Origin of the sequence: Enterobacter cloacae complex sp. P42RS, from assembly GCF_014930595.1 — a bacterium.
Classification (GTDB): domain Bacteria; phylum Pseudomonadota; class Gammaproteobacteria; order Enterobacterales; family Enterobacteriaceae; genus Enterobacter; species Enterobacter bugandensis.
On record NZ_JADBRK010000010.1, the window covers coordinates 1 to 115,343 of the forward strand.

The 115,343-nt window shown below is 54.4% G+C and carries 111 protein-coding genes, 1 tRNA gene, 2 pseudogenes and 1 other annotated feature (1 of these 115 running past the window's edge); of the genes and pseudogenes, 44 read left to right on the forward strand and 70 right to left on the reverse strand.

Going from position 1 to position 115,343, the window contains the following annotated elements; translation table 11 throughout:
• The 3 genes and pseudogenes from IM314_RS13470 to IM314_RS13480 all read right to left on the reverse strand — a co-directional run.
• A pseudogene (locus IM314_RS13470) lies at positions 1-136 on the reverse strand (IS481 family transposase); the annotation flags it as partial.
• 159 nt (positions 137-295) lie between these two features.
• Positions 296-2,614, reverse strand: a complete 2,319-nt coding sequence (gene yicI, locus IM314_RS13475) for an alpha-xylosidase (RefSeq protein WP_193359107.1) — start codon at positions 2,612-2,614, stop codon at positions 296-298.
• A 12-nt stretch (positions 2,615-2,626) separates the two neighbouring features.
• Positions 2,627-4,018 (reverse strand): glycoside-pentoside-hexuronide family transporter, encoded by a 1,392-nt coding sequence (locus IM314_RS13480; RefSeq protein ID WP_045630227.1) that lies wholly within the window; start codon positions 4,016-4,018, stop codon positions 2,627-2,629.
• Positions 4,019-4,307: 289 nt separating this feature from the next.
• Between IM314_RS13480 and IM314_RS13485 the strand changes: the two genes are divergently transcribed.
• The 3 genes from IM314_RS13485 to IM314_RS13495 all read left to right on the forward strand — a co-directional run bounded on the left by IM314_RS13485 (position 4,308) and on the right by IM314_RS13495 (position 6,635).
• Positions 4,308-4,402: transfer RNA gene (locus IM314_RS13485), tRNA-Sec, on the forward strand.
• 125 nt (positions 4,403-4,527) lie between these two features.
• Complete coding sequence (locus IM314_RS13490; RefSeq protein ID WP_193359106.1) at positions 4,528-5,406, forward strand: retron St85 family effector protein; 879 nt, start codon at positions 4,528-4,530, stop codon at positions 5,404-5,406.
• Positions 5,407-5,723: 317 nt separating this feature from the next.
• Complete coding sequence (locus IM314_RS13495) at positions 5,724-6,635, forward strand: retron St85 family RNA-directed DNA polymerase (protein WP_072050494.1); 912 nt, start codon at positions 5,724-5,726, stop codon at positions 6,633-6,635.
• A 40-nt stretch (positions 6,636-6,675) separates the two neighbouring features.
• Here the strand turns inward: IM314_RS13495 and IM314_RS13500 are convergent, their stop codons facing one another.
• Positions 6,676-6,867, reverse strand: coding sequence for a toxin-antitoxin system HicB family antitoxin (locus tag IM314_RS13500; protein ID WP_045631216.1), 192 nt, complete (start codon positions 6,865-6,867; stop codon positions 6,676-6,678).
• Between the two features lie 125 nt (positions 6,868-6,992).
• Between IM314_RS13500 and IM314_RS13505 the strand changes: the two genes are divergently transcribed.
• Both IM314_RS13505 and IM314_RS13510 read left to right on the forward strand, forming a co-directional pair.
• Positions 6,993-7,334 carry a SymE family type I addiction module toxin gene (locus tag IM314_RS13505; RefSeq protein WP_045631215.1) on the forward strand — a complete coding sequence of 114 codons (342 nt, stop codon included), beginning with the start codon at positions 6,993-6,995 and terminating at the stop codon, positions 7,332-7,334.
• 59 nt (positions 7,335-7,393) lie between these two features.
• Positions 7,394-8,437, forward strand: a complete 1,044-nt coding sequence (locus IM314_RS13510) for a virulence RhuM family protein (protein WP_045631214.1) — start codon at positions 7,394-7,396, stop codon at positions 8,435-8,437.
• A gap of 76 nt (positions 8,438-8,513) precedes the next feature.
• On the opposite strand, the gene IM314_RS13515 is transcribed toward IM314_RS13510, so the two are convergent.
• From IM314_RS13515 to IM314_RS13535, 5 genes and pseudogenes are all read right to left on the reverse strand, one after another.
• Entirely contained in the window at positions 8,514-8,801 is a 288-nt protein-coding gene (locus IM314_RS13515; protein ID WP_045631213.1) for a hypothetical protein, read from the reverse strand.
• Positions 8,798-9,862, reverse strand: coding sequence for a hypothetical protein (locus IM314_RS13520; RefSeq protein ID WP_045631212.1), 1,065 nt, complete (start codon positions 9,860-9,862; stop codon positions 8,798-8,800). The genes IM314_RS13515 and IM314_RS13520 overlap by 4 nt, the downstream gene beginning before the upstream one ends.
• A 304-nt stretch (positions 9,863-10,166) precedes the next feature.
• Entirely contained in the window at positions 10,167-10,610 is a 444-nt protein-coding gene (locus tag IM314_RS13525) for an acetyltransferase (protein ID WP_193359105.1), read from the reverse strand.
• A gap of 31 nt (positions 10,611-10,641) precedes the next feature.
• Positions 10,642-10,755: pseudogene (locus IM314_RS13530) on the reverse strand (class I SAM-dependent methyltransferase); the annotation flags it as partial.
• A gap of 113 nt (positions 10,756-10,868) precedes the next feature.
• Positions 10,869-11,393: a lipocalin family protein gene (locus IM314_RS13535; RefSeq protein ID WP_193359104.1), complete on the reverse strand. Its 525-nt coding sequence runs from the start codon at positions 11,391-11,393 to the stop codon at positions 10,869-10,871.
• A gap of 117 nt (positions 11,394-11,510) precedes the next feature.
• Here IM314_RS13535 and IM314_RS13540 point away from each other — a divergent pair, with 117 nt between their 5' ends.
• From IM314_RS13540 to IM314_RS13560, 5 genes are all read left to right on the forward strand, one after another.
• A complete protein-coding gene (locus IM314_RS13540) occupies positions 11,511-12,236 on the forward strand; it encodes a MerR family transcriptional regulator (protein WP_028014996.1) in 726 nt (241 codons plus the stop codon).
• A gap of 99 nt (positions 12,237-12,335) precedes the next feature.
• The gene (gene uraH, locus IM314_RS13545) at positions 12,336-12,746 is read left to right on the forward strand and encodes a hydroxyisourate hydrolase (protein ID WP_060571984.1); all 411 of its coding nucleotides are present in this window, start codon (positions 12,336-12,338) and stop codon (positions 12,744-12,746) included.
• Positions 12,747-12,848: 102 nt separating this feature from the next.
• A complete protein-coding gene (locus tag IM314_RS13550; protein WP_041911685.1) occupies positions 12,849-13,808 on the forward strand; it encodes a DUF523 and DUF1722 domain-containing protein in 960 nt (319 codons plus the stop codon).
• A gap of 145 nt (positions 13,809-13,953) precedes the next feature.
• Entirely contained in the window at positions 13,954-15,042 is a 1,089-nt protein-coding gene (locus IM314_RS13555; RefSeq protein ID WP_193359103.1) for an AAA family ATPase, read from the forward strand.
• Positions 15,043-15,228: 186 nt separating this feature from the next.
• Positions 15,229-16,032 (forward strand): DUF4225 domain-containing protein, encoded by an 804-nt coding sequence (locus IM314_RS13560; RefSeq protein ID WP_041911687.1) that lies wholly within the window; start codon positions 15,229-15,231, stop codon positions 16,030-16,032.
• On the opposite strand, the gene IM314_RS13565 is transcribed toward IM314_RS13560, so the two are convergent.
• The 5 genes from IM314_RS13565 to IM314_RS13585 all read right to left on the reverse strand — a co-directional run bounded on the left by IM314_RS13565 (position 16,010) and on the right by IM314_RS13585 (position 19,829).
• Positions 16,010-16,339: a hypothetical protein gene (locus IM314_RS13565; RefSeq protein WP_041911688.1), complete on the reverse strand. Its 330-nt coding sequence runs from the start codon at positions 16,337-16,339 to the stop codon at positions 16,010-16,012. The two genes, IM314_RS13560 and IM314_RS13565, sit on opposite strands and share 23 nt — an antisense overlap.
• A 234-nt stretch (positions 16,340-16,573) precedes the next feature.
• A complete protein-coding gene (locus IM314_RS13570) occupies positions 16,574-17,533 on the reverse strand; it encodes a GlxA family transcriptional regulator (RefSeq protein ID WP_193359102.1) in 960 nt (319 codons plus the stop codon).
• Positions 17,534-17,559: 26 nt separating this feature from the next.
• Positions 17,560-18,339, reverse strand: a complete 780-nt coding sequence (locus IM314_RS13575) for an MBL fold metallo-hydrolase (protein WP_041911690.1) — start codon at positions 18,337-18,339, stop codon at positions 17,560-17,562.
• Positions 18,340-18,461: 122 nt separating this feature from the next.
• The gene (gene nlpA / locus IM314_RS13580) at positions 18,462-19,262 is read right to left on the reverse strand and encodes a lipoprotein NlpA (protein ID WP_028014989.1); all 801 of its coding nucleotides are present in this window, start codon (positions 19,260-19,262) and stop codon (positions 18,462-18,464) included.
• A 147-nt stretch (positions 19,263-19,409) separates the two neighbouring features.
• Positions 19,410-19,829, reverse strand: a complete 420-nt coding sequence (locus IM314_RS13585) for a GNAT family N-acetyltransferase (protein ID WP_041911691.1) — start codon at positions 19,827-19,829, stop codon at positions 19,410-19,412.
• Between the two features lie 186 nt (positions 19,830-20,015).
• On the opposite strand from IM314_RS13585, the gene IM314_RS13590 reads away from it, so the two are divergent.
• The 5 genes from IM314_RS13590 (at position 20,016) to IM314_RS13610 (ending at position 26,746) form a co-directional block, all read left to right on the forward strand.
• Complete coding sequence (locus IM314_RS13590; RefSeq protein ID WP_041911692.1) at positions 20,016-20,585, forward strand: TetR/AcrR family transcriptional regulator; 570 nt, start codon at positions 20,016-20,018, stop codon at positions 20,583-20,585.
• Positions 20,586-20,732: 147 nt separating this feature from the next.
• The gene (locus IM314_RS13595) at positions 20,733-21,854 is read left to right on the forward strand and encodes an efflux RND transporter periplasmic adaptor subunit (RefSeq protein ID WP_045260816.1); all 1,122 of its coding nucleotides are present in this window, start codon (positions 20,733-20,735) and stop codon (positions 21,852-21,854) included.
• Positions 21,854-24,964: an efflux RND transporter permease subunit gene (locus tag IM314_RS13600; RefSeq protein ID WP_193359101.1), complete on the forward strand. Its 3,111-nt coding sequence runs from the start codon at positions 21,854-21,856 to the stop codon at positions 24,962-24,964. Before IM314_RS13595 ends, IM314_RS13600 begins: the two co-directional genes overlap by 1 nt.
• Positions 24,964-26,328: an efflux transporter outer membrane subunit gene (locus tag IM314_RS13605; RefSeq protein WP_048957725.1), complete on the forward strand. Its 1,365-nt coding sequence runs from the start codon at positions 24,964-24,966 to the stop codon at positions 26,326-26,328. The genes IM314_RS13600 and IM314_RS13605 overlap by 1 nt, the downstream gene beginning before the upstream one ends.
• A gap of 121 nt (positions 26,329-26,449) precedes the next feature.
• Complete coding sequence (locus IM314_RS13610; protein WP_048957724.1) at positions 26,450-26,746, forward strand: YicS family protein; 297 nt, start codon at positions 26,450-26,452, stop codon at positions 26,744-26,746.
• Between the two features lie 44 nt (positions 26,747-26,790).
• On the opposite strand, the gene IM314_RS13615 is transcribed toward IM314_RS13610, so the two are convergent.
• Positions 26,791-27,741, reverse strand: a complete 951-nt coding sequence (locus tag IM314_RS13615; RefSeq protein WP_041911696.1) for a LacI family DNA-binding transcriptional regulator — start codon at positions 27,739-27,741, stop codon at positions 26,791-26,793.
• 293 nt (positions 27,742-28,034) lie between these two features.
• Between IM314_RS13615 and IM314_RS13620 the strand changes: the two genes are divergently transcribed.
• The 6 genes from IM314_RS13620 to IM314_RS13645 all read left to right on the forward strand — a co-directional run bounded on the left by IM314_RS13620 (position 28,035) and on the right by IM314_RS13645 (position 33,959).
• The gene (locus tag IM314_RS13620; protein ID WP_014830072.1) at positions 28,035-28,349 is read left to right on the forward strand and encodes a PTS sugar transporter subunit IIB; all 315 of its coding nucleotides are present in this window, start codon (positions 28,035-28,037) and stop codon (positions 28,347-28,349) included.
• Positions 28,350-28,360: 11 nt separating this feature from the next.
• Positions 28,361-29,686 carry a PTS sugar transporter subunit IIC gene (locus tag IM314_RS13625; RefSeq protein WP_028014981.1) on the forward strand — a complete coding sequence of 442 codons (1,326 nt, stop codon included), beginning with the start codon at positions 28,361-28,363 and terminating at the stop codon, positions 29,684-29,686.
• 17 nt (positions 29,687-29,703) lie between these two features.
• Positions 29,704-31,080 carry a glycoside hydrolase family 1 protein gene (locus IM314_RS13630; RefSeq protein ID WP_193359100.1) on the forward strand — a complete coding sequence of 459 codons (1,377 nt, stop codon included), beginning with the start codon at positions 29,704-29,706 and terminating at the stop codon, positions 31,078-31,080.
• Positions 31,081-31,085: 5 nt separating this feature from the next.
• Positions 31,086-31,388 (forward strand): PTS lactose/cellobiose transporter subunit IIA, encoded by a 303-nt coding sequence (locus IM314_RS13635; protein WP_028014979.1) that lies wholly within the window; start codon positions 31,086-31,088, stop codon positions 31,386-31,388.
• Positions 31,389-31,526: 138 nt separating this feature from the next.
• On the forward strand, positions 31,527-32,906 hold the full coding sequence (locus tag IM314_RS13640) for a carbohydrate porin (RefSeq protein ID WP_193359099.1): 1,380 nt from the start codon (positions 31,527-31,529) through the stop codon (positions 32,904-32,906).
• A 147-nt stretch (positions 32,907-33,053) separates the two neighbouring features.
• Complete coding sequence (locus tag IM314_RS13645) at positions 33,054-33,959, forward strand: EamA family transporter (RefSeq protein WP_193359098.1); 906 nt, start codon at positions 33,054-33,056, stop codon at positions 33,957-33,959.
• A gap of 48 nt (positions 33,960-34,007) precedes the next feature.
• Here IM314_RS13645 and nepI read toward each other — a convergent pair whose 3' ends face one another.
• Positions 34,008-35,198, reverse strand: coding sequence for a purine ribonucleoside efflux pump NepI (nepI, locus tag IM314_RS13650; RefSeq protein ID WP_063437537.1), 1,191 nt, complete (start codon positions 35,196-35,198; stop codon positions 34,008-34,010).
• 207 nt (positions 35,199-35,405) lie between these two features.
• Here nepI and IM314_RS13655 point away from each other — a divergent pair, with 207 nt between their 5' ends.
• Entirely contained in the window at positions 35,406-36,404 is a 999-nt protein-coding gene (locus IM314_RS13655; protein WP_041911704.1) for an aldo/keto reductase, read from the forward strand.
• A 62-nt stretch (positions 36,405-36,466) separates the two neighbouring features.
• Here IM314_RS13655 and IM314_RS13660 read toward each other — a convergent pair whose 3' ends face one another.
• From IM314_RS13660 to IM314_RS13695, 8 genes are read right to left on the reverse strand one after another with little or no spacing between them, the layout of a single operon-like run.
• The gene (locus IM314_RS13660; RefSeq protein WP_028014974.1) at positions 36,467-37,642 is read right to left on the reverse strand and encodes an acetyl-CoA C-acetyltransferase; all 1,176 of its coding nucleotides are present in this window, start codon (positions 37,640-37,642) and stop codon (positions 36,467-36,469) included.
• Entirely contained in the window at positions 37,639-38,052 is a 414-nt protein-coding gene (locus tag IM314_RS13665) for a carboxymuconolactone decarboxylase family protein (protein ID WP_028014973.1), read from the reverse strand. Before IM314_RS13665 ends, IM314_RS13660 begins: the two co-directional genes overlap by 4 nt.
• Positions 38,039-39,259 (reverse strand): MFS transporter, encoded by a 1,221-nt coding sequence (locus tag IM314_RS13670; protein WP_193359097.1) that lies wholly within the window; start codon positions 39,257-39,259, stop codon positions 38,039-38,041. The genes IM314_RS13665 and IM314_RS13670 overlap by 14 nt, the downstream gene beginning before the upstream one ends.
• A 21-nt stretch (positions 39,260-39,280) precedes the next feature.
• On the reverse strand, positions 39,281-39,931 hold the full coding sequence (locus tag IM314_RS13675; RefSeq protein ID WP_041911707.1) for an HAD family phosphatase: 651 nt from the start codon (positions 39,929-39,931) through the stop codon (positions 39,281-39,283).
• A 3-nt stretch (positions 39,932-39,934) separates the two neighbouring features.
• Complete coding sequence (locus IM314_RS13680; protein WP_041911708.1) at positions 39,935-40,159, reverse strand: 2-hydroxymuconate tautomerase; 225 nt, start codon at positions 40,157-40,159, stop codon at positions 39,935-39,937.
• A gap of 7 nt (positions 40,160-40,166) precedes the next feature.
• Positions 40,167-41,000 (reverse strand): hypothetical protein, encoded by an 834-nt coding sequence (locus tag IM314_RS13685; RefSeq protein WP_028014969.1) that lies wholly within the window; start codon positions 40,998-41,000, stop codon positions 40,167-40,169.
• Positions 40,993-41,769 (reverse strand): AfsA-related hotdog domain-containing protein, encoded by a 777-nt coding sequence (locus IM314_RS13690; RefSeq protein ID WP_028014968.1) that lies wholly within the window; start codon positions 41,767-41,769, stop codon positions 40,993-40,995. Before IM314_RS13690 ends, IM314_RS13685 begins: the two co-directional genes overlap by 8 nt.
• 10 nt (positions 41,770-41,779) lie before the next feature.
• Positions 41,780-42,391 (reverse strand): hypothetical protein, encoded by a 612-nt coding sequence (locus IM314_RS13695; protein ID WP_041911709.1) that lies wholly within the window; start codon positions 42,389-42,391, stop codon positions 41,780-41,782.
• A gap of 187 nt (positions 42,392-42,578) precedes the next feature.
• Between IM314_RS13695 and IM314_RS13700 the strand changes: the two genes are divergently transcribed.
• The gene (locus tag IM314_RS13700) at positions 42,579-43,499 is read left to right on the forward strand and encodes a LysR family transcriptional regulator (protein ID WP_028014966.1); all 921 of its coding nucleotides are present in this window, start codon (positions 42,579-42,581) and stop codon (positions 43,497-43,499) included.
• Here IM314_RS13700 and IM314_RS13705 read toward each other — a convergent pair.
• From IM314_RS13705 to IM314_RS13755, 11 genes are all read right to left on the reverse strand, one after another.
• On the reverse strand, positions 43,496-43,948 hold the full coding sequence (locus IM314_RS13705; protein WP_193359096.1) for a DUF1198 domain-containing protein: 453 nt from the start codon (positions 43,946-43,948) through the stop codon (positions 43,496-43,498). The genes IM314_RS13700 and IM314_RS13705 overlap by 4 nt on opposite strands.
• Before the next feature lie 151 nt (positions 43,949-44,099).
• The gene (locus tag IM314_RS13710) at positions 44,100-45,104 is read right to left on the reverse strand and encodes an alpha/beta fold hydrolase (protein ID WP_193359095.1); all 1,005 of its coding nucleotides are present in this window, start codon (positions 45,102-45,104) and stop codon (positions 44,100-44,102) included.
• A gap of 163 nt (positions 45,105-45,267) precedes the next feature.
• Positions 45,268-46,659 (reverse strand): hexose-6-phosphate:phosphate antiporter, encoded by a 1,392-nt coding sequence (uhpT, locus tag IM314_RS13715; RefSeq protein ID WP_193359094.1) that lies wholly within the window; start codon positions 46,657-46,659, stop codon positions 45,268-45,270.
• Between the two features lie 132 nt (positions 46,660-46,791).
• Complete coding sequence (locus tag IM314_RS13720; protein ID WP_028014962.1) at positions 46,792-48,102, reverse strand: MFS transporter; 1,311 nt, start codon at positions 48,100-48,102, stop codon at positions 46,792-46,794.
• The gene (gene uhpB, locus IM314_RS13725) at positions 48,095-49,600 is read right to left on the reverse strand and encodes a signal transduction histidine-protein kinase/phosphatase UhpB (RefSeq protein WP_193359093.1); all 1,506 of its coding nucleotides are present in this window, start codon (positions 49,598-49,600) and stop codon (positions 48,095-48,097) included. Before uhpB ends, IM314_RS13720 begins: the two co-directional genes overlap by 8 nt.
• Positions 49,597-50,190, reverse strand: coding sequence for a transcriptional regulator UhpA (uhpA, locus tag IM314_RS13730; protein WP_041911714.1), 594 nt, complete (start codon positions 50,188-50,190; stop codon positions 49,597-49,599). The genes uhpB and uhpA overlap by 4 nt, the downstream gene beginning before the upstream one ends.
• 82 nt (positions 50,191-50,272) lie before the next feature.
• A complete protein-coding gene (gene ilvN, locus IM314_RS13735) occupies positions 50,273-50,560 on the reverse strand; it encodes an acetolactate synthase small subunit (protein WP_010426528.1) in 288 nt (95 codons plus the stop codon).
• Positions 50,561-50,563: 3 nt separating this feature from the next.
• Positions 50,564-52,252: an acetolactate synthase large subunit gene (gene ilvB / locus IM314_RS13740; protein WP_193359092.1), complete on the reverse strand. Its 1,689-nt coding sequence runs from the start codon at positions 52,250-52,252 to the stop codon at positions 50,564-50,566.
• A gap of 106 nt (positions 52,253-52,358) precedes the next feature.
• Entirely contained in the window at positions 52,359-52,457 is a 99-nt protein-coding gene (gene ivbL, locus IM314_RS13745; protein ID WP_057979964.1) for an ilvB operon leader peptide IvbL, read from the reverse strand.
• A 107-nt stretch (positions 52,458-52,564) separates the two neighbouring features.
• On the reverse strand, positions 52,565-53,044 hold the full coding sequence (locus IM314_RS13750) for a type VI secretion system tube protein TssD (protein WP_063943320.1): 480 nt from the start codon (positions 53,042-53,044) through the stop codon (positions 52,565-52,567).
• A 207-nt stretch (positions 53,045-53,251) separates the two neighbouring features.
• Positions 53,252-53,956, reverse strand: coding sequence for a hypothetical protein (locus IM314_RS13755; RefSeq protein WP_193359091.1), 705 nt, complete (start codon positions 53,954-53,956; stop codon positions 53,252-53,254).
• A gap of 687 nt (positions 53,957-54,643) precedes the next feature.
• Here IM314_RS13755 and tisB point away from each other — a divergent pair.
• From tisB to emrD, 4 genes are all read left to right on the forward strand, one after another.
• Positions 54,644-54,733 (forward strand): type I toxin-antitoxin system toxin TisB, encoded by a 90-nt coding sequence (gene tisB, locus IM314_RS13760; protein WP_041911717.1) that lies wholly within the window; start codon positions 54,644-54,646, stop codon positions 54,731-54,733.
• A gap of 64 nt (positions 54,734-54,797) precedes the next feature.
• Positions 54,798-55,244: a GNAT family N-acetyltransferase gene (locus tag IM314_RS13765; protein ID WP_028014956.1), complete on the forward strand. Its 447-nt coding sequence runs from the start codon at positions 54,798-54,800 to the stop codon at positions 55,242-55,244.
• A gap of 62 nt (positions 55,245-55,306) precedes the next feature.
• Complete coding sequence (locus IM314_RS13770) at positions 55,307-56,140, forward strand: EamA family transporter (protein WP_028014955.1); 834 nt, start codon at positions 55,307-55,309, stop codon at positions 56,138-56,140.
• 175 nt (positions 56,141-56,315) lie between these two features.
• Positions 56,316-57,500, forward strand: a complete 1,185-nt coding sequence (emrD, locus tag IM314_RS13775; RefSeq protein WP_193359090.1) for a multidrug efflux MFS transporter EmrD — start codon at positions 56,316-56,318, stop codon at positions 57,498-57,500.
• Here emrD and IM314_RS13780 read toward each other — a convergent pair.
• The gene (locus IM314_RS13780; protein ID WP_193359089.1) at positions 57,403-58,491 is read right to left on the reverse strand and encodes a cellulase family glycosylhydrolase; all 1,089 of its coding nucleotides are present in this window, start codon (positions 58,489-58,491) and stop codon (positions 57,403-57,405) included. The genes emrD and IM314_RS13780 overlap by 98 nt on opposite strands.
• An 84-nt stretch (positions 58,492-58,575) precedes the next feature.
• Positions 58,576-59,502 (reverse strand): DNA-binding transcriptional regulator DsdC, encoded by a 927-nt coding sequence (gene dsdC, locus IM314_RS13785; RefSeq protein WP_047363245.1) that lies wholly within the window; start codon positions 59,500-59,502, stop codon positions 58,576-58,578.
• 204 nt (positions 59,503-59,706) lie between these two features.
• On the opposite strand from dsdC, the gene dsdX reads away from it, so the two are divergent.
• On the forward strand, positions 59,707-61,044 hold the full coding sequence (gene dsdX, locus IM314_RS13790) for a D-serine transporter DsdX (RefSeq protein ID WP_041911720.1): 1,338 nt from the start codon (positions 59,707-59,709) through the stop codon (positions 61,042-61,044).
• 17 nt (positions 61,045-61,061) lie between these two features.
• On the forward strand, positions 61,062-62,348 hold the full coding sequence (gene dsdA / locus IM314_RS13795) for a D-serine ammonia-lyase (RefSeq protein WP_041911721.1): 1,287 nt from the start codon (positions 61,062-61,064) through the stop codon (positions 62,346-62,348).
• A 35-nt stretch (positions 62,349-62,383) separates the two neighbouring features.
• On the opposite strand, the gene IM314_RS13800 is transcribed toward dsdA, so the two are convergent.
• From IM314_RS13800 to IM314_RS13815, 4 genes are all read right to left on the reverse strand, one after another.
• Complete coding sequence (locus tag IM314_RS13800) at positions 62,384-62,731, reverse strand: DUF202 domain-containing protein (RefSeq protein ID WP_045630897.1); 348 nt, start codon at positions 62,729-62,731, stop codon at positions 62,384-62,386.
• Positions 62,721-63,068 (reverse strand): YidH family protein, encoded by a 348-nt coding sequence (locus IM314_RS13805; protein WP_028014948.1) that lies wholly within the window; start codon positions 63,066-63,068, stop codon positions 62,721-62,723. Before IM314_RS13805 ends, IM314_RS13800 begins: the two co-directional genes overlap by 11 nt.
• Positions 63,069-63,160: 92 nt before the next feature.
• Positions 63,161-64,483 (reverse strand): 6-phospho-alpha-glucosidase, encoded by a 1,323-nt coding sequence (locus tag IM314_RS13810; protein WP_045630896.1) that lies wholly within the window; start codon positions 64,481-64,483, stop codon positions 63,161-63,163.
• A complete protein-coding gene (locus IM314_RS13815) occupies positions 64,480-66,102 on the reverse strand; it encodes an alpha-glucoside-specific PTS transporter subunit IIBC (RefSeq protein ID WP_045630895.1) in 1,623 nt (540 codons plus the stop codon). The genes IM314_RS13810 and IM314_RS13815 overlap by 4 nt, the downstream gene beginning before the upstream one ends.
• Before the next feature lie 221 nt (positions 66,103-66,323).
• Between IM314_RS13815 and IM314_RS13820 the strand changes: the two genes are divergently transcribed.
• Complete coding sequence (locus tag IM314_RS13820; RefSeq protein ID WP_028014945.1) at positions 66,324-67,070, forward strand: GntR family transcriptional regulator; 747 nt, start codon at positions 66,324-66,326, stop codon at positions 67,068-67,070.
• Here the strand turns inward: IM314_RS13820 and IM314_RS13825 are convergent.
• The 3 genes from IM314_RS13825 to ibpA form a co-directional block, all read right to left on the reverse strand.
• A complete protein-coding gene (locus tag IM314_RS13825; RefSeq protein WP_193359088.1) occupies positions 67,038-68,699 on the reverse strand; it encodes a putative transporter in 1,662 nt (553 codons plus the stop codon). The genes IM314_RS13820 and IM314_RS13825 overlap by 33 nt on opposite strands.
• A 129-nt stretch (positions 68,700-68,828) precedes the next feature.
• The gene (ibpB, locus tag IM314_RS13830; protein ID WP_028014943.1) at positions 68,829-69,257 is read right to left on the reverse strand and encodes a small heat shock chaperone IbpB; all 429 of its coding nucleotides are present in this window, start codon (positions 69,255-69,257) and stop codon (positions 68,829-68,831) included.
• Between the two features lie 136 nt (positions 69,258-69,393).
• Entirely contained in the window at positions 69,394-69,804 is a 411-nt protein-coding gene (gene ibpA, locus IM314_RS13835) for a small heat shock chaperone IbpA (protein WP_008500162.1), read from the reverse strand.
• Positions 69,798-69,869: a sequence feature (ROSE (Repression Of Heat Shock gene Expression) occurs in the 5'-region of heat shock genes and acts as an RNA thermometer to modulate expression.), on the reverse strand. It overlaps the preceding gene by 7 nt.
• Before the next feature lie 250 nt (positions 69,870-70,119).
• On the opposite strand from ibpA, the gene IM314_RS13840 reads away from it, so the two are divergent.
• Entirely contained in the window at positions 70,120-70,452 is a 333-nt protein-coding gene (locus tag IM314_RS13840) for a YceK/YidQ family lipoprotein (RefSeq protein ID WP_014881914.1), read from the forward strand.
• Here the strand turns inward: IM314_RS13840 and IM314_RS13845 are convergent.
• From IM314_RS13845 to IM314_RS13880, 8 genes are all read right to left on the reverse strand, one after another.
• Positions 70,449-71,678 (reverse strand): DUF3748 domain-containing protein, encoded by a 1,230-nt coding sequence (locus tag IM314_RS13845; protein ID WP_041911727.1) that lies wholly within the window; start codon positions 71,676-71,678, stop codon positions 70,449-70,451. The genes IM314_RS13840 and IM314_RS13845 overlap by 4 nt on opposite strands.
• A gap of 51 nt (positions 71,679-71,729) precedes the next feature.
• Positions 71,730-73,067, reverse strand: a complete 1,338-nt coding sequence (locus IM314_RS13850) for an MFS transporter (protein WP_080350606.1) — start codon at positions 73,065-73,067, stop codon at positions 71,730-71,732.
• 78 nt (positions 73,068-73,145) lie between these two features.
• Positions 73,146-74,294: a galactonate dehydratase gene (gene dgoD / locus IM314_RS13855; RefSeq protein WP_028014940.1), complete on the reverse strand. Its 1,149-nt coding sequence runs from the start codon at positions 74,292-74,294 to the stop codon at positions 73,146-73,148.
• Positions 74,291-74,908, reverse strand: a complete 618-nt coding sequence (locus IM314_RS13860; protein WP_041911729.1) for a 2-dehydro-3-deoxy-6-phosphogalactonate aldolase — start codon at positions 74,906-74,908, stop codon at positions 74,291-74,293. The genes dgoD and IM314_RS13860 overlap by 4 nt, the downstream gene beginning before the upstream one ends.
• Positions 74,892-75,770, reverse strand: coding sequence for a 2-dehydro-3-deoxygalactonokinase (locus tag IM314_RS13865; protein ID WP_193359087.1), 879 nt, complete (start codon positions 75,768-75,770; stop codon positions 74,892-74,894). Before IM314_RS13865 ends, IM314_RS13860 begins: the two co-directional genes overlap by 17 nt.
• Positions 75,767-76,456, reverse strand: coding sequence for a D-galactonate utilization transcriptional regulator DgoR (dgoR, locus tag IM314_RS13870; protein ID WP_003861109.1), 690 nt, complete (start codon positions 76,454-76,456; stop codon positions 75,767-75,769). The genes IM314_RS13865 and dgoR overlap by 4 nt, the downstream gene beginning before the upstream one ends.
• 226 nt (positions 76,457-76,682) lie before the next feature.
• A complete protein-coding gene (yidA, locus tag IM314_RS13875; RefSeq protein ID WP_193359086.1) occupies positions 76,683-77,495 on the reverse strand; it encodes a sugar-phosphatase in 813 nt (270 codons plus the stop codon).
• A gap of 115 nt (positions 77,496-77,610) precedes the next feature.
• Positions 77,611-78,636 (reverse strand): NAD(P)-dependent alcohol dehydrogenase, encoded by a 1,026-nt coding sequence (locus IM314_RS13880; protein ID WP_193359085.1) that lies wholly within the window; start codon positions 78,634-78,636, stop codon positions 77,611-77,613.
• A 109-nt stretch (positions 78,637-78,745) separates the two neighbouring features.
• Between IM314_RS13880 and IM314_RS13885 the strand changes: the two genes are divergently transcribed.
• Positions 78,746-79,681 carry a LysR family transcriptional regulator gene (locus IM314_RS13885; RefSeq protein ID WP_045630889.1) on the forward strand — a complete coding sequence of 312 codons (936 nt, stop codon included), beginning with the start codon at positions 78,746-78,748 and terminating at the stop codon, positions 79,679-79,681.
• A gap of 34 nt (positions 79,682-79,715) precedes the next feature.
• On the opposite strand, the gene gyrB is transcribed toward IM314_RS13885, so the two are convergent.
• Genes gyrB through dnaA form a run of 4 tightly spaced genes read right to left on the reverse strand, consistent with a single transcriptional unit; the run spans position 79,716 to position 85,728 of the window.
• Positions 79,716-82,127, reverse strand: a complete 2,412-nt coding sequence (gyrB, locus tag IM314_RS13890) for a DNA topoisomerase (ATP-hydrolyzing) subunit B (RefSeq protein WP_045630888.1) — start codon at positions 82,125-82,127, stop codon at positions 79,716-79,718.
• A gap of 28 nt (positions 82,128-82,155) precedes the next feature.
• Positions 82,156-83,229, reverse strand: coding sequence for a DNA replication/repair protein RecF (gene recF / locus IM314_RS13895; protein WP_041911734.1), 1,074 nt, complete (start codon positions 83,227-83,229; stop codon positions 82,156-82,158).
• A complete protein-coding gene (dnaN, locus tag IM314_RS13900) occupies positions 83,229-84,329 on the reverse strand; it encodes a DNA polymerase III subunit beta (RefSeq protein WP_008500170.1) in 1,101 nt (366 codons plus the stop codon). The genes recF and dnaN overlap by 1 nt, the downstream gene beginning before the upstream one ends.
• 4 nt (positions 84,330-84,333) lie before the next feature.
• Entirely contained in the window at positions 84,334-85,728 is a 1,395-nt protein-coding gene (gene dnaA / locus IM314_RS13905) for a chromosomal replication initiator protein DnaA (RefSeq protein WP_032644944.1), read from the reverse strand.
• A gap of 599 nt (positions 85,729-86,327) precedes the next feature.
• Here dnaA and rpmH point away from each other — a divergent pair.
• The 5 genes from rpmH (at position 86,328) to mnmE (ending at position 90,148) form a co-directional block, all read left to right on the forward strand.
• Complete coding sequence (gene rpmH / locus IM314_RS13910) at positions 86,328-86,468, forward strand: 50S ribosomal protein L34 (protein WP_000831330.1); 141 nt, start codon at positions 86,328-86,330, stop codon at positions 86,466-86,468.
• Between the two features lie 16 nt (positions 86,469-86,484).
• A complete protein-coding gene (rnpA, locus tag IM314_RS13915) occupies positions 86,485-86,844 on the forward strand; it encodes a ribonuclease P protein component (RefSeq protein ID WP_014072458.1) in 360 nt (119 codons plus the stop codon).
• Complete coding sequence (yidD, locus tag IM314_RS13920; protein WP_001307474.1) at positions 86,808-87,065, forward strand: membrane protein insertion efficiency factor YidD; 258 nt, start codon at positions 86,808-86,810, stop codon at positions 87,063-87,065. The genes rnpA and yidD overlap by 37 nt, the downstream gene beginning before the upstream one ends.
• A gap of 2 nt (positions 87,066-87,067) precedes the next feature.
• Entirely contained in the window at positions 87,068-88,711 is a 1,644-nt protein-coding gene (gene yidC, locus IM314_RS13925; RefSeq protein WP_028014931.1) for a membrane protein insertase YidC, read from the forward strand.
• Positions 88,712-88,783: 72 nt separating this feature from the next.
• Positions 88,784-90,148: a tRNA uridine-5-carboxymethylaminomethyl(34) synthesis GTPase MnmE gene (mnmE, locus tag IM314_RS13930; protein ID WP_028014930.1), complete on the forward strand. Its 1,365-nt coding sequence runs from the start codon at positions 88,784-88,786 to the stop codon at positions 90,146-90,148.
• A gap of 115 nt (positions 90,149-90,263) precedes the next feature.
• Here the strand turns inward: mnmE and IM314_RS13935 are convergent, their stop codons facing one another.
• From IM314_RS13935 to IM314_RS13960, 6 genes are all read right to left on the reverse strand, one after another.
• Positions 90,264-90,782: a fimbrial protein gene (locus IM314_RS13935; protein ID WP_193359084.1), complete on the reverse strand. Its 519-nt coding sequence runs from the start codon at positions 90,780-90,782 to the stop codon at positions 90,264-90,266.
• Positions 90,775-91,296 carry a fimbrial protein gene (locus tag IM314_RS13940; RefSeq protein ID WP_193359083.1) on the reverse strand — a complete coding sequence of 174 codons (522 nt, stop codon included), beginning with the start codon at positions 91,294-91,296 and terminating at the stop codon, positions 90,775-90,777. The genes IM314_RS13935 and IM314_RS13940 overlap by 8 nt, the downstream gene beginning before the upstream one ends.
• A gap of 12 nt (positions 91,297-91,308) precedes the next feature.
• Positions 91,309-92,337: a fimbrial protein gene (locus IM314_RS13945; RefSeq protein ID WP_193359082.1), complete on the reverse strand. Its 1,029-nt coding sequence runs from the start codon at positions 92,335-92,337 to the stop codon at positions 91,309-91,311.
• 19 nt (positions 92,338-92,356) lie between these two features.
• Positions 92,357-93,058, reverse strand: coding sequence for a fimbrial chaperone (locus tag IM314_RS13950; protein ID WP_193359081.1), 702 nt, complete (start codon positions 93,056-93,058; stop codon positions 92,357-92,359).
• A complete protein-coding gene (gene pefC, locus IM314_RS13955) occupies positions 93,051-95,408 on the reverse strand; it encodes a PefC/AfrB family outer membrane usher protein (protein WP_193359080.1) in 2,358 nt (785 codons plus the stop codon). Before pefC ends, IM314_RS13950 begins: the two co-directional genes overlap by 8 nt.
• Positions 95,409-95,476: 68 nt before the next feature.
• Complete coding sequence (locus IM314_RS13960; protein WP_193359079.1) at positions 95,477-96,010, reverse strand: fimbrial protein; 534 nt, start codon at positions 96,008-96,010, stop codon at positions 95,477-95,479.
• Positions 96,011-96,354: 344 nt separating this feature from the next.
• On the opposite strand from IM314_RS13960, the gene IM314_RS13965 reads away from it, so the two are divergent.
• From IM314_RS13965 to IM314_RS13990, 6 genes are all read left to right on the forward strand, one after another.
• Entirely contained in the window at positions 96,355-100,191 is a 3,837-nt protein-coding gene (locus IM314_RS13965; RefSeq protein ID WP_193359078.1) for a S6 family peptidase, read from the forward strand.
• 921 nt (positions 100,192-101,112) lie between these two features.
• Positions 101,113-101,943: an AraC family transcriptional regulator gene (locus tag IM314_RS13970; RefSeq protein ID WP_193359077.1), complete on the forward strand. Its 831-nt coding sequence runs from the start codon at positions 101,113-101,115 to the stop codon at positions 101,941-101,943.
• Positions 101,944-102,126: 183 nt separating this feature from the next.
• Positions 102,127-103,302: an MFS transporter gene (locus IM314_RS13975; RefSeq protein ID WP_048957696.1), complete on the forward strand. Its 1,176-nt coding sequence runs from the start codon at positions 102,127-102,129 to the stop codon at positions 103,300-103,302.
• Positions 103,271-104,242 carry an HTH-type transcriptional regulator YidZ gene (gene yidZ / locus IM314_RS13980; protein ID WP_028014928.1) on the forward strand — a complete coding sequence of 324 codons (972 nt, stop codon included), beginning with the start codon at positions 103,271-103,273 and terminating at the stop codon, positions 104,240-104,242. The genes IM314_RS13975 and yidZ overlap by 32 nt, the downstream gene beginning before the upstream one ends.
• 122 nt (positions 104,243-104,364) lie before the next feature.
• Positions 104,365-105,111 (forward strand): 4'-phosphopantetheinyl transferase superfamily protein, encoded by a 747-nt coding sequence (locus IM314_RS13985; protein ID WP_041911737.1) that lies wholly within the window; start codon positions 104,365-104,367, stop codon positions 105,109-105,111.
• Positions 105,112-105,147: 36 nt separating this feature from the next.
• Positions 105,148-105,714: an NADPH-dependent FMN reductase gene (locus IM314_RS13990; protein WP_003861147.1), complete on the forward strand. Its 567-nt coding sequence runs from the start codon at positions 105,148-105,150 to the stop codon at positions 105,712-105,714.
• A 92-nt stretch (positions 105,715-105,806) separates the two neighbouring features.
• On the opposite strand, the gene adeP is transcribed toward IM314_RS13990, so the two are convergent.
• Positions 105,807-107,144: an adenine permease AdeP gene (adeP, locus tag IM314_RS13995; protein ID WP_193359109.1), complete on the reverse strand. Its 1,338-nt coding sequence runs from the start codon at positions 107,142-107,144 to the stop codon at positions 105,807-105,809.
• 165 nt (positions 107,145-107,309) lie between these two features.
• Here adeP and yieH point away from each other — a divergent pair, with 165 nt between their 5' ends.
• Positions 107,310-107,975 (forward strand): 6-phosphogluconate phosphatase, encoded by a 666-nt coding sequence (gene yieH, locus IM314_RS14000; protein WP_045630884.1) that lies wholly within the window; start codon positions 107,310-107,312, stop codon positions 107,973-107,975.
• Between the two features lie 44 nt (positions 107,976-108,019).
• Here yieH and phoU read toward each other — a convergent pair whose 3' ends face one another.
• From phoU to IM314_RS14035, 7 genes are all read right to left on the reverse strand, one after another.
• The gene (phoU, locus tag IM314_RS14005) at positions 108,020-108,745 is read right to left on the reverse strand and encodes a phosphate signaling complex protein PhoU (RefSeq protein ID WP_003861153.1); all 726 of its coding nucleotides are present in this window, start codon (positions 108,743-108,745) and stop codon (positions 108,020-108,022) included.
• Positions 108,746-108,771: 26 nt separating this feature from the next.
• Positions 108,772-109,545 carry a phosphate ABC transporter ATP-binding protein PstB gene (gene pstB, locus IM314_RS14010; protein WP_010426574.1) on the reverse strand — a complete coding sequence of 258 codons (774 nt, stop codon included), beginning with the start codon at positions 109,543-109,545 and terminating at the stop codon, positions 108,772-108,774.
• Between the two features lie 47 nt (positions 109,546-109,592).
• Entirely contained in the window at positions 109,593-110,483 is an 891-nt protein-coding gene (gene pstA, locus IM314_RS14015) for a phosphate ABC transporter permease PstA (RefSeq protein WP_014881893.1), read from the reverse strand.
• Positions 110,483-111,442: a phosphate ABC transporter permease PstC gene (pstC, locus tag IM314_RS14020; protein WP_028014924.1), complete on the reverse strand. Its 960-nt coding sequence runs from the start codon at positions 111,440-111,442 to the stop codon at positions 110,483-110,485. The genes pstA and pstC overlap by 1 nt, the downstream gene beginning before the upstream one ends.
• 81 nt (positions 111,443-111,523) lie before the next feature.
• A complete protein-coding gene (gene pstS, locus IM314_RS14025) occupies positions 111,524-112,564 on the reverse strand; it encodes a phosphate ABC transporter substrate-binding protein PstS (protein ID WP_193359076.1) in 1,041 nt (346 codons plus the stop codon).
• A gap of 257 nt (positions 112,565-112,821) precedes the next feature.
• On the reverse strand, positions 112,822-113,898 hold the full coding sequence (gene stgD, locus IM314_RS14030) for a fimbrial protein StgD (protein ID WP_227008610.1): 1,077 nt from the start codon (positions 113,896-113,898) through the stop codon (positions 112,822-112,824).
• A 4-nt stretch (positions 113,899-113,902) separates the two neighbouring features.
• A protein-coding gene (locus tag IM314_RS14035; protein ID WP_193359075.1) for a fimbria/pilus outer membrane usher protein crosses the window boundary here: on the reverse strand, positions 113,903-115,343 show its 3' portion. The gene runs 1,088 nt beyond the window's last position; only the last 1,441 of its 2,529 coding nucleotides appear in the window; its start codon lies beyond the right edge, outside the window — the gene reads right to left on this strand; its stop codon occupies positions 113,903-113,905.

Consider the following 115,343-nt stretch of genomic DNA (forward strand, 5'->3'; position numbering starts at 1 on the left):
TGTAGGCGGTGGCAGGAGAAATGCCGAACTGACGGCAGAGGGAACGGATGTTCGCCCCGTCCTGCGAGGCGAACAAAACAAACTCGGTACGTAATGACATGGTATCTCTCGCATCCCAGGGCATAAGCGACTCCATAGACGGGTTCTTATGCCTCAGTTGTAAGTGTCTACCATGTCCCCGAACAAGTGTTCACTATGTCCCCGGACTGTACATGGGAGAGGGTCAGGGTGAGGGCATCAGAGCGCATAATTACCTTAGGCCCGGTAAGCGAAGCGCCACCGGGCATTTTCCACCTCAGAGCTGAACCACCACCTCATCCCTCTCCGCTTTCACCACCACACCCCACTCGCTGCCCGCGTGCGAGCCGCCTTTCACGCCACTCACCTTCTGCACGTTGCGCAAGCACACCGACCAGTTTTGCGCGTCACCCGCGCCGGTAAAGGTCACGATGTCGCCCTGACGCGATGCCTTCAGCGTAAATGCCACAGACCCGTCCGCCGCAGGCACTTCGCTCACCGCCGCTGCGCCATCCTCCAGGTTAAACAGCTGGAAGGCCATCCCCGCGTTCCACGCGTAGTCCGGCTTCTGGTTATTGTTGCCCAGCGCCAGCAGCGTATTGTCGCGCACGTAGACCGGCAGGCTCATAAAATCGTGCTGCTGCTTATGCCAGCGGCTGCCATGGATTTCGTCGTTGTGCCACAGGTGGGTCCAGCGGCCTTCCGGCAGGTAGAACTGCACGTCGCCCGCCTCGGAGAACACCGGAGCGACCATCAGGGCATCCCCCAGCATGTATTGACGGTCGAGGTAATCACACGCCGGATCGTCCGGGAACTCCAGCATCATCGCGCGCAGCATCGGCGTGCCGAACTCGCGGGCCAGCGCCGCCTGACGGTACAGGTACGGCATCAGCTGACATTTCAGCTGCGTGAAGTGACGCACCACGTCGCAGGACTCATCATCGTACGCCCACGGCACGCGGTAGGATTTGCTGCCGTGCAGACGGCTGTGGCTGGAGAACAGCCCGAACGCGCACCAGCGTTTATAGACGTGCGCCGGAGCGGTGTTTTCGAACCCGCCGATATCGTGGCTCCAGAACCCGAAGCCGGACAGGCCAATCGACAGCCCACCGCGCAGGCTTTCCGCCATCGACTCGTAGTTGGCGTAGCAGTCGCCGCCCCAGTGTACCGGGAACTGTTGCGCCCCGACGGACGCCGAGCGAGCAAACAGCACCGCCTCCTCTTCGCCGGCGGTCTCTTTCAGCACGTTCCACACCAGTTCGTTATAAATGTAGGCGTAGTGGTTGTGCATCTTCTGCGGATCGGACCCGTCGAACCACTGCACGTCCATCGGGATACGCTCGCCGAAGTCGGTCTTGAAGCAGTCAACGCCGATATCCACCAGGCCTTTAAGCTTGTCGGCATACCACCGGCATGCGTCCGGATTGGTGAAGTCGTAAATCGCCAGCCCCGGCTGCCATTTGTCCCACTGCCACAGAGAGCCGTCCGGGCGCTTGAGCAGGTAGCCCTTCTCTTTCAGCTCACGGAAAATCGGGGATTTCTGGCCGATATACGGGTTGATCCACACGCAGACCTTCAGCCCTTTCTCCTTCAGGCGGCGGATCATCCCCTCAGGGTCCGGGAAGGTCACCGGGTCCCACTCAAAATCACACCACTGGAAGGCCTTCATCCAGAAGCAGTCGAAGTGGAAGACGTGCAGCGGCAGGTCGCGTTCGGCCATGCCGTCGATAAAGCTGTTAACCGTCGCTTCGTCGTAGTTAGTGGTGAACGAGGTGGTGAGCCACAGGCCGAACGACCATGCAGGCGGCAGCGCCGGACGCCCGGTGAAGCGGGTATAGCGGTTCAGCACTTCTTTCGGCGTCGGGCCGTCGATCACAAAGTACTCGAGATACTCCCCTTCCACGCTGAACTGCACTTTGGAGACTTTTTCGGAGCCGACTTCAAACGAGACGTTCTCGGGGTGATTCACCAGCACGCCGTAGCCGCGGTTGGTCAGGTAGAACGGGATATTTTTGTAGGACTGCTCGGTGCTGGTGCCGCCGTCGCGGTTCCAGGTTTCGACCGTCTGGCCGTTGCGCACCAGCGCGGTGAAGCGCTCGCCCAGGCCGTAGACCGTTTCCCCCACGCCCAGATCCAGACGCTCAAAAACGTAATTACGGTCGGCGTTACTGTCCTGCACGTAGCCGTTGTTTTTCAGCTGGCTGCCGGTAATGCGCTGCCCGTTGCGCAGGAAATCCAGCGCCCAGAACTCGCCTTTGGTGACGCGCACGCTGACGCTGCCGCTTTTCAGCTCGGCAAATTCGGCGTTGTTTTCAATCTCGACCTTCACGTCTTTCAGAACGTTCAGCGGATAGTGCGGGCCGTTGTTCAGCGCGCCCTGGAAGTGCTCGATGCGCACCCCGACAATCCCTTCCTGCGGGGAAAACAGACGCACCGTGAACATCAACGTGTCGAGCTGCCAGGTGCGCTCACGCACGTCGCGCGGCGCAACATACACCACCAGGTCATTGCCCTGCTGCTCCACGTCGAACACCTGAACCGGACAGGTCACGTTCAGGCCCGGTTGAATAAGCCAGTTTCCATCACTGATTTTCATGCTTTCGTCCTCTTAGTTCTGCAATTCTTTGCTGACCGGCAGGTTTTCAAAATCCTGCTGATTGCGGCGCGCGCCCTGCGCCAGCTCGCCCAGGATTTTGGTCAGGAAGGGGGTTTTCAGCGTGTAGTAGCGTTTGGCGATAATGGCGCTCAGCACGTAGCAGATCGCCGGCGCCAGCGTAAACAGGCCGATAATGATACTGATGGTCGCGCTGTTCTGGGTTTTGGCCGCCGCGTCGTAGCCGCCGCCTGCCAGCATCCAGCCGATCATCGCCCCGCCCAGCGCCAGGCCGAGCTTCAGCACGAACAGCGTGCCCGCGAAGCTGATGCCGGTCAGGCGTTTGCCGTTGGTCCATTCGCCGTAGTCGACGGTATCGGACATCATTACCCACTGGATTGGCGTCACCAGTTGGTGCAGCACGCCGATAACGAAGATAAAGACGAACATCAGCACGGGGGCATGCATCGGTACGAAGAACATCGCCACGCTGACCACCGCCAGCGCGGCGTTGGTCCACCAGAAGATGCTGACCTTGCACTTCCAGTCGGTGAGCGGTTTCGCCAGCGCGGAGCCGATCAGGTTGCCGACGCAGTAGGTGGTGAGGAATGCGACGAACACCTCCGGCGATCCCATGATCCAGGTGCAGTAGTACATCATCGCGCCGCCGCGCACGCAGACGGCGAGGATATTGAGGATGGTGAGCACGCCCACGATGCGCCACTGGTCGTTTTGCCAGATATCACGCAGATCTTCACGCATGGAGGTCGTGCTCGGCGGTACCTGGATGCGCTCTTTGGTGGTGAAGAAGCAGAACGCCAGCATCAGGAACGCAACCACCGACAGCACGGCGATCCCGCCCTGGAAGCCGAACGCCTTATCGTCGCCGCCGATCAGGTTCACCAGCGGCATCATCAGCACCGTGGAGAGCATGCCGCCCGCCGTCGCCAGCACGAAGCGCCAGGACTGAAGGGAGATACGCTGCGTCGGGTCACTGGTGATTACCCCGCCAAGCGCGCAGTACGGGATGTTGACCACGGTATAGAGCAGGGTCAGCAGCGTGTAGGTGATAGCGGCGTAAATCATTTTGCCGTTGAGGCTGAGGTCCGGTGTGGTGTAGGCCAGCACGCAGACGATGCCGAACGGGATGGCACCGAACAAAATCCACGGGCGGAACTTGCCCCAGCGGCTGCGGGTGCGGTCGGCGATCAGCCCCATGCACGGGTCAGAGATTGCATCCAGCGCGCGCGCCAGCAGGAACATGGTGCCGACAAACCCGGCGGGAATGCCGAAAATATCGGTGTAGAAAAACATCATGTACAACATGACGTTATCAAAAATGATGTGGCTGGCGGCGTCACCCATGCCGTAGCCAATCTTCTCTTTTACTGACAATACTTCGCTCATCTTTTTTATCCTTCACGCTGTAGGGGGCGCTGAGACCGGTTGCATTGGTTTTAAACCATTGTTTCAACGGCGGGTATTGCGTTTTCTGGTTAGCAGATTACGTTTCTTGTTTTTTGTGATCGCGATAAATGTTGGAGAGCACAAAAGGCTAACCTGAGGATTTTCTTAGGAATTAGCTGAAACAGGGGGGTACAGGTCAAAAGAGAGGTGAAAAAAGTGGTGTGGGGTATGTGGTAAATGCCTGAAAGTAGCTATAATGCGCCCCGCCTCCATGTAGCAATCGAGGCGCGGAAGATCGTCATCTCCGGTGAGGTGGCTGGACTTCAAATCCAGTTGGGGGCGCCAGCGTTCCCGGGCAGGTTCGACTCCTGTGATCTTCCGCCAAAATTGAATCAGTGCTTTTTGGCATTTCATCTTATTTAATCCCTGTTTTCACTAATAGGAAATATACACAAGCTTTTTTTTATGGCAGAATAAATTTATTGGCTGATTACATGAAGACGAAAAAAATGTCCGTACACATGCCTATAAATATAGAATCATTTTTAGATCAAGATTTAAGAAAATATATTGACTCCATCATAAACATTATTACAAATGGTATTAATGACACAAAAAAAGTTATCTTTATCTGTGGGAAAGATAAATCAGACAAAGAAAGTTTTCGCTTTAAAATATCTCAATTACTAGAACAAAAAACTAATTATCAGCTGGCATATCCCGAAGATCTTTTTGAAGATCTATTGGAGGGGCAAGCAAGCAACAGCTTATTATCTTTAGAACAACAATTAGCTGAAGCAGTAGATTTAATAATCCTTATCCCAGAAAGCCCTGGTTCTTTCGCAGAACTTGGCGCTTTTTCAACGCAAAAAGAATTAGCAGAAAAAATGCTCGTATTGCGGCCTAAAAAATATAAAAGCGATAAGAGCTTCATTAACCATGGACCGATCAGACTTGTCAGATCTTATAAAGGAAAAATATTAGATATACAAAGTAAATTTGATAATCAAAAAATAGAGCATACATCTTCGATATTGAAGACTGTAAAAAAAATGATCCCATCAGGAAGAAAATCTAAGTCAATAAATAATATCCTGTTGTATCAAAACCATATATTATTATTAATCTATCTTTTCGATAGCTTATCTATGAATGCTATCCATAAACTTATGGCATTAATACTTTCCAAAAGAAAACTAACCAATCAAGAGGTCATTGGATGTAAAGCTGCCATACATTCACTTACAAGATCTTTATTTATCGAGAAGATTGGTGATGAATTCTCAATTACTAGCCGTGGTTTTTTGGACATACAAAATAAATATTATGCATTAAATGAAATAAGTAGCTTAAGAGTTAGCATAATGAATAAACAATTGTCTCCTTAGGGGTAGACATTCATTTCTGTTTATAGAATAATGACTAAGCTAACTCCTAAGCGGGAACTAATCATATGCGCAAGGCCTTAAATGCGGTGTGACGTTCCAGAGGATAGAGAAGCATTACCTCTAGTCCTACAATTTAGCTGTAACATGGTAATGCGATCGATTCGCCAAACCCACCCCCAGTGGTTTTGGCGCCTCGTGCGCATTACGAGCCAATCAGGGCTTAAAAACCCTGTGCGCCAGGGTTTTTAAGCCCTGCCTGGCTCTCCTTAGCCGTTAGGAGTTAGCACCATTTACGCTTTATTAATTTGGAGCTTACTTTGGCCAAACACTCACAAAGCTTATATACTCAAAGGTTACTTTCCTTACCAATCTTACAAAGCATTGAAGATCTTTCCGTTAAGACACGACTGCCACATGCATTGCTTTCGCAATATTTAACCGATAACTCTCGATACTATTGTCATATCAAGGTACCAAAAAAAACTGGTGGTTATAGGCCAATTGATAGCCCAAATCGACAGTTAAAAGCTTTGCAACGATGGATATTGCGTAATATTCTAGAAAAACTGCAATCATCACCATATGCCACTGGTTTTATATCAGGCATATCATTAAAACAAAACGTACAGCCGCATACCGGAAATCAATATATCCTAAAGTTGGATATAAAAGATTTTTTCCCTAGCATTAAAGCCAGCTATGTTTACTCTATTTTTAGAGCTGCTGGTTACTCCAAGAAAATAGCTTTCCATTTAACATCTATATGTACTTTAAACGGCTATCTACCACAAGGTGCCCCCTCTTCTCCTTGCTTATCAAATCTTGTTTCTTTGAGGATGGATCAGCGAATTGGGAAATATTGTGATAGACATGCGCTTACCTATACCAGATATGCAGATGATATATCGATATCAGGCAATAAACTTAGTGTTATAAAAAAAGCCTGGACCGTTGTTAAGTTAATCATTAGTGAGGAGGGTTACTCAATAAACAAAAATAAAGAAATGCTTTCTGGGCCGCGCTCCCGAAGAGAAATAACTGGAATTATAGCAACCCCTAAATTGGGCATCGGTCAGAACAGTTATAACTCTTATAGAAATAAAATATTCCATCTTTCTAAGAAAGGTGATCCTAATAGCAAAGAAATTATTCTTGGCATCTTAGCATTTATTAAAAGCGTTGATCTAGAAAGGCATGATAAGCTATTAAAATACTATAAAAAGTTGTAATTAATATTAAGCTTAATACTTTTCAAAATTTTATCTTATTTTATCCTTTTGGAGTTACTCCCTTTTGCCTCAGAGCCTCCCTCGCTAGCTCTTTTAACCAGCTGGCGAGACTCACCCCTTCTTCAGCCGCCACAGCATCCAACTGTTCCTTCAATGCCGGATCAATACGCATCTTAAACTGCGGAGATTGCCCACCGCCTTTTGGTTTTTTTTCGCGCGATATGATTGACATGAGGCCACCTATCCATCTACTCTGGCACATATAGGAGGCCACCTAAACCTCCTGTACTTGCAACGCCCCGATGTGCGGGAACACAACCGGAGCGTCTAACCTCACCAACTATCAAGGAGTTGATTATGGCTGATTCGCATTCTACCCCAGACACCGACCAATCCGGAACCGAGCGTTCGTTAATTGTGGGATATCGCCCGAATGTTTTCGACAAATCCACGCCCAATATCATCCTCTCCGGCAAGTGGCTTCGCGCGGCAGGGTTTGATACCGGGCAGCAGGTCACGGTAAAGGTGATGAAAGGGTGCATCGTTCTGGTGGCGTATAACGAGCAGGAGCAGAGGTTGCAGGATGATTATAAACGGACGAAAGCAAAGCTCGTTGAGATAGAGAATGCGCTTGCAGCGATTAAAATTCAGCATTCTGGAAAGCGCCTCGCAAAATCAAATACAAACCACCTGGCTTAGCGGCTGTATCTGGCATACAACACGCTGGTAAGGTTAATCACTTGAAAAAGGGAGGCGACATGGCAGATAAAGACGTAATCCAATCTCCGGCAGGTGAATTTGTTATGTTTGCCAGTGAGGATGGAACAGTTCGCATCACATGTCGCTTTGAACATGAAACGCTTTGGCTGTCGCAAGCAGTAATAGCGGCTCTTTATCAGGTCACTCCTCAAGCCATTACTCAGCATATCAAAGCCATTTACGAAGAGGGTGAGCTTGAACAAAAAGCAACTTGTAAGGCTTACTTACAAGTTCAGCAAGAAGGTCAGCGCAAGGTCAATCGCAACACACTTCACTATAGCTTGCCCGTGATTCTCGCCATCGGCTATCGCGTACGCTCAGCGCGAGGTACACAGTTCCGCCAGTGGGCCACCCAAACGCTGCAGGAATACCTGGTTAAAGGCTTCGTTATGGACGACGAGCGGCTGAAAAACCCGCCTGTCGGATCGTCCGCCGTACCTGACTATTTCGATGAAATGCTGGAACGCATTCGCGATATACGGGCCAGCGAACGCCGGGTCTACCTCCGCGTGAGGGAAATTTTCGCATTAGCCGCCGATTATCAGCCATCGCTCAAAGAAACTACGCAATTCTTCCAGACCATCCAGAATAAACTGCATTTTGCCTGCACGGGCCTCACCGCCGCTGAGTTGATTCACCAACGCGCTGACGCTACTCAACCGCATATGGGGCTGACCAGCTATAAAGGCGAAGAAGTCCGTAAAAGCGATGTCACTACTTCAAAAAATTATCTGTCTCAGGATGAGGTGAGCAAGCTTAATCGCGTCGTGAATATGTGGCTCGATTTTGCCGAAGATCAGGCCAAACGCCGCAAGCAGGTATTTTTACGAGACTGGCAAACCAAACTCGATCAGTTTCTGCAATTTAACGACCGGGATGTTTTAGAAGGAGCAGGCAAAATCAGCAAGAAAGCGGCGGATGAAAAGGCGTGCTCAGAATACATTGAGTTTGAAAAAACGCAGCGCCTGCTGAAAGAAGCCGAAGGAGAGAAAGATATCATCGGCTTAGTAAAATGGGATAAACAGGCTAAGCGCGACGATTAACTCCGTTCAACTGCCGGTGGGCAGCAGGACTGGGCTGATATTCAGCCCTGTCACAGTAATTTTCAGCGAAAACTTTTCAAATATTACGCTCTGAGATCTCTGCTTTTATTAAGCTGTATAGCTCATCTGATAACTCATTAAGAGTATTGTTTTCAGCTCGCAGCATTTTGCCGTTATTTTGCAATATTAAGTCATTAAAGGAACCAGCCCCTCCGAAAATAGACCTGATGGCTAACACGGTCTGGTCATAATCAGAATCAAGGTGCTCACGATAATAAGTAAGTCTTTTTGACCAAACACTCTCATCACAAGAGACAAGTAATTCAATGATTTTATTAAGTAACGCATGTAAATCTGATTTCATTTCAATCCCCCAAAATTAACCGTCTCCACGCCTGGAATATTCCAGGGCGCAGGGATTACGACTTGCTCAGTACCTCCAGAGAAAATATCAGACTGGTAACCCACCTCTCCGACATATACCTTCGATCCTGCAGGAATTTTTATCTCATAAAAACTATCGATCACAGATTCAGAACCGTCAGGCCATTTTGGTAACACAGCCTTATCGACACGCGTTTGTAGTACTCCTAAAGGTCGTTCATAACTGAAAAATCGACCCAACTCAGTGCCGCTTTGACCACCTCTGAAAAATGTGGTGTCCTGTGACAATGTTATTTCCTTGTAAGCTCCACCTGAGAACGTTTCGGCAAAGCGCTCACTTAATGGTCCGGGCTTTATCATCGAGTATTCACCCTCGACTTTTCCAAGAACATGGAGATTGTTAAGCTCATTCACCGTACCCAGTCTGCCAAGGCCAAGACCCGCAGCAACAGAAGCGCCAGCAATGATCAGCCCTTTATTGTCCATAACCTGATTGTAACCCGCTGGCGCATCGCCACCGAGCTGCTGCGCGGTCTGATGGAATCCCTCGATATTGCCATTATAGATCCCGCCCGCGGCCAACAACCGACCTGCAGCTTTGCTGTTGATGGTTTTTGCAGCCTGAGCATGTTGCGCAGGTGCCGCCGGGCGGACGTGATACCCTGGGCGTTTCAGCTGCCGGGACAGGAGATGGCTGAGCCGGGTATGAAGGAACAGGGGCAGATCATTGCGAAGGTCACCGGATGTCGTCAGCACTCCCGAAATAGCATGCCCGGTTATGTCTTTTCTCAGCAGAACGAGCTTCCCGGATTTGATGTCGGCAAGAGTGTCACGGTATGCCATCCACGGCTGCTGCCAATGAAACGGTTGATAGCGGCTGACAAACCGGATGTAGCCCTGCGGTAAATTCCACTCCTGGATGATGCGGTTGGGCAGTGCAGTTTCTGCGAGATCTCCCGCCGCAGTGTCCGGGTGGATAATGTGAGGAATGTCCTCAAGGTAGATGTCGTCCAGTGACATTGCCTGGCTGTGATGAAGCATGGTGTCCCTTTTGCGCTGTCGTTATGCGCCCAATTATTGCGCATTCCAGACAACAGGCAAAGTCCCCTAATGCCCATGGTTCATTGACTACATATCTGATGCTGGCTCCGCCAGCCCCTGGGTTCTGTCCGATCGGAGACTAACCAAAAAAGTCCGCTACGAGCGAGGAGCTGAAATTCGCAGTTACTCTTACAGTCGGTGAAGAAATTGCCAACATTACCGTGTATTAATCAACGGGGTCAGGGTCAATGAAGGCATTACTAACATCATGGTGTGTTAAGCAATGGGGAGCAGGTCAAGGGTATTAAACCTGCCCACCCATCCTCATATGCAACAACGGAAACGGATTCCCCTGCCCGTCCAGCTCCGAGCGTCCGACCTGCTCAAACCCCATATGGCGATAAAACGCGACGCCCTGCGGGTTCTGTTCATTCACATCCACCTCGTTCGCACCGAACTCTGCAATAGCGTATTGCAGCAGTAGTTTCCCGACGCCCTTCCCGCGGCTCGCGTCGTCAACAAACAACATTTCAATGCGGTTTTCATCCACGCCCAAAAAGCCGTGAATAACGCCTGCGTCATCGCGAGCAATCACGACCTTGAGGTTAGGCAGATAGGCGTTGAGCAATAACGGGCGCAGCGCCGCAATATCGCTTTCTTGTAAAAAGTGATGGGTGGCGCGAACGGAAGATTCCCAGATCGCGACCAGACGTTCAAAGTGTCTGGGGAGTGCGGTTTCTATTTTCATGGGGGGATCATGATTAGAAAACCGAACTATTTCAATCCACTCTTTGCGATCTGTTCCCCATCACCCCATCCCTCGGTACCACCACGGTGACGTTTTCCATCGGCACGCCTGCCGCAAGGTGAATATCCTGTAGCTGCTGTAACGCTCCCCGCCGGGATGGCAGCTCCGCTCGCCGGTTCATGCCGTCTTTCTCCGTTGGGCTTTTAACGGAAGTCTATCCAGGCGAGCCAGTAATGCCCCTGGAAGAAAGCACGATTTTTACTGCTTCACCCATACCAGCTGATCAACCCGGAAGCCCAGACTGCGCGCGGTTTTCAGGTAATCCTGCTTTACCGCATCCGGGATGGTCGGCGTGCGTGACAGGATCCACAGATAGTCGCGGTTCGGGCCGCTCACCAGCGCGTACTGGTACTTATCGTCCAGCCTGATCACGTTATACCCGCCGTAGAACGGGCCGAAGAACGATACCTTCAGCGCGGCGGTGGTCGGCTCGCCGGTAAAGTAGGCTTTGCCCTCGCTCTCGTTCCACTTGTTCTTCACCGGATCAAAACCCCGGTTAAGCACGCTGATGCCGCCGTCGCTGCGCTCGCCGTAGGTCGCCGTCACCTGTTCCAGACCGCGTTCAAAGCGGTTTTCCAGACGGGCGACTTCGTACCATTTGCCGAGATAGCGGCTGGCGTCAAAGTGGGTAATAGGCTGCACGCCTTTCGGCGGCGTGGGGGATTTACAGGCGACCAGCGTCAGGGCAATCGCAACACCGGTCACAACAGGCCATAGCTTCATGAGAATTCCTTTCATTTGCACGGTTGGAAGTTAAGTGTAGTGCACCGTTTCGGCGCTTCATCCCGTTCGGGAAAATTCGTAGTATATTGAGAGTATTCCTCCACCCTGGACACGGACATGGCTTACTCCATCGGCGAATTCGCCAGACTCAGCGGCATCACCGCCACCACCCTGCGGGCGTGGCAGCGTCGCTACGGTTTACTCAAGCCACAGCGCACGGAAGGCGGCCACCGCCAGTACAGCGATGAGGACGTCCAGCAGGCGCTCAAAATCCTCGACTGGGTAAAAAAAGGCGTCCCGATCGGCCAGGTCAAACCGCTGCTGGAGCGCCCGACGCCGGGGCGGACCAACAACTGGCAAACGCTGCAGCAGAGCATGCTGCAACGCCTGCAGGACGGCAAAGTCGAGTCCCTGCGCCAGATGATTTACGACGCCGGACGCGAGTACCCAAGGCCGGAACTGGTCGCGAACGTACTGCGTCCGCTGCGCAGCCAGGTCTCGGCTAACGTCGCCGCCGCCATGACCCTGCGCGCGATCCTCGACGGCATCATCATCGCCTACACCTCGTTTTGCCTCGAAGGCGATAAAAAAGCGCCGGGCGACAATATTCTGCTCAGCGGCTGGCACCTGAACGACCCGTGCGAGATCTGGCTCGAAGCCCTAACGCGCACCGGGCAGGGCCACCGCATCGACATTCTGCCAGTTCCGCCAGACGCGCTGGCACCGGAGATTTTCCCGGAGCGGAAATGGCTGCTGGTCACCAGCGGCAAGCTCACCGCCGGGCGAAAAAAGCAGGTGGAGCAGTGGCAGCAGCAGGTATCGCTTGAAGTGATTATCCTCTGATAATTTTCTCCTGCGGGAATCTTCACGAAAAGTTGAATATTTTCCCGCGCCGCAGATGCTAACGTTTTCCTGTGACGAATAACTCAACAGGAAAACACCATGAAAAAAACTGCCCCTCTGCTGATCCTGGCCTCGATGGCCTTCGCCCCTGCCGCCTTTAGCGCCCCTGCCGGCACGCTAAGCGTCCACATTCTTGACCAGCAAACCGGAATGCCGCCATCAGACGTTACCGTTACGCTGGAGAAGCAGCAGCAGGACAAATGGACTCAGGTTGCCAGCGGCAAAACCGACCACGATGGCCGTATCAAATCGCTCTATCCGCTGGACCAGGACATGCAGCCTGGCGTGTATAAAGTGACCTTTAAAACCGCAGAGTACTTCCACGGCAAAAAGCTGGACACCTTCTTCCCGGAGATCCCGGTGCTGTTTACCGTGACCCGCACCAACGAAAAGCTGCACATCCCGCTTCTGCTTAGCCAGTACGGCTACTCGACCTACAAGGGCAGTTAAGAGGCATTGATTTTAAAGGATTATAAAAAATAGTTCCGCGAATACTTGGACAAATTAGTCATGTTGTGTAAGTTTTAGTTATATGAACGGGAGGACAACACCATGACAACGAAACCTGTGCTCGGTATTAGCGGATGTTTGACCGGATCCGCCGTTCGCTTTGACGGCGGACATAAGCGCATGGGCTTCATCATGGATGAGCTGGCCCAGTGGGTGAATTTCAGGCCCGTCTGCCCGGAGATGGCCATCGGCCTGCCGACGCCTCGCCCGGCGCTGCGTCTGATCGTCACGACAGACGGAGAAACGCAGATGCGCTTCAGCCACGCACCTCACGAAGACGTTACGCAGAAAATGGCTGACTTTGCGGCAGATTATTTGCCGAAAATCGGCGATCTCGCAGGCTTCGTTGTCTGTGCAAAATCCCCAAGCTGCGGCATGGAACGCGTGCGGCTATACGATGAAAACGGCAACCGGGGCCGCAAGGAGGGGGTCGGGCTGTTCACCGCCGCTCTCCTTGAAACCTTGCCGTGGCTGCCCGTGGAAGAGGACGGACGCCTGCACGACCCGGTGCTGCGGGAAAACTTCGTCGAGCGCGTTTTTGCGCTGCACGAACTCAACACGCTGCGTAAAAATGGCCTGACGCGCCGCGCGCTGCTGGACTTCCACAGCCGCTATAAGCTTCAGCTGCTGGCGCACCATCAGGCGGGCTACCGTGAGATTGGCCCGTTCGTTGCCTCGCTGCACGAGTGGGAAGATCTGGACGCCTTCTTCGTGGCGTACCGGGAAAAGCTGATGACCATCCTGAAAAAACCCGCCTCGCGGAAGAATCACACCAACGTGCTGATGCATATTCAGGGCTATTTTCGTAACCAGCTCAACACTCGCCAGCGCGGCGAGCTGCGCGATGTGATCCTGCATTATCGCAACGGACAGTTGCCTATCCTCGCGCCGATCACACTGCTGAAGCACTACCTGGCCGAATACCCCGACCGGTATCTGATGACGCAAAACTACTTTGATCCCTATCCTGATGATTTGGGTCTGCGTCTGGCAGTCAAGTGATGAAAAAAATGCGAAGGCCCCATTGACCCATAGAGGCCCAAAGCAGTACCCCGTTTAGACGACATCCTCACTGTCGTCTCTTTTTTGCATTTCATCTTAAAGGCTGTGATTATATACAGGCTTATTCTGCAAAAGGGGCCTGCCTGTGATCAACACCCTGCACATTCAAAACTACCGCTCCATCCGCGAGATGTCGCTGGAGCTGGAGCAGCTCAATATCGTCTTCGGGCCGAACGGTACCGGGAAATCCAATATTTACAAGGCGATACACCTGATGCACAGCGCCGCGCAAGGGCAGTTTTCCCAGGCGCTGGCGAACGAGGGCGGCATTCTGAAGGTGTTCTGGGCAGGCAAAACCCGTAGCGACCAGCTGCGGCGGATGAATCTGGCGGTGGAAACAGAGACCTACGAATACGAGCTGCAGGTCGGGTTTGTGGAGAAGCTGCCCTATCCCTCGCAGTTTCAGCTCGACCCGGTGATCAAAGAGGAGTCCATCTGGCTGAGCGGCCAGCATCGTCGACCGTCGTCACAGCTGATGAAGCGTAAGAATCAGACGGTGTTTCTGAACAACGTGCATCACGAGAAAGTGACCCACAGCGGCACGCTGTATGAGAACGAATCGGTATTCGGGCAGCTCGGTGAACCGCATCTTTACCCGGAAGTGTCGCAGATGCGCGAATCCCTGCGTAACTGGCGCTTTTATCATGAGTTTTCCGTCTCATCCGGCTCGGCGATGCGCGCCCCACAGGTCGGTTTCCGCTCTCCGGTGTTGGCCAGCGACGGCACTAACCTGGCGGCCGCGTTTCAGACCATCGTGGAGATTGGCGACGAGCTGCTGCTGATGCGCATTCTCGACCAGGCCTTCCCCGGCTGCGTGTTTTACAGCGACAACAGCGGTGGACGTTTTCGCATGATGATGCAGCGCGAGGGGCTGAGCAGGCCGCTGGAACCGGCGGAGTTCTCCGACGGCACCCTGCGCTTTCTGTGCCTGGCGGTGGCGCTGTTAAGCCCGCGCCCGCCAGCATTTATCGCATTGAACGAACCGGAAAACAGCCTGCACCCACAGATGCTGCCCGCCCTGGCGAGCTTAATCGCCGAGGCCAGCCGCTACTCGCAGATCTGGCTCACCAGCCACTCGCCGGAGCTGGCGAAGCTGATTGAGAAGCACAGATCGTTTTCGCTGTATCAGCTATCGATGGCGGAGGGGGAGACGAGGGTGGAGAGGCTGGGGTAAGTGTTTGTTTCCTTAATTACTTTTCTCCAGTCATCCCTCTCATGGTCGCCATCAACGACGATGATGATTTCCGCAGGTATATGCTTCAGCGAATTCAGGGCTCGCGATACATTATCCAATTTATTGTTGTCAGTTTCTGCTGGCTGGATAATCTGTAAACATTGGTTATCAGATGAGAAAATTAAAATGGATATTGCACTTTTCCCTGGTCAGAACACCCGTGCATGGGCTGAAACAATGATTAACCTTGAAGCCCGAAAGCTTATCAATACTGCGAATATTGTCGGAGGGCAACATCTCAGCGACGGACTCGCACGAATTAAATTTATGGATGATATTCGGCAATTTGTAATGCAACAGTTTAGCGCTACCCGGGCGGCCAGAAGTCATGATGAGTGCATGGAATGCCTGAAAAACATCCGGGCTGAGAACGAAAGTCTTCTTGATCAAAGCAGAATGCTTCGCTCACGTACAGCTCAGCTTTTTGCTCAGATTGAACTGGTTAAAGAAAATAACAAAGTCATCGGTTACTTTATCTCGTCGATAAAGGTTGTACTTTCCGGGTTACAGATAGTTGCAGGCGTTGGTGCAATGATGACAATGAATCCAGTGGGTGCGCTTGCAGGAGCGATTCTGGTTATGGATGGTGCAAATGCTATTTCAAAAGAAATTAACAGAACGCTTCAACATCAACCAAATTCTGAAGGTATGCTGGCAGATGGCGTCATGGATATCGCTCAGTTTATGGGATTTAAACGTGAATCAGCACTGGGAGTCTTCAACAGCGTAAGCCTGGCAGCAAGCGTCTATACGGTATTTGGCGCCATCCGAAAACCCGAATCTTGGCGTCTGTTTCGCTATCTCCCGCTGGATTTCTACCGCAAGGTCGACGGTATGAATCGCGCAGCGCTCACTATGAAAATTGTCGGCTGGGGTGTCTCTGCAAAAGTCTCGTTTGATTTAATTTCTAATGCGTCTGGCCAGAACTAATGTATTTCTTTCTGTAGCGCCAGGCTTTGTAGGTAATGACCGGGGGTTGAAAAAACCAGACAATCGCCAACACGATGAAAAGGGAGATGCCCCCGGAAACAAGATTGTAATGTTCAGCGAAAAAAATAAGCGCCAGGAAAATCAGAGCCACAGCCGCAGTAATACACAGAACCATGATAAATCGCTTACCTAACTCAAGCACGACCTCGAGCAAGGATGAACCATAACGACTGATGTTTCGGTTCAGATACGCTAACTCTTTTACGGTGAAACCTGATTCAAGTAACTGCGTTTCAATATTGTTCATGCCACTACCTTTTCTTCTGGAAAGTAACGTGCAATATCTTAACCGGAAGAGATGCGTCTTGTAACCCGTCTGATACATCAGCATTTTCAGCAAAAAAACAGGACCACGCTAAAAAGACACTGGCGCTAAAGTAGAAAATAATAGATTACGGTGTTTAAAGCGCGCTCGTTAGGGGCGTTCGTAGCCGTCACCCCGAAAATGTCCCCCACGCCTTTTTATTCAATCGCGACAGAATTATAAAGACGGATGAACACGGAACGTCTTTCGCCACTCCGCTGGGCTCACCCCAAAGCGCGCCTTAAACTGCTGTCGCCAGGTGACGGCGGAATTAAATCCCACCAGCTCCGCCACGCTCTCAACGGGCATATTTCCGGCTTCAAGCAAAATCTGGCTGCGCCGCAGGCGTTCGGCGGTAAGCCAGTCGGCGACGCTCATCCCCGTGGCTTTAATAAAATGGCGGGTCAGCGTGCGGCGGCTCATCGAAACCACCTCCGCCAGCGAGTCCAGACTATGCGGTTCGGTGATGTGCTGCTGCAGGTAGTCGATCAGGCAGTTAATACGTGCGTCACGGGTATCTTTCGGAACCGGCTGGGCGATGAACTGCGCCTGCCCGCCCTCGCGATGGGGCGGGACAATCATCCGACGGGCAATCTGGTTGGCAACCACGCTGCCAAAGCGCTGGCGAATGATATACAGGCAGCAGTCGAGGGCTGCGGCAGTACCGGCGGAGGTGATGATATTGCCGTCATCCACGTAAAGGGCATTAATATCCAGCCGAACGTTCGGGAAGAGCGACTGAAACTGACGTTCGAACTCCCAGTGGGTGGCGGCCCGTTTACCGTCGAGTATCCCCGCCCAGGCCAGCACAAACGATCCCAGACACAGGCCGACAATTTCCGCGCCGTTGTCTCTCGCCAACACCAGGCTGTCGAGCAGCGCCTGAGGCGGCCGTTCAAGGACGTGCTGCCAGAAGGGAACGACAACAATGTCGGCCTGCCCGATGGCGGTGTAATCCTGCGTGGCGTTGAGGGCAAACCCGTCTTTTGAGGTAAGAAACCCCGGCGTTTCGGCGCAGATCGTCACGTTAAAGCGCTTTTCGCCGGAGACCGAATCACCAAACAGAATGCAGGGAACGGAGTAGTGGAACGGGCTAAACCCGTCTACCGCGACAATCGCGACGTTGATTAGCGACATCTGTCTCTCCTTTCCCGTTAACGCACTCAGAATATAACGGTTTCGCCATCCTGGGGAATGCTCACCACATCGCTCACCTGGTTGGCTTCGACGTACTCACGCAGCGCGCTGCGGGTCAACAGGCAGTGGTTAATCGCCTCCATGTGGCTCGCGACGATTTTAGCCTGCGGCAGCAGGAAATGGACGTTAAGCACATCTTCCTGTCCCATAATAATGGGCCCAAAGCCGATGACGTGGGCATAACCGGCGTTCAGTACTACCACATCTGGCTGGTGTTTTTGCAGATCGGCTGCCACCTCTTCGCGCCAGATGGTATCCCCGGCAAGATAGAGCGTCTTCTCATCAGGATGACGCAGCACCACGCCACAGGCCTCACCCAGCCGCTCCGCCAGTTCTGGCACGGCGTAAGCGCGGTCGGTCCCGTGCTGGCCGCCGTACGTTTTCGCAATCCGAACCTCCCCGAAGGTGGTCTCGTCGGTCATGATCGTCAGGTTGGTAAATCCCTGGCTGCGCAGCAGCGCGGCGTCACGATCGTTTTGCACGTAGATCGGTTTGTCTTTGGCGATCAGCTCTGCCGCGGTGCGATCCCAGTGATCGTCATGGGTATGGGTGACGATCACCGCGTCAGCGTCCAGCAGCGTATTGACGTCGACGGGAAGTTCGACCGTCGGGTTACGGCGTTCGGCATGCGCCGTACCGGGAAAGCCCGGATAAGCGCCTTTCGGGGCCAGCATCGGGTCGATTAAAAGACGTTTTCCGGCGTAGGTAATCAGCAGGGTGGCATTGCGAATTTGGGTAATGTTCATGGGCTATCCTCCGGTTGGTGTGATAAGGAGGATAGCCAGCCGTCACAATTGGCGCTGTGGGTTAAAGGGCGATTACCGATGGAATCGGGCCATTTTCATCACCGCGTTTTCTGCCGGCACCTTTACCAGCCTGGCACCGCCCCGCCGTTAAAGATCGTCTCTGCCGCTTTCGCCACTTCCGGTGACTGATACGACTGGATAAACGCCTTCACGTTCTCCGCGTCTTTGTTGTCTTCGCGCGTCACCACGATGTTCACGTACGGCGAGTTTTTATCTTCAATAAAGACGCTGTCATGCACCGGCGATAGCCCTGTTTGCTGAATATAGGTGGTGCTGATGATGGCGACATCCACTTTCGGGTCGTCCAGCACGCGCGGCAGCTGTGCCCCTTCCAGTTCCATGATTTTCAGCTGCTTAGGGTTGGCGGTAATATCCAGCGCCGTCGGCAGCAGCCCGGTGTCCGGCTTCAGGGTGATGAGCTTCTCTTTTTGCAGCAGCAGCAGCGCGCGGCCAAGGTTGGTCGGATCGTTTGGAATGGCGATAGTCGCCCCGTCCTTCAGGTCAGAGACGGATTTGATTTTGCGGGAATAGCCGGCCATCGGGAAGACAAAGGTGTTCGCCACGGCCACCAGCTTGTAGCCATGCGCCTTGTTATCCTCTGCAAGGAACGGGCGATGCTGGAAGACGTTGGCATCCAGTTCCCCCTGGTTGGTGGCATCGTTAGGCAACAGCGAGCCGCTGAAGCCCACCAGCTCCACGTCCAGGCCATATTTCTCTTTTGCCACCTTTTTGGCGACTTCCGCCACGTCCTGTTCGGCGCCATTGATGACGCCGACTTTAATGTGTTTGGCATCGCTGCCACTTTGATCGCACCCGGCCAGCAGCAGGCCAGCCAGTACCAGAGCACCTAATCGACGTTTCACAAGACAGTTCCTTTTGCTGAATGTTGTAGTGACTATATCGACAACGAGGCGGGGAAATAAAAACCGAAAAAGAATCAATAAGAAGGATAAGTTATATGCGGGTATGGCCGGGTGACGCTGCGCTTACCCGGCCTACGGATTCAGAGCTTAAAGGGCTTTCGCCAGGTAATGTCGCTGCATGCCCGGGTACGGATAATCCTGCAAAGACATCTGCAGCTGGTACCCCTGTTTTTCATAGAACGGGCGCGCCTGGAAGCTGACGGTATCCACCAGCGCGTGCTTGCAGCCTTTGCGTCTGGCTTCCTCTTCAGCCGTTTTGATAAGCTGGCTGCCCACGCCGGTACCCCGCACGGTGTCGCTGACCCAGAGAAAGTCGATATTCAGCCAGTCGCCTTTACGCACTCCAATGAGCCCGCCGAGCATGACGCCTTTATCGTCTCGTACATAAACGCCAATGTCGCCGCTAAAGTTTGTCAGATCGATAAACTGTCCGTTATAGGCTCTTAACCCCACAAATAGCTCTTCTTTTTCTGCGGGTGTTACATTATAAGTAATGCTCAGGTGCATATTTCTCTCCTTATTTTCCGCGCAATTTGAATATCTCACAGCTTAACCTTCATAAAAACTCCTAATTTCCTCCATTTTTTTAATACAGAAACATTCATTCAATAACTAAATAAAAAAAGCCTTTCCAATACGCACCCAAAACGTATACTGAGAACGATCATTCTCACTTTTACACGGTAGACGACGATGAGCACAAAGCTGGAAGAACGACAAAAACAACGTCAGGACGAAATCATCACCGCCGCGCGTCGCTGCTTTCGCGCCAGCGGATTTCACGCCGCCAGCATGTCGCAAATTGCCAGTGAGGCGAAGCTTAGCGTCGGGCAAATTTACCGTTATTTCAGTAACAAAGACGCGATTATTGAAGAGATGATCCGCCGCATTATCGACTCACGCATCGAAGGGATGCAGGACAAAACGGTGGTGGAAGGGATGCCGCAGGCGCTCGCCTGGCGTCAGACGCTCAACGAAGACGACGATGCGTTGATGCTCGAAATGTCTGCCGAGGCGACCCGTAACCCGCAGGTGGCGGCCATGATGATCGCAGCCGATGCCCGGATGTTTACCAACGCCTGTGCGCACCTGAAAAAACAATTTCCCCATCTGAGCGATGAACATATTCGCTGCTGCGTGGAAATTACCGCGGTGATGATCGAAGGCACGATTTACCGTCGACTCGCGCCTTTAAAAGTACCGTCAGAACAATTAGAGCCTATCTATCAGAATATTTTAAATATGCTTTTCTCTGCGAAGTAATCGCATGTGAATAATTAGCGGGAATAAGTAATTTCCCAACTTAGCATTTCCGGCCATGCCGGAGATGCGGTATCGCTGTGCCTTTAAATAGCCCCCTCCCTGTTGATCCTTTAACAGGGCAGGCATCGTTCACCCTGGAAAAAGATTATGAAAACCATAACAACCTCCATCGCGGCATTACTCCTCCTGACCGGGTGCGATAATGCGCAAACATCTGCTCCCCAGCATCCTCTTCCGGATGTGGGGATTGTCACCCTCATGAGCCAGCCGGTCTCCGTCGTCAGCGAGCTCACGGGCCGCACCACCGCCGCCATGAGCGCCGAAGTGCGCCCGCAGGTGGGCGGCATTATTCAGAAGAGGTTGTTCACCGAAGGCGATACCGTGAAGGCCGGACAGGCGCTGTATCAAATTGACCCTTCCAGCTACCGCGCGGCGTTTGATGAAGCCGCCGCGGCGCTGAAACAGGCCCAGGCGCTGGTGCAGGCCGACTGCCAGAAAGCCCAGCGCTATGCGCAGCTGGTGAAAGACGACGGCGTGTCGCGTCAGGACGCAGAAGACGCGAAGTCCACCTGCGCGCAGGACAAGGCCAGCGTTGAATCAAAGAAGGCCGCGCAGGAGAGCGCGCGCATTAACCTCAACTGGACCACCGTCACCGCGCCGATTGCCGGACGCATCGGCATCTCCTCCGTCACCCCCGGCGCGCTGGTCACCGCCCAGCAGGATACCGCGCTCGCCACCATCCGCGGGCTGGACAGCATGTACGTCGACTTAACCCGTTCCAGCGCCGATCTGCTGCGTTTACGCAAGCAAACCCTTGCCACCAATAGCGATACACTAAGCGTGTCGTTAATCCTCGAAGACGGCAGCACCTACAGCGAGAAAGGCCGCCTGGCGTTAACCGAAGTGGCGGTGGATGAATCAACCGGCTCGGTCACGCTGCGCGCCGTCTTCCCGAACCCGCAGCATCAGCTCCTGCCGGGGATGTTTGTCCGCGCCAGGGTGGATGAAGGCGTCATGAGCGACGCGATCCTCGCGCCGCAGCAGGGCATCACCCGTGACGCCAAAGGCACCGCCACCGCTCTGGTGGTCAATGCCAGCAACAAGGTCGAGCAGCGTCAGCTGGAAACGGGTGACACCTACGGCGACAAATGGCTGGTGCTGAGCGGGCTGAAGGCGGGCGACAGGCTGATTGTGGAAGGTACTGACAAAGTCACCGCCGGGCAGGAAGTGAAGGCCGAAGAGATGAAAGCCAACGGAGGAAACGCCTGATGTTTTCCCGTTTCTTCGTGCGTCGCCCGGTCTTTGCCTGGGTTATCGCTATTCTTATCATGCTCGCCGGGATGCTGGCCATCCGCACGCTGCCGGTCGCGCAGTACCCGGACGTTGCGCCGCCGTCGATCAAAATCTCCGCCACCTATACCGGTGCCTCCGCGCAAACGCTGGAAAACAGCGTGACGCAGGTGATCGAGCAGCAGCTGACCGGGCTGGATAACCTGCTCTACTTCACCTCCACCAGCAGCTCGGACGGATCGGTGAGCATTACCGTCACTTTCGAGCAGGGCACTGACCCGGACACCGCTCAGGTGCAGGTGCAGAACAAAGTCCAGCAGGCGGAATCGCGCCTGCCCACCGAGGTGCAGCAGTCCGGGATCACCGTCGAAAAATCCCAGAGCAACTTCCTGCTGATCATGGGTGTGTACGATAAAACCGACACCGCCAGCAGCTCGGATATTGCCGACTGGCTGGTGAGTAATATGCAGGATCCGCTGGCGCGCGTGGAAGGCGTCGGGAGCCTGCAGGTGTTCGGGGCGGAATACGCGATGCGCATCTGGCTCGACCCGGCGAAGCTGGCGTCCTACTCGCTGATGCCGTCCGACGTGCAGAGCGCGATTGAAGCGCAGAACGTGCAGGTCTCCGCCGGTAAAATCGGCGCGCTGCCCTCGTCGAACGCCCAGCAGCTGACCGCCACCGTCCGCGCCCAGTCGCGCCTGCAGACGGTGGATCAGTTTAAAAACATCATTGTGAAGAGCCAGTCCAACGGCGCGGTGGTGCGCATCAGCGATGTCGCCCGCGTGGAGATGGGCAGCGAAGATTATACCGCCACTGCGAAGCTCAACGGCCACCCGGCGGCGGGTATGGCAGTCATGCTCTCACCGGGTGCGAACGCGCTCAACACTGCGACGGCGGTGAAAGACAAGATTGCCGAGTTCAAAAAGTCGATGCCGGAAGGCTACGACGTGGCCTACCCGAAGGACAGCACCGAGTTCATCAAGATCTCCGTTGAGGACGTGATTCAGACCCTGTTCGAAGCCATTGTCCTCGTGGTGGTGGTGATGTACCTGTTCCTGCAAAACATCCGCGCGACGCTGATCCCCGCGTTGGCGGTACCTGTCGTTCTGCTGGGTACCTTCGGCGTGCTGGCGCTGTTCGGCTACTCCATCAATACCCTGACGCTGTTTGCGATGGTGCTGGCGATTGGGCTTTTGGTGGATGACGCCATCGTGGTGGTGGAAAACGTCGAGCGTATTATGCGCGACGAGGGGCTGCCCGCCCGGGAAGCCACCGAGAAATCGATGGGCGAAATCTTCGGCGCGCTGGTCGCCATTGCGCTGGTGCTCTCTGCGGTATTCCTGCCGATGGCCTTCTTCGGCGGATCCACCGGGGTGATTTACCGTCAGTTCTCGGTCACCATTATTTCGGCGATGTTCCTCTCCGTGGTGGTGGCGCTGACCCTGACGCCCGCGCTCTGCGGCTCGATTCTGAGCCACACGACGCCGCACAAAAAAGGCTTCTTCGGCGCGTTTAACCGCTTCTACAGCAGGACCGAGCGCGGTTATCAGAACAAGGTGCTGCGCGCTCTGCGCCGTTCCGGCGGCATGCTGGTCATCTACGCCCTGCTCTGCGGCGCGATGGGCTTCGCCATGCTTAAGCTGCCGGGCAGCTTCCTGCCGACGGAAGACCAGGGCGAAATCATGGTGCAGTACACCCTGCCAGCCGGCGCGACGACGGTACGTACCGCCGAAGTCAGCCGCCAGGTGCGCGAGTGGTTCCTCACCAAAGAGAAAGCCAACACCAACGTGATCTTCACCATTGAAGGCTTCAGCTTCAGCGGCAGCGGCCAGAACGCCGGGATGGCGTTTGTCTCCCTGAAGAACTGGTCAGAGCGTAAAGGCGATGCAAACACGGCTCAGGCCATCGCCCTGCGTGCCACGCAGGAACTGAGCACCATCCGCGATGCGACCATCTTTGCGATGACGCCGCCTGCGGTAGACGGCCTGGGCCAGAGCAACGGCTTTACCTTTGAGCTGATGGCCAGCGGCGGCACCGACCGCGATGCGCTGCTGAAACTGCGTAACCAGCTGATTGGCGAAGCCAACCAGGACAGCTCGCTGCACGCCGTGCGCGCCAACGATCTGCCGCAGATGCCGCAGCTTCAGGTGGATATCGACAACAACAAAGCCGTGTCGCTGGGGCTGTCCCTGAGCGACGTCACCAACACCCTCTCCAGCGCCTGGGGCGGGACCTACGTGAACGATTTTATCGATCGCGGCCGTGTGAAAAAGGTCTACATCCAGGGTGACAGCGACTATCGCGCCGTGCCGTCCGATCTCAACAAATGGTATGTGCGCGGCAGCGACAGCACCATGACCCCGTTCTCCGCCTTCGCTACCACCCGCTGGGAGTATGGCCCGGAAAGCCTGGTGCGCTACAACGGCTCGGCGGCGTATGAGATTCAGGGCGAAAACGCCAGCGGCGCCAGCTCCGGCACGGCGATGAGCAAAATGGAGCAGCTGGCAAACAGCCTGCCGTCCGGCAGCACCTGGGCGTGGAGCGGTTTGTCGCTGCAGGAAAAACTGGCGAGCGGTCAGGCAATGAGCCTTTATGCCCTTTCCATTCTCGTGGTGTTCCTGTGCCTGGCGGCGCTGTATGAGAGCTGGTCGGTGCCGATTTCGGTCATCCTGGTGATCCCGCTTGGCGTGCTGGGCGCGGCCGTTGCCGCCTCCCTGCGCGGCCTGAACAACGACGTCTACTTCCAGGTGGCGCTGCTCACCACTATCGGCCTGTCGTCAAAGAACGCCATCCTGATTGTCGAGTTTGCCGAAGCCAAAGTTGCAGAAGGTTACTCCCTGACGCGCGCCGCCCTGCGTGCCGCCCAGACGCGTCTGCGTCCCATCATCATGACGTCGCTGGCGTTTATCGCAGGGGTGACGCCGCTGGCCGTTGCAACCGGTGCCGGTGCCAACAGCCGCGTGGCAATTGGTACCGGCATTATCGGCGGAACGCTGGCCGCGACGCTGCTGGCGATCTTCTTCGTCCCTTTATTCTTTGTACTGGTGAAACGTCTGTTCTCCGGTAAACACGCGAACCGGAGGTCATAATGTTTCGTGTCACTGTTTTAGCGTTAGCCCTGCTGAGCGCAGGGTGTGTGTCGTTAGACCCTACCTATCAACGCCCGGACGCTCCCGTCCCGGCGACCTTGCCCGGCGCGCACGGCGAAGCCACCGCCGTGGTGAGCCAGTGGCAGCAGGTGATGAACGACGCGAGGCTGAAAAGCGTGGTGACGATGGCGCTGAACAGCAACCGCGACGTGCAAAAAGCGATCGCGGATATCGACGCCGCACGCGCACAGTACGGTGAAACGCGCTCGTCCCTGTTTCCGACGGCGGACGCCGAGCTGAGCCACACCCGCAGCCGCACGCTGGCAAGCGGCGTTGCGACAAGCGACGAAGCCAACGGCGCGGTCTCCAGCTTCGAGCTGGATCTGTTTGGCCGGAACCAGAGCCTCTCCCGCGCCGCGCGTGAAACCTGGCTTGCCAGCGAGTTCACCGCGCAGAACACGCGCCTGACGATGGTTAGCGAGCTGACCACGGCCTGGGTGACGCTGGCGGCGGATAACAGCAACCTGGCGCTGGCGAAATCCACAATGGAGAGCGCGGCAAACTCGCTGAAGATTGTGAAGCGCCAGCAGGAAGTGGGCGTCGCGGCGGCTACGGACGTCAGTGAAGCGATGGCGGTTTACCAGCAGGCGCGCGCCAGCGTAGCGAGCTACCGGACGCTGGTGATGCAGGATAAAAATGCCCTCAATCTGCTTGCGGGCGACACGGTGCCGGAAAACCTGCTGCCGGGCACGCTGGAGAGCCTGAGCAACAACGCCATCACGCTGATCCCGGCGGGCGTCAGCTCCAGCGCGCTGCTGCGCCGCCCGGACATTCAGGAAGCGGAACATAACCTGCTGAGCGCCAACGCCAATATCGGCGCGGCGCGCGCCAACTTCTTCCCGACCATTTCACTGACCGCCAGCGCGGGCGTCGGCAGCGACTCGCTCTCCTCCCTGTTCAGCCACGGGATGAAGGTCTGGTCATTCGCGCCGTCCATCACCCTGCCGCTGTTCAGCGGTGGCAACAATCTGGCGCAGCTGCGTTATGCAGAAGCCGAGAAAAAAGGGTTAATTGCGACCTACGAAAAAGCCATCCAGAGCGCGTTTAAAGACGTGGCCGACGCGCTGGCGCGCCGTGAAACGCTCAGCGAGCAGCTTGATGCCCAGCGAGAATACGTGGCGGCCGAGCAAAAAACGCTGGATGTGGCAACGCGCAGCTATAAGGCGGGCGCGGGGGATTATCTGACGGTACTGACCGCGCAGCGGTCGCTGTGGTCGGCGCAGGAATCGCTGATTGCGCTGCAGCAAACCGACCTGGAGAACCGCATCACGCTGTGGCAGTCGCTGGGCGGGGGGATCCAGTAACCTTATCGGTGGGCGATTCTCATGCGCAGAAAAGAGAAAATCATACTTTCGACTGGAATCGCTACACTGAATGTAACGATATATTTCATGGGAAGCCTGTGACGTCTAAAGGGGGTTGTAGATGAAAGCTGCGCACCTGGTCTGCCTGCTGGTTTGTCTGCTCTTCGCCGCGTTTGTCCATGCCCAGGAAAAGGACGATCCGGCGAAAGAGGCGCAGATTAAGCAACAGGTCCTGAAAGATATTAAGAAAACCTGTACGCCACAGAAAAAGCAGAGCGATAAGGCCTGGCAGGAGATGATTTTGTCGTCCGCGGCCAATCAGCTGCTGATCAAAAACGCCATCACCGCCGTGAAGCGCGACAACCTGGACGCCTACTGGGCTGCGGTTGGTCAGGTGGATTGTCTGGAAGATTATTGAGTTCTCGCCGGGTGGCGCTGCGCTTACCCGGCCTGGAAAATGTTTTAACGCTTCCGCACGTCCGGAATGATGAGATCCCCGCGCAGAACATAGGACCCGAGCATCTGCGTTTTCTCCGTCAGCCAGCTTACGATACGCGCCGCCATGGCATCCATTGAATATTCAATCGCCGGTATCACCGGAATACCCGGCAGGTGCAGCGAGCCGGCCAGGCTAAAGACCATAATGTCGTCCGGTACGGATTTATTAAACGCCTGCAGCTGCGGGATCACCCGCTGGGCTTCCTGCTCGTCCGCCACCAGCAGCGCGTTGAAGTTCAGCGTGGACGCGTTGTTGAGTAATTCCTGAAGCGCAACGGACGAGGAGGTTGCGTCCATAAAGACGAGGTTGCGATTAAAGGGCAGGAAATTTTTCTCCAGCGCGTGCTTATAGCCGAGCAGCACCTGGTCGGCAAACCCGCTGCCGTGCGGGTGGATCAGCGCAATCTGGCGACGCCCCTGGCTGGTCAGATAGTTACAGGCGGTTTCGGCGGCAAAGGCGTGATCGAACTGGATGCTGTTGGAGTTATCAGCCTCCATGCAGTCCACCAGAATGACGTTGTCCATATCCACGTCCAGCGGGAAACGGGCGCCAATCACCAGAATGTCGTCACACAGGCCGCAGGAGAGTTCTTCGAGAGCATTCATCACTTCCGCTTTGCTATGGGCGAAGCGCAGCAGCAGGTGTTTTTGGTGCTGGCTGAGCTGTTTTTCCAGCGCGTAAAGATACCCGGTGGTCTGGTTAATGTTTTCCTGCGCGCAAATCACCCCAATGCAGCCCGTCGACTGGCTCAGCAGCGACTGGGCAATCACGTTAGGCCGATAGTTCAGCTCATCCACCGCCTTCAGCACGGCCTGACGGCTGGCTTCCTTAACGCCACGTGACCCACTCAACACTCGCGATACCGTGGCTTTAGACACCCCGGCCAGACGTGATACATCATTGATTGTCGACATCTCTTTCCCCTGGCAGGCTAACCTCGCGCCTGCAAATTCCATGACCGCTACGGCTCACATTATAGCCAGAACGGAGTATATCCGTTTCCGTTTTTCATGGAAACCGATTTTCCGCTTCCACTCAAAATGATGACAAAACAGCCAAATTATGTGACACACATCCGGTTAATTAGCCTCATAAGCATTGGATCTTGATGGTTATCACAGTTCTGCTTTTTATAAATGGAAACCGGTTTCCGTATCATGTCCAATCATCCTCGCAATAACTATTTACATTTAGAGGATGGTTGTCGATGTTCAAGATTATGCTGTGTTGCTCTGCCGGGATGTCCACCAGCCTGCTGGTCAGCAAAATGGTCGATGTCGCGAAAGAACGTGGTTTGCCGGTGAAGATTGATGCGTACGGTGTTTCCGAATTTGATACGCAGTTTCCGCAATACCAGGTGGTACTTCTCGGACCGCAAGTGAAATACATGTTACAGACACTCTCAGACAAGGCGGCTACGAAAGGCATTCCGGTGCAGCCCATCGACATGATGGACTACGGCATGCAGCGTGGCGATAAAGTACTGGACTATGCTCTGTCGCTCATCGAAGCGGCACACTAAAAGGTGTTCACATGAGTTCGTTATATCAATCCATGGTCGCGGTGATTGAGCAGTCAATTACCCCGCTGGCCGCAAAGCTGGGTCAACAAAAGTATGTGATTGCCATCCGCGACGGCTTTACCGCCGCGCTACCGTTTATGATCATCGGCTCGTTTATGCTGGTGTTCATCTTCCCGCCGTTCTCGGCGGATACCACCAACAGCTTCGCCCGCGGCTGGCTGGATTTCTCCCAGACCTACCGCGAACAGCTGATGCTGCCGTTTAACCTCAGCATGGGCGTGATGACCTTCTTCATTTCGGTGGGGATTGGGGCGAGCCTGGGGCGTCAGTTTAACCTCGACCCGGTGATGTCCGGCCTGCTGGCCTTTATGGCCTTCCTGCTGGTCGCCGCGCCGTATGCCGACGGTAAAATCTCGACCCAGTATCTCTCCGGTCAGGGCATCTTTACCGCGCTTATCACCGCGATTTACGCCACCCGCGTCTATGCGTGGCTGAAGCAGAACAATGTGACCATCCGCCTGCCGAAGGAAGTGCCCACCGGCGTGGCGCGTTCGTTTGAGATCCTGATCCCGGTGATGGTGGTGATCGGTACGCTGCACCCGCTGAACCTGTTCATTGAAGCGCAGACCGGAATGATCATCCCGCAGGCGATCATGCACCTGCTGGAGCCGCTGGTATCCGCATCCGACTCCCTGCCCGCGATACTGCTCTCCGTGCTGCTGTGCCAGATCTTCTGGTTTGCCGGTATTCACGGCTCGCTGATTGTCACCGGCATCATGAACCCGTTCTGGATGGCGAACCTCTCCGCAAACCAGGCGGCGCTCGCCGCAGGCGCGGCGCTACCGCACGTTTACCTGCAGGGCTTCTGGGATCACTACCTGCTGATTGGCGGCGTAGGCTCCACGCTGCCGCTGGCGTTCCTGCTGCTGCGCAGCCGCGCCACGCACCTGCGCACCATCGGCAAAATGGGCATTGTGCCGAGCTTCTTTAACATCAATGAGCCGATTCTGTTCGGCGCGCCGATCATCATGAACCCGATGCTGTTTATCCCGTTCGTGTTTGTTCCGCTGGTCAATGCCTGCCTGGCGTACGGCGCAACGAAGCTCGGCTGGCTGGCTCAGGTGGTGTCATTAACCCCGTGGACCACCCCCGCGCCGATTGGTGCCTCATGGGCGGCAAACTGGGCGCTCAGTCCGGTGATAATGTGCCTGGTCTGCATGGTGATGTCCGCGCTGATGTACCTGCCGTTCCTGCGCGCCTATGAGCGTACGCTGATGAAAAACGAAGAGCAGAAGGCCCAGGCAACCGTCGGTACTGCTGAAGCCGCAAGCAATTAAGTCAAAGAGGAAAGGACATGAAATACGCATTTCCCGATAACTTCTGGTGGGGCAGCGCAAGCTCCGCTCTCCAGACGGAAGGGACACGAGAGGGTGAAACCACGTGGGACTACTGGTTTGCCCGCGAGCCGAACCGTTTTCACAACGGCGTGGGGCCGCAGCATACCTCCACGTTTTATCAGCACTGGAAAACGGACATTCAGCTGTTAAAGCAGCTGAACCACAACAGCTTTCGCACCTCGATTAGCTGGGCGCGCCTGATCCCCGACGGTATCGGTGAAGTGAACCCGGAAGCGGTCGATTTTTACAATCAGGTCATTGATGAGCTGAATGAACAGGGCATCACGCCGTTTATCACCCTGTTCCATTTCGACATGCCGATGGCGATGCAGGAGATCGGCGGCTGGGAAAACCGTGACGTGGTGGACGCTTACGCCCGCTATGCGCAGATCTGCTTCAAGCTGTTCGGCGACCGCGTGCTGCACTGGTTTACCTTCAACGAGCCCATCGTCCCGGTGGAGGGCGGTTATCTGTACGACTTCCACTATCCCAACGTGGTGGATTTCCGCCGGGCCGCCACCGTGGCGTATCACACCGTGCTGGCCCACGCGAAGGCCGTTCAGGCTTACCGCGCCGGACATTACGCGGGTGAGATCGGTATCGTGCTGAACCTGACGCCGTCCTACCCGCGCTCGCAGAACCCGGCGGACGTGAAGGCGGCGCACATCGCGGACCTGATGTTTAACCGCAGCTTCCTTGACCCGGTACTGCGCGGGGAGTATCCGGCCGACCTGGTGGCGTTGCTGAAATCCTACGATCAGTTGCCCGCCTGCAAGCCGGAAGACGGCTTCCTGATTGCGGAAGGGAAAATCGACCTGCTCGGCGTGAACTACTATCAGCCGCGCCGCGTGAAGTGTCGCGACAGCGCGGTGAACCCGCAGGCGCCGTTTATGCCGGAGTGGTTCTTTGATAACTACGAAATGCCGGGCCGCAAGATGAATCCGTACCGCGGCTGGGAAATCTACGCGCCGGGTATTTACGATATTCTGGTTAACCTGCGCGACAATTACGGCAACCCTCGCTGCTTTATTTCTGAAAACGGCATGGGCGTCGAAAATGAACAGCGCTTTATTGAAAATGGCCAGATTAACGATCACTACCGCATCGAGTTTATTTCTGAGCATTTAACGTGGCTGCATAAAGGGATTAGCGAAGGGTGCAATTGTCTTGGCTACCATATGTGGACGTTTATTGATAACTGGTCGTGGTGCAATGCCTATAAAAACCGCTACGGATTTATTCAGCTTGATTTAGAGACGCAGCAGCGCACCATTAAGAAAAGCGGAGAGTGGTTTGCCGCCACCGCCTTAAATAATAGTTTTGAAAAAGAGTAATAATGATGATCGCACTAGAAGAAGCCGTAATGGAAATTATCGTCAACGCCGGACAGTCCCGCAGTCTGTGCTTTGAAGCGCTGCACGCGGCGCGTCAGGGCAACTTTGACGAGGCCAAAAGCCTGCTGCACGAAGCCGACGGCTACGCGCGCCAGGCGCACAAGATGCAGACCAAACTGATCGAGCAGGATGCGGGCGAAGGCCGCCAGCCGATGACGTTAATCATGGTGCACGCGCAGGATCATTTAATGAATTCCTTATTAGCGCGTGAACTGTCTGAAGAAATTATTCATTTATATCAGAGATAGTCTATGGCGAAATAAAGTTAATGTAATACCTCTGTACCCTAAATAGAGATCCACTTGTTCTGATGATAGCGACATACTCTGTCAGATCGGAGCGGGATGGTTATTGTCTGAATAAAATTAAACTATATTGAGATAACCATGAATACGATTAAAAAACTTCCATTAACCATGGCGGTTATCGCCGCGCTTTGCCCAATTTCCGTACTCGCACAAGAATTTACCCAGGAGCAAATCGACGCCATTGTGGCGAAAGCGGTAGATAAAGCTCTGGCCGAGCGTCAGGCCAAAATGGATGCGGCGGTTGCGAAAAAAGCGGACGTGGTAACCGAGCCGCAAAGCGCGGCGCAATCCCCGGATATGGCGATCCCGTTCGGCATTAAATTCACCGGCTACGCCCGCTACGGCGCGCACTTCCAGGCCGCCGATCAGAAATACGTGGCGGTGGACGGCTCCTACAACGGCGCGTCCGCGATTGGTCGTCTGGGTAACGAAGGTAACGGCGGGGAATTCCAGCTCTCCAAGGCCTTCAAAGGGGACAACGGCGCCATCTGGGACATCAACGTGATGATCGACCACTGGGGCGACGAGGTTAACCTGAAAAAAGCCTACGCGGGGGTGACCAACATTATGGCCTCCAACCCAAATGCCTACTTCTGGGCTGGTCGTGACTTCCACCAGCGTCCGCAGCAGGGCATCAACGATTACTTCTGGATGAACCACGACGGCCAGGGCGCCGGGGTGAAGAACTTTGACATCGGCGGCGTGCAGTTTGACGTGGCTGCCGTGGCGGCAGTCGAATCCTGTAGTCCGGAAGTGATGGAAGATGAAGCGAACCCGTCGCGCATCACCTGTACCGGCGGTTCCGGCACGGGCGACAAGGGCAACTACGCCGCGACCTCCAAAATCCACGGCATGAAGCTCGGCCCGATCGACATGGAGCTGTACGCCAACTACGGCTTTGATTCGAAAGCGGTTGAAAGCGACGAACGCCTGAACGCCTGGCAGGGCGGCGTGGTGCTGAGCCACACCAACGACAGCGGCGTGAACAAGGTGATCGCCCGCTACTCCGATAACGCGGACAACAGCGTGTTCAACAAAACCGAAGATCTGACCACGGTCTACGCCAGCTTCGAAGGGCTGTATAAATTCACCCAGGCCACGCAGGTGGAGTACATCCTCGCCTTCCACGACTTCGACAACAGCCGCGATAAGACCGACAACCGCAAGAACTACAACGCCATCGTGCGCCCGATGCACTGGTGGAACGACGTTCACTCTACCTGGCTGGAAGCAGGCTGGCAGCACGTTGACTACGACAACGGCGGCGACAACAAGGGCTGGAAGCTGACCCTGTCGCAGAACATGTCTATCGCCATGGGGCCTGAGTTCCGTCCGATGCTGCGCTTCTACGTCACCGGCGGCAAAGTGGATAATGAACGCACCGCGCGCGTGAACAATACCAAAGACGAGACGCTCGACGACTTCAACGTCGGCGCGATGTGGGAGGCGTGGTTCTAAGGTCAACAACATGCCGGGTGGCGCTACGCTTACCCGGCCTACGGTTTTCCCCCTCTCCCCGTGGGAGAGGGCCGGGGTGAGGGCATCAGGCCGCACATAACCATGCTATGCTGTTGGCCAATTAACGACAACATAGCAGGGGAGAAAATGGGTTCCACACGTAAAGGGATGCTGAACGTCCTGATCGCCGCCGTTTTATGGGGCAGTTCCGGCGTTTGCGCGCAGTACATCATGGAGAAAAGCCACATTTCTTCGCCTTACCTGACCATGGTTCGCCTGCTGTTTACCGGCGTGATCCTGCTGACGCTATCTTTCGTTCACGGCGACAAGATTTTCTCGGTCATCAAACATCGCAAAGACGCCCTCAGCCTGCTGATTTTTTCACTTGTCGGCGCGCTCACCGTGCAGCTCACCTTCCTGCTGACGATTGAAAAATCCAACGCCGCTACGGCGACCGTGCTCCAGTTCCTGTCACCGACCATCATTGTGGCGTGGTTTGCGCTGGCGCGGAAAACGCGCCCCGGCGTGTTTGTTCTGTCAGCGATTTTTACGTCGTTGATCGGCACCTTCCTGCTGGTGACCCACGGCGACCCGACCTCGCTCTCCATCTCGCCTGCAGCGCTGTTCTTCGGCATCGCCTCGGCGTTTGCCGCCGCGTTTTATACGACGTACCCGTCAACGCTTATCGCTCGCTACGGCACATTGCCGATTGTCGGCTGGAGCATGTTGATTGCCGGATTAATGCTGACGCCGTTCTACGCCGGACGCGGTACCACCTTCGTGATCGACGGCAGCCTGCTGCTGGCGTTTTTCTACCTGGTGGTGATCGGCACCGCGCTGACGTTCAGCCTGTACCTGAAAGGCGCACAGATGATCGGCGGGCCGAAGGCGAGCATTCTGAGCTGCGCCGAGCCGTTGAGCAGTGCGCTGCTGTCGGTGGTGTTGCTGGGCGTGGCGTTTACGCTGCCGGACTGGCTGGGGACGCTGCTGATTGTGTCGTCGGTGGTGCTGATTTCGATGGATTCGCGTAGAAGGGTTAAGGCATCGGCGTAGCCTGATGCCCTCACCCCAACCCTCTCCCACGGGAGAGGGAGAAAATCACTACTTCGCCTTAACCTTCCCCGCCACCAGCAGCGCGGTCAGCAGCATCAGCGTGCCGGAAATCACCAGCGGTGACGTCAGCCCCAGATGGTCGAGCGCCACGCCGCCAATGGCCGCACCGCAGGTGTTCGCCAGCTGGATCACCGCCACCTGAATCGACCCGGCTTTTTCCGCCTGATCGGCAAGCGTTCGGGTGATCCACGTCGACCAGCCCACCGGTACCAGCGCAAAGGCAAAGCCCCAGATAATCGCAATCGCCGAGGCAACCCATTTGTCGCTACCCCACAGAATCAGCACCGTGGCACTCACCGCCAGCAGCAACGGCGCACCCGCCAACGCCACCTTCAGGGAGCGCTTCAGGAACTGGGACGACAGCGACGTGCCGATAAAGCTGGCGATACCGAAGCTCAGCAGCACCAGCGTCAGGCCGTCCACGTCAAAGCCCGCCATGGTCATAAACACCGGGCGGATGTAGGTGAAAAAGGCAAACTGCCCGGCAAAGGCCATAAAGATGGCGGTCATCCCCGCCAGCACGCCCGGACGCTTGAGCAGCGCGAACATGTTCTGTTTGTGGTGCGCCGCTTCGCCCGGTAGGGACGGCAGCGCCTTCCACACCCAGATAATGCAGAGCACACCCATCACTGCCGCCGCGTTAAAGACGTTACGCCAGCCGATAATCCCACCGAGGAAGCTACCCAGCGGCGCGGCAATCACCAGCGCAATAGAGACCGCGCCGAAGATAACGGACAGCGCTTTTGGCACGGTGCGCGCGGGCACAAGGCGCATGGTCAGCGAGGCCGACATCGCCCAGAAGCCGCCTAATCCCAGACCCAGACAGGCGCGACCGAGCAGCAGCAGGGTGAAGCTTTCCGCGAAAGAGACCAGCAGGCAGGAGAGCGTCAACAGAACGCTGAACAGAATGACCACTTTGCGGCGATCAATCGCGCCAATCACCTGAGTGATAAACAGGCTGGCGAACATCGCCACAAAGGCGGTGACGGTAACGGACTGCCCCGCCACGCCTTCGGAAATGCCCAGATCCTGCGCCATCGGCGTCAGCAGGCTCACCGGTAGAAACTCAACGGTAATCAGGCAGGCGACGCAGAACGCCACGGAGAAAACCGCCGACCAGTTGGGGCGTGAAACCTCGCTGGTCTGCGGTCTGGTCGAGGGCTGGATATGTTCTGTCATGGCATCACCTGAAGATAAAAACGTGCGGAAAAGTCGCGCAGTTTATCATCAAAAGTGTGACGAATTTAACGTTTAGACAACTTTTGTGGTTTTTAATGATTCGGAAGGTAGAGCGGCGGTGACTGATACCTTTTCAGCATAACGAAAATGAAAATTCAGTAACCACAATTGAGGTGAAACAATCATAGGGTCTGAAAAGGAGAAACTATGAAAACACGTACTTTATCTCAAAATCTTACCGTCAGTGCCATCGGCTACGGTGCCATGGGTCTGAGTGAATTTTATGGCCAGACTGATGACAAAGGCTCACTGCAGGTATTGCATAACCTCATCGATCTGAACGTGACGTTTATTGATACCGCAAATTTATATGGCCGTGGCCATAATGAAAGGCTAATCGGTCACTTTCTTGCCGGGCTGGATAAAAACACTCGCGACCAGTTCAAAATCGCCACGAAGTGCGGCATCGATCGCTCTCCTGACGACTCCTACGCCCGCACCATCAACAATACGCCGGACTATATCATCCGCTGCTGTAACGAATCCCTTAAGCGGCTTGGCGTGGAGCGAATCGACCTCTTTTACCTTCACAGGGTGAGTAACGCAACCCCGATCGAAGAGAGTATGGATTGCCTGCGCACCCTTGTTAAAGAGGGTAAGATCAACCACATCGGCCTTTGCGAAGTGTCGGCTTCAACGCTGCAACGGGCGCATGCGGTGCATCCGGTCACCGCATTGCAAACAGAATATTCTCTGTGGACACGAGACATCGAGGAAAACATTTTGCCGGTCGTGAAAGCGCTAGGTATCGGCCTGGTGCCCTACTCACCTCTTGGCAGGGGCTTCCTGACGGGAAAATACCTGAACAACAACGATTTTGCAGAAGGTGATTTCCGCAAGAATAACGAACGATTTGTTCAGTCCAGTCTCGATCATAATCGCCAGTTGCTCGATACCATTACCCCGCTGGCGACAAAATACGGCTGTACCGCAGGTCAGATTGCACTTGCCTGGCTGTTAGCACAATACGATCGGCTGGTTCCCATTCCGGGTACTAAGCACGTCAGCTATCTGGCCGAGAACGCGCGCGCTGCCGATATTGTGCTTGAGAAGAGCGATATCGAATCGTTGAACAACCTTCATCGCCGGGTAGCGATTAAAGGCGATCGTTATTCTGCCGAGGGTATGAAGGGCGTGAATGCCTGATACAGCATCTTGAAAATAAAAAACCGGGTTTCCCCGGTTTTTTTATATCTACAGATACGCCGTTAGCGATAAACGCTCAACGCGACGCCTTCCCCGCCGCCAACGCACAGTGCGGCAACGCCACGCCTGGCATCATTACGGATCAGGGAATGAACCAGCGTCACCAAAATTCGGCAGCCGGATGCACCTATCGCATGCCCAAGCGCGATTGCCCCGCCGTATGGATTGATACGATCCGGGGAAATCCCGGCCCGCTGAATCACGGCCAACGCCTGGGCGGCAAACGCTTCGTTGGATTCGAGATGATCGACATCCTCAGGCTTCCATCCCGAGCGGGAAAGACAGTCGGCAATGGCCTGAATCGGGGCTGCACCCATTAATGCCGGCTGGATACCGGAATTGGAAAATACGCCCAGCGATGCCAGAACCGGCAAACCACGTGCTTCGGCAGTCTCACGCGTACAAAGCAGGACCGCCGCAGCACCGTCATTCAACGATGAAGCATTTCCCGCCGTCACCGTACCCTCTTTTCGGAAGACAGGCTTCAGTTTCGTCAATTTTTCGATACTGGTTGCACGGGGTCCTTCATCCCTCTCCACGCTGATCGTTTCACCTTTTCGCGTCTGCCATTCAACCGGGACAATTTCACGCTCAAAAATGCCACGCGCCTGCGCTTCAAGCGCATTGTGGTGAGAGACAAGGGCATATTCATCCTGCATTTCGCGGCTGATACCAAACTCCGTCGCAACATTCTCTGCAGTGATACCCATGTGATAATCGTTGAAGGCATCCCAGAGCCCGTCAGAAACCAGGCTATCTTTGAGAGTAATATCACCCAGCCGCGTTCCGCTACGCGACGTCGTGGCGATATGCGGCGCGTTGGACATACTCTCCTGACCACCGGCGATAACAAACTCAGCCTCCCCCGTCTGCAGCGCCTGCATGCCAAGATGGACCGCCTTAAGCCCGGACCCGCACACTTTGTTTACCGTCAGACATTGCGTATCTACGGGCAACCCAGCATTCAGTGCCGACTGTCGGGCCGGGTTCTGGCCGCACCCCGCAGTAAGTACCTGTCCCATAATGACCTGAGAGATATCACTGGCTTCTACGCCAGATTCTTTCAGGAGCGCCTGAATAACGCGGCTTCCCAGGTCAGAGGCTGAATGCTCCGCAAGCGCGCCCTGAAATGCGCCCGTCGCCGTGCGGCGGGCTGCAATAATAACAATCTCGCTCATGCGTCGCTTCCCTTCAGCCCTGGCAAAGTATGGCCCGTCGCGGCCATTGCCGCGCGGTATGCAGTAAGACCATTCATGCAGGCGGGAACGCCAGCATATACCGCCATCTGTATCACAATTTCAAGCAGCTCTTCCGGCGTCACGCCGGTATTGAGCGCGCCTCGCATATGCAGTTCTAGCTGCGGCATGGCATTACCCAGCGTCACAAGCGAGGCGACGGTCAACATTTCGCGCGTTTTGAGATCCAGTCCCGGACGACCCACCACATCCCCGAACGCATAGTCGGTAATCAGGGCGGGCAGCCCCGGGTCCAGCTCGCTCAGGCGGCGGGTGACTTTATCCGCGAGCCCCGCTTCAAGACGGTCCATAATCTCTCTGCCATAGCGCGTGCGGTCATTAATTTGACTCATAAGATTTCTCCATACGGGATTGTTTTGCGGTTAACGTTGCCGGAATAACCGCGACAAGCAGAACGGACAGACCGATGGCCGTACCGGCGACGATATACAGGAGCGGCATTGAAAATGATGAAACCATCCAGGCACCGACTGACGCACCGATACCAATGGCGGTATTGAAAAATGAAACGTAGATTGCGGAGGCCGGGAAGGCTTTATCCTCTGCCATACGTAAAACCCACGTCTGGAAACCGACAAATATTCCTGATACGGCGACACCCCAGACAACCATACTGGTAAATATCAACGCAGCAGAGAGCGAGGAACCAGACAGGCCCAGGAACAGCAGCACTGCACAGATCAGCAGTACAGACAAAGAGACCGTCAGCTTGAGATACTTATCAATCAACACGCCGGTCAGGAAATTACCTGCCAGACCCGCGATGCCGTAAACAAAAAGCACAGCAGGAATAATGGTGGTGGACAGTAAACTCTGCGTGTGTAGCCAGGGTTCAATGTAAGTAAAGGCAGCAAAGTGAGCCGTCACAGCCAGCAAGGTTGCTGAGTAAATTTTCCATAATGTTGACGATTTCAGCACGCCTTTAAGCGCATCCAGCCCGAGCGCGCTTTTGCTGGTAATCCTGGGAACAAGAACGCTAATACCCATAAAGGCAATTACGCTCAGCGCGGCCATCAGCCAAAATGCCTGCCGCCAGCCGAAGTGAATACCAATATAGTTGGATACCGGTACGCCAAAAACGCTTGCTGCGGAAACACCACCAAATACGATTGACGTCGCCGCCCCTATATATCTGGCAGGGACCATAGCCACCGCCGTTGCGCCGATCATCGCCCAGAAGGCGCCGTGAGCGAGCGCTCCCAGCACGCGGGCGCTAAGCAGCATGCTATAGACGTTTACCGTCGCAGCCATAACGTTAGAGACCAGAAGTACCACGGTGAGCACAAGTAAAAGCCGTTTCTTGGCCACATTCCCTAAAAAGACGGAGGCAAACAGCGCACTCAACGCCCCCACCCAGGCATAAAGCGACACGGTCATGCCCACCGCAGATTCCGAAGACTGTAGCCCCTCTGCGATTGGCGTTAATAATCCGACTGGCGCCAGTTCGGTGGTGACAATAGTAAAGGTTGAAATTGCCAGAATGAATAAAGCAAGCCATGACTTTAACGTCATATTCTGCGGAGTGAGTTCTGAAGTCATACTACTTACCTCAATAAGGATTTAAATAATGTGCCAATTTTTTTCAGTTGCATATCTGGTAAGCGCGGAATGCTCTCCCACACAGACGGGATGGCCAGTGGCTTCCAGCATTGGAATATCCGAAAGATCGTCGCCGTAGGCATAACAATCCACGGGGTTAATCTCTTTATCATCGCAAAAGGCGATAAGCGCGTCTTTTTTACCTGTTCCAATTGTTTGAGGCAGGCCGATTTCACCCGTCAACTCACCTGCGTCATTTATTATCACCGGCGCACAGAGTACTTCCATTACTCCAAGATATTTTGCAATGGGTGAAAGAATCGGAAGCATAGAGCCCGATATAAATACGGTATACATGTTCTGGTTCTGATGTTTTTTAAGGGCTGAAACAGCACTCTCAATAAAAAACTCGCTTTCCAGCTTACGCCTGAACCACTTCTCACCCATTTCTTCCAGATAACGACAAGACACACCTTTAAACTGACGATAATAATCTCTGTTCAGGGCTTCCCTTGGCACGCCGTTTTTCACGTCGGTGCGAAAACGAGACATATAGCGTTGAAGACGATCGTTTTGATTATTTTCCCTGCACCAGAAATCATAGAAATCAAACATGCTTTTAATATTTATAAGCGTTTCATCAACATCAAAAAAAGCGGCATGTTTACGCAAATTTTATTCCTCGTAGTTTTTTCTTCGACTCTTAACCGGAAAATCTCTATCCGTACCAGACACGCCTGCATCCGCCCAGCGGGAAGGCGCAATTTCAGAAACCACCACGGAAATTTTATCCAGCGGCGCACCCGTGTTTTTGTGAACGGCAAATGTAATATCTTCCTGGAGTCTGATGATTTGATTTTCATCTTTCGCAGGCCAGGTCATAACATGAACAAATGGCATATTTTTCTCACTCTATAGTTGTAAATTCATCGAAGGAACGGCCTTTGAGTTTTAAATGGGCATGGATATCGCCTCCAAGACCATAAAAGCCAATTGCACCGCCATAGCTCTGACGCGAGCTCATATAAAGTACGACTACGTTAATAATTCTGTTTCCTTTCCTCGCCGGAGCCGGGAAAGGATCGGTTAACTCTGCCCAATATTCGGCATTACCTTCGCTATCGGTTATAAATACGTTGGGTATTCCCAGCGGACCTGGCCTGCTCGGATCCTCCGAGGCTAGATCGTTTTCCCTGAGACTCATCACGGTGTAAACGCTATCCGGAACAAGGCTCCGGAACGAAAACGTGAACCGGGCTCGTTTCTTATCTTCGGACAATGTGACCTCAAAGGTGCCCTCTGCCTCGAGCCAGGCAGCGAGGGTCACTGGCTCGATCTCTCGCTTTCCATCGCTGCTGCGATAATCCGCGATATAGCCTTCATGAAGTGGCAGGCCAGGCCTTATTTCATTATTGGCCTGCGGCCGCTGTTCTGGTGCGAAAACCATCCGATAGTTGTTCATCGGAATGGGTAAAGGAAGAGTATGAAGAATGATGTCCTTCAACGCGTCCTGAGGCATCTTGTCCAGATCGCACAGAATGTTATAGGGTGCGACTTCCCCAAATGCCGGAAGCGGGCTGTCCGGAGAGACAATGACGCTTCGCCACTGCAGTCCGTTATCCCCTGGCACCATGCCCACCACGACAAAATTACCCTTCCCGTCCATGACCTCCGCAGGGGGGTAAAGCGGCCCCTGCGTGGTCGCAGCCAGACGGTATTTCTGGCTACGTAATTCAGGCATGCGTTACCCCCTGAGTCACCCCTTGCTGCTCAACAATGGTCGCCTGCATGGCAACCTCAGCCAGAGATTTCTCTTTCTCTGTAATCAGGGCGGAAGGATAAACGGTGAACGAGACATCCATTGTCGCGCAAAGCGTTTGGTGCTGAGTGACGCGAACCTGAGCCTTGAAACGCCCCCGGCGGTCGTTAATATCTTTTTCAAGAAATTCAAAGTGGACCAGTGCCGGTAAAGGGAACAGGAAACTGGCGAAATTGATTGCCATGCTATTAATGACGTAATAGCGTCCACTTTCCTGCTGGTAAATAAATTCTTCGGTGACACCGATAAAGGCCTGTCGGCTGGCTTCAACCAGGAGCATTCCCTGAATATGCTGCCCCGTCTGATGATCCGCCATCAATTCGCAACGCTCATCGATTAACAGCGGCATCGCATAAAGATCGTGGTTATGCTCAGCTTGTTCCGCAGGTCCTATAAGTACATTCTGTTCCAGTCTTTTATGGCAATAAGCATTTTTTTTGTCGCTAACCAGTTTTTCCAGAGAGCACATTTTTAATTTATTACCATGAATCGCATTTCTTGCCTGGTTTGAAATTACCTTTCCGGCAAAATCCTTGCGCACGCCCTGCCCAACAATAATTTCATGTTCTTTATCAATGATATTCGCAGGGATTTGAGTCAATAATTCTAGCTGAGATATAGTCAGTACATCTTTACCATTGGCAAATTCATTAAATTTATCGCCAACAACTACCAACTTTTTACAGTTCATTCATTGTCCCTCAACAACAGCAAGCACGATAGATACGAGTATAAAGGCCGTCATTACCGCCAGTAATAAAGTTATCGCCGGCCTGTTGAATAATTTCCTGATAACGCGCATTGGTAAATGCTTCTTTATATTCTGCTTTATCACCGTTGAATGAGGAGATAAACATTACACCCGGAACGCCACTGATCAGTGAATGAAATGCTTCGAAACTTTCAATCTTATCTTTGTTATCTCTTACAACATTAAAAATGGTTTCATCGCGCCACTGACGGTACTGCTGATAGTTATGCGCAGGCACTTCGACGTGTCGGAGTTGAATATAATTTGATTGTGGCAAGCTATTTTTATTATCAATTGGGGATTCAACAAACTTAAGCAGTTCGCGACGGATATCGGCAGAAAGAACTTCAGAGAAACGATGGAACATGGATTCCATTTCACTTTCAACCCATGCAATTTCTTTAATATCGTTGAATGCGCGTAATTCCAGCAATTCATTAACGCCGTTTTCTTCACAGGTATAGTAGCGAACGTTTTCATTGCTTTTTAAGGAAGTAAATTCTTTTTCAGAAAAAGTGTTTTTTAATGGGAAGCGTGATACCAGTACGTATTTAGACGACATAATTACTCCGAGTATTGATTAAGTGAGGATTCGGATAGAAATTTATCAATACAGGAAACTATTGGAATTGTTAAATTTGTAATATATTTTTTGTATTACTGTTAAAACGGGTTTTGCTGCCAGCATTTAGCGTGTAATATCGAAATGGAAAAAAGACGAAATACCTTTTCGCATTTAGGACCCACGTATGGCTACAGCAGAACATTTAATCAGCAATAACCTGCCCAGTATCAAACAATTACAATGCTTTCTCGCTGTTGCACATGAACTGAACTTTCGTAAGGCTGCCGAACGTCTACGCATGACTCAACCGCCTCTGACGCGTCAGATAAAATGCCTTGAAGCGGTGTTGAAACGTCAGTTGTTCAGTCGCAGTACGCATGACGTTAGCCTCACTGAAGCAGGCCGAGCGCTGGTCGTTCAGGCAGAAAAAATACTCAAAGACATCAGCAGCTTAAAAGAAGACCCTCACTCTTCAGAAACGAATCTGCGCATCGGTCTCACGCGCACGCTTAATTTTGAATATATTGAACCTGTAAATACCCAGCTTCAAAAAATGAACGCCGGAGATGACGTTGAAACGCCCGACCTGACGTCAGCACAGCTGCTGCAAAGCTTGTCTAAAAATATGCTGGATCTGGTGCTGACCGGGGAAAAAGGAACGGGTCATGAAGACATTGTTCAATACCGCTGGGTCTGCCAGGAACCGTTACTCATCGCAATGCCTTCTTTACATCCTGCCAGTTTGAAAGAGAAAGTCTCGCTGGAAGACATTAGCGATCTTCCACTTTTTTGGTTTTCGAGAAGCGCTAATCCGTCATTCTATGACAAATGCGAAAGCTACTTTGACACGCTGAAAACGCCGCTGAAGCGTATTAAAGAGCCGGATGATTCCCTCGTGATGCTAAGCCGTATCGCAAGAGGGAAAGGGTTTGCGCTGCTGCCTCAGTCAAAATGCACCTTCAATCAGGAGGGGCTATGCTATCGCGAACTAACGGACGATGAGGCAAAGAGATTAAATATTGATATCTATGCCGCAACCCGCCTCAATGAAAACAGAGAGGAGATCCTGAACGCTCAGAATATCTTGTGCGGCAAAAAGGCTTAATGCAGATAAAACACACCTTCTTCCGGCAGAAATAGCTGGTTATAGCGTAGCTGGAAGGCGTTCAGCTCCTGCGGATCGGGCTCCATTTCGCGCATAAAGCCAAGTGCCAGACGAATTTGCGCATCGTTAATGGGTGCAGCAAGGCGGGCTTTACGCAGCATACGGTGCCAGGTATGCAGATTCTCTTCGCTACCGTCGACAATACAGACCTGCCAGATGAGCAGCACCTGCGCGGCGTTTTGCAGATGCGCCTCGTCAGGCCGCTCAAGGTAGCGGATAAATTCATTGCCCGGTGTTTTACCGAACTGGTCAATCATCGACTCGATCGGCATCGGGGTAATCCCCAGCCGTTCGCTTAAACGTTTGATGGCGCGGCGGGAGTCTGAGGTCAGGACACGAAATCCCACCACAAACACCACGGCAAGCGTTGCCAGCATTATCCAGACCATGCGTTCTCCTTAGACTAGCCGCTCATCATAGCGGGAAACGCAGCGTGTCGACAGCGGGTACGGCCAGAATAGTGAACCGAAAAAAGCTGGATAAATGCGATGAAAGCAATCCCGCGCAGGCGTGGCTGCGCGGGCTGTTGCTGGAGACCCGTCAGCGCGCCTGAAGCCCCTTCAACAGCGCCTCGTGAAAGCGTGCGGGATCCTGCATCTGCGGCGCGTGGCCCATGTCGTTAAACTCCACCAGCGTCGCGTGCGGGATACGCTTCGCCGTCTCTTTCCCCAGCACCGCATAGTTCCCGAGCGTCTTGCGGACCTCCGGCGGGGCGAGGTCTTTCCCGATGGCGGTGTTGTCCTTCGTGCCGATCATCAATAATACCGGCATCTTCAGGTCGCTAAATTCATAGATGACCGGCTGGGTGTAGATCATGTCGTAGAGCAGCGCCGAGTTCCACGCCACGCGCGCTTTGCCCGGCCCGTTGTTCAGCCCGGCAAGCATGGTCACCCAGCGCTCGTATTCCGGCTTCCACTCCCCGGCGTAGTAGGTGTTTTTCTCGTACTGGCGAATGCCGTCGGCGCTGACCTTCAGCTCGCGCTGGTACCACTGGTCAACCGTGATATGCGGCACGCCGCGGGCTTTCCAGTCTTCCAGGCCTATCGGGTTCACCATCACCAGCTGCTCTACCTGCTGCGGCCACATTAGCGCGTAGCGGGTTGCCAGCATGCCGCCGGTCGAGTGGCCGATAACCGTCGCGCGATCGACGCCAAGCGATGTGAGCAGCGCGTGGGTATTGTCCGCCAGCTGCTGGAAGGTGTACTGATAATGGTCCGGCTTGGTGGATTTACAGAAGCCGATCTGGTCGGGTGCGATCACGCGATACCCGCTGGCCGACAGCGCACGGATTGTGCCGTCCCAGGTGCCGGCGCAAAAGTTTTTGCCGTGCATCAGCACCACGGTACGTCCGTTGGGTTTTTCCGGCTTCACGTCCAGGTAAGCCATATCCAGAGACTGGTTTTGCGAGGTAAAGGTAAAGTGTTTTACCTGCCAGCCGTAGTCGAAACCTTCCAGCTTCTCGCCGTAGGTGGGGGCATCCGCGGCCATTGCGGGGGACGCCAGCGCCATCAGCAGCGCCAGGCAGGACAATCGTCGGATTAACATGCAAGCTCTCCGTTAGCAAAAGGGGCTAAGGCTGCACGAAAGGCGGCAGCAAAAAACACTGTAGAGCATGGAGAGGAGTGGGTGTGTAAAGCGGGGTAAAGGTAGGACGAGCAAATAAAAAAAGCCCGGCATCACACACCGGGCAAAGAAGTTACCTGCACACTCAGGCTGTTTTTAATTTCTGCGCACGATTTTCACGGCGAATTTTACGTTCTTCCAGCACCGCCACCATCGCCATCAGGACGATACAGCCGATCGCTGCCGCATCCAGCGCCGCGAAGGTGCCCGCCCAGCCGGTGAGGCCGAAGATTGGCGTGCCGTCGGCGATCATCCCCAGACCCAGCTTGGCAAAGCTGTCGCCGATCAGATAGGCGAAGGTGCCTTTAATCCCATCGGCGGCGCCGATCGCTTTTTTCGGTACGAAGCCCACTGCCGCCACGCCGATCAGCAGCTGCGGACCAAACACCAGGAAGCCGAGCGCGAACAGGGAGGCGAGGTACACGTACTGGTTGCTGGCGTGCTGGTAGATGCCGAGGGTGGCGATAATCAGCGCCAGCGCGATGCAGGCCACCAGCGCGCGACGGCCGTTGGCGAGGTCGGAGAGCCAGCCCCACAGCAGCGTGCCGACCAGCGCGCCCACTTCGAACAGGGTGAAGCCCTGAATCGCCACCTCTTTAGAAAGCTTCAGCTCCTGGAAAGCATACACGGTTGACCACTGGTCGATACCGATGCGCACCACGTAGAGGAAGATGTTTGAGAAGCAGAGCAGCCAGATCACTTTGTTTTTCAGCACGTACTCAACAAAGATCTGCCATTTGGTCATCTCATTCTCTTCGGTCTCTTTGTCCTCTTCGCTGATCTCCTCCCCGAACAGCTCTTCCGCTTTGCCGAGGCCGTAGGATTCCGGGGAGTCGCTGCCGAAGCGCAGGCCGATAAAGCCGACAATCAGGGCGATAATCGACGGGAAGATAAACATGCCGATCACGTGGCCGTCGAACAGGTAGTTTGCGCCAAACAGCGCCACGCCTGCCGCACCCGCCCCGCCGAGGTTGTGGGAGATGTTCCACATGCCGAGGTACGAACCCCGCTTGCGGCGCGGCGTCCATTTGGTGATGGTGGAGTAGCTGCACGACCCGCCGGTGCTCTGGAAGAAACCGCTCAGGGCGTAGAAGGCAATCATCAGGAACAGGCTGACGGAGCCCGCGCCCATGCTGGCGCTGAAGCCGAGCATACAGATGGCGGAGAGGATCAGCATAAACGGCAGGAACTGCTTGGTGTTTTTACCGTCCGCGTAGTAGGACACAACCGTTTTCCCCACCCCGTAGGTGATGGAGAAGCCCAGGCCAATCATCCCCAGCTGCGTCATGCTCAGCCCGTAGGTGGAGATCATGTCGTTCTGCGCGATGTTAAAGTTTTTGCGGATCAGGTACATGGTCAGGTAGCCGATGAAGACCACCAGATAAGACTGCATGAACGGTTTGAACCACATCTTGCGCCGCACGTCGAGCGGCAGATCCAGGGTCGGCTTGCGCACCTGGTTTAAGAAGGCCAGCATGGTTGGTTTACTCCTGAGCTGATTTTTGCAGCATTGTAAAAATCAGCCGGGAGAGATGCCTGAGACAGCGTCCAGGTGAAACCGGGAAAATTTCCTAGTTTTGCGCCATTCGGCAACAAAAGGTGAGGCACGTCACGCTTCGCGCGGCGCCTGGGCGTGCAAAAACGGCAGCAGCAGCAAGGCCGAGATGCCCGCCGCGATGGCGATCGCCGCGAAGAACCCGCTCCAGTGCCAGACGTCGATGACCCGCGCCAGCGGCCAGCCGGAGAGCGACGCGCCGAGGTAGGCAAACAGCCCGACAAAGCCCGTTGCCGCGCCTGCCGCCTCCTTGTGCGAGCACTCCGCCGCCGCCATGCCGATCAGCATCTGCGGGCCAAAGACAAAAAAGCCGATGGTGAAGAAGCACGCCGCCTGCATCACGTAGCTGGCGAACGGCATCAGCCACAGCGAGCCGACGGAGAGTAAAATCCCGGCGGCAAAAATCAGATTCATCGGGCCGCGGTTGCCGTTGAACAGCTTGTCCGAGCCCCAGCCCGCCACCAGCGCGCCGATAAACCCGCCCAGCTCAAACATCGTCACCGCAGAGTTAGCGGTCACCAGGTCCACGCCGAGCGTCTCGGACATGTACAGGTTACCCCAGTCGTTGATCGCCGCGCGCACCACGTAGACCAGCACGTAGCAGAGGGACAGCAGCCAGATGTACGGATTTTTCAGCACGTATTTGGTGAGGATTTCCTGGCGGGACAGCCCGGCGCCCTCCTGCTGCTGGGCGATCTCCATCTCGTCGTGCCGCCAGTCGCCCACCGCCGGTAGGCCGACGGTTTGCGGCCTGTCGCGCAGGCGCCAGCAGAGGAACAGCCCGGCGACAATCGCGAGGGCACCGGCAATCATCATCCCCGTGCGCCAGCCGTAGTGCAGCGCGGCAGCCCCCACCACCATCGGGATCAGTGCCCCGCCGACGTTATGCGCGGTGTTCCAGATTGCCCACCATCCGCCGCGCTCGTTGCGCGAGTACCAGGCGGTGAGCAGGCGGGCGCAGACCGGCGCACCCCAGCCCTGGAAAAAGGCGTTCAGCGCCCACAGCAGGGCGAAGGCCCACAGCGAGGTGGAAAAGCCAAACAGGATGTTCACCACGCCGGTGGCGATCAGCCCAACGCCCATGAAATAGCGCGCGTTGGAGCGGTCACTGACGATGCCGGAGAAGAACTTCGACAGCCCGTATGTGATGTAAAACAGCGTCGCCAGCAGGCCGATATCGGTGCGCGTCATCACGCCGCTGGCGAGGATTTCCGGCGCGGCGGCGTTGAAGCTTTTACGGGTGAAGTAGAACAGCGCGTAGCCGAGCCAGATGGTGATCAGGATATGGCGACGCCAGTAGCGGTAGCGGGCGTCGATTTCCGCCTTGTCGCGCAACGGAGCCGCGCTGGTTGGGGTTTTAAACATGGTACGTCCTTAACGGCAAACTGACGCTGACGCGCGTCCCGTGGGTGCAGGAGAGGGTCAGCGTGCCGCCCAGCGCCTTGACGCGCTCGCGCATGCCCGCCAGGCCAAAGCCCTGCTGGCCGGAGCCCGGCGGCAGGCCGCAGCCGTCGTCTTCAATCACCAGCATCAGGCGCTCGTCCTGCTGCCAGCCCTGGATCGTCACCGCGCTGGCATTGGCATGTTTAACGATGTTGTTCAGCCCCTCCTGACAGACGCGGAACAGCGTCACGCGCTGGCCTTCGCTGAGCAATGATTCATCAATGCGCCAGTCGAGATGGCTGACAATGCCGCGGCTTTCCAGCTCCATCTCGCGCATCAGGGAGCGTATCGCCTGCTCCAGCGACAGGTCATCAAGCTGGCGCGGACGTAGCCGTCCCAGCAAGCGGCGAACGGCGTCATAGACACCCAGCGAAAGCTGTTCGATATGCGCCCCGCCCTGCTTCACGCCCGCGTTATCCGCCGCCAGGCGCTGAACAATGCCCGCCTGCGTGCGGATGGCGGTAATGGTCTGGCCGATATCGTCGTGCAGCTCGCGAGCCACCTCCTGACGCACGCTCTCCTCGGTCTCCAGCAGACGCTCCGCCAGACGACGGTTGCGCGCCAGCTCGGCTTGCAGGGACTGGTTCAGCTCGCGCAGGCGCTGAATGCCCGCGCCGAGCAGCAATCCGGTCAGGCTCTGGGCCAGCAGCGAGAGCAGCAGATCCACCGGATGATCGTGCCAGGTCTGGCTGGCGATCAGCGCGATGGCGTTCATCAGCGTGGCGATCAGCGCCCCCTGCCAGCCGTAGTGCCAGGCCAGAGCGATGATCGGCAGCGCCAGGCAAAACGGCGTGAAGCGCGAAAGCTCGGCGGGCAGACCAAGCTGCAGCCACAGGCTCACCATAAACAGCAGCAAATACCAGATGAGGTGCCGGGCGCGCCAGTTCACCGGTTGGGAGACCAGCGCGGGGCCGAGCGGCTGCCAGACGGTGCTTGTGAGGTAGTGCCAGAAAACCAGACAGGTCGGCGCGAGGGTCAGACCGCCGGTCAGGGTCAGAAGCAGGGCGTTAAGCATCTCCTTCTCGCCGATCCACGGCAGGGACTGTAACAGCGCGGCGGCAATCAGCGCCGCCCCCTGACGCAGCAGCGTGCGCCAGTCGCGCTGGTGGCGGTAGCGGGAAATCAGGGCAACGGGGAGAAGCGTGAGCAGGCTTCCGGTCATCAATAAAGGCAGTTGCGCGAGCGCCACTTCCTGCGCCAGCCAGACCAGCATCAGCCATTCAGCACCGAGCAAAACGGGCCAGTAGGCGCGCGGACACTGGAGCATTAAGCCCAGACGCAGGCCGAAGGGAAACAGCAGCACCGCCAGCTCCGGGCGCTCCACCAGGTGCAGGCTGATGCTCCACAGGCAAAACCAGGCGGCGGAGAAGATAAAAAAGCTGGCGACGACGGCGATCAGCCGCGAAAACACGGGACTCATTGCCAGCTGTCGAACATGCGGCGCGCCAGCTCGACGTCGTTGCTGACGTTGAGTTTTTCCATCAGGTTGGCGCGGTGGACGTGCACGGTTTTCGGCGACAGATCCAGCTCGGCGGCAATCTCTTTCACCGACATGCCCTGGGCAAGCTTCTCCGCCACCTGGCGCTCGCGTCTGGTGAGCGGATCCTGACGTCCGGCCGCCAGCTTGATGGCGATATCCGGCGTCAGGTAGCAGCCGCCGGTGGAGACGGTGCGCACGGCGGCGATCAGCTCGTCCGGACTACAGCGTTTGGAGAGGAAGCCGCGCGCCCCCGCGTTGAGCGCCTGCTCGACCAGCGCCGGGCTGTCATGAACCGAGAGCATGATCGTCGCCATCCCTTTCGGCAGCTGGCTCAACAGCTCCAGTCCGGAGAGATCCGGCATCGAGATGTCACAGATACAGACCTGCACCCCGCGCCCCGGCAGGCCCGCCAGCGCCTCGTGACCGGAGCCAAACTCGGCCACGACCTGAAAATCCGGTTCGAGGTTAAGAAGCTGGGCAAAGCCGGAGCGGACGATAAGGTGGTCGTCGATGAGAGCGATGGTGGTCATGTGTGTTCCTGCGATCTGAAAAAGCCGGATGACGCTGCGCTTATCCGGCCTACAAGAGCGAAAGACGCTTACCTTAAGCGATTTACTCGAAAAACACCGCAATTTTGTTAAACATGGTGGGATCGGACTGGTTGCGCGCCACTTTGGTGACGTCTTCCAGCTTGTCGATCTGCGCCATCATCTGCTCCAGACGCTGATCGTCGTTGACCAGTAGCCAGATGCGGCTGTGCTCGCTGCCCTGAATCGGCAGGCAGAGAATGCCTTCCACGTTAAACGCCCGGCGGGCAAACAGCCCGCAGACGTGGGTCATAACGCCAGGGTGGTTGCGGACGGTGAGTTCCAGAATGACGTTATCATGTTGTTTCTGCATGGTTTATTCCCCCACCATCTCAGTATTTGCCGCACCCGGCGGCACCATCGGATACACTTTTTGTTCAGGGTCGATACGCACGTGGATCAGCGCCGGGCCGGGACGAGAAATCGCCGCCTGCAGCGCCGCGTGGGCGTCTTCTTCCGCGTTCAAATCGCAGGTGTGCAGGCCAAAGCCGGCGGCAATCTGCATAAAATTAATCATCCCCGGATAGGTCGCCGCAAACACGCCCTGCTTGTAGAACAGGCTCTGCTGCTGGTGTACCAGGCCCAGCGCCTCATTGTTCATCAGGATGATTTTCACGTCTAACTGGTTTTCGGCCGCGGTCGCCATCTCCTGAATGTTCATCATCAGGCTGCCGTCGCCGGAGAAGCAGATAACCTTGCGGTCCGGGTTGGCGAGCGCCGCGCCTACTGCCGCCGGCAGGCCGAAGCCCATGGTGCCGAGGCCGCCGGAGGTCAGCCACTGGCGCGGACGGTTCAGCGGATACGCCTGCGCGGTCCACATCTGGTGCTGGCCCACGTCGGTGGTGATAATCGCGCTGTCGTCCACGCAGGCGGCCACGGCGTTGATCAGCCCGTAGTGGCTCAGCGGGTCGCCCTCAGCTGGGATAGCGCCCGGAAACTCGCGCTGCAGATCGGCCACCAGCTGACGCCAGTCGGCCCGGTCAGTTGCGTCCGTCTGCGGGATCAGCTGCGCCAGCACTTCGGCCACGTCGCCCTGAATCGCCACGTGCGGCTGTTTGATTTTACCCAGCTCGGCGCGGTCGATATCCACGTGAATGATTTTGGCGTTCGGGCAGAACTCCTCGGTTTTGCCAATCGCCCGGTCATCAAAACGCGCCCCCATAACAATCAGCAAATCCGCTTCTTGCAGGATGTAGTTGGTGCTGCGCGCACCGTGCATGCCCAGCATACCTAATGACAACGGATGCGCTTTAGGCAGCATACCCAGCGCCATCAGGGTCATGGTGGTCGGCAAGTTGGCCTTTTCCGCAAACTGGCGGATTTCACCCGCAGCGTTAATCGCCCCGCCGCCCAGATAGAGCACCGGGCGTTTCGCTGCATTAATCATGGCGGCGGCGTCGCGCACGCTTTCAGCGCTGAATTCCGGCGCGGGGGCGCGCTCGCCCGGCTCCGGCAGGATGTCGATCTCGATCTCTGCGGTCTGGACATCCTTAGGAATGTCTATCCACACCGGGCCCGGGCGGCCAGACTGGGCGATGCGGAATGCATCGCTGATAACCTGAGGCAGCTCGCTGATATCGCGAACTAAATAGTTATGTTTGGTGATGGGGATAGAGATGCCGTAGGTGTCCACTTCCTGGAACGCATCGGTGCCGATCATCGAGGACGGCACCTGGCCGGTAATGCAGATCAGCGGAATGGAGTCGAGGCGCGCGTCGGCGATGGCGGTCACCAGGTTGGTTGCGCCGGGGCCGCTGCAGGCCATACAGACCGCCGGTTTTCCCTGCGTACGCGCCATGCCCTGAGCGATAAATCCTGCCCCCTGCTCGTGACGCGCCAGCACGTGGCGGATCTGCGTGCTTTGGCTCAACGCATCGTACAGCGGCAGCACGGTTCCACCCGGGATACCCGCAACCGTGGTGATGCCCTGTCGTTCCAGTAAATGAACAATCAGCTGCGCGCCTGTAAAACGCGTCTTTGTGGATGTTGTGCCCGAACTTGCCATGCTCCAGTCCTTTTCTTCTGGGCCGACTTTCCGGGGAGGGTCCTAAACGAAAAACCCCGCCCGGTTTGCGCCGGCGGGGTTTTGGATTCGTGTGTTGATCCAGTCCCTACGGCGCATTGCCGACGACCACCACCACACGCACGACGACCACTGCGGCTGGTTGCGCAGTTTTTAGTAGGGTCGAAGTGAAGATGGATGAAGTCATTGGGGACCTGTGTTTGGAATCATTGATTGAATTTATACAAACACAGGTTTTCGGGCGTGACAATGGAAATATTTTCATCTGCGCAAAAATGCGTCAGGGATCACGTTTCAGTACGTTGCTCGCTCATTCCAGGAGTCACTATAGATGACATTGCCGTCGCAATGCTTCCAGGTGATTTTCTCATAGCGTATGAGAACCGTTTCAAGGTGTGTTCCCGTGTTTGCGCCGGGATACAGGTCAGGGGTGATTGAAGTTATTTTCACATTCTCCAGGAGGATATTAAAATATTCCTGTTCTAAACCCGCCTCATTAATCTGATACATCTTAATGGTGGCTGACTGGAGTGTTCTTCCCGTACTCAGCGCGCGAAAGAGAAGCGGGGTTACACGATCAAATTCTTTCTGGAACATGATGGGCATGTGTATGCGCGTGCCCGTCAATTTCCCGGTATTCCCGTCGACTGGAATGTTGACATTATGAGTGAATGATTTGAGTTCAATTGCACCTTCACGCCCTGTCACAAGGCAGGGGCCAACCATGGGGGAACCATTTTCATCTGTAAGAAATAAATAAGCCGGATTTGACATAAAGAATACCTTTTTTTAAAAAATCAATCGTACTTATCAAAACGACCAAAAATTATTGGATGAACAAGGATAAATACACCGATAGCAATAAATGTGAGTAATACCCAGTGGTCAGGTACCAACCATAGAAAAAAAGAGGCGCATACAAAAACATAAACGGGAAATAAAATATCCGTAAAGAGAATTGATAACAGACTCTTAAACACGCTACTTGTCCCTTAAGTCGTCATAAATCGCTTCAAAATCCCTGTAGAAACCCATTTGAACCTTCTTAATCAGTTCAGACAGGAATGGTTCAATAAAGTAATAGAGCATTTCCAGTTGTGCGGCATAGAGGGTGGCGTAATACTTTGGGTCCAATGTTTTCAGGCGACGAGCAGCAAGCGCGCACTTCTGGTCCGTGCCAATCAATTGAAATGCCATGACAACGTTCGGTACGCGACGTGCAAGCCGTTCGACGACGATTTCTGAGAGCAGGCCAGATTTGGAAAGATATATTGCCAACCCCCATGCTATTGCTAAACGCGCTGCTTTGCTTGTCGGGATATTTTTAACAAATCCGGTTACTTGTGAACCCGTCTTGCGGGCGCGATTTTGTTCATTTCCATTTTTAGAGTCATTTAGAACACTTTTAAAATAAAGATAGAGCATCTGTGCTATTACATCGCGATAACGGTAAAAAGACACAATGGACAGGTACATTCTCTTTTCTTCTGAGAGAAGCTCATCACATACATCGTGATAGCTGGGGATTAAGCATGATGAGTACCAGCTTACACGCTCCATTCCTGAATAGATATCAGAGCCGATTCCCTTTAATGCTTTCCATGTCCCGGCAACGCCTTGCTGTCCATAAATAGCCAACTGTCTGTCGCCCTGGAACTTCATCTTCAAATAATCCGATGCTTGCATAACATATCCATATCATGCCTGTGGTTATAAGAATATACATTAAAAAGCAGTGTAATTCAAACCGGTGAAATTGCCTAAAAATACATTCACGAGAAAAATAGTTCGATTAAATATTATTTATTACGTCTATATGCGATGCAATTTTAATATCCTGGTGAGTCTGTTGTTTATATTAAATGGCTTATTTGGTGCTGCATCTCGTAAACTATCCTGGTTCCCCTGCATAAAATTGATTTCTTAAGAAGCCTGACCAGGCCACTGCTTATCCCGGTATTTTTGTGGGCAGACCAGAAAACAAAAAACCCCGCCGGAGCGAGGTTTTTATCAGGGTTTTGCGGTTGGTCGCCGCAGAACACACTGTGTTACGTCAACGCGAAAAGTATACGCGATAGAACTCGAACGCGCAATTCCGGCACGGATTTTGACGTTTTTGAGTATGGATCACCTTCCAAATTTTGTCCAAAAAATACTGTTCATGCATACAGTATTTATCTATACTGAGGGTGTTCGCAGTGAGCGAGGGGGCCGCAGTTTACCGGCGCAACGAAGTCCTGGCTGAAACGGGTGGTGCCGTCAGTGCCTTAACCCCTGAAGTGAGCACACTGTGTTACGTCAATCCAGGTGCTGGCAACAGGCGGCGGAAAGGTACGCCAGCATCGTGCTCCTTTTAACCAAAAGGAGACGCGTATGAGCGTAGTGGATATGGTGATACTTATCCTCAAACTCATTGTTGCAGTACTGCAACTGCTTGATGCTGTCCTGAAATACATTCGGTAATTCAGGTTCAAGTCGCACCTGAGAGGGGCGGTTGCCCGCCCCTCTTTAATAACGAGGGAATGCTATGTCGCGTCTGTTAATTGAGCCTGTCACACCGGATGAGCCGGGGTATATCGCCCTGAAGGCGGAAAGTATCGCGCTGAATTTCAACATGCTGCGCAGGCTGGAAGAGAACTGGCTGCGGGGTGAGAACCGCTTTAACGCGCCGGGTGAAAAGCTGCTGGGTGCGTTTCTTAACGGCAAGCTGGTGGGCGTGTGTGGCCTCAACCGCGATCCGTTCAGCCAGCAGCCGCGTGCCGGACGCATTCGCCATCTCTACGTCAGCGAGAAGTGCCGCGGGTTGGGCATTGGAAAACAGCTTTTAACCGTAGTGATGGCGGATGCCAGCATCTGGTTTGATTTTCTGAATACTCACGCGCCGGACAGCGCGTACGGATTTTACAATCGAGCCGGTTTTACGCTGGTCTCAGACGAACCACGGGTGACGCACCGCCTTTTTTGTGCGGTGTAACCGGCTGGCGGCATCAGGATGTGAATGTTACAGTTGAGTGACAATTCATCACCCAATACGCCATGACCATCACCGTTTTCTGCATTTTGCTTTTCGCCGCACTGCTGCATGCCAGCTGGAACGCTATCGTTAAAGCCGGAACGGATAAACTCTACTCTGCGATCGGCGTTAGCGGCTCAGCCGCGATTATTGCCCTGATTTTACTGCCCTTCTCACCACAGCCTTCTGCGGCAAGCTGGCCGTTTTTGATCGTCTCCTGCGCCTTACAGGTGGTCTACACCGTGCTGGTGGCGAAAACCTATCAGGTCTCGGACATGAGCCAGACCTATCCACTGATGCGCGGCACCGCCCCGCTGCTGGTGGCGCTGATCAGCGTGCTGGCGCTCGGCGACCATCTCTCCTGGCTCGCCTGGTCCGGTATCGGAGTCATTTGCCTGTCGATTCTGGCGATGGCGATGAATGGCCGCATGCAGTCACGCAGGGGGATCTGGCTGGCGCTGCTGAACGCCTGTTTTATCGCCGGGTATACGCTGGTGGACGGCACCGGCGTGCGGCTGTCGGACACCGCGCTGGGCTACACGCTCTGGACCTTCTTTATGAACGGCTTCTGCCTGCTGGGCTGGGCGATGGTGGCGCGTCGGCGCGAGGCGTCCAGCTACCTGCGCCTGCACTGGAAAAAAGGGCTGCTCGGCGGCGTGGGGACCATGGGCTCTTACGGTCTGGCCCTCTGGGCGATGACGCAGGCGCCGCTGGCGGTGGTCGCCGCGCTGCGTGAAACCTCGATTCTTTTCGGGGCGCTGATCGCCTTTGTCCTTTTAAAAGAGAAGGTTGCGGGCCTGCGCATCGCGGCAGCGCTGGGTATTGCTGTCGGCGCAATTCTGCTGCGTCTGGCGTAAATCGCTGGCAACATTAGTTGCCGTTCTTGTTTACAAATCCTGCCTTTCCCGGTTTTTTCATTCACCGCAACAATGCTTAAATTGTCATCTGTCTGTGGTAGATTCCTCGCGCATTTATGGGAATGCGTAGTCACTTATTCTTCATTTATCTCTTTTGGCAAAAGTATTCAGCGACATGAAAAAGCAACGGAACGTTAACTTATTGTTGATGCTGGTGTTACTGGTGGCCGTCGGTCAGATGGCGCAAACCATCTACATTCCGGCGATTGCCGACATGGCAAAGGAACTGAACGTCCGCGAAGGCGCGGTGCAGAGCGTGATGGCAGCCTACCTGCTGACCTATGGCGTTTCACAGCTCTTCTACGGCCCGCTCTCCGACCGCGTCGGGCGTCGCCCGGTGATCCTGGTGGGCATGAGCATTTTCATGGCAGCGACGGTGATTGCCATTACCACCCACAGCCTGACCGTACTGATTGCCGCCAGCGCACTGCAGGGCGTTGGGACGGGTGTCGGCGGGGTGATGGCGCGAACCTTACCGCGCGATATGTATCAGGGCACCCAGCTCCGACACGCCAACAGCCTGTTAAATATGGGCATTCTGGTCAGCCCGCTTCTCGCTCCGCTGATTGGCGGCCTGCTGGACACAATGTGGTCCTGGCGCGCCTGTTACGCCTTTCTGCTGGTGCTCTGCGTAATTGTCACCTTCAGCATGGCGCGCTGGATGCCGGAAACCCGTCCAAAAGACGCGCCGCGCACGAAGCTTCTCACAAGCTATAAAACGCTGTTCGGCAATGGCGCGTTTACCTGCTACCTGCTGATGCTGATCGGCGGCCTGGCGGGTATTGCAGTGTTCGAAGCCTGCTCCGGCGTGCTGCTGGGCGCGGGTCTTGGCCTGAGCAGCATGGTGGTGAGCATTCTGTTTATTCTGCCAATCCCGGCGGCGTTCTTTGGCGCCTGGTTTGCCGGGCGTCAGAACAAGCGCTTTTCAACTCTGATGTGGCAGGCCGTGATCAGCTGCCTGCTGGCGGGTCTGATGATGTGGATCCCGGGGCTGTTTGGCGTGATGACCGTCTGGACGCTGCTGATTCCGGCGGCGCTGTTCTTCTTCGGCGCGGGAATGCTGTTCCCGCTCGCCACCAGCGGCGCGATGGAGCCGTTCCCGTTCCTCGCCGGCACGGCGGGCGCGCTGGTGGGCGGTTTGCAGAACATCGGTTCCGGCGCACTGGCCTGGCTCTCGGCCATGATGCCGCAGACCGGGCAGGCTAGTTTGGGCCTGCTGATGACGCTAATGGGGCTGCTGATTTTACTATGCTGGCTGCCGCTGTCGTCGCGCGTTCCGCATCACGAGCAGCCGGTTTAACCGCATGATGGCCCGGCTTCTCGCCGGACTTTTCACAGACGGGCGCAATCATCGCCTGCAATAACGGCTCCGGCGCAGGCCGCCAGGCCCCCTCTTCCCCGTCGTAAAACTGGAAATCCGCGTTAAGCGCATACGGGATTTTCGCCTTTTGCAGCTCGCAGGCCATAAAGGTGGCGAAGGCCATTTGCGAAGCGGTTGGCGTGAGGTGGTTTGACTCCCCCACGCCCCAGCCCCCAACCCAACTGACGTGCCCGGTTTTTTGCTGCCAGCGCAGCGCGGTGCTGATGCGGTTACGGATAGCCGCCTTCTCCGCCGCCGTGCCGGACGTCCACGGGTATTTACCGCTATTTTTCAGCGGCCCCCACGGGAAAATATGCCACTCCGCCAGCAGGTAGTTTTGACTGTGCGCAGGCAGCTTCAGGCCGGATAAATCCTCCGGCGCGGCACGCAGGCGCGGCGCAATGAAAATCATGCGCTGCGGGTCGATGTCGTGGATCGCTTTAATGGTTTTTTCATACACGCGGTTTAACGACGCGAGGTTGTGGTTAAGCTTGTCGGCTGGCTCATAAATGAGGTCAAAACCCAGCAGCGGATAGCTCTGGCCGAAATAGTGCGCCACGGCAATCCACCAGTTGATCGTCTCTTTCTCGTTATCGGCTTTGGGGTCGTTTTTATATTCATCGGCCTGATAAGCGATAATCGGGATCACGCCATACTGCTCGCAGGCTTCCACCAGCTTGCGCAGGTGGATCAGCCGCGCTTCCGTCGGCTCATCGGCGACGCGAATGCGCACGTGGGTAATGCCTTTTGCGCGAAAATCGCGTACCACCAGCGGGTCGAACTCGCGTATGCCGCGCTCGGTGCGCGCCCAGTCCACATCCATCCCGACGCCCAGCTGCTGCGCATAGTGGGCAGCCGTCAGCGGCGGCTCAGCGGCAATGGCCCAGCCGGAAGAGATCAGTAACGCGGTAGCAATGAGAGGCTTTAGCACGGTTTACCCTGGATAAATCGAAAGCATTACCTGTATTTAGCACGCTTTTTCACATTTGGTGTAGCGCGAAAGCGTAATAATTCTTCAACCTGCCAGTTCTCTCAGCCAGCCGATAAAGGCGTCTATTTTCGGCCACTGACGGCCAGAAAGCGTCGAGACATAGTAGTGCTGATGGCATTTCAGGGTCTTGTCACCAAACGGGGCGATCAGTTCGCCCCGTTCAAGCCGTTTTTGCACCAGCCGCTTTCTCCCCATCGCGATGCCGACGTGGTTGATGGCCGCAATAATCGCCAAATCCGAACGATCAAAGCCAATGCCCGACGATGACGGCATATTTACCCCAAAATGCTGCGCCCAGCTCAGCCACTCATCCGTACCAGAATCATTACTCCAGGCCTGACGATCGTGGAGTAATGCGCAGTGATTGAGATTATCGGGGTTTTTCAGCAGCTCATGCTCGCGGGCATACTGCGGTGAGCAGACGGGCAGAATCTCCTCGTCCATCAGGAAGTGATGAGACAGATGGTTTGGCGGCGTATCGTCAAAATAGAGCGCCAGATCGACGCCGGTTCGCTGCATATTGACGTAATCATTGCCGGTCAGGATGGTGAGTGAAATCGACGGGTAGCGGCGGGTAAAGTCGCCCAGCATGGGTACCAGCCAGCACTGGGCAATCGACGGGCGGGAGTAGACCGTCAGCGTGCCGGAGAGCGCCTGGTTTTTGATATCCAGGATCTCCTGATTCAGGATGTCGAGGGACGATTTTAGCGTCCAGTAAACGCGCTTTCCCTCCTGCGTCAGCTCGACTTTACGGTGCGAGCGGACAAACAGCTGAATACCCAACTCCTCTTCCAGCAGGTTGATGCGGTGGCTCACCGCGCTGGGGCTGAGCGACAGCTCCTCCGCCGCCAGGGCGAAGGACTCATGCCGGGCAGCCACTTCAAAGGTATACATTTTCGACAGCTGCCAGCCGTTTAACAGCCGGTTTCTGGCTTCATTTGCATCGGTCATCACAATTCTCACGCGGGGTTTCTGCGCTCAGCATACCGCTCAAGGGTGAATTTATGTGAACCTAATACGAATTAAGTGCACTTTTTAGAGCGTAGTCACTCAGTTGATCCAATCTGGCTCACCTGAACGCCAATTTATATCGTTTGTCAGCCCCCGCCGTTTTTTCGTCCAATACCCACAGATGACATAAGGGTGAGGTGAGATATGGAATCTCAGGTCTGGGTTGTGGCAACGCTGCTGGTCAGCATTGTGTTGATTGTTTTAACCATCGTAAAACTGAAGTTTCACCCGTTCCTCGCGCTACTGCTGGCGAGCTTTTTCGTTGGCGCGATGATGGGGATGAGCCCGCTGGATATGGTGAACGCCATTGAGAGCGGGATTGGCGGTACGCTGGGCTTCCTGGCGGCGGTGATTGGTCTGGGCACCATTCTCGGCAAAATGATGGAAGTCTCCGGCGCGGCGGAACGCATTGGCATTACGCTGCAGCGCTGCCGCTGGCTGTCAGCAGACGTGATTATGGTGCTGGTGGGCCTGATCTGCGGCATTACGTTGTTCGTGGAAGTGGGCGTGGTACTGCTGATCCCGCTGGCGTTTTCCATCGCCAAAAAGACCCACACGTCGCTGCTCAAGCTGGCCATTCCGCTCTGTACCGCGCTGATGGCGGTGCACTGCGTGGTGCCTCCGCATCCGGCCGCGCTGTTTGTGACCAATAAATTAGGGGCGGACGTCGGGACGGTGATTGTCTACGGTCTGCTGGTGGGCCTGATGGCCTCGCTGGTCGGCGGCCCGCTGTTCCTGAAACTGCTGGGCAACCGTCTGCCGTTTAAGCCGGTTCCGGCGGAATTTTCAGACCTGAAGGTGCGGGAAGAGCACACCCTGCCGTCGCTGGGCGCTACCCTGTTCACGGTGCTGCTGCCAATTGCCCTGATGCTGGTGAAAACCATTGCCGAGCTGAATATGGCAAAAGAGGGCACGCTGTATACGCTGCTGGAGTTTATCGGCAACCCGATCACCGCGATGTTTATCGCCGTGTTTGTCGCTTACTACCTGCTGGGCATCCGCCAGCACATGGGCATGGGCGCAATGCTGACCCATACGGAGCACGGCTTTGGCTCTATCGCCAACATTTTGCTGATTATCGGCGCGGGCGGCGCGTTCAACGCCATCCTGAAAACCAGCGGACTGGCGGACTCGCTGGCGCAAATTCTCTCGAACCTGCACATGCACCCTATCCTGCTCGCCTGGCTGGTGGCGCTGGTGCTGCATGCCGCCGTAGGCTCCGCCACGGTCGCGATGATGGGCGCCACGGCCATCGTCGCGCCGATGCTGCCGCTCTACCCGAACGTCAGCCCGGAGATCATCACGATTGCCATCGGTTCCGGCGCCATTGGCTGCACGATCGTGACCGATTCTCTCTTCTGGCTGGTGAAGCAATACTGCGGCGCGACCCTGAATGAGACCTTCAAATTCTATACGACGGCGACGTTTATCGCCTCGGTGCTTGCACTTGGCGGCACATTCCTGCTTTCCTTCATTATCTGAGCGCGAAGAGACGTATTATGGAAAACGCAACTATCACCACTTTAACCGCACAGTTTCCTCTGGTTGAGGATCTGATTGCCCTGAAAGAAACCACATGGATTAACCCGCGTACCACAACGCTGGCGGAAGGATTGCCGCATGTCGGGCTGACCAAAGCCGACGTGGACGACGCGCACGCTCGCCTGAAACGCTTTGCGCCGTATCTGGCGAAAGCCTTCCCGGAAACGGCGGCAACGGGCGGGATTATTGAATCCGAACTGGTCGCCATTCCGGCAATGCAGGCGCGGCTGGCGAAAGAGTCCGGCAAACCCATTCCCGGCAGTCTGCTGCTGAAAAAAGACAGCCATCTGCCGATCTCCGGCTCGATTAAAGCGCGCGGCGGCATCTACGAGGTGCTGACCCACGCGGAAAAACTGGCGCTGGACGCCGGGTTGCTGAGCGTTGAAGACGACTACAGCATCCTGCTGGAGCCGCGCTTTAAGGACTTCTTCAGCCAGTACAGCATTGCGGTAGGCTCAACCGGCAACCTGGGGATGTCTATCGGCATCATGAGCGCCCGCATCGGCTTTAAGGTGACGGTACATATGTCCGCCGACGCCCGCGAGTGGAAAAAAGCCAAACTGCGCAGCCACGGCGTCATCGTCGTGGAATATGAGCAGGATTACGGCGTGGCGGTGGAGCAGGGACGCAAAGCGGCGGAAAGCGATCCGAACTGCTTCTTCATTGACGATGAAAACTCCCGCACCCTGTTCCTGGGCTACGCGGTGGCAGGCGAGCGGCTGAAGGCGCAGTTTGCCGAACAGGGCCGCGTGGTGGATGCCGAGCACCCCCTGTACGTCTACCTGCCGTGCGGCGTCGGCGGCGGCCCCGGTGGGGTGGCGTTTGGCCTGAAGCTGGCCTTTGGTGACAACGTCCATTGCTTCTTCGCGGAGCCCACGCACTCCCCGTGCATGCTTCTGGGCGTCTATACCGGCCTGCACGACGAGATTGCCGTACAGGACCTTGGCATTGATAACGTGACGGCAGCGGACGGGCTGGCGGTAGGACGTGCGTCCGGCTTCGTGGGCCGCGCGATGGAGCGCCTGCTTGACGGGTTCTATACGCTTTCCGATCAGAGCATGTACGACATGCTCGGCTGGCTGGCGCAGGAGGAAGGCATTCGGCTGGAACCGTCCGCGCTGGCGGGGATGGCCGGGCCGCTGCGCGTGCCTTCAGATGCTAGCGTTACCCACCTGGTGTGGGCGACCGGTGGCGGCATGGTGCCGGAAGACGAGATGGCGAAGTATTTAGCAAAAGGCCATTAATCGTAGGCCCGGTAAGGCGTAGCCGCCACCGGGCTTTAAAAGCTCACAATTTGCTGAATGTGAGTCACTGCGAAGAGTAAAGACAGAGACAGCACGGCCAGGGCGATCAGGAACTTATCCCTCACCGCCTTCGGCTGGACAAAGTCGTTCTGCGCCACGTCCATCAGGTTACGGCTGCGGGTATAGCGCCATAAAATGATGGCTACCAGCGCCAGCACAATAATAGAGATCCAGAATGGCACCCCGGTTCGGTGCCAGTTGTGCTTGATCGCCAGGGCAATCAGCGCGCCATACCCCAGCAGCGTGCGCAGCCAGGCCAGCGACGTCCGCTCCGGCTGCAGGCCGGGGTCCGCTTCCCGTCGCGCTTTGCGGCTATCCGCCATAGAACACCAGCCCCATCACCACGCCCGCCACCGCAAGCAGAATCACGCTGATGATGAGCAACCCGCGCGTATAGGGCAGATCCTGCTTCAGGCGCATCGCCTTCTCATTGCGCAGCCATCGCAGGTAGCCGTAAATCGCCAGCACGCCCGCGAACAGGCACAGCAGCAGCGCCAGCACTTCACGAATCAGCGGCGTGGCAAAATCGGGGGCGAGCTGGTCAAGGCCGACACCTGCGGCCAGAAAGCCCAGTGCGGTGCGGATCCACGCTAAAAACGTGCGTTCATTAGCCAGAGAGAAGCGGTAGTCCGGCGCTTCGCCGAGGCGGGAAATTTTCATGGAGATTCCTTGTCGTGCTACGGGCAGGCTTCAGCATAGCGTAAATCGACAAGGACAAGGAGACCGGCATCGGGCGATGCCGGTCAGGACGATTAATGCAGCTCTGGCCAGTACTCTTTGTTGGCCTCGATCAGGTCATCCAGAATCGCTTTCGCGACGGAGGCGCTCGGCACGGTTTTCGACAGGGTAATGGCCTGCCAGAGCTTCTGGTACGAGCGCTGCTCCCAGGCATCCACCACCAGTTTTTCCACCGCCACCTGCTGGCTCATCAGCCCTTTCTGGAAGTGCGGAATATCGCCCACCGCAAGCGGCTCCGGTCCGTTATGGCCCACCAGGCACGGGATCTCCACCATCGCGTCGGCGTCAAAATTATGGATGGCACCGTTGTTTGGCACTATCAGCAGCATCCGCTCCTGGGTGTTAAAGGCAATCGCAGTCGCCAGATCGACGATGTACGACGCATGTTCGTCGATTTCCAGCTCACCGGCGGCGGAGTTGCCGGCTTCGATAATCGCCCGACAGGCGCTAAACACATGCTTCTCACGGTGATCCATAACTTCATTGGCGCGGGTCCGTTCCGGGTTGGAATGCGCGACCACGTAGTCCGGGAACAGGTAATACTTCAGGTAGGTGTTCGGCATGGTGTCCGGATCCAGCGCCTGCACGTCTTTAGCTTTGGCAAAGGTATCGTTCCAGCTCGCTTCGGTATGTGCATCTTCTGAAGGCGGAACATAGCCGTTTTTCGCCACGTATTCGCGCAGCTTCGGCATCAGATCGTTGCCGTTCAGGTCTTCAATCGACGTCCACCAGCCGAAGTGGTTCAGTCCGTAGTAGCGCACGCGCATCTCTTTGCGGTCTTTCAGGCCGACAATCTGCGCCATGCGCCCTTCAATGCCAATCGGCATATCGCAGATGTTGAGGATTTTAGCGTTCGGACGCAGGCGGCGCGTGGCTTCTGCGACAATCGCCGCCGGGTTGGAGTAGTTCAGCATCCACGCGTTCGGGGAGTACTGCTCCATATAATCCACCAGCTCCAGCACGCCGCCGATAGAGCGCATGCCGTAAGAGATACCGCCCGGTCCGCAGGTTTCCTGGCCCAGCACGCCGTGGCGCAGCGGGATTTTTTCATCTTTTTCTCTCATCGGGTATTTGCCCACGCGGATGTGCGCCATCACGAAATCGACATCGGTAAACGCCGCTTTTGGATCGGTGGTGTAGCTGAATTCAATCTCCGGGGCCTGCTCCTTAAGGATGATTCTGCACGCTTCGGCGATGGTCTCCTGACGCGCGCCATCGTTGTCATAGAACTTCAGGGCGCGCAGCGGGAAACGGTCACGGTTGGCTAACAGCATCAGGACGATACCAGGCGTAAAGGTGCTGCCGCCGCCTGCAATGACAACTGAGAATTTTTTCATGATATAGCCTCTGTCAGGGTGGTTTGTTCATTTGTTAAAGGAGTTTTCATCAGCGATTCCAGCTGGTCGCGCACCTGAGGAACGTGCAGGCCGACAATCACCTGAATGCCGTTGCCGCGTCGCACTACGCCGTGTGCGCCCAGGGCTTTGAAGACGTCGTCGCTTTGGGTTTTCGCCATATCCACCAGCGCGATACGCAGGCGGGTGGCGCAGTTATTGATGCTTTCGATATTTGTTGCACCGCCGAGCGCCTGCAGGAATCCGGCGGCTTGCCCAACCTGCTGGCTGGCCGCCGCCGGGGCGGTGGTTTGCCCGCGCGCCGCCTTATAGTCGGCCTTGCTGTAGAGTTTGATTTCGCTCTCTTCCCGGCCCGGCGTTTTCAGGTTCAGACGCTCAATCAGCGTTTTGAAGATCACGAAGTAGATGCCGGTGAAGCAGACGCCAATGCCGATCTGGGTGAACACCGTCGAGGCGTGGTTATGGAACATCGGGATCCAGTTTTGCGGCAGGAACTGGTCCAGCAGGCCGCCGCCCATGTTCCCCACGACGCCGAAGGCGTACATCACCGTCGCCATGGTGGCCGCCAGCACGGCGTGCACGGCGAACAGCAGCGGCGAGATAAACAGGAAGGTGAACTCAAGCGGTTCGGTAATGCCCACCAGCACGGCGGTGAGCGTGGCCGGAACCAGCAGGCCCGCCACCTTGACGCGATTTTCTGGCGACGCGGTGTACCAGATAGCGAAGGCAATCCCGACCGAGCCAAACACTTTTGAGTTGCCGTGCAGTGCAAAGCCACCTTCCGGGAAGAGGGTCTTCAGCGGCAGGGTGCTCTGGCTGAATTCCTGCAGATGCTGCGCCCAGTAGACCTGAATACCGCCCTCCACCGCCGCCGGGCCGAAGATGAACGGACCGTAGACGAAGTGATGCAGGCCAGTTGGGATCAGAATGCGTTCCAGGAAGGTATACACCCACACGCCCAGCGCACCGGCAGAGCGCAGGAACGCCTGCAGGGATTCGATGCCCATCTGCACTTTCGGCCAGCCCAGCAGCGTCAGCCAGGCACAGGGGAGCATCACGAAGAACGCGAGGATAACGACAAACGAGCTGCCCTGGAAAATCCCCAGAAAGACCGGCAGCGGCTTGTCGAAATAGCGGTTGTGGATGGCGGTGACGATGCCTGAGATCACGATGGCGCCGATGATGCTGGTATCGAGTGTTTTGATCCCGGCAATCATCGCCAGCCCGCTTCCCGCCGTCGGTTCGACGGAGAAGTCGACGCCAAAGAAAGGCCCCCAGGTCATGCCCATCGCGTTAATGAAGTAGTTCCAGGTCAGGAAGCTAATCAGCACGGCCAGACAGGCGCGGCCCTGGGCCTGCTTCGCCAGGCCAATCGGTAAGCCGACGGCAAAAATCAGCGGCATATTGCGAAACACCGCCCAGCCGCCCTCTTCAATGATGTGAACGATCTGCGCGAAAAGATGATCGGGGGCGGTTAAGGCTTCGCCGACAAACAGCGGGTTGCGAAGCATGATGGCGATTCCCACCACGATCCCGGCAAACGGAAACAGCAACACCGGGGTAAACATGGCACCGCCAAAACGTTGTATTTGACTGAGCATTTTTAAATCCTCACGTAACAACCTGTAGGGGTAGAGGCCTTTATGGTTTTGTGCTGGCCTGAGGTGAGCATAAGAACTTACTGATGCGCGAACATGGCGTGCCGCTGCGATTCGTGATCGCATTCATGGTTTTATTTTGACCAGTCAGGTCTACTTCTTGCGGTAAATATGGACATGTCAGGACGCATTCCACGCCCTGATAAGGGCAGAGAGGTCTACTGGTGATCTACAAATCAATTGCTGACAGGTTGCGGCTGCGGCTGAATTCATCGGACTACAACATCGGCAGCCCGCTGCCTGGTGAAAAAGCGCTGGCGCAGGAGTTTGGCGTGGCGCGCATGACCATCCGCAAGGCGCTGGATCTGCTGGTGAGCTGGGGGCTGGTTGAGCGCCGGCACGGCAGCGGAACGTTTGTCTCGCGCAAAGACGTTCACCACGAAACCACTAACCTGACCGGGCTGGTGGAGGTGCTGCGTCAGCAGGGAAAAGAGGTGCAGAGTAAGGTGCTGCAGTTCGAAGTGATGCCCGCCCCGCCCGCCATCGCCAGCCAGCTGCGGATCCAGGTGGATGAGCGGATCTACTTTTCACGGCGGGTGCGCTACGTGGACGGAAAGCCGCTGATGCTGGAAGACAGCTTTATGCCGGTGAAGCTGTTCCGCAACCTGTCGCTGGCGCATCTTGAGGGGTCTAAGTTTGATTACATTGAGAAGGAGTGCGGGATCACCATCAGCGGCAACTACGAGAGCCTGACGCCGGTGCTGGCAGATAAACAGCTGGCCGGTTATATGAATCTGCCGGAACAGACGCCGCTGCTGCGAATTACCTCTCTCTCCTACAGCGACAGCGGCGAGTTCCTCAATTATTCCGTGATGTTCCGAAATACCAGCGATTACCAGGTGGACTACCATCTGCGGCGCATCCACCCGGAAGAGCTGTTAGCCCATCCCCCAGAACAGCACCGCCAGTAGCTGCGGGGTGATGATGCGCAGGAACATCACCAGCGGGTAGACGGTGGCATAGGAGAGCGCGGCCGCGCCGCTGGTGGCGTGCAGGTTGTTGGCAAAAGCGAGCGCTGGCGGGTCGGTCATGGAGCCCGCCAGCATGCCGCAAAGCGTCAGGTAGTTCATTTTGGCGAACATCCGCGCCAGGATTGCCACCGTCAGCAGCGGGATCGCCGTGATAAAGATGCCATAGCCGACCCAGCTCATCCCTTCGCCCTTGACCAGGGTATCGACAAAATCCCCGCCGGACTTCAGCCCGACAACCGCCAGGAACAGCACGATGCCCAACTCGCGCAGCGCCAGGTTAGCGCTCGGCGGCATAAACCAGTAGAGCTTCCCGATACAGCCGATACGCCCGAGGATCAGCGCCATAATCAGCGGCCCGCCCGCCAGGCCGAGCTTGAGCGCCACCGGGAAGCCCGGCACGTACAGCGGAATAGAGCCGAGCAGCACGCCAAGCCCGATGCCGATAAACACCGGCAGCATCTGCACCTGCTGCAGTTTTTGCTGGGCGTTGCCCACCATGTCCGCTACGGCATCGATGGACGACGGGCGTCCGACCAGGTTGAGGATATCCCCGAACTGCAGGCTGGCCTCCGGGCTGGCAACCAGTTCGACGCCCGCACGGTTGAGGCGGGAGATGACCACGTCGTAGCGCTCTTTTACCTGCAGATCGCGTATTTTCTTGCCCAGAACGTGCTCGTTGGTCACCACAACACGCTCCACGCGAATATCGGTGCCGCGGGTTGAAAGCGAGGTATCCACTTCCTGACCAATCACCAGCCGCGCGTTGTTCAAATCCCCCGGCTGGCCGACCAGGTGCAGCAGGTCACCCTGCTGGATCATCGTGCCGGGCGCAGGCACCATCAGCACGTCGTCGCGCTTAAGGCGGGAGCAGATAATATTGGCGCTGTTCAGGATCGGCACGTCCTGAATCGCCATATTGTTCAGGTTGGGGTTATCGACGCGAATGTTGATGGTTTTGATCGGCATGTGGCCATTGGTGAGCGTGGTTTCGTGATCCTTCGCCTCTTTGTCGACGTTAACGCGAAACAGGACGCGGACCAGCCACATGGAGAGCAGAATGCCGCAAATCCCAAACGGATAGGCCATGGCGTAGCTCATCCCCATTTGGTCGACAATGCCGGGTTCAATGCCCAAATCGCGAAGGATTTGCTGCCCGGCTCCGAGCGCTGGCGTGTTGGTAACCGCCCCGGAAAAAATGCCCAGCACCACGGGCAGCGGGATAGCAAAGATTTTGTGCAGGATCGCGGTGACCAGCCCGCCTATCACCACAATGCCGAGGGCAAACAGATTGAGCCGTAGCCCGGAGACGCGCAGGGAAGCGAAAAAGCCCGGCCCTACCTGAATCCCGATGGTGTAGACGAAGAGGATCAGGCCGAACTCCTGAATAAAGTGGAGCATATCGGCGCTGAGAACCAGCCCGAGCTTGTCAGCAAAATGCCCGACAAAAATGCCGCCAAACAGCACCCCGCCAATCCCAAACCCGACGCCACGGATTTTGATATTGCCAATCCATAGCCCTACAACCGCGGCCAGGGCCAACACGCTGACGGTTAACGCGATATCACTCATGATCCATATCCTTGGCATAACCTTAGTTATAACAAGGATTTTCTCAGAGCCGGATGCGGTTGTATGGGCGATGGCGCACAAAAAAGCCCTGCCGGGGCAGGGCTTTGTGCAGTCTGTGAGTAAAGCGGATTAGCTGTTCAACGCCGGCCGCTCGCTAATGGCGATACGCTGCGGCGCGATGGCTTCCGGCACGTTACGGATAAGATCGATATGCAGCAGCCCGTTGGTAAACGTCGCACCGGACACTTCCATATGGTCTGCCAGGGTAAAGCTCAGGCTAAACGGCTGATTAACCAGACCCTGGTGCAGCCACCGGGTTTCGGTTTCTTGTTTTTCCGGCGTACCCTTCACGGTCAGGCGCGCGCCTTCAAGCTGGATATCCAGATCTTCCTGGCGGAACCCGGCCAGCGCAAGGGTGATGCGATAGTGGTTATCGTCGCTTTTTTCAATGTTGTACGGCGGAAATGTCTGTTGCTCGGTGGTGCTTTGCAGGGCATTAGCCAGTTTGTCAAAACCAATCCACTGACGCAGCAGGGGGGATAAATCGTAGTTACGCATACTAAATCTCCTTCTGAGAAGCGAGTTCGGCACAGTTTAATTTTGTGCACAGTTGTTCCTGCAAATCCTGATGGATTCGCATATGCTCCCGTTACGGCAAGCAAGTCCGGGTGGGTCGCTCGCGCGACCCGCGTAATTAGTTAATTTCGATACGGCGCGGTTTTTTCTCTTCCGGAATCACGCGTTCCAGTTCGATAAACAGCAGGCCGTTAACCAGGTTCGCGCCTTTAACGTGAATGTTCTCGGCTAACTGGAACTTGCGTTCAAAGTTGCGCTCGGCGATGCCCTGGTAAAGGTAGGTACGTTCTTTCTGCTCGGCCGTATGGGAACCTTTCACCACCAGCAGGTTGTCCTGCGCGGTGATTTCCAGCTCGTTTTCTGCAAAACCGGCGACGGCAATGGCGATGCGGTAGTGGTTTTCGTCAACCAGCTCAACATTGTATGGAGGGTAGCCGTTGCTCTGGCTTTGGTTATTTTCTAAATGGTTAAACAGGCGGTCAAAACCAATTGCAGAACGGTATAGCGGAGAAAGATCGAAGTTACGCATAGATAAGGCTCCTGAAATCAGCGAGAAATTGTAGCCTTCCACCATGGACAGGCCTTTGCGCCCCCGAGCACCCATCAGGCGTGTTCGTTATCGGGTCACATTCTTAAAATGGGTCTGGAACCGGGCTTTTCAAGACTATTTAGGCGAGATTTTTTTGCACTTTGCTGGTTGTCGCATAGACTCTGGGACAACAGCACAAAGAGTTAAATTGCGATGGCTGCCACAGTGCGGGGTTATCGGGCTATTCATTTCGGATAAGGCTCGCTATAACCCTGAGTTGCAGGTCTATGCAGTGCCATTAACGATGACTGAGTGATGATGAAAAATGTTCTGATAAAGCTGACGACGTTCAGCGGGGTGGTTTTACTTTGCGGGTGTTCGAGCGTGATGTCTCACACCGGCGGTAAAGAAGGAACATATCCGGGGACGCGCGCCAGCGCGGCGATGATCTCCGATGACGATACGAACTGGGGCACCAAATCCCTGGTTATCCTGGATATGCCCTTTACAGCAGTGGCGGATACGCTTCTGCTGCCGTGGGATGTATTCCGTAAGGACGATTCCGTGCGCTCACGGGTAGAGAAAAGCGAGCAGGAAAATCTGGCGACAAACGCCGTTATCCCGCCCGCTGAGATGCCGCCGCGCTAGTCCTGCGCGGTTTCCGTTACCCAAAGCTGACGGAAACCGCCCGTCTCTTGCATCCACGCAATAAATCGCCCGTCCGGGGAAAACACGACCGCATCAGCAGACGGCGGATTGCCGTGATCGGACGTCAAAAACGTCACTTCTCCAGTCTTCGCGTCACAGCAGGCGATTCGGTTTTCAAGCACAAATCCCAGCATGTTCCCGGAAGGGTGCCAGTTAAACGCAGACTGAATACCGCTCCCGGTGCGCGTCAACTGGCGCGGCTCGCCGCCCTCAGGAGAGATCAGCCACAGCTGCACAATGCCGTTATCATCCCGCATCAGAAACGCGATCTGCGTCCCCTGGGGGTTACTGCGCACCCAGTGACGCGGCACGTTCACCAGACCCGGGTAAGCCCTCTGGTGGGTAAAGGTCAGACGACGCTGCTTCACCCCGGCAGGCGGCGCTGGCAGGGTGTCTGGGGTGCCCTGCAGCGGCGCATCGCCCGCTTGTTTCCAGCCCTGCTCGCCTTCTGGCAGGTTAACAATAAACAGTTCAGGCACTTTTTCGCCCTGCGCGGAGAGGGTGTCGCCGATAAACGCCAGCCTGTTGTTGCCCACCCAGCCCTCTTCGTAGGCGCGGTTGATTTCATCGCTGCCCGGCTGCGGGTTGGGTGTTGTGCGGCTGACCAGCACGCTCCAGAACGTGCCTGAATATTCACGTGGATGATTCCCCTGCGGGTTCACCGGGCCAAACGGTGCCGCCACGCCGACGTTGCGTAAATCGAGCTTCGGATCGCGCTCATGTAAAACATGGTCATTATAGGTGAAGCTGACGAACTGCCCGTTCGGGCTGAAGACGTGCACGTGGCTGCCGCCGCGCAGCGCGCCTGCGGTATAAGGTGCGGTGATATCCATCGCGTCCAGGTTGCTCACCTGACCGTGATGCACAATCACACCCTGACGATGATGAAAATCGTAGTGCCAGCCAGCATCCGGGTTTTTCGGACCGTGGATAAAGACGTATTTGTCCTGTGCCGGATGAACGGTCACCACGCCGACATGCGCGCCGTCAGTGGCGCGATAGACCACCTCCACCTCACCCGTAACGACGTTGACCTGCTCAATGGTTTCGCCGGTAAATGACGCGCCTGACGGGCGCACGTCGTAGACCAGCCACTGGCTATCCGGCGTCCAGGTATTGATGTTGGTCAGCTGGTGGTTGCGGGAAGCGAAGGTGATTTGTTTCATGAGGATACCCTGATGCACGGTGAGTGCATCAGGGTAAAACATCCGCAGGGATTAGCCTACTCGTTTCACATCGCCCACCAGCAGGATGTAGGAGAGTGCCCCGATCAGCGCCACGGCAGAGATGTAGACCAGCGCCGGGCCGAAGCCGTAGTCCTGCGCCAGGTAGCCGATGACCAGCGGTACGGTGATCCCGCCCAGTCCGCCGACAAAGTTGAACACACCGCCGGTCAGGCCAATCAGCCGCATCGGCGCAAGGGACGACACCAGCGACCAGGTGATAGAGGCGAAACCGTTACCAAAGAACGCCACCGCCATCAGGGCCATAATCCACACCGGATCGTTGGTGTAGTTGGCACCCATGATGCAGGTTGAGATCAGCAAGCCGCAGATAATCGGCGTTTTACGCGCCACGCCCAGTGAGTATCCTTTTTTCACCAGCTTATCGGCCAGCCAGCCGGAGAGCAGCACGCCGAAAAATGCGGCGAGGAACGGCACGGTGGTCATAAAGCCCGCCTTCAGCGCCGCGATCCCCTTTTCCTGGGTCAGGTAGTTCGGGAACCAGGTGAGGAAGAACCACAGCGTAGAAGTAACCGCGAACTGACCCAGATAAACGCCCACCAGCTTACGGTGGAAGACCAGCTTCCAGTCCGCTTTGGTCAGCGGCTGGCGCGCCTCTTTTTTCACCGGCGCATCACCATCCACCAGACCGCCACCGTCGCGGATGTAGTCCAGCTCGGCCCTGGTGATACTTTTGGTCAGACGCGGCGGCTGGTAGACCTTGAACCAGATGAGCGACCAGATAATGCCAATCCCGCCGGTGACGATGAACACCCAGTGCCAGCTCAGCAGCTCCTGGATCCAGATCAGCAGCGGCGTCAGAAACGCCAGGCCGACAAACTGGCCAGAGGTGTAAAAACCAACGGCGGACGCGCGCTCGTGTTCCGGGAACCAGCTGGTCACCATACGGTTGTTGGTCGGAAACGCGGGCGCTTCGAAAACCCCGGTGATGGCACGCAGGCCAATCAGCGACATCAGCCCGGTGGCGAAGCCCTGGAATAGGGTCGCCACGGACCAGCCTAATATGGCGATAAAGTAGGTCAGACGTGAACCCACGCGGTCAAGAAACCAGCCGCCGGGGATCTGACAGAGCGTATACAGCCAGGCAAACGCCGAGAAGACGTAGCCCATTTCCGCTTTGGTGATGCCAAACTCTTCCTGAATATGGGCCGATGCCACGGCAAGGTTGGCGCGGTCGACATAGCAAATGACCACGGTAATAAAGATCATCATCAGCGTCAGGTAGCGGCGACGCCCGATTTTTGTAGCGGTAACTGGAATATCCATCGCAATCTGTCTCCAGATTTTGGGCATAGCGAAGCCGCTCACCATGCCCTGTAATTTACAGAGGGTTATATTTTTGTATGTATGATTTTTGCCCGGAGGCTTACCGGGTCTACGGGATGGCGATTACCATTCCGCTACGCTGCCGTCCTCATGACGCCACAGCGGGTTTCGCCAGTCCGGCGCATTCTTACTCAGCTCAATGACTTTAGCTTCGTCAATTTCCACGCCAAGGCCCGGCTTCGTAAGCGGTTTAAAGAAACCGCCTTCCATGCAGAAGTCTTCTTTATTTTTCACAAAATCGAGCAGTTCCGCGCCCTTGTTATAGTGAATCCCCATGCTCTGTTCCTGGAACACCGCATTGCGGGAGACGAAGTCGACGTGCAGGCAGGCCGCCAGCGCGATTGGGCCGAGCGGGCAGTGCGGCGCCAGCGCCACATCGTAAGCTTCTGCCATCCCGGCAATTTTGTAGCATTCGGTGATGCCGCCCGCATGAGAAAGGTCCGGCTGTAGGATCGCTATGCCGCCCGCTTCAAGTACGCGTTTAAACTCGAAGCGCGAGAACATACGTTCACCCGCCGCGATAGGAATGTGGGTCTGTTCAGCTAACTTCGGATAGTACTCCGCCTGCTCGGCCAGCACCGGCTCTTCGATAAACAGCGGACGATACGGCTCAAGCTCTTTAATCAGCACTTTGGCCATCGGCGCGCTGACGCGGCCGTGGAAATCCAGGCCAAACTCAATCTCGTTGCCGAAGGCTTCACGAATTTGCGCCACGGTATTGACCGCCCGGTCTACCGCACGCGAATTGTCGATAACGCCCATCTCTTCGCAGCCGTTGAGCTTGAAGGTGTCAAAGCCGATATTGCGCAACTGCGTGATGCCGTCGATCACTTCCGCAGGGCGGTCGCCGCCCACCCAGCTGTAGGCTTTGATTTTGTCACGCACCAGGCCGCCCATTAATTGCCAGACCGGGGCATTCAGCACTTTGCCCTTGATATCCCACAGCGCCTGGTCGATACCGGCGATGGCGCTCATCAGGATCGGACCGCCACGGTAAAATCCCGCGCGGTACATCACCTGCCACAGGTCGTTAATGCGCGCCGGATCCTGACCAATCAGGTATTCGCCCAGCTCGTGTACTGCCGCTTCAACGGTGCGCGCGCGCCCTTCAATCACCGGTTCGCCCCAGCCTACAACCCCTTCATCGGTTTCGATTTTCAGGAACATCCAGCGCGGGGGTAAACGGTACGTGGTGAGTTTGGTTATTTTCATTTCACTGCCTCTCGATACGCTTTCACAAATGCTGCCGCCTGCTGTGCGGTACGTTCCACGGACTGTCCAGCACGATAAAGATCGCTACCCAACCCTGCGCCCACACAGCCAGCGCTCATCCACTGGCCCAGGTTTTCTGGCGTTACGCCGCCCACGGCAAAGACCGGCACGCTGGCGGGCAATACCGCTTTCAACGCCTTGATGTAGTCCGGTCCAAAAGCCGATGACGGGAAAATTTTGAGCGACTGCGCGCCCGCATCAAGGGCAGTAAAGGCTTCCGTGGCGGTGGCGCAGCCCGGGCAGACCGTCATGCCGTAACCCACCGCGCGGCGGATCACCTCAGGCTGAATATTGGGCGTGACGATAAGCCTGCAGCCCATCTTTGCCAGCCGATCGACCTGCTCAGGCTGTAACACGGTGCCTGCGCCAATCAGCGCCTTATCGCCGAAAACCTCGACCACGGCCGGAATGCTTTTTTCCCAGTCGGGCGAGTTGAGCGGGATTTCTACCGCGTCGAATCCGGCGTCGATAACCGCGCCGACGTGGTCTAACGCCTCATCGGGCGTGATGCCGCGCAAAATCGCGATAAGGGGAAGATCAGTTTGCCACTGCATGAGCGATGCTCCTTATTCCTGCCTGAAATACCGTGTCGCCGGATACCGTCGAAACATCACGCCCAACGGCGCGAAATGCCTGTTCGTAGCGCGACATTAGCGATGCGCCTGCGACAATCGTAATGGCCTGCTCGTGCGCGATGAACTCACGCATGCTGGCGACCTCTGCGCCAATCAGCAGGCCGGAGAGAAACTCGCTGACCTGCTCGCGCGGGAGAAGTCCCAGCACGTGCGAGGCGCGAACCTCAAAAAGCTGCGGCAACACATCAGGGGAGGCGATCCCACGTTCAAGCCCGGCGGAAAACGCCTCTGACGAGGATTCCTGCTCAGGTAAACCGGCCCCGACCAGCGAATGGTTGAGCAGCAAATGGTGCAGCTCGCCGGTCATTACGGTGCGAAAATCGTGGATTTGCTCAGCGTCAGCCTGGACCCACTTACAGTGCGTGCCGGGCATGACGTAGACAGAAGAAGGAGAGAGAGCGCGCGCGCCAAGCAGCTGCGTCTCTTCCCCGCGCATCACGTTGTGGTTATCGTCGCGAGAGACGCTCAAACCGGGAATAATCCAAATATTGTCGCCAACGGACGTTAACTGCTCGCCAATAGCGGAGAAATGGACGGGAACCGGCAGATAAGGTGCAATTTTCCAGCCTACGTTACTGCCCACCATTCCCGCCATTACCACCGGCGTGGCGCTGTCGCGCCAGTTTTGTGTGACCTCTGCTAACACCGCCTCGGGGGATTTACCGTTCAGGCGCGTCACGCCTGCTTCTGATTGCCTGCTCTCCAGGCACTGCTCGCCCTGATAAAGCCAGGCGCGCAGATTGGTCGATCCCCAGTCAATTGCGATGTAGCGAGATGTCATGTGATTTCCTTCAGCCTTCGTGTCGAGCTGGCAATCATGGTAAGTGCCGCCTGCTCTGCCGCATCGCCGTCCTGATGCCGTATCGCATCGAACAGCGCTTTATGTTCCTGGAGCGTTTTTGGCATGTTGGCCTCATCACCCATCCAGGTACGTTCAAATACCGCTCGCTGTAGCGAGCTGATCGCCACGCTAAGCTGCTGTAATACCGGGTTATGCACCGACTGCAGCACCGCTTCGTGGTAGCGAATGTCCGCCTCGTTGAACGCCTCCCGGTTCTGGTTATTGGCGATCATGTCGTTTAAAGCCGATTCAATCTGGGCCAAATCACCGGAGGTCGCGCGTTCCGCCGCCCAGCGCGCAATTGCCGGCTCCACCAGGTTTCGAACTTCACTCATCGCGCCGATAAGCCGCGGGTCGTAGTCGTTTTCCAGCACCCACTGCAGCACGTCGGTATCGAGGTAGTTCCACTGGTTGCGCGGAGCAACAAACGCGCCGCGATAGCGCTTCATTTCAATCAGCCGCTTCGCCATCAGCGAGCGGAACACTTCCCGGATGATGTTGCGCGAGGTTTCAAACTCCTCGCACAGTTCAGCCTCTGCAGGGAGCGGCGAACCGGGAACGTATTTACCGCCCACAATCTGGGTGCCCAGCGTAATAACGATGCGATCGGTTTTATTGAGAGTCATGGAGAGTCCTTGTGCTCTGTATGTCCATCACTACTTTACCGCGACCGCTGAATTTCGCCCCACTTTTGCAGTACAAACGTGAGGCCATTCGTCTTTGCCGTGGTGACAATGTAGTACAATCATTTAATGTTGTACTACAATCAAGATCACAAAAAGAACAATTTGATAAATACAGGGCAAAAAAAAGCCCCGGTTGATAACCGGGGCTGATGATTGTAAATAAGCGTTACTGCAGCACAAACTTCTCGATCGCGTAGGCAACGCCGTCTTCCAGGTTAGATCTGGTGACGAAATCAGCCACCTCTTTCACCGAAGGAATGGCGTTATCCATTGCCACGCCAACGCCCGCGAATTCAATCATCGCGATGTCGTTTTCCTGGTCGCCGAGCGCCATGATTTCTTCCTGCTTAATCCCTAACGCATCAGCAAGTGATTTCACGCCGGTGCCCTTATTGACGCGTTTATCGAGGATTTCGAGGAAGTACGGCGCACTTTTCAGCACGGTGTACTTCTCTTTTACCTCCGCCGGAATGCGCGCGATGGCTTTATCCAGGATCTCCGGCTCGTCGATCATCATCACCTTCAGGAACTGCGTCGCCGGATCCATTTTCTCGGCTTCACAGAACACCAGCGGAATGGTCGCAACGTAGGATTCATGCACCGTGTAGTAGCTGATATCGCGGTTGGCGGTGTAGAGCGTATTGCGATCGAGCGCGTGGAAGTGGGAGCCCACTTCACGGGACAGTTTTTCGAGGAACAGGTAGTCATCATAGCTCAGCGCAGTTTGCGCAACCGTGCTGCCGTCTGCGGCTTTCTGCACCAGCGCGCCGTTATAGGTGATGCAGTAATCGCCCGGCTGATTCATGTGCAGCTCTTTCAGGTAGCTGTGTACGCCCGCATACGGACGCCCCGTGGTCAGAACCACATTCACGCCCTTCGCACGTGCGGCGGCGATCGCGTTTTTAACGGCAGGAGAGATAGTGTGGTCTGGCAGCAGCAGCGTGCCGTCCATATCGATTGCAATGAGTTTGATAGCCATGAGTTCCCCGGGATAAATGAGTGCTACCTCATGCTAACGCGATTAAGCACACAAAAATAGAGCTACATTGCGCAACAGAAATACCCCTTTTACGCTTATCCCGGGGAACGACGACTTACTCGCGGGTGAGAACGATTTTACCGAATGCGCCGCGATCCAGATGTTCAAGGGCCTGTTCAAGCTCGTTAAAACGGTAGCGATGCTCAATCACCGGCTTCAGTCCCGTGACGTCAACAGCACGGACGAAATCCTCCAGCGCCCGGCGGTGTCCCACGCCAATCCCCTGAATGACGGGGGATTTCAGCAGCAGCTCACCAGCAGGCAGCGAAATATCAGTCCCGGCCAGCACGCCAATGACGGAGATACGCCCATGAACGGCAACGGCACGCAGGGAATGCTTCAGGTTTTCCCCACCTACGGTTTCGATAATATGGTCGATGCCGCGATCCTGAGTCAGCGCCAATGCTTCTTCAGCCCAGTCACTTTTCAGGCGGTTAACGCCCTGGCTGGCACCCAGTTTTTTGGCGAGCGCCAGCTTTTCATCGCTCCCGGACGTGACAATAACCTCTGCGCCGTGCGCTTTTGCAATTTGCAGGGCGAAAATCGCCACGCCGCCCGTCCCCTGTACCAGCACCGATTGCCCGGCGCGGATCTGACCCCGCTCCACCAGCGCGAACCAGGCGGTAAGCCCTGCGCAGGGTAACGTGCTGGCCTCTGCGTCATTCAGAGTTTCCGGAGAGGCTACCAGCGCGTTTTCATTTACAACCACATATTCGGCCAGCATGCCCTGGAAATAGCCGCCGGACGTTTTGTAGGGCAAATCACGCGCGTCTGCCTGCGGCTTGCCGTCGATCCACTCCGGGAAGAAGGTTGAAATGACGCGAGCGCCGGGTTTGAAACGCGTGACACCTTCACCTACGCTTTCCACCACGCCCGCCATGTCAGACGCCGGGGTGAACGGGAAGGAAAGCGGAATCGGCATCGTGCCTTCGATAACCATTTTATCCCGGTAGTTGAGCGCAACGGCATTTACCCGTACGCGAACCTCACCGGGGCCTGGCTGTGGAACCAATTCATGAATGAGTTTGAGATTTTCGCGCCCGAGGGCGTTCATTGACCAGCGCTGCATTGTCTCTGTCATTTTTTCCTCCTGCCATCAGATAAGCTTCAGTAATGACAGTCTACCGTTGACCCCTCGTCACCAGTGGCGATAAGTTTTCTCTTCATTGACGCCTGAATGGATACAAACCGTGACCGATACGCTGAAAGATATTCCTGTTTTTGTCGCTGCCGTGGAGGCAGGAAGCTTTGCGCAGGCCGCAGTTCGCCTGCACCTGTCGCGCTCTGCGGTGGGTAAAAGCATTGCTCGACTTGAGGAACGTCTGGGAGTGCGGCTGTTTCAGCGCACCACCCGCAGCCAGCGGCTCACCGATAACGGCGCCCTGTTCTACGAGCGCTGCCTGCGCGCGCTGGAGGAGATCAGGAGCGCGGAATCCCTGCTGGAAACGGGGAAACATCAGATCAACGGTCGGCTTCGTGTTGCCATGCCGGTGCTGTTTGGACGCCAGTGCGTCGCGCCGCTGCTGATTGAACTGGCGCAGGAACACCCTGGGCTTGAGCTTGAAATGTCGTTCAGCGACCGCGTGGTGGATCTGGTCGAGGAAGGCTTCGATATGGCGGTACGTAACGGCACGCTGCAGGACAGCAGCGTGCTGGTAGCCAGAAAGCTGGGAGAACACCGCATGGTCCTGTGCGCCTCGCCCGACTATCTGCAAAAAAGAGGTCATCCAGACGCTGTGGATGATTTATCCCGGCACGCGGCCATTAACTATCTGCGCGCAGGCCGCGTGCTATCCTGGCAGCTTATGGACAGCGACGGAACGCCGCGCACGTTTACGCCGCGGTCATCACTCAATATGGATGATTTGCAGGCCATCTGCGACGCGGCGGTGACCGGGCACGGCATTGCCTGGCTCCCCTGCTGGATGGCCATCAAAGAAATTCATCAGGGAAAGCTTGTCCCGCTCTTTAAGCAGGCGCCGGATGTCCATTTTGACGTCCATGCCGTCTGGCAACAGACGCCTTACCTGCCCCTGAGGGTAAGAATGGCCATAGATGCGCTGGCGAGCCGTTTACCGGCGGCGATGTCGCTGGACATTCCTGCGCCCATAAAAAAGCCGCGCTAAAAGCGCGGCCAGTTTTCATGCGGGATAGCGACTGTTAAATATCGATATTCGCCGCTTTCAGCGCGTTCTCTTCAATGAACGCACGACGTGGTTCTACCGCATCGCCCATCAGGGTGGTGAACAGCTGATCCGCTGCAATCGCGTCTTTAACGGTGACGCGCAGCATGCGGCGGCTTTCCGGATCCATGGTGGTTTCCCACAGCTGATCCGGGTTCATTTCGCCCAGACCTTTATAACGCTGGATAGACAGACCGCGACGGGATTCTCTCACCAGCCAGTCCAGCGCCTGCTCGAAGCTTGCTACCGGCTGACGACGCTCGCCACGTTCGATGAAGGCATCGTCTTCGATCAGGCCGCGCAGCTTCTCGCCGAGGGTGCAGATGCGGCGGTATTCCGGGCCGGTCACGAATTCGTGCTCCAGCGGGTAGTCGGTGTCGACGCCGTGAGTACGCACGCGAACAATCGGCTCAAACTGCTGTGCCGCATTCTGCTGAACGTCGAACTTCCACTGGCTGCCGTGCTGCTCTTTCTCGTTCAGCTCGCTCACCAGGGTATTCACCCAGCGGGTCACGGCCTGCTCGTTGCTCAGATCGGCTTCGGTCAGGGTTGGCTGATAGACCAACTCCTTCAGCAGCGCTTTTGGATAGCGGCGTTCCATACGGCCAATCATTTTCTGCGTGGCGTTGAACTCGGAGACCAGACGCTCCAGCGGCTCGCCTGCCAGCGCTGGCGCGCTGGAGTTCGCGTGCAGGGTCGCGCCATCAAGGGCGATCGCGATTTGGTACTGATCCATCGCGTCGTCATCTTTAATGTACTGTTCCTGCTTGCCTTTCTTCACTTTGTACAGCGGCGGCTGCGCAATGTAGACGTGGCCACGCTCAACGATTTCAGGCATCTGACGATAGAAGAAGGTCAACAGCAGCGTACGGATGTGCGAGCCGTCGACGTCCGCATCGGTCATGATGATGATGCTGTGATAGCGCAGCTTGTCCGGGTTGTACTCGTCGCGGCCAATGCCGCAGCCGAGCGCGGTGATGAGCGTCGCCACTTCCTGAGAAGAGAGCATCTTGTCGAAGCGCGCTTTCTCAACGTTGAGGATTTTACCCTTCAGCGGCAGGATCGCCTGGTTCTTACGGTTACGGCCCTGCTTCGCAGAACCGCCCGCGGAGTCCCCTTCCACAAGGTACAGTTCAGACAGTGCCGGGTCGCGTTCCTGACAGTCAGCCAGCTTGCCCGGCAGGCCTGCCAGGTCCAGCGCGCCTTTACGACGGGTCATTTCACGGGCTTTACGCGCCGCTTCACGGGCACGTGCCGCATCGATAATTTTGCCCACCACGATTTTCGCATCGTTCGGGTTTTCCAGCAGGTATTCGCTCAGCAGTTCGTTCATCTGCTGCTCAACTGCCGATTTCACCTCAGAAGAAACCAGCTTGTCTTTGGTCTGTGAGGAGAACTTCGGATCCGGCACCTTCACGGAGACCACGGCAATCAGGCCTTCACGGGCGTCGTCACCGGTGGCGCTGACTTTCGCTTTTTTGCTGTAGCCTTCTTTGTCCATGTAGGCGTTCAGAGTACGGGTCATCGCCGCACGGAAGCCCGCAAGGTGAGTACCGCCGTCGCGCTGTGGAATGTTGTTGGTAAAGCAGTAGATGTTTTCCTGGAAACCGTCGTTCCACTGCAGCGCCACTTCCACGCCGATACCGTCTTTTTCGGTGGAGAAATAGAAGATATTTGGGTGAATTGGCGTTTTGTTCTTGTTCAGATACTCAACAAACGCCTTGATACCGCCTTCGTAGTGGAAGTGGTCTTCTTTATTGTCGCGTTTGTCGCGCAGGCGAATAGAGACGCCGGAGTTCAGGAACGACAGTTCACGCAGGCGCTTCGCCAGGATGTCGTACTCGAATTCAGTGACGTTGGTGAAGGTTTCAAGGCTCGGCCAGAAACGCACCATGGTACCGGTTTTATCGGTATCACCGGTAACGGCCAGCGGGGCTTCAGGCACGCCGTGCTGATAGATCTGACGGTGAATTTTGCCTTCGCGCTGAATAACCAGCTCCAGCTTTTGCGACAGGGCGTTTACTACGGAAACGCCTACGCCGTGCAGGCCGCCTGAAACCTTATAGGAGTTATCGTCGAACTTACCGCCTGCGTGCAGTACGGTCATGATCACTTCCGCAGCAGAGACGCCCTCTTCCGGGTGAATACCGGTCGGGATGCCACGGCCGTCATCGGTAACGGAGACGGAGTTGTCCGCATGGATGGTGACCACGATGTCTTTACAGTGACCCGCGAGCGCTTCGTCGATAGCGTTATCTACCACCTCGAATACCATGTGGTGCAGACCGGTGCCGTCATCCGTGTCGCCGATATACATACCCGGGCGCTTACGCACCGCATCCAGCCCTTTCAGGACTTTGATACTGGAGGAGTCATAAGAATTCGACATCAACGTTTCTCGCTCATTTCAACTTGGGTTAATCCGTTATTTTACCCTTTTCCACGGTAAACATCTTCGAATTTTCGTCCGACATGTCCATAACGTGTTCAGCGCTAATGGCGCTGACGAAAACCTGCGACTGCGTGGCTTTTAAGCGGCTGGCAAGCAGCCCGCGCCGCGCGTCGTCAAGTTCCGAGGCAAAATCATCTATCAGGTACAGGCAGCGTCGTCCGCTCTCGCGGGTGAGGAACTCCCCCTGCGCCAGGCGTAGCGCGCACATCAGGAGCTTGAGCTGCCCGCGCGACAGCGTGTCTTCCACCGGCGCACCGTCGGCACGAATGCGGAAATCCGCCTTGTGCGGGCCGTGCGCGGTGTAGGTCAACATCCGATCGCGCTCGAAGCTTCTCTCTAACACCTCGGCATAATCCGTCTCTTTCTCCCAGCCACGCTGGAAGGAGAAGGTGAGAGAGAACTCGGGTAAAAACTGTTTGCAGGTGTCGGCCATATCTTCGGCGATACCCGCGCTGTATTCGGCACGCCAGCGGCTGATCTGTTCCGCAAGAGGGATGAGTTCCATGTCCCACGGACGCAGCTGGGCGTAGCGCGTGACCTGGCGCAACGCGGCGTTACGCTGTTTAAGCAGACGCTTCAGGTTGCTCCAGGCGTTAAAGAAACCGGCTTCATTGTGAAAGCATCCCCAGTCGAGGAACGCTCTTCTGTATTTGGGGCCGCCGTTGAGTAAAGTAAACCCCTCGGGCGTAATCAGCTGCATTGGCATCAGCAGCGCCAGCTCCGCCACCTTGTGGCCATCGGTGCCGTCGATGCGCACCTTGCTGTCGCCCAGCTTGTCTTTGGTCAGGCCGATGGCGGTTTCCCGCTCTGCGCCCTGCAAACGCCCGTGCAGAACAAAGGATTCCTGCTCGTGGCGAATGACGCGACCAATCTGCAAACTGCGAAACGCCCGGCCATGGCCGAGCGTATAGATGGCTTCCAGCACGCTGGTTTTGCCGCTGCCGTTCGCGCCAACCAGGAAGTTAAAGCCGGGGGATAAAGCGAGATCCGCGCTTTCGATATTGCGAAAGTCGCGGATCAACAGACGGGTGAGCGACATTACAGTCTCATTGGCATGACAACATAAGCCGCGCTTTGGCTGGCCGCATCTTCAATCTGTACGCTCGAAACGGAGTCGGTCAGCAGAATGCGCACATTCTCGCATTTCAGTGCATTGAGCACATCCAGCACGTAGCTGACGTTGAAGCCGATTTCCATCTCAGCCCCGGCGTAGGTGACGTCCAGAATCTCTTCTGCCTCTTCCTGCTCCGGGTTGTTGGCGGTGATTTTGATCTGGTTTTCACTCACGTACAGACGTACGCCGCGGAATTTCTCGTTCGAGAGAATCGCCGCGCGGGCAAACGCCTGCTTGAGGCTATCGCAGCCCGCTTCCAACGTTTTGTCCGGGTTCTTCGGCAATACGCGGCGATAATCCGGGAAACGGCCATCAACCAGCTTCGAAGTGAAGACAAAATCGCCCACGTGGGCACGGATATTATTGCTGCCAATCTGCACCCGCAGCGGCGTGTCACCGCCGTCGAGCATACGCATCAGTTCAATCACGCCTTTACGCGGCACGATCACCGAATGGTTCGGCAGCGAGTCGCCAATCGGCATGGAACAGACCGCCAGACGGTGGCCGTCGGTGGCGACGGTACGCAGCTCTTCACCTTCGGTTTCGAACAGCATGCCGTTTAAGTAGTAACGAACATCCTGATGCGCCATGGAGAACTGCGTGGCTTCAATCAGACGCTTCATCGTCGCCTGCGGAAGAGTGAATTCAACTTCACTCTGCCAGTCGTCCAGGTTCGGGAAGTCCGCAGCGGGTAGCGTGGAAAGGGAGAAACGGCTGCGGCCAGAGCGCACCAGCATGCGGTCGCCCTCCAGCTGCACGGCGATTTCAGCGCCTTCCGGCAACCCGCGGCAAATATCAAAGAATTTACGTGCCGGAACCGTGGTCGCGCCCGCGTCGTGCGGCTGCGTCAACGTAACGCGCGCGATCATTTCCATTTCCAGATCTGTACCGGTCAGCGACAGCGTACCGTCCGCGACCTGAAGCAGCAGGTTTCCGAGAATAGGCAGCGTTGGGCGGCCGCCTAATGGGCCACTCACCTGTTGCAGCGGTTTTAATAAATGTTCACGTTCAACGGTAAATTTCATAGCGTCACGATGATAATGTTCTGATTAGATTGGAAAAATCTTCTTTTATGTCGTGGCTTTCTTCGCGTAACTGCTCAATCTTGCGACAGGCGTGCAGCACGGTCGTATGGTCACGGCCACCAAACGCATCGCCGATTTCCGGCAGACTGTGGTTGGTTAACTCCTTTGCCAGCGCCATCGCCATCTGACGCGGACGCGCCACCGAGCGGGAACGACGTTTAGACAGTAAATCTGCCACTTTGATCTTGTAGTACTCAGCCACCGTCTTTTGAATATTGTCGATGGTGACCAGTTTTTCCTGCAATGCCAACAAATCGCGCAGCGCTTCACGCACAAAATCGATGGTGATCGCACGACCGGTGAAGTTGGCATTGGCGATAACGCGGTTCAGCGCCCCTTCCAGCTCACGCACGTTGGAGCGCAGGCGCTTGGCGATGAAGAACGCCACTTCACCCGGCAGGCGGATGTCGTTCTCATCGGCCTTCTTCATCAGGATCGCGACGCGGGTTTCCAGCTCCGGTGGCTCGATCGCCACGGTCAGGCCCCAGCCGAAGCGGGATTTCAGACGATCTTCAACGCCGTTGATCTCTTTAGGATAACGATCCGAGGTCAAAATGATCTGCTGATTACCTTCCAGCAGGGCGTTGAAGGTGTGGAAAAATTCTTCCTGCGATCGTTCTTTATTGGCAAAGAACTGGATGTCATCGATCAGCAGCGCGTCAACGGAACGGTAGTAGCGTTTAAACTCTTCGATCGCATTGTTTTGCAGGGCTTTTACCATGTCCTGAACGAAGCGCTCGGAGTGCATATACACCACTTTCGCGTTGGGCTTGCGCGCCATAATGCCGTTACCTACCGCATGCAGCAGGTGGGTTTTACCGAGACCCGTGCCGCCATACAGGAACAGCGGGTTGTAAGCACCGCCGGGGTTATCGGCAACCTGACGGGCTGCCGCGCGCGCCAGTTGGTTCGACTTACCTTCAACGAAGTTATCGAACGTGTGTTTCACGTTAACGTTAGAGCGGTAGGTTGGCTCTGCGGGGGCAGGGACGTTATCCCAGCCCTGACGAGCAGGTGCAACGCGAGGCGCCGGAGCCGGAACAGCCTGAGCGGGCGCGGCTACATTTACGGTTTCACGAACGGTTTGGGTGACCGGCTTTGTGCCCACTTCAAAACGCAGCTGTGGGACATCTGACCCGCAAAAATCGTTCAGCAGGCCATTGATGTTATTAAGGTACTTGTCTCTTACCCAATCGAGCACAAAACGGTTTGGCGCATACAAAGCCAGCGTGTTATCGCTCAGCTCCGCCTGCAACGGGCGGATCCACATACTGAATTCTGTGGCTGGTAACTCATCCTGCAATCGGGCAAGACACTGCTGCCAAAGCGAAAGTGACACGGCGGACTCCACTCGAACAATAAAAGAAAACTATTGAATATTCATGATTGTTGGCGCACATCGACATGACCCTGTGTAAAGGGGGACGTGCGAATTGCTATCTGCAATTTATCCTGACCAGGATCCTGGGATCCCGATCGGGACCGCGGATCATAGCGTAAACTGAGCCAGAGATCTTCTGTTTCTCACAGATTCTTCCCGATTTATCCACAGGAAGATCCGAAACGGGGTAAGTGTAAACGATCCTGGCGCGAGTGCCCCGCGATTTAGCCCGCATATTGGAAAATTTAATGAGCAGCGACAATTTATTGCTTAAATGATCTAACGAAGATCCGGGACGATCCTTGCGCTTTGTTGGCGAGGCCGTATAATCCTCGACCCGGCGCGTGATGCTCATCTTCCTGCGTCGTCCGTTGCTCATTTTCCACGCGAAATCGTGCGGAAATACGCGGGAAATAAGGAAAGAGAATTGACTCCGGAGTGTACAATTATTACAATCCGGCCTCTTTAATCACCCACGGCTTCGGCGTCCGTCATTCGAAACTCGGTCGGGCATCCGCAAAAGTCATGAATTTTTTCAAGTTTAGGTAGAAATCGCCATGAAACGCACTTTTCAACCGTCTGTACTGAAGCGCAACCGTTCTCACGGCTTCCGTGCTCGTATGGCTACTAAAAATGGTCGTCAGGTTCTGGCACGTCGTCGTGCTAAAGGCCGCGCTCGTCTGACCGTTTCCAAGTAATAAAGCTAACCCCTGAGTGGTTAAGCTAGCATTTCCCAGGGAGTTACGTTTGTTAACTCCCACTCATTTCACTTTCGTCTTCCAGCAGCCACAACGGGCTGGCACGCCGCAAATCACCATCCTCGGCCGCCAAAATTCGCTGGGGCATCCCCGCATCGGTCTCACAGTCGCTAAGAAAAACGTTAAGCGTGCGCATGAACGCAACCGGATTAAACGTCTGACGCGTGAAAGCTTCCGTTTACGTCAGCACGAACTGCCTTCTATGGATTTCGTGGTGGTGGCTAAAAAGGGGGTTGCCGACCTCGATAACCGTGCTCTCTCGGAAGCGTTGGAAAAATTATGGCGCCGCCACTGTCGCCTGGCTCACGGGTCCTGATAGCCCTCATTCGGGTCTATCAACGCCTGATTAGTCCGCTACTCGGGCCGCACTGCCGTTTCACACCAACATGCTCAAGCTACGGAATTGAGGCATTGCGCAGGTTTGGAGTGATAAAAGGCAGTTGGTTGACGGTGAAACGCGTATTAAAATGCCACCCTTTACACCCCGGTGGAGACGACCCCGTCCCCCCAGGACCTTTTGATACCAGAGAACACTAACGATGGATTCGCAACGCAATCTTCTTATCATCGCTTTGTTGTTCGTGTCTTTCATGATCTGGCAGGCATGGGAGCAGGATAAAAATCCTCAACCCCAGCAACAGACCACGCAGACCACGACCACCGCAGCGGGTAGCGCCGCCGACCAGGGCGTACCGGCCAGTGGCCAGGGGAAACAGATTACGGTTAAGACCGATGTGCTTGAGCTGACTATCAACACCCGTGGTGGTGATGTTGAGCAGGCGCTGCTGTTGACCTACCCGAAAGAGCTGAAGTCTAACGAACCGTTCCAGTTACTGGAAACCACACCGGAGTTCCTGTATCAGGCGCAGAGCGGCCTGACCGGTCGTGATGGCCCGGACAATCCGGCTAACGGTGCGCGTCCACTGTATAACGTCGAGAACGACACCTTTGTACTGGCCGATGGCCAGAACGAACTCGTTATCCCGATGACCTACACCGACGCGGCAGGCAACACCTTCACCAAAACCTTCACCCTGAAACGCGGTGAGTATGCGGTGAACGTGGGCTACAGCGTACAGAACGCCGGTGCGAAACCGCTGGAACTGTCTACCTTCGGTCAGCTGAAGCAGTCCATCAATCTGCCGTCACACCGTGACACCGGAAGCAGCAACTTTGCGCTGCATACCTTCCGTGGCGCGGCGTACTCCACGCCTGATGCGAAGTACGAGAAATACAAATTCGACACCATTGCCGATAACGAAAACCTGAACGTCAGCTCCAAAGGCGGTTGGGTAGCAATGCTGCAGCAGTATTTCGCGACCGCGTGGATCCCGAATAACGACGGTACGAATAACTTCTACACCGCGAACCTGGGCAACGGTATTGCAGCCATCGGCTACAAATCACAGCCTGTTCTGGTTCAGCCGGGTCAAACCGGTAAGCTGGCAAGCACCCTGTGGGTCGGCCCGGAAATTCAGGACAAAATGGCCGCTGTTGCGCCGCACCTGGATCTGACCGTTGATTACGGCTGGTTGTGGTTCATCTCTCAGCCGCTGTTTAAGCTGCTGAAGTTCATCCACAGCTTCCTGGGTAACTGGGGCTTCTCCATCATCGTTATCACCTTCATCGTGCGTGGCATCATGTACCCGCTGACCAAAGCGCAGTACACCTCCATGGCGAAGATGCGCATGCTGCAGCCGAAGATTCAGGCGATGCGTGAGCGTCTGGGCGATGATAAACAGCGTCAGAGCCAAGAGATGATGGCCCTGTATAAGGCAGAGAAAGTGAACCCACTGGGTGGCTGCTTCCCGCTGCTGATTCAGATGCCAATCTTCCTTGCGCTGTACTACATGCTGATGGGTTCCGTTGAGCTGCGCCACGCGCCGTTCGCCCTGTGGATCCATGACCTGTCCGCACAGGACCCGTACTACATCCTGCCGATCCTGATGGGCGTGACGATGTTCTTCATCCAGAAAATGTCGCCAACCACCGTGACCGACCCGATGCAGCAGAAGATCATGACCTTTATGCCGGTCATCTTCACCGTGTTCTTCCTGTGGTTCCCGTCAGGTCTGGTGCTGTACTATATCGTCAGCAACCTGGTGACCATCATCCAGCAGCAGCTGATTTACCGTGGTCTGGAAAAACGTGGCCTGCATAGCCGCGAAAAGAAAAAGTCCTGATTCGGTAAGATAACGCTAAAATAAGGGCGGTCGATTGACCGCCTTTTTTATTTGTATTGAACGAGAGCAACCATGAGCCATAACGACACTATCGTCGCCCAGGCAACCCCACCGGGACGCGGTGGTGTAGGCATTCTGCGCATCTCCGGCCTGAAGGCGCGCGAGGTGGCAGAAGCGGTGCTGGGTAAATTGCCAAAGCCGCGCTACGCTGATTACCTGCCGTTTAAAGATGCCGACGGCACGCCGCTGGACCAGGGCATTGCGCTGTGGTTCCCCGGCCCGAACTCCTTTACCGGCGAAGACGTGCTGGAACTTCAGGGCCACGGCGGCCCGGTTATCCTCGACCTGCTGTTAAAACGTATTCTGACCCTGCCGGGCCTGCGCATTGCGAAGCCGGGCGAATTCTCCGAGCGTGCCTTCCTGAACGACAAACTCGACCTGGCACAGGCCGAGGCGATTGCAGACCTGATCGACGCCAGCTCTGAACAGGCGGCCCGCTCCGCCCTGAACTCGCTGCAGGGCGCGTTTTCCGCACGTGTGAATCACCTTGTGGAAGCACTTACTCACCTGCGAATCTATGTCGAAGCGGCTATCGACTTCCCGGACGAGGAAATCGACTTCCTCTCTGACGGTAAAATCGAAGCCCAGCTGAACCAGGTGATGAGCGATCTGGATGCCGTCCGCGCCGAAGCGCGTCAGGGCAGCCTGCTGCGTGAAGGGATGAAGGTCGTCATTGCTGGTCGCCCTAACGCCGGGAAATCGAGCCTGCTGAACGCCCTGGCGGGCCGTGAAGCGGCAATCGTAACCGACATAGCCGGGACCACCCGCGACGTGCTGCGCGAGCATATCCACATCGACGGGATGCCGCTGCACATTATCGACACCGCGGGCCTGCGCGATGCCAGCGACGAGGTTGAGCGTATCGGTATAGAACGCGCCTGGCAGGAGATTGAGCAGGCCGACCGCGTGCTGTTTATGGTAGATGGCACCACGACCGACGCCGTTGACCCGGCGGAGATCTGGCCGGACTTTATCGCCCGTCTGCCGGCCAAGCTGCCTATCACCGTGGTGCGTAACAAAGCGGACGTTACCGGCGAAACGCTGGGCATCAGCGATGTGAATGGTCACTCACTTATTCGCCTTTCGGCACGTACAGGGGAAGGCGTGGAAGCCCTGCGTAACCATCTCAAGCAGAGCATGGGCTTTGACACCAGCATGGAAGGCGGCTTCCTGGCGCGTCGCCGTCACTTGCAGGCGCTGGAAGAGGCGGCACGCCATCTTGACCAGGGTAAAGCGCAGCTGATTGGTGCGTGGGCGGGTGAACTGCTGGCGGAAGAACTGCGTCTGGCGCAGCAGAATCTGAGCGAGATCACTGGGGAGTTCACGTCGGACGATCTGTTGGGCAGGATTTTCTCGAGCTTCTGTATTGGTAAGTAAGTTTTAGTCCGCCCTCGTCCGTGAATGCTCACTAACCCGCATTAACTGCCTGTTAATGCGGGTTTTACTTTCCGTACTGGCTCGTCGTCATGCGGTAACATCCGCGGTTTGTCACTCAATAATACGTAAACGTCACCGGTAAACTGGCGGTGTAATTACCTGCCGGTATCGTACCTGTATGTGGGGACACTCTGGCCAATAAGGTGCCATCAAACTGCTTTTGGCTCATAAGAAAAGGCGCTTTACTCAGTTCGACTGGTTTTCCGAATTCAACCCCCCCTCCGCCTTGCTTCCATGACAAGGTAATATCAACCATATTATTTGACGTGCTGAGTTTCGAATTAGCGCCCCCTGTCAGGGTGACTTCGAATTTGGTGATATTACTGGCACAGTCAATCACAATGGGAACTTTAACGTTATTATCACCTAATAAGGCACCTGATGTTGTGATAAGCGGAAGCTGCACGGTTTCAGGCAAGCCAAGTCCTTTGTTGATTTGGCACTGGGGATTAGTGACCTGCATTGCAATGGGGAGGCTTACGCTTGCCTTCTGTGCGGCCTGGTTATTAAACGACGTTGATGCGCTTAACAACCCGATTATCAACGGGAAAAATAGACATGTCCTGTCAATCATAGGTCACCTCGACTGTCAGACTGGTGGAAATATTCCCTGCCTGGAGCGTCTCGCCCGGAATTTGTTTAGGCAGCAGCTGGAACTGACCAAGCATTTCACTTTTGTTATTTAATGCCGTTGATGCGGGTGAAAAAGAGTTATTCAATTCTAGTGGCTTAAAATCTGTGCCAGCGACATCTTTCCAGGACAATGCCAGTCCAACGCCGGATAAACCCGTTTTCATCAGGTTAGTGCTGCTCGCAGAAACGCCAGCAGCAGGGGAAAATTTTAGTGAAATCCCGGTAGCAGGCCAGCTGCAAGCAATATTCAGATCAACAGTCTGTGGCGTGGTTGCGCTATTTTCCAACTGGTTTACGCTGACCTGTTGAAAGTTCAGGTCTGCAGGAGAGAGTGACAATGCGCACGTGTTAAGGGCTAACTCGGCGTTGATCGTCACTTTCTTCTGCACTGATCTCGACGCAGACGCGTTGTAAAACGGAATAATTATCAAAAAAAAGACTAACAATCTGTGCATAATTAATCCAGCCTATCTGTATATGAGCGAGACATTCAGGTATGTAGATACCTTTCCGGTAGGGAATGGTGTCGAAGGCTTGACGTAGATTCTAAATGTTGCCGTAGCATCGAGATCCTTTTGGGTTGGCTCATATATTTTATAATTTGTATTAAGAGGGACGACGTGAATATCCTCATATACCCTGATTATTTGTAAATTCAATTTTCTCCCATTTCTATCATTGGCACTGAATATCCCGTTTGCCGCATCTACCACATTCTCTGGGTCAAAACGCACATACAACCCATTAATTAATGCTTTGTTCTTACAAGAATAATAAACTGACAACTCTTTATATAACCCCTTACCAAGAACAGCTGGATTGCCAATATCAGCTGGAGTTAACTTTCCAAAATCTAAATTTTCTGTAGAAAAAGACATTCCGCAAGTAGCGGTATCTTGCATATTAAAAAAGGAATATATTCCCATTGTTGAAGTAACGTTAACTGCTGGGCTGTCTACTATTGTATTTCCTTGCGAAAGTGGCTGGAAATTAATTAAATATTGGCCCGTTGGCATGCTTTGCATCCAGTATTCATCATTTACGACAATTCTGGCCTTACCCAATACAGTGCCAGCGGGCCAATTAAATCTACTGCCTGTCCCAGATTTAACGGTATTAGAGACAATGCTATTGCCAGCACAACGCATACCATCCAGTTTCCACTCAATACCAGGATAGGGGGTCGTTACCGTGGAAGCATCTTTACAACTCCCACCATTTAACCTCATGCTGATTTGACTCACCATCTCTACCCCCCCTGTTGTTATTCCGCCCGTATAATCAGCGTCACAATCCATGTCATTTTGTATGACAGCTTGCATTATCAACAATGGATCATTATTTGCAGGTGTATAAACATTACCTTGTATCCAATAACCTTTATCACTGGGATCCATAGAGAAAATTATGGTTCCACCACTACAATTAGCGGCCATGGAAGGTAAAGAATAGAGCGATAATAAAGCGATAAAAAGAGCAAACATGAATTTACACATAATAAAAACCTTTAGTATATCAGGATTTGTTTAATTTATACTCTTTATCAACGCCATAATCATCAAACGCTATAATGCTGATGTTATCATTGGTAACTGACTTACCAAGCGATACTTTCCCCCCCGGGGAAAACACAGACAGTTTATCTTTAATTTCTTCACTAAGTTTAATTGGCTTTCCATTTTGTTTAACACTGATGATTGCAAAATAATAGGGCGTATCATTCCAGAGAACAGTGTTACCCTCGCTGCTTATCATTTTAACATTCTGTTCGGCGTTTTCCCTTTTATCTTTCAAGATATCAGGTCGATAAAACATTTTGACCTGGGTATGCAGTGCAATGGATAATGCATTCATACCGCCCTTTGGTGCTTTGGGGATCTCCTGGATATTGACCCAAAAAAGCGATTCTTTATCTTTTGGTAGCGCATCATTAATTTTAAGAATACGCAGAATTTGCTTATGCTGATCGGCGACTTTAAAGAACGTAGGGCTGGGCACAAAATAGACGTTCTTATCGTTTTGATCCTGGTTTTCAATCCATATCTGCCCGCCATATTCCTGAGAGGACTGGTTATCAACCTGTACGGAGATATTCTCTCTTTTTTCATTAAAAACATAACGTGTGCTGTTAAGAACAAACGCCGCATGACCAGATGCTGTAAATAACAACAGTGACGCAGAAATGAAAATGTTTCTCAGTGTATTGTTCTTAACCACACTTAATCTCCTGTACTTTACCCGTATCTTTCTGCAGCGAACGTGAATCAAATTTGCAATCACCGACAGAAATGATCCCTTCATCTTTATTTTCAAGATTCATTAACAGAATCCCACCGTTGTTGACGTAGCCAATTTCCTGATTGTCTGCGTTTTTAGCAATACTCCCCATTGGGACAACAAAACCATTGCTGCTGATGACTTTGACGATATAGGTGTCGATTTTTCTGTATTTCACTTTTTTATAGATAATTGCATTTTCCGTCGGCGTTACGTTGATTGCGTTTTCTGTTAACTCAACGCTCTGCGGCAAGTTGTCCGCATTAACCGTGATGGTATTTTTGTTATATGCCGTTAACGGTATAACCGCGCGCCCTTTTTTATCGCCAGGCATGGAACCGTTAAATCTGACGCCTGGAACATCCTCCATTTGTACAACGGCAATTTCATCATTTCTCACAGGCGTAAAAAGAATGCCTGCATCAGGTAGTCCGATAATACTTCCCCCGACCTGGAAGGAAGAACTGGACGTGCTTCCCATTTGCGAATAGCTGGCCGACGTTTGTACCTCATCAAACAGATAGGAAGCTGAAACCGCGCTGCCTGTAGCGTTGCGTGACTGACTGACAGAAGCGTTATAGCTCAGGCGAGAATTAACGCTTCCCGAAACGCCGGTATTGAAATTCGTGCCGTTGCGGCGATCGTAGTTTATGCCAGAGAAGCTATAGTGCGACTTATCAAACACGCTAAAGGGCAGGCTCAATGAGACCCCAGCGTTATAATCGCTTTCCATCCCCTGCAGTCTGGAATACCCGGCATTCAGAGAGACCGATACAGTATTAAAACTCTTACTAAGATTCAGGTTTGCCCCCACCTGACTGGAACTATTCCAGTAATCTTCCTTCCAGGCCGATATGTTGAAAAACGCATTCACTTTCGGAAGTTGATAGGTAATAATCGATTCATATCGCTGTTTAGGCCTGTTGTTTAAAAGGCTATAATAGCGATAGTTAAAATCCGCGTAATCAATGTAATTTTCTGAGTTAAAACGGTAGCCAATTAACTGTAAATTGGCATTTTCTCCTAAGGCACGGGCGTATTTCACCGATGCGCTAAAGCCGTTCATGGCTTTGCCATTTTGGTATTTTGCCTGCGACAGGTTGCCGCTCATTGCGACAGCGCCAAACCAGTCAAAAGAGCGGATAATACCCAGGCCAATGTTGTTATAGTTTTTATCTAACAGCGCAGAGGAGTTGAGCGTAAAGGGCACAAAACCGTAATCATAGGTCATTTGCGCGAATAAACTGTCCTCATCACGCGTGTCACTGTATTGGTCAACTTTACTGCCCACCGCGATGTTATAATTATAATTACCGGGTTTTAATAAGTTTGGCAGTACGGCGACCGGGAATCGTTGTTCTTTTACCGAGCCATCCTCTTCATAAATTTTTAAAATAATGTCACCAGAATATACGCCGGTCAGATCGTTAATGACAAAAGGACCCGGTGGCACCACGAACGATTTTAAGGTGTACCCGCCTTGCTCAACAGTGACGCGGGCATGCGTTCTCGCAATACCATTAATGACCGGCGCATAAGACTGCGAGTCCCAGGGATACATATCCTGATTGGACTTTAACTGCGCGCCATAAAAGGTAAAACCATTGTTCAGGGTATTATAGGACTGGGTTTTACCGATAAGAAAATCTGATTTAATCGATTTTATCGCATGCGTTAACAGGAGGTTGTTGCTCTGAAACTTTTCTCCCTGATATGCATACCCTCTGCCGAGCAAGACCCATTCCCCGATATTGATCTGGCCTTCAATATTACCGTATGTTGTCTGGTCCTGGTGACTTGATTTTGATGTATTAATATCATAGGCAAGTTTGAAGCCAGCACTGCCATAATCCCATGTGCCGCCACCCTTTTTAGAATCGCTAAAACCCGCCTGAGGCATATCGATCGACAACTCCTGCAGGGAAGAATCAAATTTTACCCGACTGTTCTTCTCTTTATCAAAAAGATAGCAGTTACGTACGGGATTAAGATACTCTTTGTAAAATTCTTTATTTATATAAATACCGTTTTCCTGCAACCATTCATCTGAAAGGCAAATATGCTCAGCATCGTCATTGCCGATTACTAAGTCTACAGATGTCGCTGTTTTAGAACCATTAAACAGCAGATCAACAACATATTTCCCAGGTATATATTGCCCGGTATTTTTCAAAACCTCAGGTACTTCTTTGCTGCCACCACGGATAAAACTGTAGTTAAAATCGTCGGCAAGAATTTCATTCGACCATAAATGAAAAATGATAGCGACACATAATACTTTTATTTTCATTTTTATTCCTTGCCGACGAGCATTTAATTTAACAAGGGAGTCAACACTCCCTTTCTTATGATGGGTCTTTATTTATATGCAATTACATAGCTTGCTGAGGCCGAGAATGGACCTGCTGTAAGCGTTTCATTGGCAGGTTTAACCAGCCAGGCGGTGTAATCGAAGGATGGGATACCTTCGTTAATACTATAATCAAAAGAGGTTGATCCTGTTTTAATTGCACCCGCAGCACCTGTTTTGGTTGCATTTGTCGCGACAAGGGCCATCGTCGCGTTAGTACCGTCTGCCTGAGCGTTAGATAAGCCTGTGGCCATTAGTGTCGAAGATGACCAGGAAATATTAGCTTGGGTTTTACCGAGGCAATCAGGTGCTTGAGGAACGAGCTTAAACTTCACTTGATCTCCACTTGCTGCAGTATTTGTAAGAGTGCCTAAATTAACAGCACTAACACTCGCACCATTGCTATCTGTTACATTAATTTCGCACGTTGCAGTCGAAACACTTCCCGTAAAGTTTACTGTACCGGTGTTTGGTGCAGCCATAGCATTAGACGCCACACCCAGAACTGCCACAATTGCCGAACCTAAAATCAGCTTTTTCATTATATACTCCATTAATAGGCTTAATTCATAAGTCAGCTCATAACAATCTTAATGAGCGAGACGGAATATATTGATCTAAAAGTTTGCTGGCAAACCCTAAAATGAAGATCGCTATTTTTCTATCTTGTTTTTTTATTTATCAATTTCATTGATTTCGTAATTTCAATTTTTACCACCAATCACTTTTATTTTTAAAGAACAGTTTAAAAAGAAAAAACAGGAGTAAATTTACCACCCACAATACTCCATTGGGATATAAAAATAAAAAAACATGTTTTTTTATTGACTGAGCCTGGTCTTTATTTAAGTGTTATTTATTTAATGTGATAGTTGCCGGGGGTAAAGTGAATAAGGTCTATGCGATAAAAAAGAACGGGAAAGGTGAGGCTGTTGTCGTTTCCGAAATTAGTGAAGGTATAAGGAGGAAACTCACTTCGCGAGTTCCAATGAGTGTACTGCTCGTGAGCCTGTTGGGGGGATTATATTCTGCCGCATCACCAGCTTCAGTTGTCGGCAGTGGAGTTAATTACCAGACTTATCGCGATTTTGCTGAAAATAAAGGTCCGTTTAAACCAGGTGCCCAAAACATCCCGCTATATGATAAAAATGGGAATGTCATCACCATGTTAAATAAAGCGCCCATGATTGACTTTAGTTCAACTGACAAAATCGGTGTTGGTACGTTAGTTGCACCACAATATATAATCAGCGTTAAGCACAACGGGGGTTATCAGCAGGTGAACTTTGGTTACAATGACGACACCACCTATACCCTGGTTGACAGAAATAACCACTGGCGAGACTTCCATACTCCCCGACTAAACAAAATTGTGACGGAGGTTACCGCGCTGGATATGACTGACGCGGGAACGGCCAGCGGCACATATCAGAATCAGGAACGGTTCCCCGTTTTCTATCGGGTCGGAACGGGAACGCAATATGTAAAAGATGAGAGTGGAAAGCTGACTCAGCTTGCAGGAGCATACTCGTATAAAACCGGGGGGCTCGTAAATCATCCGTTTATTTCGGACTGGAGTTTTGTCACTAACACAACAAATACGCCACTTTCCTCCTATGGCACACCTGGCGACAGTGGTTCCCCGCTTTTTGCCTGGGATACGCAGCAAAATAAATGGGTTGTCACTGCCGTGCTCAATTCTTATGCGGGGGAGAGTGGTAATACTAACTGGTATACGATCATCCCTGTCGGAGATGTGGTTAATACCATAAAGCAGGACGCTGATGCGCCAGTTATATCAGAACAAAATGAGGGCGATATTCACTGGTCATATGATTATACAACCGGCGTTGGCACATTAACCCAGGGGACAGCCTCATGGTCAATGCATGGTAATCAGGGTGCGACGTGGCCTGCCTCATTGAATAGCGGGAAAGATCTCACCTTCCAGGGCGGTGGTACCGTTGTATTAGAAAATACCGTTAACCAGGGCGCAGGAACGATGACTTTTAATGACGATTATACGGTCAAACCGCTCGACTCTCAGACCTGGAAAGGTGGCGGGATCATTATCAACGGCGATCATACCGTTGACTGGCAGGTGAACGGTGTTCAGGGCGATAACCTGCACAAGCTCGGTACCGGGACATTAAAAGTGAACGGCACGGGTATCAACCCCGGCGGGCTGAATGTTGGCGAAGGAACTGTCGTCCTGGCACAACGGCCGGATAGCGATGGTAATGTTCAGGCCTTTAAAAATGTCAGTATTGTAAGCGGCCGCCCAACCGTTGTTTTAAGCGATGACAAACAGGTCAATCCCGACAATATCAAATGGGGTTATCACGGCGGTAAGCTCGATATCAACGGTAACAGCCTCACCTTCCATCAGCTGAACGGCGCGGACGACGGGGCGATGCTGACCAACAGCGGGCGTCAGGCTTCCGTCAACCTGGATTTTAACAAGCCAGACGCCACGGCGGCGGTTGCCAACATCTGGCATGGCCATTTTACCGGTAATGTTGATGTCAAAAATACCGTGATGCCCGGAACGCAGAACGACTTTGTCATGGATGGTGGGATGAACACGGAGGGGAACTTCACCCAGCATAATGGCCGCCTGTTTATTCAGGGGCATCCTGTTGTACATGCCGTCAGTACTCAGGCTGTCGCGGATAAGCTGAAGGCGCAAGGCGACAATTCTGTCCTCACTCAGCCGGTCTCCTTTACCCAAAGTGACTGGGAGCCCCGTGAGTTCAGCATGAAACAGCTTAATCTGTACAATACTGATTTCAGTCTGGCGAGGAATGCCAGCCTCAATACAACGCTTTATGCAGACCATTCCGCCGTGACGCTGGGAAGTGAAGATCTCTATATCGATCTCAATGACGGTAACGGTGTGAAAACCACGCCATCATTCGGGCAGTCAAAAGCGACAAACGACGCCGATCAAAGCCGTTTCACCGGCCGCGTACAGCTGAATAACGGTTCTACTCTTAACATTAATGAGCATTTTACCGGCGGAGTTGACAGCGTAGACAGCTCGGTGACGGTGGCATCCACCGATGCCGTTCTCAGCCAGTACAGCCGCTTCAGTCACTCATCGCTGTCGCTTGCGGATAACGCGAAGCTGACGGCAACCTCAGGTCTGGTTTCTGACAGTGAAGTGGCTGCCGGTGCGGGATCAACACTTTCGCTGCTGTCCGGCGAGTACTCGGCGGAGCGCTGGCGTTTCAACGGCCAGGGCACCACGCTGAACGTCGGCGCGGGTAGCGTCATGACGGGAAATATTCAGGCGAATGATGCTGCTGGCCTGAATTTTGGTACAGCAGGGGAAGCCAATGAGAATCTGTTCACGGCTTATGGTGGCAACCTGAATGCGCCCCTCTCCAGTGCGACGATGAAGAATACTCTCTGGCAGGTGGACGGACAGTCCATGGCGAAATCCCTTCACCTGGACGGTTCGCAAGTGCGCTTCAGCAAAGCCGGCTCGCCAGGATCTCTGACTGTGGACACCCTGACTGCCAGCAACAGCCAGTTCGTCATGAACACTGACGGCAAAACGGCAGATACGGTTACGGTTAACCAGTCGCTGTCCGGTACAAACAATGCGCTGGTTGTTGCCCCGTCTGTGGCTTCAGTGAGCCAGGGTATGTCACCCGTAGCGTTAGTCACGGCACCGAAAACGACAGCTTCCGATGTGTTCGCACTTACACCGGTGACACAGCGCGTGGGTCTTCATACCTTCACGCCGCTGGTGGATATCGTAGAGAGCGGGAATAACAAACTATGGCAGCTGGAAGGATTTGATATACAACAGGACAGCGCAGCGCTGCTGGCCAGCAAAGCCGTTATGAATACAGGATATAAAAACTTCCTGACGGAGATGAACAACCTGAACTACCGTATGGGCGATTTGCGCAACACCCACGGTGAAACCGGCATGTGGGCACGTGTTTTCAGCGGTACGGGTTCCGCAGATGCGGGTTATTCCAATAGCTGGACTCATCTGCAGACAGGAGCCGACAGAAAGCTTGCGTTTGACGGCGGTGACTTGTTTACCGGTGTGACGGCAACGTTCACTCACCATAACAGCCATGGCGAAGGCTGGTCCGGTCAGACGAAATCAACCGGTATCGGTCTCTATGCTTCCGCGATGTTTGACTCCGGGCTGTATGTAGATGCAATTGGTAAATATGTCCGCCACGATAACCACTATTCGGCAAGCGAAACCGAAATGCCGGAGCAGGATTACCGCTCACATTCATGGTATCTGGGTGCAGAGACCGGCTGGCGCTTCTCGTTACCTGGCGAAACCTTTATTCAGCCGCAGACGGAACTGGTTTATGGCTCGGTGTCAGGAACCCGGTTTGACTGGCGGTTTGCAGGCTCAGACATCCATATGCAGCGAAAGCAGGATAAACCGTTGATCGGTCGAACGGGTGTGGAATCCGGGAAAACGTACAAGGGCAAAGACTGGGAGCTGACGGCGCTGGCTGGCGTTCATTATCAGTATGATCTGTTTAATCCGGCAGAGACGGTTGTCCGTGATTTTGCCGGGGAAACTCATATTAAGAATGGTAAAGATAGCCGGGTTAACTTCAGTTTAGGTGTCAATGCAAAAATTAAAGAAAACACCAGGATTAGTCTCAATGTAGAGCGTTCAGCCTTCGGTAATTACAATATTGACAAGGCAATTAACGCCAATATCCGCTATTCATTCTGATTTTAAATTTTGAGTAAGTAAAAGCCTGAACTGATAGTTCAGGCTTTCTTATGGATTAATCGCAAGTGAGAATCAAATCTATTTAAATAATAAATTATCGAGCATAATATTATCATAATGAGCTATTTTTTAGGCTAGCCTTTGTACTTTTCATACCTTATAGTCACTTTTAGTTAAGGTATCTAATAAATTTGATCGCTAAGAGTTATTATGTCCATTGTTTTTTTGTTGGCAAGTAAGAATACTTATTTTAATTACGGATTATCATTGCTTGCAAATGATAATGCAGATATTAAATGTTACGAGTACAGAAATGTTAGCTGTGTTTACAAGATGCTAAATACGAATAGAAAAATATATTTAATCTGTGACAGGGATGATTACTTCTCTTACTGCTTTTTGCTGGAGAAATTCCCGATTACCTGTCTCAGCCTGGAGCAGGTCTCGTACCATGATCAAAAGCTGAATGTCTCCTCAAGTCGCAGACCTTCACCTGTTTCAGTGTTCAAAAACTTTACTGATGAAGAGAGAAATATAGTCTATCTGTATTTTTTTAAGAGGAAGAGAATCGGAGAGATCGCGATGTTAACACAGTTAAAAGAAAAAGATATTTATTATAGGGTACGCTCGATCAAACTCAAACTGGGGGCAGAATCCACTCGAAAGCTTCCGTTCTTGCTTAAGAATTTTTTTGCTGGGCCGAAGATACTACAATAACATTTTCGAATTATTTCCATTCTATAATATTAACAATGTTAATTATCTTTCAAAAACCAACAAATAATTCTATATATTTTAAGGAATTAAATAATTAAAAAACAAACAATTAAAATTATACATTAATTCTACTGTAAAAATTTCCGAGTTTACATTACTGATTACCCATGAAACTATATGCTTACAAAGCATGGGGGTGACTGTATGAATAGTCAAAGTGCTTTAAGTAACCTTAATTTTCCATCGAAGGAAAATTTAGCACATAACAATCTGTTGGTGCTAAAAAAAATCCGATTTTATAACTGTGCAATTATCCATTTACGTGATGCGCAACTTCTTATAAAAACGAAAGATGGACAGTCCTTTAATGTTCCTCCAGAATCACTTTGTTATATCGAAAAAAACACAGTGATCGATGTCACATTAAAAGTACTAGGCAAAGGTGTTCCCTATGAACTCTATCACGTTGACAGTGATGTATTGAGCTGCATTTGTAAGGTGATGGAGCCGCTTCTTTTACATCCACAAAAAGTTAACCAGATGCGGCGAAAAATATTTACTGGCCCCGTTGATGAAACAGATACAAAAATCTTTAAACGATTAATTGAAAGCAATGTCCCACAACACCGACAAGTTTATAAAATAACCTATCTTCTTTCTAAAATGAGGGATATAGAATCGTTAGTTTATTCTTTGTCGGTATCAACGGATACCACTTTTACTGAGCGCCTGAAGTCAATCGTTGAAGCTGATCTCTCTAAACCGTGGAAACTGGCGGATCTGGCGAGCATTTTACACATGTCGGAGGTGTCGATTCGTAAAAAGCTGGAGAAAGAGAATAATAATTTCAATATGCTGGTGCTGGATATTCGCATGCATCAGGCGGCAAAACTTATCACCACAACCGAGAAGCATATTAACAGTATTGCCAATGAAGTGGGCTACACCAGTACATCTTATTTTATTCGTAATTTTAAAGAATTCTTTGGCATTACACCGAAACAGTTTGCTTTGAGAGTAAAAAAACAGTCATAAACGATCGCGCCAGTAGCGCATCATCAACCTCTGATGGATTGTTAAGTTGTCCCGCAATGCCCGCTTCTGTATTGCATGCTAAGCAATGGTGATTTCCTCCTGGGAAATCACCATTGTCCAAATGGCAACTCGCCTTAACCCTTTTCACCCCCTATTCTGCATGCCTGCATTTATGGGGGGTTTATGGCGCGTTTTCTGTTTTGTAGTTTCGCATTAGTTCTGCTTTATCCGTCGGGTATTGATATGTATCTGGTGGGATTACCGCACATCGCCCGCGATCTGGGTGCCAGCGAAGCGCAGCTGCATATCGCGTTTTCGGCCTACCTCGCAGGAATGGCGTCGTCGATGGTCTTTGCCGGGAAGATCGCGGATAAGGCTGGCCGTCAGCCCGTCGCAATTACCGGAGCCATCATCTTTGCCCTGGCCTCTCTTCTCTGCTCACAGGCACAGAACAGTACCTTGTTCCTGGCAGGACGGTTCATCCAGGGCATTGGTGCCGGCGGCTGTTACGTGGTGGCGTTTGCCATTTTGCGCGATACCTTAAGCGCCCAGCGCCGTGCTAAAGTGCTCTCCATGCTGAACGGGATAACCTGCATCATTCCGGTGCTGGCACCGGTTGTAGGCTATCTGATCATGCTGAAATTCCCGTGGCAGAGCCTGTTCTGGACCATGGCTGCAATGGGCGCCCTGGTCTTTGTGTTGTCGATCGCCGTACTGAAAGAGACCCACCCGGGATCGCAGAATCCCAGCCATACCGCGACCATTCATCCGGCAGAGAAACTTCTCAATCGCTTTTTCCTCAGCCGTCTGGCCGTAACCACGTTAAGCGTGGCGGTGATCCTGACGTATGTAAACGTTTCCCCGGTTTTGCTGATGGAGACCATGGGTTTCGATCGCGGTGAGTATTCCACGGTGATGGCATTAACCGCTCTGGTCAGTATGGCTGTATCGTTCTCCACCCCGTTTGCGCTGAATCTCTTCCGCCAGCGCACGCTGATGCTGACCTCGCAGGTACTGTTTCTCGCCGCAGGTGTGGTTCTGGCAACCACCAGCTCGCATGCGCTGATGCTGGTGGGCATTACGCTCATCTGTGCCGGGTTCTCGGTTGGCTTTGGCGTGGCGATGAGTCAGGCGCTCGGCCCGTTCTCGCTGCGGGCAGGCGTGGCAAGCTCGGTGCTGGGGATCGCGCAGGTCTGCGGCTCGTCTCTGTGGATATGGCTGGCGGCAGTCATCGGACTTAACGCGCTCAATATGCTGATCGGGATTCTGATTGGCTGTAGCATAGTCTGCATCACCTTACTTATGGTCATCCAGCCCGCGGCACAGTATGAAGAAGCCCATCAGCAGTCTCGATCTTAACCTGTTGCTTTGCCTGCAGCTTTTGCTGCAGGAGCGCAGCGTCACCAAAGCCGCAAAGCGGATGAACGTGACGCCGTCGGCGGTGAGTAAATCGCTGGCCAGGCTGCGCGACTGGTTTGACGACCCTCTGTTTGTCAAAACGCCGTTAGGGCTGCTGCCTACGCCGCTGACGGTCAGCCTGGAGCAGGATTTGGCCGACTGGATGCAGATCGGCAACCAGATCCTCGATAAATCTCACCATGATTCGCCTGGCGGGCTGACGTTTGTGCTGGCCGCCGAAACGCCGCTGATGCTCATCCGCTTTAACGCCCTGCTTGAGCAGGTGAACCAGCGTTATCCGCAGGCCACGGTGAAGATGCGTCACTGGGATTACGACTCGCTGGACGCCATTACGCGCGGGGAAGTGGACGTTGGCTTCACCGGTCGCGAAACCCACCCGCGCTCGCGTGAACTGCTGAAGCTGATGCCGTGGTTTATCGACTACGAAATCCTGTTTAGCGACCGTCCATACGTCTATTTGCGTGAGGACCACCCCGCTCTGCAGGAGGAGTGGAATCTGGAGACCTTCCTGCGCTATCCCCATATCAGTATCTTCTGGGAACGGAGCGACACCTGGGCGCTGGATGAGGTGCTAAAAGAGATGGGGCGGGAGAGAAACATTGCCATGTGTTTGCCGGGCTTTGAGCAGTCGATGTTTATGGCGGCGCAGCCCGGTCATAACTATATCGCCACGGCTCCCCACTACTGTCGCCACTACAATGAACTCCACCAGCGGAAGCTGATCGCGCTTCCTATTCCCATTGACGAAGCGCAGGCTGAAAAGCTGACCGTTCCCTTCACGCTGATCTGGCATAAACGGAACAGCCATAATCCGAAAATCCTCTGGCTGCGGGAGACCATCAAGGCGTTGTACGGTGGCAGCGATCCAATTTTTGCCTAAGAAAATGTAAAGTTCGGCCTTCAGGCTTCTCTTACTCCGATTTACTGATTAAAACAGGAGCCAAGTTAAGCGATAATCATGTAACCGTTTAACCGATTACGACCATTATCAAGGAGCGAAAAATGGCAACGCACTTTGCAAGAGGGATACTTACAGAAGGACGTCTCGTATCGGCCAGACTCTCTTCAGCCTGTCACAGTGAGGCGCTCAAACTCCCCGAACACCGCAGGACGCGGTTTTTAGCCTCGAGAGCACTTCTCGCAGAACTGCTGTTTATGCTGTACGGCACCAGCGAACTGCCGGAAATCGTCACGCAACCAGAAGGCCGCCCGGTCTTTGCTGACCCGGAACTCCCCCGTTTTTCCATTGCCTATACGGGCAATATCATTGGCGTGGCGCTGACCACCGAAGGGGATTGCGGGCTGGATATGGAGCTTCAGCGTGCAACGCGGAGCTTCCACGGTGCTAACGCGCATAACGACTACCCGCTCTCCAGCAATGAAAAGCTGTGGGTACGCAATCAAAACGATCCTGTTGAAGCCAGAGCCCAACTCATTACCCTGCGTCAGAGCATTCGTAAGCTCTGTGGATGTGCGTCTGACGATGCCAGTCTGTTGCAACTGCTGCCAGGATCAGGACGCCTGCGCGCCACGAGAGCCACGCTGGTTGAAGCGCTCAGCGATGCTGAGGACGTGTTGATCTGGTCCATTGCCGTCACCCCGGCCATCGAACGCATGAAAATCTGGGAATTTGACAGCCAACAGGGATGGCGTAGCCTTCCTGATGTGCCCGAGCGCGCCAACGAGCCCGCCGCGCGTCTGATGCGTTTAACCAGTTTACCGGCAGAAAAAGCATTTACCCATAGCTGATCCAATCAGGGTCATCATGATGAAACAGGAGTAATCATGTCTGATACGTTGAAAGTAGTTACGTTACTGGGAAGCCTGCGCAAAGGTTCATTTAACGGAATGGTTGCCCGCACGCTGCCGCAGCTGGCCCCGGCAGGTATGGAAATTAGCGCCCTGCCATCTATTGGCGATATCCCGCTGTATGATGCAGATGTCCAGCAGGAAGAGGGGTTCCCGCAGAGCGTGGAGGCGATAGCCGAGCAGATCCGCCAGGCCGACGGTGTGGTCATTGTCACGCCGGAGTATAACTACTCGGTTCCGGGTGGCCTGAAGAACGCGATTGACTGGTTATCTCGTTTACCGGAACAGCCGCTGTCTGGCAAACCGGTGCTGATCCAGACCAGCTCAATGGGCGCGATTGGTGGCGCACGCTGCCAGTATCACCTGCGCCAGATCCTGGTATTCCTGGATGCAATGGTGATGAACAAGCCGGAATTTATGGGCGGCGTGATTCAAAACAAGGTCGACCCGCAGACGGGTGAAGTGGTGGATCAGAGCACGCGTGACCATCTCTCTGGCCAGCTGACCGCGTTCGGGGATTATATTAAGCGGGTGAAGGCGTAAGATAATTGCGGCCTGATGCCCTCACCCTGACCCTCTCCCACGGGGAGAGGGAACAAACACTAAAGCCCTTTTCGAAGAAAAGGGCTTACTGTTTATTTGGCGTCAATAAACACAATCTTCAACACAAACAGCAGCGCAACGATAATCACGCACGGGCTGAGTTCGCGGAAGCGGCCGGTACCGATCTTCATTACGCAGTAAGAGATAAAGCCCAGCGCGATACCTTCGGTGATCGAGAAGCTGAACGGCATCATCACGGCGGTAATAAAGGCCGGCACCGCTTCGGTTAAATCTTCCCACTTCACGCGCGCCAGGCTCGAGGTCATCAGCACGCCCACGTAAATCAGCGCGCCGGCAGCCGCATACGGTGGAACCATACCCGCCAGCGGAGAGAGGAAGATCACCAGTAGGAACAGGATACCCACCACCACCGCCGTCAGGCCGGTACGGCCACCCACGGACACGCCGGAAGAGGATTCAATGTAAGCGGTAACAGACGAGGTGCCGATGAAAGAGCCGGCGACGGACGAGATGCTGTCCACATACAGCGCCTGCTTCATGCGCGGGAATTTGCCTTTCTCGTCAGCCAGACCCGCTTTGTCCGTCACGCCAATCAGCGTACCGGAGGAGTCAAACAGGTTGACCAGCATGAAGGAGAAGATCACGCCCGCCAGGCCCAGGTTCAGGGAACCCGCCAGGTCAACGTGACCAATCACGGTAGAGACGCTCGGCGGCGCAGAGACAATACCGCTGTAATGCACGTCACCCAGCATCCAGCCCAGCAGCGTGGTCACGATGATAGAGACCAGCACCGCAGCGTGGATGTTGCGCGACGCCAGGATCGCGATGATGAAGAAGCCCAGCACGCCCAGCAGCACGCTGTGCGAGGTCAGGTTACCGATGCTCACCAGCGTTTCCGGGTTCGCCACGATCACACCGGCGTTTTTCAGCCCCATAATGCCGATGAACAGACCGATACCGCTGGTGATACCCACGCGCAGGCTCACCGGGATATTGGCAATCATCCAGTAGCGGACGCGGAAGATGGTCAGCAGCAGCAGGCCGACCGCACCCCAGAAGATAGCGCCCATACCAACCTGCCACGGCAGGCCCATCGCCTGAACCACCACGAACGCGAAGAACGCATTCAGGCCCATAGCGGGTGCCAGCGCCACAGGCAGGTTAGCGAAAACGCCCATCAGGATGCTGCCAAGGGCCGCGATCAGACAGGTGGTAACAAAGACGGCGCTGGTGTCCATGCCAGCGACGCCCAGAATTTGCGGGTTCACAAAAACGATATAGACCATCGTCAGGAAGGTGGTGAAACCGGCGATCACTTCGGTGCGTGCCGTTGTGCCGTGCTCGCGCAGTTTGAATACGCGCTCAAGCAGACCCTGACCAGATGTCTGGGTTGTGTGTTGTTGACTCATCATCAATTTCCGAACAAGGAGGGAAAATTCGTCGCTATCCTATACCAAAATGCGACAATAGTGGCGGTTACGGGATACTTTTTTCATTGATTATGCTTATACGGCAACGATTGCGTCTCGTAAATCTGTCGTACGTAAACGTTAAACTTGTTAAAAGGGAAGGGCATGTCCGGAATTGAAGCGGTATTTTTCGACTGTGACGGTACGCTGGTCGACAGTGAGGTCATTTGTTCCCGCGCGTATGTCGCCATGTTCCAGGAATTTGGCATTACGCTCGATCTCGAAGAGGTGTTCAAACGCTTTAAGGGCGTGAAGCTGTACGAGATCATCGACATCATTAACGAAGAGCACGGGGTGGATCTGGCGAAAGCGGAGCTGGAACCGGTGTACCGCGCCGAGGTCGCACGCCTCTTTGACTCAGAACTGGAAGTTATTGCCGGGGCTAACGCGCTGCTGGATGCGATGACGGTGCCAATCTGCGTAGTTTCCAACGGTCCGGTCAGCAAAATGCAGCATTCACTGGGCAAGCTTGAAATGCTGCACCACTTTCCGGAAAAACTGTTCAGCGGCTACGATATCCAGCGCTGGAAGCCCGATCCGGCGCTGATGTTCCACGCGGCGAAGGCGATGAACGTCAACGTGGAGAACTGCATTCTGGTGGATGACTCGCCTGCGGGCGCCCAGTCGGGGATTGATGCGGGGATGGAGGTGTTTTACTTCTGTGCCGATCCGCACAACAAGCCGATCGATCATCCAAAAGTGACGACCTTTACCGATCTGGCGCAATTGCCAGAGTTGTGGAAGGCACGCGGGTGGGATATTACGCGTTAAGCTAACGTAGGGCGGGTAAGCGCCAGCGCCACCCGCCACAACCATCACTCTTTAGGATCTTTACCCGCCAGCAGCTTGTCCAGCTCGTCGCCGCCCACGTGACGGAAGTCCTGACCCTTCACGAAGTAGAAAATATATTCGCAAATGTTCTGGCAGCGGTCGCCGATACGCTCGATAGAGCGCGCGCAGAACAGGGCCGTCAGCACGCTTGGGATGGTACGGGAATCTTCCATCATGTAGGTCATCAGCTGACGCACAATGCCTTCATACTCCTGGTCGACTTTCTTGTCTTCACGGTAGATACGCACCGCTTCATCCAGATCCATACGCGCAAAGGCATCCAGCACGTCGTGCAGCATCTGCACGGTGTGGCGGCCCAGCGACTCCAGGCTGACCAGCAGCGGCTGATGCTGCTGGGAAAACTTCTCCAGCGCGGTGCGGCAGATTTTATCCGCCACGTCACCAATACGTTCCAGCTCGGCGATGGTTTTAATGATCGCCATTACCAGACGCAGGTCGCTCGCGGTCGGCTGACGCTTGGCGATAATACGCACGCAGGCTTCGTCGATCGCCACTTCCATCATGTTGACGTTATGGTCGCCTTCGATGACGCGCTTCGCCAGCTCGCTGTCCTGGTTATGCATTGCCGTAATCGCATCAGAAAGCTGCTGCTCGACCATGCCGCCCATGGTCATCACCTGGGTGCGAATGCTTTCCAGCTCTGCGTTGAACTGGCCTGAAATGTGTTTATTAAGATTGAGGTTGTCCATGGTTTCTCCACATGCACTAAGGCAAATCAACCGTAGCGGCCAGTAATATAATCTTCGGTTTGTTTCTTCGCGGGCCGGGTGAACAGCGCGTCCGTATCGCTGAACTCAATCAACTCGCCCAGGTACATAAACGCCGTGTGATCTGAGCAACGCGCAGCCTGCTGCATGTTGTGGGTCACGATAACCACGGTGTAATCCTGCTTCAGCTCGGTGATCAGCTCTTCAATACGGCCGGTTGAGATCGGGTCTAGCGCTGAACATGGTTCATCCAGCAGCAACACTTCCGGGCGAATGGCGATACCGCGCGCAATGCACAGACGCTGCTGTTGACCACCGGAGAGAGAGTACCCGCTCTGATGAAGTTTATCTTTGGTTTCGTTCCATAATGCGGCCTTGGTCAATGCCCACTGCACGCGCTCGTCCATGTCCGCACGGGAGAGCTTCTCAAACAGGCGAACGCCAAACGCGATGTTGTCATAGATGGACATCGGGAACGGCGTCGGTTTCTGGAACACCATCCCCACTTTGGCACGCAGCAGGGCGATATCCTGGGCCTGGGTCAGAATGTTTTCGCCATCCAGGATAATTTCACCTTCAGCGCGCTGCTCCGGATAGAGCGAATACATTTTGTTAAAGGTACGCAGCAGCGTGGACTTGCCACAGCCAGACGGACCGATGAATGCCGTGACCTGGTTCTTCGCGATATCCAGGTTGATGTTCTTCAGGGCATGGAATTTGCCGTAGTAGAAGTTCAAATCACGAACCTGAATCTTACCCGGGGCAGTATCAACCATACTCATTGACTCATTTCCTCATTCGACGCCGCGAGCTGCCGCGCCGTAAAAAATTAACCGTGTTTCTTCTTCGCGAAAATGACGCGCGCCAGAATGTTCAGCAACAGTACGCAAAGGGTGATGATCAGCACCCCGGCCCAGGCCAGCTGCTGCCATTCCGCGAATGGGCTCATCGCAAATTTAAAGATCGTCACCGGCAGGTTGGCGATCGGCTGCATCATGTCCGTGCTCCAGAACTGGTTGGAGAGGGCAGTAAACAGCAGCGGTGCCGTTTCACCGGCAATACGGGCGATAGCCAGCAGGATACCGGTCATGATCCCGGAGACCGACGCTTTGAGGGTGATCGCAGAAATCATTTTCCATTTCGGCGTACCCAGCGCGTAAGCTGCTTCACGCAGGCTATCCGGCACCAGTTTCAGCATGTTTTCGGTGGTACGAATGACGATAGGCACCTGCAGCAGCGCCAGCGCAATTACGCCTGCCCAGCCGGAGAAGTGTTCCATTTGCGCGACTACAATGGTGTAAACAAACAGGCCCACGACAATCGACGGAGCGGAAAGCAGGATGTCGTTAATGAAGCGAATCACCTCTGCCAGCCAGGATTTACGCCCGTACTCGGCCAGGTAGATGCCGGCCATGATGCCCAGCGGCGTACCGAAAACGGTCGCCCACAGGATCAGCAGGCCGCTGCCCGCCAGGGCGTTCGCCAGACCACCACCCGCCGTATTTGGCGGCGGCGTCATCTCGGTGAACAGCGCCAGAGACATTCCATCAATACCACGGGTGATGGTGGACATCAGGATCCAGATCAGCCAGAACAGGCCGAATGCCATCGTTGCCATGGAAAGCGTCAGCGCAATGCGGTTTTTAAAACGACGCTTCGCCTGCATTTTGCGGCGGGATTCGGCAAGCTGAGCGGTGCTTTGCATTTCGAGAGTTGCCATCAGCGTGCCCCCTCATTTTTCGCGAGACGCAGGATCATCAGCTTGGAAATCGCCAGAACAATGAAGGTGATAACGAACAGAATCAGACCCAGCTCCATCAGCGCTGCGACGTGAAGCCCGGATTCCGCTTCGGCAAATTCGTTTGCCAGCGCGGAGGTAATACTGTTACCCGGCATATAGAGTGAAGCGCTGTCGAGCTGGTAGGTGTTACCGATGATAAAGGTGACCGCCATCGTTTCACCCAGCGCGCGACCTAAGCCCAGCATTACGCCGCCGATCACCCCATTTTTGGTGAACGGAAGGACAATGCGCCAGATAACTTCCCAGGTGGTACAGCCGATGCCGTAGGCCGACTCTTTCATCATCACCGGGGTTTGTTCGAAGACATCGCGCATTACCGCCGCAATGTACGGAATAATCATGATGGCGAGGATCACACCTGCCGCCAGAATACCGATACCGAATGCCGGGCCAGAGAACAGGGCTCCCACAAACGGAACGGCGGAGAGAACATTACCTACCGGCTCCTGGAAGTACGTGGCAAACAGCGGCGCAAAGATAAACAGGCCCCACATGCCGTATACGATACTTGGGATGGCCGCCAGCAGTTCGATGGCTATACCCAGCGGGCGACGCAGCCAGCCCGGCGCCAGTTCCGTCAGGAACAGCGCAATACCGAAGCTTACCGGAACCGCAATCAGCAGGGCGATGAACGAGGTCACCAGCGTACCGTAAATCGGCACCAGCGCACCGTAGATATCGTTCGGCGCGTCCCACTCTTTGGTCCACAGGAAGGAGAAACCGAATTTCTGAATGCTCGGCCAGGAGGAGAAAATCAGAGACACGATAATGCCGCCCAGCAGCAATAGCACAATCAGCGCAGCCAGTTTGACCAGCGCGCCGAAAATCATGTCACCTTTTTTACCCGGAGGGTTAAATGCAGGCTTGGTTGCAGCCATAAATCACTCTTCTGTTAAACGCGTTTACGAAATCGGCGGGTAAGCGCAAGCGCCACCCGCCATTTTCGTCAGAATGCTAAATTAATACAATGGTTTACCGCTGCTGTCTTTCACGTTGGTTTTCCATGCAGCACGAATCTGCTCAACCACGCTGTCTGGCAGGCTGGCGTAATCCAGGTCGTTAGCCTGTTTGCCGCCGTTTTTGTATGCCCAGTCAAAGAACTTCAGCACTTCAGTACCTTGCTCTGGTTTCTTCTGATCTTTGTGAATCAGAATGAACGTTGTAGAAGTGATTGGCCACGCGTTGTCGCCTTTCTGGTTAGTCAGATCCTGTGCGAAGGATTTGCTCCAGTCAGCGCCTTTCGCTGCGTTAGCGAAGTTCTCTTCAGTTGGGCTAACCGGTTTGCCGTCAGCAGAAACCAGTTTGGTGTAAGCCAGGTTGTTCTGCTTAGCGTAAGCGTATTCTACGTAACCGATAGAGCCCGGCAGACGCTGTACGAAGGCAGCGATGCCGTCGTTACCTTTACCGCCCAGACCGGTTGGCCAGTTAACGGTAGAGCCGGAGCCGACTTTCGATTTCCACTCTTCGTTCACTTTTGCCAGGTAGCTGGTGAACACGAAGGAGGTACCAGAGCCGTCAGCGCGGCGAACCACAGCGATGTTCTGCGAAGGCAGCTTAACGCCAGGGTTCAGCTTAGTGATGGCTTCGTCATCCCATTTTTTGATTTTGCCCAGGTAGATGTCGCCCAGGGTTTTGCCGTCCAGCACCAGCTCGCCTGATTTCAGGCCAGGGATGTTAACGGCCAGCACAACGCCGCCGATCACGGTCGGGAACTGGAACAGGCCTTCCTGATTCAGTTTTTCATCAGACAGCGGAGCGTCAGATGCGCCGAAATCAACGGTATTCGCGGTAATTTGTTTAACGCCACCGGAGGAGCCGATACCCTGATAGTTAACCTTGTTACCGGTTTCTTTCTGGTAGGTATCCGCCCATTTGGCATACACCGGCGCAGGGAAGGTTGCACCAGCGCCAGTCAGGCTTGCTGCTGCAAAAGCAGAGAAAGCGCTCAGAGATAAGGTCGCGGCGACAACAGTTGCGACAGTGGTACGCATAACTTTCATAATGTCTCCTGCAAGGATTTCGTAAATCATTGTTTAAGTGGCTACGATGAGCAAAATAGGACAAACAGGTGACAGATAAATGTACGAAATATGACAGTTTTATGACAATGCATGCCTGCACGTTAACCTCATGAATAAACACATGATTTTATTTTTCACTAAAGCATCATGATGAAAGGAAGTGTGGTTCAGAATGGAAAAAATGACAATGACTGTAATATGTAACAGGGGCGGAAACATTTCGCCCCTGTGTTTATTCAGTTGGCGATCTCCAGCGTGATGGTGGCGTAGGCGTCAAAGGTCCCCGGCCTGGGCTGAGCGCCTGTCGCACTGGCTGGCGCCGCGGAAAACGTCAGCGAGTTGGTTTCTGCCCCCTGATTGTTCGGCCCCCTGTCCATACTCATGCTGCCGCCGTTCACATTCACCGCGCGGTCGGCCTTGTCATAAATGACAATCCCGACATCATCATTACCGTTGACTTTCATCATTGTCGCGCTGGAGTCAACCGGATCGGCATGAAGGGAAGAGTAGACGATATTTTCATCCCTAATTCCGGTGCACTGGACGAGGATGGTTTTGGTCACCTTGTGGCTGGAAACGGGCGTGCCCTGCACCGCAGAAAACGCCGTAGCAGGAATTTTACCAAAATCGATTTCCAGCGACTGCCCCGACGCAATCTCACAGCTTTGCGGTGCGACGATATCACCCGAAATACGGATTTCTGCCAGCTTTTCGGTACTCGCCAAAGAGGATTGTGTGTTTATTCCGCCGTACAGATCCGCGACGATCGTGCCGGGTACCGTGACCTTGCCGATAAAAGGTTTGTTAACCAGAAATGACAGCTTGATCTCCGATCCCGTATCCAGTATCGCCTGGTTGCCTTCTTCGCCATCCGCATAGCAGTACATACCGGAGGTTACGCGATTTGGTTCCGCAGAAAAGGGTACGGGAATAAAGTTACGTCCCAATACATGAATCGAGGAGGCAATACTCAAGTTGTCATTCAGTCTGTAGTAGGTATAACCGTTTCTCGTCGTATCGACGTTCAGAGGCGAAGTGGCCGTATAGTAAATCTCTCGAAAGACGGTGGTATAGCGCGTCAGGCAATTACATTCAACTTTATAGGTCGTGGGGGACGTTAGGGTCTCCAGATCTCTTATCTCCATACCCGCTTTATTTTTATCAGCCGGTATTTGCTGATTATTCACATTCAGATTGTAGAGATAGGTTCCACCTACTGCATGGCAGATCCCATCCCCCGCAAGCGCAGCATTGCTCCATGTACTGAACAAAAGCGTCATTACAACAAACAGCCTTTTCGAACCGAATTTCATTGCGCTATCCCTGTTGGCAAACTGCCGTTGTCTGAACCAGCTCGACACCTGTCGGCTTGTTAATGTGGTAATGCACCGTGCAGCGACTGGCATTCCCCTTTCCCCAGTTCAGTGAAAACGTACCGTCTTCCGGCATACCGGAAAGGTAGACATCGCCGTTATCCCCGACAATGCCGGTCACGCTGCCGGACTCAAGCTCCGCGGACGCCATCGCGCCAAAGGGGACGGGTTGTCCATTCGCCTGACGAACGTTAAACAAGATGCGATAGCCAACGTGCGTAACAAATTCAGCCTTCACCACGGCGCCACGCGTGGGCACCAGGGTAAGGACGCTGTTATCAAGCTCGACGTTGGCTTTGGCGAAGTAATCACTGTCGAAAGCGACACGGTTTTCATCGTAGGGGTTGAGCTGCGTCTGTACGGTGTAGCCCCGCCAGTCAGTGGCGATGCCACCAGCGTTTTCCAGCTCAAGACCGGCGGCTCCGGGGGCTTTAATCAGCGCGACGGTCTCACCCAGCTCCTGGGAAAAAGTGATCCCTTCGCTGTGTGCCAGAATGCCACCTTTCACACCATAGTTAAGTCGCTCTGATTCCCGGCTATAGTCATAGCTGGCATTCACCGATCCGTATGTTCCGTCATACCCAAGCCCTCCACTGCCGTTGCTCTCTCGTTCATCAGCATCCCAGGATTGCTGAATGTTATAAGAGAGGTTATGTCCTTCAAGCGCCGTACCGTTTACGCCTACCTGATGCATCCCTTTACCGTGGTTATTTTGCGTCGCGCTATACGAGACGTAGCTGTTGCTGAGCCAGCCCGATAGCGGAACCGATACGGAAAACATGAAGATCTGCTCGCTTTCTGATGAGGTGCTATCGGCATCCTGGCGGCCGCTGGAAGTGGTGGCAGAATCCGAATAGTTCCAGGAGAGGTTCCAGGAGATAGAACGCCAGCTATTGCTGTAGCCGAATTGCACCAGTCGTTCGACAGCGTCCGTCTTCCAGTACTGCTGGCGGCTCAACGTCAGATAGAGGTTGCCCATACCTTCGCCGAAAGTTTGGGTCCACGTACCTTCCAGCCTGCTGCGCCGGTTACCGGTTACCCAGAAATCGCTTTGGTTATTCTGGCGTGAAGCCCACTCATTCAGCGTGTAGTACCCTTCCGTCGAGTACCGATAACCCACCAGCCGGAGCGTCGTGTCGGTATCATCAAAGCGTTTTGAATAGAGGAAACGATAAGACTGCCCCTGTTCATTGTCGTTCTCGTCGAACCAGGCGGCTGCGTGAGTGGCGTCAAAGGAGAGCGCGCCCAGCGACCCCATATCCTTGCCGACTCCGAGCGCAGCGGCGCGATAATCCTGCGCCAGCTGCATGCCGCCGTACAGCGTTAATCCCCACGGCATACCGCGCAGCAGCTGAGCCTGAAACACCTCCGGTGTGAAAGATTGT

Coding starts and splice junctions, on each gene's coding strand:
- IM314_RS13665 (WP_028014973.1), bottom strand. CDS start 38,052: ATGAGTCAAATTAATGACCGCACGCGCTATGGCAGAGAGATTATGGAC.
- IM314_RS13845 (WP_041911727.1), bottom strand. CDS start 71,678: ATGAAACAAATCACCTTCGCTTCCCGCAACCACCAGCTGACCAACATC.
- IM314_RS13505 (WP_045631215.1), top strand. CDS start 6,993: ATGGCTGATTCGCATTCTACCCCAGACACCGACCAATCCGGAACCGAG.
- IM314_RS13615 (WP_041911696.1), bottom strand. CDS start 27,741: ATGTCGACAATCAATGATGTATCACGTCTGGCCGGGGTGTCTAAAGCC.
- phoU (WP_003861153.1), bottom strand. CDS start 108,745: ATGGACAACCTCAATCTTAATAAACACATTTCAGGCCAGTTCAACGCA.
- IM314_RS13770 (WP_028014955.1), top strand. CDS start 55,307: ATGACCATCACCGTTTTCTGCATTTTGCTTTTCGCCGCACTGCTGCAT.
- uhpT (WP_193359094.1), bottom strand. CDS start 46,659: ATGCTGGCCTTCTTAAACCAGGTGCGCAAGCCGACCCTGGATCTGCCG.
- IM314_RS13940 (WP_193359083.1), bottom strand. CDS start 91,296: ATGCACAGATTGTTAGTCTTTTTTTTGATAATTATTCCGTTTTACAAC.
- yidZ (WP_028014928.1), top strand. CDS start 103,271: ATGAAGAAGCCCATCAGCAGTCTCGATCTTAACCTGTTGCTTTGCCTG.
- mnmE (WP_028014930.1), top strand. CDS start 88,784: ATGAGCCATAACGACACTATCGTCGCCCAGGCAACCCCACCGGGACGC.
- ivbL (WP_057979964.1), bottom strand. CDS start 52,457: ATGACTTCATCCATCTTCACTTCGACCCTACTAAAAACTGCGCAACCA.
- IM314_RS13880 (WP_193359085.1), bottom strand. CDS start 78,636: ATGACAGAGACAATGCAGCGCTGGTCAATGAACGCCCTCGGGCGCGAA.
- IM314_RS13570 (WP_193359102.1), bottom strand. CDS start 17,533: ATGTCGCTAATCAACGTCGCGATTGTCGCGGTAGACGGGTTTAGCCCG.
- IM314_RS13815 (WP_045630895.1), bottom strand. CDS start 66,102: ATGCTCAGTCAAATACAACGTTTTGGCGGTGCCATGTTTACCCCGGTG.
- IM314_RS13805 (WP_028014948.1), bottom strand. CDS start 63,068: ATGAAAATTTCCCGCCTCGGCGAAGCGCCGGACTACCGCTTCTCTCTG.
- IM314_RS13605 (WP_048957725.1), top strand. CDS start 24,964: ATGTTTCGTGTCACTGTTTTAGCGTTAGCCCTGCTGAGCGCAGGGTGT.
- IM314_RS13750 (WP_063943320.1), bottom strand. CDS start 53,044: ATGTCAAATCCGGCTTATTTATTTCTTACAGATGAAAATGGTTCCCCC.
- uraH (WP_060571984.1), top strand. CDS start 12,336: ATGAAAAAAACTGCCCCTCTGCTGATCCTGGCCTCGATGGCCTTCGCC.
- IM314_RS13595 (WP_045260816.1), top strand. CDS start 20,733: ATGAAAACCATAACAACCTCCATCGCGGCATTACTCCTCCTGACCGGG.
- dgoD (WP_028014940.1), bottom strand. CDS start 74,294: ATGAAAATAACCAAACTCACCACGTACCGTTTACCCCCGCGCTGGATG.
- dsdA (WP_041911721.1), top strand. CDS start 61,062: ATGGAAAACGCAACTATCACCACTTTAACCGCACAGTTTCCTCTGGTT.
- IM314_RS13685 (WP_028014969.1), bottom strand. CDS start 41,000: ATGCCTGAATTACGTAGCCAGAAATACCGTCTGGCTGCGACCACGCAG.
- IM314_RS13865 (WP_193359087.1), bottom strand. CDS start 75,770: ATGACATCTCGCTACATCGCAATTGACTGGGGATCGACCAATCTGCGC.
- IM314_RS13550 (WP_041911685.1), top strand. CDS start 12,849: ATGACAACGAAACCTGTGCTCGGTATTAGCGGATGTTTGACCGGATCC.
- IM314_RS13625 (WP_028014981.1), top strand. CDS start 28,361: ATGAGTTCGTTATATCAATCCATGGTCGCGGTGATTGAGCAGTCAATT.
- recF (WP_041911734.1), bottom strand. CDS start 83,229: ATGTCGCTCACCCGTCTGTTGATCCGCGACTTTCGCAATATCGAAAGC.
- nepI (WP_063437537.1), bottom strand. CDS start 35,198: ATGACAGAACATATCCAGCCCTCGACCAGACCGCAGACCAGCGAGGTT.
- IM314_RS13945 (WP_193359082.1), bottom strand. CDS start 92,337: ATGTGTAAATTCATGTTTGCTCTTTTTATCGCTTTATTATCGCTCTAT.
- emrD (WP_193359090.1), top strand. CDS start 56,316: ATGAAAAAGCAACGGAACGTTAACTTATTGTTGATGCTGGTGTTACTG.
- IM314_RS13645 (WP_193359098.1), top strand. CDS start 33,054: ATGGGTTCCACACGTAAAGGGATGCTGAACGTCCTGATCGCCGCCGTT.
- IM314_RS13670 (WP_193359097.1), bottom strand. CDS start 39,259: ATGACTTCAGAACTCACTCCGCAGAATATGACGTTAAAGTCATGGCTT.
- ilvN (WP_010426528.1), bottom strand. CDS start 50,560: ATGCAGAAACAACATGATAACGTCATTCTGGAACTCACCGTCCGCAAC.
- IM314_RS13755 (WP_193359091.1), bottom strand. CDS start 53,956: ATGCAAGCATCGGATTATTTGAAGATGAAGTTCCAGGGCGACAGACAG.
- IM314_RS13800 (WP_045630897.1), bottom strand. CDS start 62,731: ATGGCGGATAGCCGCAAAGCGCGACGGGAAGCGGACCCCGGCCTGCAG.
- IM314_RS13840 (WP_014881914.1), top strand. CDS start 70,120: ATGATGAAAAATGTTCTGATAAAGCTGACGACGTTCAGCGGGGTGGTT.
- IM314_RS13695 (WP_041911709.1), bottom strand. CDS start 42,391: ATGTCGTCTAAATACGTACTGGTATCACGCTTCCCATTAAAAAACACT.
- IM314_RS13700 (WP_028014966.1), top strand. CDS start 42,579: ATGGCTACAGCAGAACATTTAATCAGCAATAACCTGCCCAGTATCAAA.
- IM314_RS13985 (WP_041911737.1), top strand. CDS start 104,365: ATGGCAACGCACTTTGCAAGAGGGATACTTACAGAAGGACGTCTCGTA.
- IM314_RS13640 (WP_193359099.1), top strand. CDS start 31,527: ATGAATACGATTAAAAAACTTCCATTAACCATGGCGGTTATCGCCGCG.
- IM314_RS13590 (WP_041911692.1), top strand. CDS start 20,016: ATGAGCACAAAGCTGGAAGAACGACAAAAACAACGTCAGGACGAAATC.
- IM314_RS13630 (WP_193359100.1), top strand. CDS start 29,704: ATGAAATACGCATTTCCCGATAACTTCTGGTGGGGCAGCGCAAGCTCC.
- IM314_RS13515 (WP_045631213.1), bottom strand. CDS start 8,801: ATGAAATCAGATTTACATGCGTTACTTAATAAAATCATTGAATTACTT.
- IM314_RS13690 (WP_028014968.1), bottom strand. CDS start 41,769: ATGAACTGTAAAAAGTTGGTAGTTGTTGGCGATAAATTTAATGAATTT.
- IM314_RS13850 (WP_080350606.1), bottom strand. CDS start 73,067: ATGGTGAGCGGCTTCGCTATGCCCAAAATCTGGAGACAGATTGCGATG.
- IM314_RS13575 (WP_041911690.1), bottom strand. CDS start 18,339: ATGAACATTACCCAAATTCGCAATGCCACCCTGCTGATTACCTACGCC.
- IM314_RS13480 (WP_045630227.1), bottom strand. CDS start 4,018: ATGAGCGAAGTATTGTCAGTAAAAGAGAAGATTGGCTACGGCATGGGT.
- IM314_RS13935 (WP_193359084.1), bottom strand. CDS start 90,782: ATGATTGACAGGACATGTCTATTTTTCCCGTTGATAATCGGGTTGTTA.
- IM314_RS13585 (WP_041911691.1), bottom strand. CDS start 19,829: ATGCACCTGAGCATTACTTATAATGTAACACCCGCAGAAAAAGAAGAG.
- IM314_RS13765 (WP_028014956.1), top strand. CDS start 54,798: ATGTCGCGTCTGTTAATTGAGCCTGTCACACCGGATGAGCCGGGGTAT.
- pstA (WP_014881893.1), bottom strand. CDS start 110,483: ATGGCAACTCTCGAAATGCAAAGCACCGCTCAGCTTGCCGAATCCCGC.
- ilvB (WP_193359092.1), bottom strand. CDS start 52,252: ATGGCAAGTTCGGGCACAACATCCACAAAGACGCGTTTTACAGGCGCG.
- IM314_RS13610 (WP_048957724.1), top strand. CDS start 26,450: ATGAAAGCTGCGCACCTGGTCTGCCTGCTGGTTTGTCTGCTCTTCGCC.
- IM314_RS13500 (WP_045631216.1), bottom strand. CDS start 6,867: ATGTCAATCATATCGCGCGAAAAAAAACCAAAAGGCGGTGGGCAATCT.
- tisB (WP_041911717.1), top strand. CDS start 54,644: ATGAGCGTAGTGGATATGGTGATACTTATCCTCAAACTCATTGTTGCA.
- dnaN (WP_008500170.1), bottom strand. CDS start 84,329: ATGAAATTTACCGTTGAACGTGAACATTTATTAAAACCGCTGCAACAG.
- gyrB (WP_045630888.1), bottom strand. CDS start 82,127: ATGTCGAATTCTTATGACTCCTCCAGTATCAAAGTCCTGAAAGGGCTG.
- IM314_RS13560 (WP_041911687.1), top strand. CDS start 15,229: ATGGATATTGCACTTTTCCCTGGTCAGAACACCCGTGCATGGGCTGAA.
- yieH (WP_045630884.1), top strand. CDS start 107,310: ATGTCCGGAATTGAAGCGGTATTTTTCGACTGTGACGGTACGCTGGTC.
- ibpB (WP_028014943.1), bottom strand. CDS start 69,257: ATGCGTAACTACGATTTATCCCCCCTGCTGCGTCAGTGGATTGGTTTT.
- IM314_RS13600 (WP_193359101.1), top strand. CDS start 21,854: ATGTTTTCCCGTTTCTTCGTGCGTCGCCCGGTCTTTGCCTGGGTTATC.
- IM314_RS13510 (WP_045631214.1), top strand. CDS start 7,394: ATGGCAGATAAAGACGTAATCCAATCTCCGGCAGGTGAATTTGTTATG.
- IM314_RS13825 (WP_193359088.1), bottom strand. CDS start 68,699: ATGAGTGATATCGCGTTAACCGTCAGCGTGTTGGCCCTGGCCGCGGTT.
- IM314_RS13490 (WP_193359106.1), top strand. CDS start 4,528: ATGTCCGTACACATGCCTATAAATATAGAATCATTTTTAGATCAAGAT.
- IM314_RS13860 (WP_041911729.1), bottom strand. CDS start 74,908: ATGCAGTGGCAAACTGATCTTCCCCTTATCGCGATTTTGCGCGGCATC.
- yidA (WP_193359086.1), bottom strand. CDS start 77,495: ATGGCTATCAAACTCATTGCAATCGATATGGACGGCACGCTGCTGCTG.
- IM314_RS13810 (WP_045630896.1), bottom strand. CDS start 64,483: ATGAAAAAATTCTCAGTTGTCATTGCAGGCGGCGGCAGCACCTTTACG.
- yidD (WP_001307474.1), top strand. CDS start 86,808: ATGGCGCCGCCACTGTCGCCTGGCTCACGGGTCCTGATAGCCCTCATT.
- IM314_RS13970 (WP_193359077.1), top strand. CDS start 101,113: ATGAATAGTCAAAGTGCTTTAAGTAACCTTAATTTTCCATCGAAGGAA.
- dsdC (WP_047363245.1), bottom strand. CDS start 59,502: ATGACCGATGCAAATGAAGCCAGAAACCGGCTGTTAAACGGCTGGCAG.
- pstC (WP_028014924.1), bottom strand. CDS start 111,442: ATGGCTGCAACCAAGCCTGCATTTAACCCTCCGGGTAAAAAAGGTGAC.
- IM314_RS13660 (WP_028014974.1), bottom strand. CDS start 37,642: ATGAGCGAGATTGTTATTATTGCAGCCCGCCGCACGGCGACGGGCGCA.
- uhpB (WP_193359093.1), bottom strand. CDS start 49,600: ATGAGTCCCGTGTTTTCGCGGCTGATCGCCGTCGTCGCCAGCTTTTTT.
- IM314_RS13990 (WP_003861147.1), top strand. CDS start 105,148: ATGTCTGATACGTTGAAAGTAGTTACGTTACTGGGAAGCCTGCGCAAA.
- ibpA (WP_008500162.1), bottom strand. CDS start 69,804: ATGCGTAACTTCGATCTTTCTCCGCTATACCGTTCTGCAATTGGTTTT.
- IM314_RS13535 (WP_193359104.1), bottom strand. CDS start 11,393: ATGAAGCTATGGCCTGTTGTGACCGGTGTTGCGATTGCCCTGACGCTG.
- IM314_RS13655 (WP_041911704.1), top strand. CDS start 35,406: ATGAAAACACGTACTTTATCTCAAAATCTTACCGTCAGTGCCATCGGC.
- IM314_RS13720 (WP_028014962.1), bottom strand. CDS start 48,102: ATGTTTAAAACCCCAACCAGCGCGGCTCCGTTGCGCGACAAGGCGGAA.
- stgD (WP_227008610.1), bottom strand. CDS start 113,898: ATGAAATTCGGTTCGAAAAGGCTGTTTGTTGTAATGACGCTTTTGTTC.
- yicI (WP_193359107.1), bottom strand. CDS start 2,614: ATGAAAATCAGTGATGGAAACTGGCTTATTCAACCGGGCCTGAACGTG.
- uhpA (WP_041911714.1), bottom strand. CDS start 50,190: ATGACCACCATCGCTCTCATCGACGACCACCTTATCGTCCGCTCCGGC.
- IM314_RS13525 (WP_193359105.1), bottom strand. CDS start 10,610: ATGAAAATAGAAACCGCACTCCCCAGACACTTTGAACGTCTGGTCGCG.
- rpmH (WP_000831330.1), top strand. CDS start 86,328: ATGAAACGCACTTTTCAACCGTCTGTACTGAAGCGCAACCGTTCTCAC.
- IM314_RS13680 (WP_041911708.1), bottom strand. CDS start 40,159: ATGCCATTTGTTCATGTTATGACCTGGCCTGCGAAAGATGAAAATCAA.
- yidC (WP_028014931.1), top strand. CDS start 87,068: ATGGATTCGCAACGCAATCTTCTTATCATCGCTTTGTTGTTCGTGTCT.
- pefC (WP_193359080.1), bottom strand. CDS start 95,408: ATGAAAATAAAAGTATTATGTGTCGCTATCATTTTTCATTTATGGTCG.
- adeP (WP_193359109.1), bottom strand. CDS start 107,144: ATGAGTCAACAACACACAACCCAGACATCTGGTCAGGGTCTGCTTGAG.
- IM314_RS13635 (WP_028014979.1), top strand. CDS start 31,086: ATGATCGCACTAGAAGAAGCCGTAATGGAAATTATCGTCAACGCCGGA.
- IM314_RS13710 (WP_193359095.1), bottom strand. CDS start 45,104: ATGTTAATCCGACGATTGTCCTGCCTGGCGCTGCTGATGGCGCTGGCG.
- IM314_RS13960 (WP_193359079.1), bottom strand. CDS start 96,010: ATGAAAAAGCTGATTTTAGGTTCGGCAATTGTGGCAGTTCTGGGTGTG.
- IM314_RS13975 (WP_048957696.1), top strand. CDS start 102,127: ATGGCGCGTTTTCTGTTTTGTAGTTTCGCATTAGTTCTGCTTTATCCG.
- pstS (WP_193359076.1), bottom strand. CDS start 112,564: ATGAAAGTTATGCGTACCACTGTCGCAACTGTTGTCGCCGCGACCTTA.
- pstB (WP_010426574.1), bottom strand. CDS start 109,545: ATGAGTATGGTTGATACTGCCCCGGGTAAGATTCAGGTTCGTGATTTG.
- dgoR (WP_003861109.1), bottom strand. CDS start 76,456: ATGACTCTCAATAAAACCGATCGCATCGTTATTACGCTGGGCACCCAG.
- IM314_RS13705 (WP_193359096.1), bottom strand. CDS start 43,948: ATGGTCTGGATAATGCTGGCAACGCTTGCCGTGGTGTTTGTGGTGGGA.
- IM314_RS13540 (WP_028014996.1), top strand. CDS start 11,511: ATGGCTTACTCCATCGGCGAATTCGCCAGACTCAGCGGCATCACCGCC.
- IM314_RS13565 (WP_041911688.1), bottom strand. CDS start 16,339: ATGAACAATATTGAAACGCAGTTACTTGAATCAGGTTTCACCGTAAAA.
- IM314_RS13620 (WP_014830072.1), top strand. CDS start 28,035: ATGTTCAAGATTATGCTGTGTTGCTCTGCCGGGATGTCCACCAGCCTG.
- IM314_RS13520 (WP_045631212.1), bottom strand. CDS start 9,862: ATGCTTCATCACAGCCAGGCAATGTCACTGGACGACATCTACCTTGAG.
- dsdX (WP_041911720.1), top strand. CDS start 59,707: ATGGAATCTCAGGTCTGGGTTGTGGCAACGCTGCTGGTCAGCATTGTG.